Origin of the sequence: Halomonas hibernica (assembly GCF_013183775.1) — a bacterium.
GTDB classification, from domain to species: domain Bacteria; phylum Pseudomonadota; class Gammaproteobacteria; order Pseudomonadales; family Halomonadaceae; genus Vreelandella; species Vreelandella citrativorans.
In genome coordinates this window covers 113,776-219,748 of record NZ_VIFN01000006.1, presented here as the reverse complement: position 1 = coordinate 219,748, position 105,973 = coordinate 113,776, and the positions used below count along the sequence as shown (strand labels likewise).

Genomic DNA, 105,973 nt, shown 5'->3' with positions numbered 1-105,973 from the left:
ACCTTCCCAACAGCTGGCATCAGAACATCCATCTTGAGCAACAGGATGCTGAGGGAAGTGCTTAGACAACATGTGCAAAATACAATAAAAAGTTCAGGAAGGAGGCCCTGCCCAGGCCGCTCCCACCATCGATCATAGTTAAAAAATCATCAGGAAATTCTTATCAGTGCGAATGACGCGGCACGTCAGAGCCCCGACAGCCGATCAGGAAGTCAAAGTCACAGCCTTCATCGGCTTGCAGCACTCGCTCAATATAGAGCTGGCGATAGCCGCCCTGGCTTGCGATGAGGGTCGAGGCCGCCGTGGCATCAAACGCGGCGAGGCGTGCCTGAATCTCCTCTTCACTGACGTCCAGGTGCAGCCGGCCGCTGGCGCAGTCCAATTCAATCCAGTCGCCGTTACGCACCGCGGCCAAGGGGCCACCCGCGGCAGCTTCAGGTGCCACGTGCAGCACCACGGTGCCATAAGCGGTCCCACTCATGCGCGCATCAGAAATACGCACCATATCGGTAACGCCCTGAGCAAGGATCTTGGGCGGCAGCCCCATATTGCCGACTTCGGCCATGCCGTGATAACCGCGAGGCCCGCAGTGTTTCATCACCAGGATATCGTTGGCTTCAACGTCCAGGTCCGGGTCGTTGATGCGCGCTTTGTAATCGTCGAAGTCTTCAAACACGACGGCCCGACCACGGTGTTGCATCAGTTCGGCGGTCGCTGCCGAAGGCTTTAACACCGCGCCATTGGGTGCAAGATTGCCGCGCAGCACGCAGATACCGCCATCTGCGGTCAGCGGGTTATCCAGTGGACGAATCACATCGTCGTTATACAGCGGGGCGTCCTTGACGTTTTCCCACAGGGTTTTACCGTTAACGGTGAGAGCGTCTTTAAAGGGCAGGCGATCAGCGTCCCCCAAGCGTTTTAGTACGGCGGGCAGGCCTCCAGCGTAGTAGAACTCTTCCATCAAATAACGCCCGGAGGGCTGTAAGTCTACCACTGTGGGCGTACCGCGCCCCACCCGGCTCCAATCGTCCAGCTTAAGGTCTACCCCCATCCGCCCGGCAATCGCTTTCAGGTGGATCACCGCGTTGGTGGAGCCGCCAATCGCTGCGTTGGTACGAATGGCATTCTCAAACGCTTCTTTCGTAAGGATTTTGGAGAGCTTTAAGTCTTCATTAACCATCTCGACAATACGGTTACCGGAAAGGTGTGCGAGCACATAACGACGCGAATCCACCGCAGGAATTGCCGCATTGTGAGGTAGTGAGGTGCCCAGGGATTCCGCCATGCAGGCCATGGTAGACGCGGTACCCATGGTGTTACAGGTGCCCGCCGAGCGCGACATGCCCGCTTCAGCGGCCATAAAGTCGTGCAGTGAAATCTCGCCCGCTTTGACCTGCTCAGAAAGTTGCCAGACCACGGTGCCCGAACCGATGTCCTTGCCCTTGTGCTTGCCGTTAAGCATGGGGCCGCCGGTCACGACGATGGTGGGGATATCACAGCTCGCCGCGCCCATTAACAGCGCTGGGGTCGTTTTATCACAACCTACCAGCAGCACCACTGCATCAATCGGGTTGCCACGAATCGCCTCTTCAACATCCATGCTGGCAAGGTTACGGGTAAACATTGCGGTCGGGCGGAGGTTGGATTCACCGCTGGAGAAGACCGGGAATTCCACCGGGTAGCCACCCGCTTCCAGTATGCCCTGCTTTACATGCTCCGCTAGCTTGCGAAAGTGAGCGTTGCAAGGCGTTAGTTCTGACCAGGTGTTACAGATGCCGATAATCGGCTTGCCTTGGAATTCATGGTCGGGAATGCCTTGGTTTTTCATCCAGCTGCGGTACATAAAGCCGTTTTTATCGGCGGTTCCAAACCACTGGGCAGAGCGTAGGGGCGGCTTTCGTTCAGACATGGACGTCTCTCCGTACAATTCGGTAAAAGATAGAAACAAAACAGGAAAAAAGTGTCGTTAGGCGCGCTGACGTCGCGTCTGTTTCCAGCGGTCAAACATTACCGCCAGCAGCAGAATTGCCCCTCGTACCAGGTACTGATAGAACGTTGGTACGTTGAGTAGCCCCATGGCATTCTGCACGCAGCCCATAATCAGTACGCCGACGACTACACCGGTGATAGTGGCAACGCCGCCCGATAGCGCCACCCCACCCAGTACACAGGCAGAAATCACCGCAAGCTCTAGCCCCATGGAGGTATTGGGGTCGCCCAAGCCCATCCGTGAGGCCAGTAACACGCCCACTACGCCTGCAACAACGCCTTGTAAACCAAAGACAATAATCTTGAGTCGGCGGACATTGACCCCCGCGAGCGACGCGGCCTCCGAGTTACCGCCCGTGGCCAGCACATTGCGTCCGAAGGCGGTCATATTGAGCACCACACCGAAGATGACAAAGCAGGCCAACATGGTCCACACCGGCAGCGTCAGGCCTAGAAATGAAGCGCTACCCAGGTCAAAGAAACCCGGCACGGTAATCATCACCGCATCGCCGCCCGAGGTGATATAGGCCAGCCCGCGAACAAACTCCATCGCCGCCAACGTGGCAATCAGCGAGTTAATACCAAACCTGGCAATCACAAACCCGTTAAAGGCCCCCACCGCGCCCCCGGCAACAACGCCACCTATAACGCCGATAAAAACGCTACCGGTGCTAGAGGTCACAACCGCTGCCACTACCCCCGCAAACGCCACGATTGAGGCCACCGAAAGGTCCACCTCGCCCAGCGCCAACACCAGCATCATCGTGGTCGCCAGACTGCCTATCAGGGTGATCGAAAGCAGCAGCCCCACCATGTTTCGCCCGGTAAGAAAGTCGGGGATAAACACCGCTAGGGCGATAAAGAGCAGCATAAAAACGGCGATCAGCCCAGAGGTGTCCAACAGCGTGCGCAGCGGTTTAACGAGCCCTTGGCGCCCCGCAGGGCGCGTTGGCTCAACACCTTCTTGGGTTAATTTGTTCGATGTCATCACAGGTGTCCTGAACGTGTTCGATAATGGGTACCGCTTAGGCGGGTAGTGCCAGGCCTAATAGTCGTTCGGGCGTGGCGGCGTCTCTTGGCACCACGTCGACCAGCTCACCGTCGCGCATCACTGCGATGCGGTCACAGATGGAGCTAACTTCGGCAAGGTCGCTGGAAATCACGACAATGCTTTTTCCCTGCTCGGCCAAGTCGTAAAGCAGGCTATAAATGTCTCTACGCGCGCCCACATCAATCCCACGCGTGGGCTCGTCCATTACGAAAAGGTCAATCTCTTCCGCGAGCCAGCGGGCCAAAATTACCTTTTGCTGATTGCCCCCGGATAGCTTGCCTATCGGTGCCCGATAGCTGGGGGTTTTAACGCTAAGCTGCTGAATATAGGCTTCAGCATTGCGTCGTTCGCGGCCAGGGTGACGGAAAACACCCCAGCGCTTAAAAAACCGCCGACAGCTGATATTGAGGTTGTCGGCAACGCTCGCCACGGGGAAAATCCCTTGAGATTTACGGTCCTCCGGGCACATGGCGATACCAGAACGAATCGCCTCTGCGGGACTTTTAAAGCGTCGCGATTCGCCCTGGAACGTCACGCTACCTGCTTTAGGCGCTTCCACCCCGCATACCAGCCGCAATAGCTCACTGCGACCGGCGCCTACCAGGCCAAACAAGCCAAATACCTCGCCACGCTTTACGGAGAAGCTAACCGGTGCATTCAGGCCGCGCCCTTGAATCTCGTCAACAGACAGCACCACATCGCCCTGCTCGCGGGCGCGATAGCCGTACACGTCATCGATGTCCCGCCCCACCATCTCGCTAACCAATAGATCATGCGTCAGCTGCGACATATCTTCGTGGGTACGAATATGCTGGCCGTCGCGAAAGATAGTGACCGCATCGCACATCTCAAACACTTCTTCCATGCGATGGGTCACGTAGAGCACCACCCGCCCCTCGTCGCGCAGGCGTTTGACGATGCGTTTAAGCTGACGGATTTCCTGAATGGAAAGGCTACTGGTAGGTTCATCGAAAGCGATAACGCGGGCATCACGCAGCAATGCACGGCCAATCTCAATCATCTGCTGCTGACCGATAGAGAGATCGCGCACCTTGGTCGAGGGATGAATGTCACCCTCGCCAAGGTCAGCCAGAATCGCCAGCGCCCTTTCCCGCATCTTTCGCCGGTTCACAAACCCCTGACGCGTAGGCAGCTGGCCCAGCAGCAGGTTTTCAGCGACCGACATATTGGGCGAGAGCGTTAGCTCCTGGTAGATAATGGCGATCCCTTCGCGTAATGCTTCACGAGCATTGCTGAACACGTGGCGCTGTCCATCAATCCAGAGAGCCCCCTCTGCAGTGCGGTTCACCCCGCTAAGCACCTTCAGCAACGTCGACTTACCCGCGCCGTTTTCGCCCATCAGCGCATGCACTTGGCCGGTATGAGCAGCAAAGCTCACCCCATCCAGCGCGCGCACCCCAGGGAATACAACACTGATATTGTCAAAGCGAAGATATGGATCAGACATACGTGAGCACTCCACCAAATAGCCCGTCACAAAAAGTCAGTTACAGACCGAGCGCGTCGCGCACTTCTTCCCAGTTATCACGCGTCATTAACGTACCGGACGTTTCTGTAATCGCCTGAGGCTCCTGGTCTTCGCTGATCCAACGGTAAAGGTCTTCAGCCGTTTGTCGACCGTGCATGGTAGAACTCACCGCAACGGTGCCGTGGAAGCCCGTGGGGTTGTCGCGGGAAAACTCAGCAAATGCCGCGCCTGAACCATTGATGCCCACCCCAATGACATCCTCAGCGGCCAGGCCGTACTGTTCGGTCGCCCGAACGCCCCCCAGCACACTCTCTTCATTCAGCGCGTAGATTACCCAGTGCTCATAATCACCGCGCTGAGAAAGCACCGGTGATGCAGCGGAAAATGCACCACTCGTATCCGTACTTTGTTGAGGCGCATCGAAGATGTTCTCTTCGGGGAAGCCCGAAGCAAGCAGCGCTTGGGTCGCTCCATCCGTCCGTTCAACGGCAGTCGGTAGCTCGTTATTGGTAATACGCAGCGCACCTACGTTCTCAACATCCCAGCCACGGGCTTCCATTTCGGCGGCAATTGCCTCACCAACCTGCTGGCCAATTTTGGTGCCGGACATACCCAGGTGCGGTACGCCTTCCATAGGCTCACCACTGGCGTTAACAAACTGGTCATCGACGGTCACCACTTTCATGCCGTACTGTTCGGCGCGATTCATGATCGCAGGCCCAAGACGTACATCTGGCGGGCAAATGACAAACCCTTGAGCGCCTTGTGAGTAAAGGTTATCAATCGCGCTAAGCACCTCTTGACCATCTTCACCACCCAGACGAACAACCTGGAATCCAAGCTCCTCACCCGCCTCTGTAGCGGCGCGCTGTTCGTTAATAAACCAGGCTTGTTCCGGCTTTTTGACGATAAAGCCCATCTTCACGTCGTCCTGTGCCTGCACAGAACCCAGCGAGGCCAGCATGACGGCGCTACCCAGCGCCAGGCGCGTAAACGTGGTTACGATGCTCATTGTTGTGCTCCTGATGTTCCAATTATTATTGATGTTATTGCTGCAATCACTGTCTGCTGCTCGTCAGGCACTTGGCTAGGCGTCCATATCGTCCTGGGCAGAGAAGCGGAAGGTGGTACGTGAACGGTAGGTCTCTCCTGGCTGTAGCACCGTGCTGGGAAAGGCATCCTGATTAGGCGAATCGGGAAAATGCTGCGTTTCCAGTGCAAAGCCAGAGCGCTGCGGATAGGCATTGCCACTTTTGCCCGTTAAATCACCGGCCAAAAAATTCCCCGAATAAAATTGAATACCAGGCTCAGTGGTTTCAATTTCCAACAGCCGTCCACTTTGTGGCTCCCACACCCTAGCGGCCATCACCAGATCGCCTTGCTCGGCGTTATCTCGGTTAAGCACAAAGTTATGGTCGTAGCCCTGCCCAAAGCGCAGTTGATCGTTATCTTGCTCAATACGCTCGCCAATCGACGTGGCCTGGGTAAAATCGAACGGCGTGCCTTCAACAGGCTGCAGCTCGCCCGTCGGAATCAATGATTCACTCACCGGGGTAAAGGCATCGGCATTGAGCATAAGCTGATGATCAAGGATGGAGTCGTTTCCTTCACCCTTAAGGTTGAAGTAACTGTGCTGGGTAAGATTGACGGGCGTTGCCTTGTCGGTCTCGGCCTGGTAATCGACAATCAGTTCATTTTGATCGGTAAGGGTATACGTCACTTCAACCGTCAGCTCTCCAGGATAGCCCTCTTCGCCATCCTCACTGACATAGCTCAACACCAGCCCCGTCCCTTCCTCATTTTCAAAAGGCTCGGCCTGCCAGAGCACACGATCAAACCCTTGCTCGCCGCCGTGCAGGTGGTTATCACCATCGTTGGTGGCTAACGAGTAAGTTTCACCCTCCAGCGCAAACTGACCTTCGGCGATACGGTTGCCGTAGCGGCCGATGAGTGCGCCAAAGTAGGGATTAGCTTGCTGGTAAGTGTCAGACAGATAACCATCCAGCGATTCAAAACCCAGCGCGATATCGTCAATATTTCCGTCTACGTCAGGTACTTTCAGGGATACGATTGTGCCCCCGTAATTAATGACCTGAAGCTCAACGCCATTGGCGTTCGTCAGCCGGTAGCTTTGCACCTCACGGCCGTCCGGCAACTGGCCGAACGTCGATTGTTCGACGGCGTTCTCTGCTTTACTGTTCGCCATGGGTTCCTTATCACTTTGGGCCTGGGCTACGTTTGTCATCAGCGCGATGACGCCTGCGCTCAGTAACAATCTTGAGCCAACGCTACCTGTATGAGAGGGCATGGTGTTCCTCCTGTTAACATCGTTATTGTTATTCGTGCGGTATGCGGTTCACTACCAGGTTCATTACCAATTTTTCCACTACACGCCCTACACTAGACAGCTCTTAGATAACTAACCAATATAGGAACACGTTAATTCCGATACACTTATTGTTATCAAAAGCACTGAAAGGCTTATTCCATGAGCGTTCTTGACAGTAACTGGTTTCTCAACGCTCGACTAAAGTTGCGTCATTTTCAGCTATTTTTGGCGCTTGACGAGCACCGCAACCTGCATCGTGCCGCTGCCCAACTCAACATGAGCCAGCCCGCAGCCTCAAAACTGCTCAGCGACCTGGAAGCCAAGCTGGGGATTCGCCTTTTCGAGCGCCACCCACGTGGTTTAACACCCAACTGGTATGGCGAAATCATGATTCGCCACGCGCATAGCGTGCTGTCGGCATTGCGGCATACCGGTGAGGAGTTAACCGCCTTACGCGACGGAAATATGGGCACCGTGGCAGTGGGAACAGTCATGGCACCCGCCGTTACGCTACTCACCAGCGCTATCGAGCGGGTACATAGAGACCGGCCGGGGCTTAAAATCAGTGTGGATGTGGATGTCAGCAAAGCGCTGGTGCCACGTTTGCTGGAAGGTGAGCTGGATTTCGCCATTACGCGTATCCCATCAGGCGTGGATGTAGAGCGCTTCGTATTTGAAGAAATTGGCGAAGAAGAGCTGTGCTTTGTGTGTCGAGAAGGGCATCCGCTAGCGGGCAAAACTCCACTGAGCCTCACTGATATGGCCGCCTACCCGTGGTCTTTACAGCCACCCGGCGCGCTGATGCGTCAACGGGTAGATAGTCTGTTTTTACATCATCAGGTAGCACCGCCAAGTCAGGTCGTCGACACCGCGGATGTATTTGTATCTTTAGCACTGGTCGATAAATCCAACACCATTACGGTGACCACACGCGAAACGGCGGACCTGCTTTGCGCCCCTCAGCGCTTTCATCTCCTCCCATTCAGTGAAACGCTCAGCGTACAGCCTTATGGTCTGGTCAGCTTACGCCACCAGCGGCTCTCGCCGGGGGCTGCAGTACTGATGAGCACTCTGCGCGAAATAATCGCCCACAATGCTCAACTGAAAAATAGCCATCGGTAAACGGAGCCAGCTATCTGTGCCTGGTCTTAGCGCTTGACCTTAGCACTTAGACTTAGTGTGAGTGCCGCGGCACTTCCGAACCCCGACAGCCGACCAGGAAGTCAAAGTCACAGCCCTCATCCGCCTGTAGCACATGCTCGATATAAAGCTGGCGGTAGCCGCCCTGACTTGCGATTAGCGTTGAGGCTTCTGTCGGGTCACTTTCGGCCAGGCGTGCGGTAAGTTCGGCGTCGCTAATATCCAGATGCAGCCGCCCGCTGGCGCAGTCGAGTTCGATCATATCGCCGTTGCGTACCGCGGCTAACGGACCACCCGCCGCGGCTTCCGGGGCCACATGCAGCACTACGGTGCCATAGGCGGTGCCGCTCATCCGGGCGTCGGAGATACGCACCATATCGGTCACCCCCTGGGCAAGGATCTTGGGCGGCAGGCCCATATTGCCGACTTCCGCCATGCCGTGATAGCCGCGTGGCCCGCAGTGCTTCATGACCAGAATATCGTTGGCTTCAACGTCCAGGTCCGGGTCGTTGATGCGTGCCTTGTAATCGTCGAAGTCTTCAAACACAACCGCACGACCACGATGTTGCATCAACTCGGCGGTTGCCGCGGAGGGCTTTAATACCGCGCCATTCGGCGCCAGGTTGCCACGCAGTACGCAAATCCCGCCATCTGCGGTGAGCGGATTATCCAGCGGGCGGATGACCTCGTCGTTATACAGCGGGGCGTCCTTGACGTTTTCCCACAGGGTTTTGCCGTTGACGGTTAATGCATCCTTAAAGGGTAAGCGATCCGCCTCACCCAGGCGTTTGAGCACGGCGGGCAGGCCCCCCGCGTAGTAGAACTCCTCCATCAAGAAGTGCCCTGAAGGCTGCAGATCGACCACCGTAGGCGTACCACGTCCTACCCGGCTCCAGTCATCTAATTGAAGATCGACCCCAATCCGCCCGGCGATGGCCTTGAGGTGAATCACGGCGTTGGTCGAGCCGCCTATGGCGGCGTTGGTGCGGATGGCGTTATCAAAGGCTTCTTTAGTTAGTATTTTGGAGAGTCTCAAGTCTTCATTGACCATCTCGACAATCCGGTTGCCCGAGAGGTGGGCGAGCACGTAGCGGCGCGAATCCACCGCCGGAATCGCGGCGTTGTGGGGTAGCGAAGTGCCTAATGACTCAGCCATGCAAGCCATGGTGGAGGCGGTACCCATGGTGTTACAGGTTCCTGCCGAGCGTGACATGCCCGCCTCAGCGGCCATAAAGTCGTGCAGCGAAATCTCACCGGCCTTGACCTGCTCAGAAAGTTGCCAGACCACAGTGCCCGAACCGATGTCCTTGCCCTTGTGCTTACCGTTGAGCATCGGCCCGCCGGTGACCACGATAGTGGGGATATCGCAGCTCGCCGCGCCCATTAATAGTGCCGGAGTGGTTTTATCACAGCCGACCAGCAGTACCACTGCATCAATCGGGTTGCCACGAATAGCTTCTTCTACATCCATACTCGCCAGGTTGCGGGTAAACATCGCAGTGGGGCGCAGGTTCGATTCGCCGTTGGAGAACACCGGAAATTCGACTGGGTAGCCTCCCGCCTCTAATACCCCTTTCTTCACATGCTCAGCCAGCTTGCGAAAGTGGGCGTTGCAGGGCGTGAGTTCCGACCAGGTATTGCAGATACCGATGATCGGCTTACCCTGAAACTCGTGGTCGGGAATCCCTTGGTTTTTCATCCAGCTGCGGTACATAAAACCGTTCTTGTCGGCAGTGCCAAACCACTGGGCTGAACGTAGATAAGGTTTATTTTCTTTAGATGCATCGCTCATTATCTCTCCTTTACCACTCGTTGCCAGTCACTAAGTCTTTTGTCGTTACCGTAAAAACACACGACCTGAATCAGATGATTAGTTAAACCAGAGTGAATACCAGCCAGGATAAGCCGAAGGCCATTAGTGATATGCCAATCGAAATCACCGTCCAGGTTTTAAGCATGGTTTTAGTATCGACACCTAGAAAACGCCCCACTAACCAGAACCCTGAATCGTTGACATGGGAGTAGCCGATTGCGCCAGCAACGATTGCCACCGCAATACAGGCTGTCGCTAATCCTGAAAGAGAAGGGTCAGCCAACACGACGGGGGCCATGATGCCCGCAGCAGTAGTTCCTGCGACGGTCGCAGAGCCCTGCGCAATACGGATGACCGAAGCGATGACGTAGCCTGCCAGGATAATAGGCAAGCCATAGTTTTGAAGGCTCGCCGCTAACGCATCACCGATACCGCTCGCGGTTAGTACGCCACCGAACATTCCCCCAGCACCGGTAATAAGAATAATGCTGCAAACGGGCGAAAGCGCTTTTTCAACGGTTTCATTAATAGAGCCAATGGCCTTGCGCGCTGACGATCTAATGACCAGCAACCACATCGCGACACATGTGCTGATCAACATGGCAATCGGTGTTTCACCGATCAATATCAAGCCTTGCAAGATCGGGTTTTCAGCATCAACGACTCCACCTTCAGACAGCGTTGTAAGACCGGTATTGAGGAAGATGAGTACGAGTGGCAATAACAACACTAAAAGTACGGTACGAAATGCCGGGCGTTTATCGACAGGCATCTCTTCATTACTTTCGCCCATCAGGCTGGGGACGGGTTGAAACGGCATACGGTTAGCGAGTACAAGCGATAGACGGTAGCCCATCAAATACCAGGTAGGTAAACCGACCAGCAGCGCAATAAACAGTACTTTCCCAATATCAACCTGAAGGAAAACTGCCGCGGCTACCGGCCCTGGATGTGGCGGTACCAGCGCATGCATGACCAAAAAGGCACCTGCCGCCGGTAAGCCGTATAGCAATAGCGATGCTTTAAGCTCTCTTGCCACGGAATAAATAACCGGCAGCATGACGACGAAAGCCGCATCAAGAAAGATGGGGAAGCCAAATAGCAAGCACGCAATTGATAAGCCCAAGGGTGCTCGGCTATGGCCGAATAAACGAATCAAGGTATCTGATAATACCTGGGCGCCCCCTGAGACAGCAACGATTCGCCCCAGTACTGCACCAAAGCCAATCAATAGCGCAACATTGCCTAAGGTGTTACCAAAACCACCCAAGAGCGTTGGAACTAAATCTTCCCCTGTGATACCCGTCGCTAGCGCAGTACCAATACTCACGATCACCAGCGCGAAAAATGGATGAAGACGTACCCTGATGATCAATACCAACAAAATAACGATGGCAGAAGCTGCTATCAGCATCAGGGCAAGGGTAGAAGCCCCCAATGTTTGAGTGGTTTCTAACATGGCGTTTTCCTAAGGTTTGTCGTTATTCATGCTGCGATATATCGCAGCTATACAAAGCAAACGCACTATAAGCAGCTAATTGATAACCAACAAATATATGAACCCTCTAAAATCAATATCATTTTAGTTATCAAACGAGGGATAAAGCCTGATTTATGGGACATAGCCGAAGAGGCCAGACATTGTTAGGTGAGACTAAAGTTGCCCCAGACCGAGAATAAATTAATGCCTTTACATCACGGAGTTATGCTGCCTTGAGCATAGTCAAAGAGTAGTAGGCGATTAAGCAGGCTATGGAAGCACGCTTAAGTATCAGGGTTTGCCATGCACCAAGGCTTGGGAAATATTGAACGTACGCCACCACGGTTTCCGGCAAGCACGATGGCGGCGTAAACAAGCGTTTATGAGGAAGTTTTCAGCAAGCTACCCCGTGCTTTATTAATGCAGATCATGCTGATGCCCTTTCAGATTTACGCTTCTGATAGCGATAGGCTTTAATCAACAAAGGTGAGCACCACAGCAAGATGACCGCAATGCCAAGCCCGGCACTGATGGGCCTTGCAAAGAAGCTGGTCAGGTCGCCACCGGTTCGCAACATGGCGCTCATAAAGTTGTTTTCAACAACGGAGCCCAGTACCAAACCGAGTATGGCGGGCGCCATAGGGAAGTCATTGACGGCAAGCAAATAGGCCACTAAGCCAACGATGAGCATTAACCAGATATCCACAACGCTATTGTTGATAGCGAAAGCACCCACAATGCAAAAGCACAATATAATGGGCATCAATACTCGACTGGGTGTAAGGATGAAAAGTTTTGACAATCTAATGGCTATATATCCAACAGGTAGCATCATCAAATTAGCCAATATAAACACAATGAAAAGTGCATAGATTAGGCCACTCCCATCCATAAAAATGGTGGGGCCGGGGTTCATCCCCTTCATATATAAAACGCCAATCACGATAGCGGTAATGGAGTCGCCGGGAATCCCGAAGACCAGAGCGGGCACCCATGCGCCACTGATCCCGGAATTATTGGCCGAGCTGGCATCGACAATGCCCTCGATATTACCGGTACCATATTTGGAACTGTCTTTTGACCTGCCTTTTCCCACACCATAAGAGATCCAGGCGGCGATATCCGCACCCGCACCGGGTAGCGCGCCAATCATTGTGCCGATTGAGCTGCCACGCACCATATTGCGCCAATAACGTTTAATGTGTCTCGGCACATTGTGGAAAACACTATCCTTATCAACAACGCTGATGGTTTTGTTCTCGGATTTTGATCCGTAGTAACTCATCAGTTCATTGAGGGCAAACATACCGATCATAACGGGTATGAAGTTAACGCCAGCCATAAGATCGGGCACTCCAAATGTGAAGCGAGGAGCACCACTCATCATATCTAGCCCTACCGTTGATAGCAGGACGCCAAACAGCAGTGACAGAAATGCTTTTGTTCTAGAGCCTACAGAAATAAAAATTGAGCAGCTTAGCCCCAATACCGCGAGCCAAAAGTATTCAAACGCACTGAACTTGAGCGCTACTTCCGCAAGTGACTGAGCAACGACAATCAAAATGATGGTGCCAAAAATACCGCCAAAAACGGAGCAGACCAGATTAATACCCAGTGCTTCCCTTGCCCTGCCCTTTTTCGCTAACGCATGTGATTCACCTACATAGGCAGCAGAGGCAGGTGTGCCTGGTATATTGAGATACGTACCGGGAATATCTCCCGCAAATATTGCCATGGCCGATGTGGTTACAATGGCAGCAATAGCGGGAATAGTGTCCATATAGAAGGTTAAAGGGACTAATAGTGCGACAGCCATTGTTGCCGTAAGCCCAGGCACGGCACCAACAAATATGCCGAATAATGAAGCTGCCAAGATAACCAAGATGGTATCAACATTTAAAACCAGCCCCACTCCATTCATCAAGATATCCATGGCAGGCTACCCCCTAATAAAATCCCTTGCGGCAATGGGATAAGCAAATAGTGCGAGAAAATAAAGTAAATGGCGGATGACATAACCACCGAGGTTACCAGAGCCACGTAAACCCTTGTTTTTCTCAATAACATGAGCAAAAACATAATGATCATTATGGTAAGCATTGCCCCCAGGTAATCGCTTGCCAGGATATAAAAAACGATCGCTATGGGGGGCAGCACCATCGCCCAGCTTATTTTTTCAGACGGCGGGGTAGCGAATGTCGGATCATCCTGTATTTCTTGAGCAGCCGCTTTTCGTCTCTGCCATAGCGCATTTAAGGTAAGTACCGCGCCGCCGATGCAAAATCCCCCTCCAACGAGAGAGGGGAACAGAGAAGGCCCATACTGAAGGCTGGGTAGAGTAGGAAATTGCTGGGCTGTGATAATCGTCACAACCCCTGCAATCATAAATCCTAGGCCGGCGAAAACATCTCTCATTGTCATTCCTTAGTTAGCCAAGCCAACTTGTTCAACAATTTCACCGAGAATACCGTCCATCTCTTCCATCATTTGGCCAAATTCTTCCGCATTGCGCCACTCGGTTCCAAACCCTCTCTGTGTCATGAAATCCTGGTACGTATCGCTTTGATAAGCAGCCTCGAGAGCTGACTCAAGCGTTGCGACAACCTCTGGGTCCATCCCTTGGGGACCGACGATGCCTCGCCACGCACCTACTTGGTAGTCACTACCCACTAGTTCGTTGGCGGTAGGAATATCGGGGAAGGCTGAAAGACGCTCTGCAGCCATGACGGCAAAACTTTTTACACGTCCTGCATCCATCATCGAACGAGCCTCAGGCACCGACGTAGAAACAATATCGATCCCTCCAGATGCCAGCTCCATCATCGCGGGCGCCGAACCTTCGCTGGGGATCCAGATAACCTGATCGGCGGGAATGTCCTGGTCCATCAAAAAGCCTGTAAAGGCCAGATGCCAGATCCCCCCCTGCCCGGTTCCCGAAGCGGTAAAGCTACCTTTCGGCTCAGTACGAACAACCTCCAGCAACGCATCCAGACTCTCGTATGAAGAATCAGCGGCGACCTGGAGACCCGGGGAGTCGTAGTTGATTTGCGCGATGGGCGTGAAGTCTTCGTAGGTAAGCTCTGTCAAGCCTTGCCAATGCATAGTGTTAACTTCAACAGTGGCTAAGCCGAGCGTGTAGCCGTCAGGTGCTGCGTTAAGTATGGCGGTATGCCCAACCACGCCGCTGCCGCCGGTACGATTCACCACGTTGACGTTCTGACCCAACTCCTCCTCCAAGGCGCGGGCAATGGTCCGCGCTGTTGCATCAGTACCGCCACCTGCAGCCCAAGGCACAATCAGCGTGATGGGGCGTTCTGGATAATCCGCCAGAGCTGAGCCAGAGGTCACCATCACAACTGCCGCTAAACTTGAAATACAGAGCGTCTTAAGAGAACGGTTTGTAATTATCATGTTTACTTCCTCTGGTAATTGCTTACCTACGTTTTATAGTGGCTAAGATGCCTTAAAGCGCCTTATATCAGTACGTTCTGGTTGACGGCTGAGGTGGCAGCTCTTTATAGCGAGCAAGCGTTGCCAGCGCTCCCTGACGGAGCAGGCTGATATCAATACCCACCGCAATAAATTGACAGCCTAACGCCTGGTAGCGACGTGCATCCTCCTCTAACGGCGCCAAAATCCCTACCGGCTTGCCTGCCGCATGAACTGTGTTAATCACTTTCTGTATCGCGCTCTGGACATCGGGGTGGCCAGGATTGCCGGGATACCCCATTCCCACCGAAAGATCTGCCGGACCAACAAAAACCGCATCGACGCCGTCAGTGGCGGCAATGGCTTCTGCCTGCTCAACACCTTTAGGTGACTCAACCTGGACAATCAGACAAAGCGACTCATGCGCCTTGTTCAGGTAGTCATCCACGCCATCCCATCGGGTTGCACGCACCAGCCCGCCGCCCACACCGCGTATGCCACGCGGCGGGTACCGCGTTGCCCGTACCAAGGCGGCCGCTTGATCAGCACTTTCCACCATCGGCACCATCAATGTTTGCGTACCTATATCCAGTAGCTGCTTGATCAACGCAGGGTCATGATTAACGCTACGCACAACGGGGGCAGATGAGTAAGGTGCCACGGCCTGCAGTTGGGCCAGAATAGTGGGTACCGTATTCGGGGCATGCTCACCATCGATTAGCAGCCAGTCGAACCCGGTGTTAGCGATTATTTCAGCGGCATACCCCGTCGCAAAGCCAGCCCAGCAACCCCACATGGGTTCGTGCTTGACCAGCATGTTTTTAAAGGGATTAGTGGGCAATTGCATGCATTAACTCCTTTGGAAGGCAGATGAAAACCACTGACTGAAGATCACCTACATCATTGACTGACCAAGTTTTATAAGCGCTGGCTTCTTGAACGCTACGTCTTCGTCTATGCCATAGCGCGAATACGGCCTGTTTAAGACACACTCCTCCCGGTGAGAAAGGAGGAAAGCAAGGGTCGTATAAACGAGGCAAATCAGGAAATGGTTAAGTAGTGGCGGTTTCTACAACAGATCCTGTTGTGAGAAACCGCCTACCAAGTCGTGCCTCAGTTAGCTAAGCCAACCTGTTCAACAATTTCACCAAAGACGCTGTCCATCTCTTGCATCAGCTGCCCGAACTCTTCCGCGTTACGCCATTCGGTGCCAAAGCCTTGCTGATCCATAAACTCTTGATAGGTATCGCTGTTGTAAGCAGCTTCTAATGCTGCCTCAAGCGTTGCCACTATCTCTGGGTCCATGCCTTTAGGACCGGCGATACCTCGCCACTCGCCCACTTGATAGCTACTGTCGATTAACTCGTTGGTAGTGGGAGTATCAGGAAAACTGGGTATACGCTCAGGCGACATGACCGCAAAGCTTTTAACCCGACCGGCTTCCATCATTGAGCGGGCTTCAGGCACAGAGCTTGGTACGATATCAATACCCCCAGATACCAGCTCTACCATCGCTGGCGCCGCACCTTCACTAGGAATCCAGGTCACCTGGTCGGCGGGAATATCCTGATCCATCAAAAAACCCGCAAAGGCTAAGTGCCAAACACCGCCTTGACCGGTACCTGAGGCAGTAAACGTGCCTTTAGGCTCAGTACGTATAGCGTCGAGAAGTTCTTCAAGGCTTGCATAAGGGGAGTCTGCGGCGACCTGTATGCCGGGGAAGTCATAGTTGATTTGCGCAATCGGCGTAAAGTCTTCATAGGTAAGGTTGGTTAAACCCTGCCAATGCATCATGTTCACTTCACCGGTCGCCAGGCCAAGCGTATAGCCATCCGGCTTGGCATTGATCATGGCAGTATGACCAACAACGCCACTGCCCCCGGTGCGGTTAACAACGTTAACGTTCTGGTCCAGCTCCTCTTCCAGTGCACGGGCGATAGTACGCGCTGTCGCATCAGTACCGCCGCCCGCAGCCCAGGGCACAATCAGCGTAATAGGACGTTCTGGATAATCCGCAAGGGCTGCGCCAGAGGCCACCAGAACCGCTGCCGCTACGCTGGAAGCGAGGAGTGTCTTGATCTTGAGAGAATGGTTTGTAATTGTCATATCCACTTTCCTTTAGTCGTTAACTGCCTGGATTCGATTATGGTTTTTTGAAACTGCCGGGTTCCATCCTTTATTGCGATCCTGCCAAAAACTTCCTTTATTTCTATTAAGTCGATAAACCTTATCTTTTAGAAAGCCTCATTAAGCATCTTGAAAAAGTCTTCTCTGGAAGGTGCACGTGGGTTGGTAGCCGTAGAGTGGTCTTCCAATGCCCACTGTGCCACTTGGTCTAAATGTTCTTCTCTAACGCCCATTTCACTCAGGCTGGAAGGCATTCCCAACTTAGCATTGAGCTTTACAAACGCTTCGGCTAAATCGTCCCCCTGAGCAAGCCCCATCGCGTCTTTGAGGCGAGCAAATTTTTCCTCGCAATCACGCTGGTTAAACCTGAGAACAGTCGGCATTAGCACGGCATTGAGCGTGCCGTGGTGAAGTTTTAGCTCATGCAGCCCGCCTAATGCATGGGATAGAGAGTGAACCGCCCCCAACCCTTTCTGAAACGCCATGGCACCTTCCAGAGCCGCCATCATCATTTCATTTCTAGCGGTTAAGTTAGTGCCGTTTTCAACCGCCTCGACCAGATAGGCACTTGCGCGCCTCAGGCCGTCCAATGCAATCGCTTCAGCAGGAGGGTTCACTTTAGGGCTTAAAAAGGTTTCAACGCAGTGAGCGATAGCATCCATGCCCGTTGCGGCAGTTAGAAACGGCGGTAAACCGAGTGTTAAACGTGGGTCGCAGATAGCAACTGAAGGAATCAGATACGGGGAAAGAAAACCCAGTTTCCGCTCATCGTTCATAGTAATCAGGGAAGCTCGCCCCACCTCACTGCCCGTCCCCGCGGTGGTGGGTACCGCAATCAGCGGCAGCACATCGGCATTGATCTTAGCGACCCCACCCTCAATCGCCGCGTACTGGCGTAATGGAGCGGGGTGGTTAAAAAGTAAAGCGACCGCTTTAGCCAAATCAATGCTGGAGCCACCGCCCACGGCTACGATGCCATCACACTGGTTTTCTCGTAGGAAAGACAGGGCTTGCTCTACAGCAGCTTCAGTAGGATTGGAAGGCGTGCCATCGAAAACGCAGGCTTTTTCATTAAACTCTTCAGAAAGCTCTGCAGATTCAATCACCTGCGTAATAAGAGGAGTACTGCTCAGCCCCTTATCAGTCACAAATAAAGGCCTTTTCACCTTAAGCAACTGCAGCTCATTCGCTAGCTCCGCAATTGCATTCTCACCGAACTGAATTTTTGTTAAGTAGTTGATGATGTAGGGCATTTTCATTTCTCATTATTGTTTTGCTTGAAACCAAATATGCATCTTGCTTAAAGGTGTCATACAGCATACCTACATGACAATAGTTTATTGATGATTTTTTGGCCACTCATGCCTTATAGGAAAAAGTGACAGGAAAAGATATTAATTAAAATCGTTTTAAATCATCACTCTACCTATCACTACCAGTACGCTAAAACTCAACATTTGGTTAACGATACTCCTTCCCATAGGGGTTCAATATTCAACCTTTGAAAGCAATCTAGGTCAAATGAACATTGTCTTCAATGTCCATTATATAGAACGATAGTCTAATCGACGTACGCGGCCTGCTTGTTAGAGTGCATCTACAATGACCGCTTTTGAGCTTGCGCTTGGCTCCTGTATCGAAAGCTCAATAACCAGTTTGAGGTAAACAATGGATCTCATTAATTCCCCGTCAGTTATTATTCAGCTCAACCCGCGGGATAACGTGGGCGTAGCCTCGAAAGCGGTACCCAACGGGTTTCCAATTGATAAAAATGGCACACTTGCTAAAGAGAATATCGATGCTGGTCATAAAGTTGCGTTAACTAACATCAATAAGGGCGAGGCTATTTATAAATATGGCCAACTTATTGGGATAGCGGCACAGGATGTAGAACCCGGTGAGCATGTGCACACCCACAACCTCACCATGATAGAACTCGATTCCTCATTAAAAGATTTTCAGCCTCACCCGCAAACAGACACCACAAGTAGTTCACGGACCTTCCAGGGTTTTCAACGTGATGATGGTAGCGTGGGCACGCGTAACTACATTGGTATTCTGTCGACCGTTAACTGCTCCGCGACGGTAGCGAAAGCAGCGGCAGACACACTCAATCAGTCTGACGAACTCAGCCAGATGGGCTTCGATGGCGTCGTCGCAATCACCCATGGCTCGGGCTGTGCCATGAATACGGACTCAGAAGGCTTTTCCTTTCTTGAGCGCGTCATCGCCGGTTATGCCCAGCATCCCAATTTTGCCTTCGTACTCATTATCGGTTTGGGCTGTGAGACCAACCAGGTCAAAACACTCGTCGCAAAAAAAGGCTTAGAAGACGCCTCGCGGCTTGCTTACTTTAATATTCAGGATGCGGGAGGCACTCGCACCAGTATTAAAACCGCGTGCGATCACATCATGCAGATGGCTGCTCAGCATGGGCAGATGCGGCGTGAACCTGCACCCCTAAAGCACCTAGTGGTGGCACTGCAGTGCGGCGGCTCAGACGGTTATTCAGGGATTACGGCGAATCCTGCGCTTGGCCACGCGGCTGATCTTATCGTGCAACACGGGGGCAGCGTGATCCTTGCAGAAACTCCCGAGATTTACGGCGCTGAGAATCTTTTGATAGACCGCTCTATCAATGAAAACGTCGCGCAAAAACTGCTTGATCGTATTACATGGTGGAAACATTACACCGAAATAAATGGTGCTGAATTAAACAACAACCCGTCGCCGGGCAATAAAGCAGGCGGGCTTTCGACGATTCTTGAAAAGTCCCTAGGAGCCGTTGCGAAAGGTGGCAGTTCAAGCCTAAACGACGTGCTGCACTATGCCGAAAAGATAACCACTCGTGGCTTTAACTTTATGGATAGCCCGGGCTACGACCCCGTTTCTGTAACTGGGCAAATTGCTTCTGGGTCAACGGTTGTCTGTTTTACTACCGGACGTGGATCGGTTTCAGGTTTTAAACCCGCGCCCTGCCTGAAGCTCGCAACCAATACCTCCATGTATGAGAAAATGCATGAAGACATGGATATAAATTGTGGCGTTATCGTCGATGGCACTGCCAGTGTAGAAGACGTCGGGGAACAGATTTTTGAGCGTATCATCGCCATTGCCTCAGGCGATATGAGCGCTAGCGAGTCACTGGGTTATGGTAGTAATGAGTTCGTTCCCTGGCTGGTCGGTGCCATCACCTAATCGTATATTGAAAGGCAACTAACTAACCATGACACAAACGCTGCGCGATCAGCTCTATACGGCTCTTAAGCAGGGTATTGTTGGAAAGCGCCTGGAACCTGGCCTTGTGCTACTTGAAGGGAATATAGCCGAGCTGTTTGGTATCAGCCGCTCCCCTGTTCGCCAAACCTTGAGCCGGTTGCATGAAGAGCAGTATATCTGCCGCTTTGAAGGGCGCGGCTATCTGGTGGGTGCATCGCCAAGTGAGATAGTACGTCGCTCCCTCTGCGAGCGTGATTTCAAGCAACTTGGCCATGCCCCCAAAGTAGATCGTACCGCGTCCTGGCGTGCCCACATCGACAGCGTCGAACATGACATTGTCCTATGCTCAATCAAGGGCGCCTTTGAACTTAATGAACTGCAGCTTTCCAAATCACTGAATGTCAGCCGCACGGTTACCCATCAAATTCTTCTCCATTTGCAGTCCATCGGCCTGGTCGAAAAGATTAAATACAACAGTTGGAGCGTAGTCCCCTTAGACGACAAGCGACTACACAACCTTTATGAAGCACGCCGCCAATTAGAGCCTTACATGATTGCGCGTGCCACCAACAATATTTCAGAAAGTGCACTCAACGGCTATATTGCCAAACTCAAACACGCCGCAGACAGTTATCCAGATATTAAAGGTGAATTACTGGATGAGTTAGAAAATGACCTTCATCACACCGCCGTCAGTCTAGGTGATAACCAGGAGGTAATGAATATGCTACAGCGCACTCATCCTATCTTGTTAATCAGCAAACACCTACTTGGGCGGGTGCTTAAACTTCCCGATCAAGATCCTTTTTTTGATGAACACTTATGGATATTTGAGAAAATACGTCTGCAACAGCCTCACCAGGCTGCAAAATTATTAATGGTCCACTTGGAGCGCTCAGAATCTAAAGTACTTGAACGTCTTATCAATTTCAGAGAATCGGGCGATATTAAAATACCGCTTTATCTACGAGGATAAGCCAATAGCATTACCTCAATAACAATAAAAGCGGTTCAACAGCCTCCCCACCGTTAGAGGAACTAATAATGACAACGTTACGGTCTATCGGCTTTATTGGCACCGGCATTATGGGTGCTCCTATGGCACGGCGCTTGGCCAAAGCAGGTCATCAGGTGCGCGCCTGGAACCGGACAAGAAGCAAGGCCGACAGCTTGGAAACGGTAGGTATCGAGACAGTAGAAAGGCCTGAACAGGCAGCCACCGAAAGCGAGGTCGTGATCGTTATGCTCAGCTCGGGTCCGGTGTGCGATGAATTACTGTTAGGTACAGATGGCCTGCTCAACGCCATGCAGCCCGGCGCCACTCTGATCGTCATGAGTTCTATTCCGGTCGAGACGGCACGCCGCCAAGCTAAGGAGGCCTCAAAGCATCAGATTCACTACTTGGACGCGCCGGTATCCGGTGGTGAGCAGGGAGCGATTGACGGCACTCTGGCCATCATGGCGGGCGGAGATACTGAAAGCTTTAAAGCCGTTGAGCCTATCCTTTTATCGCTCGGCAGACCGGTCCATGTTGGCCCTGCGGGCAGCGGTGAGCTGGTCAAGCTTGCCAATCAGATGATCGTGGCCAACACCATTGCTACCGTGGCCGAAGCCATATTACTGGCAGAGCAAGGGGGAGCTGATCCTGCGCAGATGCTGAATGCGCTAGAAGGAGGCTTTGCCGACTCGACTGTTCTGCGTATCCACGGCCAGCGCATGATCAAGGAAGATTTCGCTCCCGGCGGGCCGTCGAAATGGCAACTGAAAGACACCCAGACTGCCATGGCTTTATCCCAGGAATGGCAGCTGAAGCTGCCGGTATCCTCGCTGGTCAACGGGCTTTATGAAGCGCTTATCGCCCAGGGAGAGGGTGATCTTGACCATAGCGCCCTGATACGCCAGCTCAGGCGCCACAATCAATAAACCTTCTTTCCACCCATAACGCCGGGAAAATAAACACAATGAGCCAACATTACGATGTTCAGGAAATAACGCGATTCAGCACTGACTTACTTTTAGCCGCAGGGCTCGATGATGGTAAAGCCAATGCCGTCGCTGAAATGCTTGTCGAAGGCGACCTGATGGGGCACACCACTCACGGGCTGCAACTCCTTGCGCCTTATCTTGAGGAAATACAGTCAGGCCGCATGCCAGTCACTGGTGACTATGAGGTGATTTCTCAACGAGCCGCCGTACAAACCTGGGATGGCTGTTACTTACCTGGGCCGTGGTTGATTCTCAAAGCCATGGAAGCTGCGGAATCCATGGCGCGTTCCTGCGGTACCGGTACGGTGGTGATTCGGCGCTCTAACCATATTGCCTGTCTGGCTGCCTACCTAAAGCGTGCTACCGATCAAGACCTCGTGGTGGTGATTGAATCATCCGACCCGGCGACCAAATCCGTTGCCCCCTATGGCGGGTTAGTGGCGACCCATACGCCCAACCCTATCGCCGTGGGCTACCCGACTGATTCAGGCCCTGTTCTTTTGGATGTCAGTACGTCCATTACCACCAATGGCATGGTCGGGCGGCTTAACAAGCAAAATAGCCGCTTGCCTTATCCGTGGCTTAAAGACAATCAGGGCCAGGCAACCGATCGCCCCGAGGTACTTTTCGACGAGCCCAAAGGCAGCATCATGCCCATCGGCGGGCTAGATCACGGCCATAAAGGCTACGCACTAGGGCTCATGGTAGAAGCCTTGACGTCTGGCCTGGCAGGGTTCGGGCGCGTCCAGTCACCTTCGCAGTGGGGGGCTTCGGTCATGGTGCAGGTACTGGACCCGGAAGCCTTTGGTGGGCTTGAAGCGTTCAAGCGTGAAACCGGCGCGTTGGCCGATGCGTGCCGTAACAATCCCGTCGCTGAAGGCGATCCTCAGGTACGCATTCCTGGAGAGCGCGGGCTCGATCTCCATAAGCGCTACTCACAACAAGGTGTTCCGCTTCCAGAGGGCGTTCCCGAAGCGCTTCACGATTGGTCAGAGCGTTTAGGTGTTGCCTTCCCTCAGGCACGCCAATAACCGCTTTCTGCTTAGGTTTATGGTCAAGTTCAGACAAGTGAGCGTTATCCAGGACGTCATCAAATAACTGATTGGAGGTCACCATGAAACAGGAACGTATCGGATTCATCGGGCTCGGCTTAATGGGTAAGGAAATGGCCCGCAATATAGTGCGTAATGGCTACCCGCTCAGCGTTATGGCGCATCGCAATCGCTCGCCTTTAGAGGTGCTCTCTGCCGAAGGGGCAGTTGAAGTTGCAAGTGCTGCCGAGATGGCCAAAAACAGCGATATTGTTTTTATCTGCGTCAAAACATCCGAACAGGTTAGCGAAATTGTGACCGGAACCGATGGTTTGATGGCCGGGGCCCATGAAGGGCTGATTATTGTCGACTGCTCTACGGCTCATCCTGAATCGACCGAGCGCCTTGCTGAAACTGTCGCAGAGCACGGAGTGACCCTGGTTGATGCGCCGTTAGCCCGCACACCGCGCGAAGCCCGTGAGGGGCGGCTCAACGTCATGCTGGGAGGCGATACCTCAACGGTTACGCGTATTACGCCGGTCATCGAAAGCTTCGCCGAGAACATCTTTCATGTGGGTGCCGTCGGGTCAGCGCATAAGCTGAAACTTATCAATAACTTCCTGTCGCTGGGTGCGGCGGCACTGGTTAGCGAAGCCGCTACCATGGCTGCCGGAATGGATGTCCCGCAGAATAAATTGCTGGAAATCTGTTCTCAGGGTGGCGCCAACAGCGCCATGCTGGCCCCGGTTATGGAGTGGGTGCTGCAGAAAGAGTGCACAAAATTGCAGTTCAGCCTTGGAAATGCAGAGAAAGACATGCGTTATCTAGCTGAAACGTTAACCGAGTACCGGCTAACATCCGACATGCTTCCCCCACTTTGTGAGTTCCTTAAACAGGCTCGAAATGACGTGGGGGAAGAGAGCTTCGTTCCCCAATCTTACGACAGCTGCATGCAGCGTAATGGTATGGGCTCAGACGGCAACAAGCACTGAGATAAACCCTAGGTTACCTCGCCATCGCGGCTTAACTTTCCATCGCGAATTGGCAGCGTTCACTCCACAAACGCGTCGGTAGCCTCGCGGTGGCCATACAAAAATGCGTCAGCCACTTGGCGTAGTGGCGCTACATCCACGTCACTACGCCCACTGGCGACAAGCTCAATAAAGCGGCTATAAAGGCCTGCATACTCGCGCTCCTCCTCATCCACTATAAGCTCGTCGTTAATCATCAGGCGCCGCCCTCCCTGGGTCAGGCTCAAACGTCCGTTATCCGTAGCGACGTGGATATCCCAGGTTTGTGGGCCGGTTTGGCGAAAATCAAAGACCGCCTCAATCTCGGCACCATCTGGATCGGCAAAAGACAGCTCAGCGGCAATTGGGGTCTGGCAATTAGTCGGTACCCATAACTGTGCCTGGCGCAGAAAAAACGCCTGAGGAAGAATGCTGGTGACGATCGAAAGCGCGTTGATACCTGGATCAAATACCCCCATACCGCCCGGCTGCCATACCCACGCCTGACCTGGGTGCCATACTCGCACGTCTTCTTTCCACTCGATCTCGACGCGCTGAACCTGGCGTGCTGACAGCCACTGCTTGGCTTTTGCTACGCCGGGGGCAAAGCGTGAGTGCCAAGCGGCAAACAAGCTAACGCCTTGCTCGGCAGCCAGCGAAATCAAGCTTTCCACCTCACTGAGTGTGGCCCCAGGTGGCTTCTCCAGCAGCACATGCTTGCCACGCAGCAACGCCAGGCGCGCCTGTGAGTAACGCAGGTGCGTCGGCGTGCAGATTGCCACGGCGGTTATTTCAGGGTGGGCATCGAGCATCGCGTCCAAGTCTTGATAGCTGGGCACATCCGGTAACGTAGCGTGAGGATCTGCTGTGGCGACAAGCAGGCAATGCGGAATGGTAGCTATCGCCGGAAGGTGCTGGTCACGAACGATTTTGCCCACTCCCACTAAGCCGAGATTGAAGTCAGACATGTGCTTGCCTTTGTTTTGATGTGAAAGGTTTTAATGTAAAAGGTTTTAATGTGAAAGCTTAACGAGAAATTGTTTCAGGGAGCAGCGTGGGGCAGCTCAACGCTGCGCCCTAATGAGCTGACGCTATGCTCAAGCCCTAGCGCTTCTGCCGTCCCTGCCAATACCGCTTGGGCCGCTAGAAACGCCTCGCGAGGGCGACGCAGCCGGATGCTTTCCATCAGCTGGCGGTGACGCTCCAGGCTCTCTTCCGGATCAGAGGCGCTTTCGTTCGACATCGAGACCAGCAGGTAGATAGAGGGCCGCAGGATATGCGACAGCTGCGCCCAGACGATATTGTGGGTCGCCTTAAAGATCGCCTCGTGGAAGGCAATATCACACTCGCTGTGTAAACGCCGCTCTTCTTGGCAGGTCGCATTGCGCAGGTTCTGGCCCAGCCCTTCAAAGGCCTCTTCAATGGCCACTAAATCACGTGCTTTGGCGCGCTTGGCGGCGGTCATTGCCACATAGGGCTCAACATCCAGGCGAAACGCGAGAATTTCGCGCTGAATATCGGGATTGGGGGCCGCATAACGGGTAAGCCAGTCGGTCACCTGAACATCGAGAATATGCCACTCTGAGTACTCACGCACCTTAGAGCCGTGGCCTGAAATACGCTCGATAATGCCCGCTTCCACCAGTTGGCGCAGATCGCTACGTACCGCCGAACGGTTAAGCGAAAAGCGTTCACATAGGTCCAGTTCACGCGGCACAAAGTCGCCGGGGCGATAGCATCCGCCGAAGATTTTCTCGGCAAGGTATTCAGCGATACTGGGGCGAGCCAGCGGCTTACTGAGAGATGATGTCACTGCGATAAGACCCTATTTCAATTCCAGCCAATCATAACGTACTTGACCTGTCTACGGTTACGGGTGTCGTCGTTTCAAGCCCGGCGCGCTGCCTCAGCTCCAGCCGCCGTTCATAAAGCCCTTTAGCACTTAACGTGCCAAGCACCAGGGCGCCGCCCACCATGGCGACCGGTGCGGGCTGTTCCGCCAGAATCCACCAAGCCAACAGTGTGCCCACCACGACTTCCAGCAACAGCAGCAAGCCGACTTCAGCGGAAGGCAGATACAACGGCCCACGCTGCAACAGTGTGACGCCGCAAGGCACAATGAACAGGCAAAGCAATACCACCACCGCTAGCTGGTTCGTAGCGGGTAAGGATGGCTCGCTGCCCGCCAGCCAGAAAATCCCTGCTACGCTTCCCACAATAAGGCCGTTGAATACCAGCATCGGGCTCATATCCACCCCTGGCCGCGTACGGCAGAGGGTAAAGTTAATCGCCAGAGTCGTCGCCGTCACCAAGGCGAAAGCGTTGCCTACCCACGAGCCTGCGCCCGAGTCATCTAACGCAATCATGGCGACACCCGCCATGCACAAACAGATCGCAAGCCAAGTGCGTCGGGGCAAGCGCTCCTTGAGAATGACCCAGGAGAGAATTGCCGCGATCAATGGTGCGCTGGCCAGGATCATCAACACGTTACCTGCCTTGGTGTACTGATTGCCAAGCACAAAACCGCAGGTTGTCAGACTGAACAGCAGCGCCACGGCGATGCCGGTCCAACCGCAGCGGCGATAGGCCGCCAATGTGCCGCGGCCATAGCGCGCCAAGGCGATTAGCAAAAAACCCAGCGCGGAGAGAAAGCCGCGCCACATGAGTATCTCAGCATCGGGCAGGTCGGCTACCTTGATCAGCAAGGCATCCGGCGCCATGATCATCGCGCCGCCACCGGTCAACAGCAGCCCCTGCTGGCGATGTGATAAAGCACTAAAGCGGCTCATGCTAGTGATTATCCCTGGGCGGATGCTGGCGGGCGACATCGCGGTACTTGGTCGCAGGTTCTAATGTCATGCCACGATCCAGCGGCTCGACCATGCTGCGCTGAATCTCTTGCCAAGGGGTCTGGTGGCCTGGGTAACGGTAGCCGCCCTGCTCGGCCAAACGCTTGCGGCGGGCTTCCAGCTCACTGGCGTCAATCAGCAGTTGCACCTCGCCACGCTTAAGATCAACCCGCAGCCGATCGCCGCTCTCAAGCAGCGCCAGCCCGCCCCCGGTGGCCGCTTCCGGAGACGCGTTGAGAATCGACGGCGAGCCGGATGTGCCCGACTGGCGCCCATCGCCCAGGCAGGGCAGCGACTCAATCCCTTGTTTTATCAACGCCTCTGGCGGCTGCATATTAACCACTTCGGCGCCGCCGGGATGCCCTACCGGGCCAGCGCCACGCATCACTAAAATGGTGCGAGCGTCGATATTCAACACTGGGTCGTCGATACGGGCGTGATAATCTTCTGAGCCATCAAACACCACCACCTTGCCTTCAAAGGCTTCAGGGTCGCCGGGATCGCTCAAGAAGCGCTCGCGGAAATCTCGAGAGATAACGCTGGTTTTCATCAGCGCGGAATCGAACAAATTGCCCTTGAGATTAAGAAACCCTGCATGGGCCACCAGCGGCTCGGCGTAGCGGCAAATCACATTGGGATCCTGGGTTTCCCGGCCCTGCAGATTATCGCCCAGAGAGCGACCATTCACCGTCAGCGCATCGCTATGCAGCTTGCCGGCCCCCTGGAGTTCATGAAGGATTGCCGGCACGCCCCCCGCGCGGTGAAACTCTTCACATAGAAAAGCCCCGGCGGGCATCACGTTGGCCAGCAGCGGAATCTCGTGGCCCAGGCGCTGCCAGTCATCGTTATTCAGCTCAATGCCTGCATGACGGGCGATAGCGTTAATATGTACCGGCGCGTTGGACGAGCCGCCCATGGCCGAGCAGGCCACAATGGCGTTCTCAAACGCTTCACGAGTCAGAATATCCAGCGGGCGCAGGTCTTCCCAGACCATATCGACGATTCGCACACCGGTGTCATAGGCCGCCATGGCGCGCTCTTTGTAGGGCGCGGGGATGACTGCCGAGCCCGGCAGGCTCATGCCCAATACCTCAGCCATGGAGTTCATGGTGGACGCGGTGCCCATGGTATTGCAGTGGCCAATGGAGGGCGCTGAGTCGCTGGCGCGGGAAAGGAATTCTGCGTAGTCGATATCCCCCGCTGCCAGGCGCTTGCGTAGCTCCCAGATAATCGTGCCCGAGCCCACCCGCTCGGCGCCCCGCCAGCCGTTAAGCATCGGCCCACCGGACAGCACAATCGCGGGGATATTCACCGTTGCCGCGGCCATCAGCGCAGCGGGGGTGGTTTTGTCACAGCCGGTGGTGAGCACCACGCCGTCTAACGGATAGCCATGGAGCACTTCCACCAACCCCAAGTATGCAAGATTGCGATCCAGCGCTGCGGTCGGCCGACGCACATTCTCATGGATAGGATGCATGGGGAACTCGAACGGCACGCCACCCGCCGCGCGAATACCGTCTTTAACCCGCTTGACCAGATCAATATGGTGACGGTTGCACGGGGTTAAATCAGATCCCGACTGGCAGATACCAATAATCGGCTTACCGCTCGTCAACTCATCCAACGTAATGCCGTAATTGAGGTAACGCTCAATACACAGCGCCGTAGTGCCGGGATGATCAGGGTTATCGAACCAGTAACGTGAACGCAACTGCTCAGGGGTTATTCGATGAGGGTTGGCCATGGCTACGCTCCACGCCTAAAGTAAAGGTAAAACGTCAGCAGGCGTGCCTAAGCCACTTAACCGTCTACTAACATTCTCAATTAAATTCAATAATCTCCTTTAAACATAAGGAGAGGGGGTCGCCATGACGGTACGCGTTCTTTACAGCGCCGTCGATACATACAAAAGTATATGTTGAACATATACTCAAAACGTTAGACATTCAGTTCAGGGCTGCGGTGCTGACCCCACGAGGGAAGTGCCGCTCAAACATAACAACAACCACGTTGCAGCTCGCTTGCAAGACGTTCTTCGCGAAGCGGTCTGCAGTACGCCAGGAGAGTGATAACGATGCATTATCTTTGGAAACGCACCCTGTTAATGACCGGTGCTACGCTACTCAGCTCAGGCATGGCTTACGCGCAAACGCCCGACCTTTCTGACCCACCCGAGATCGAAGGCGGCGTCGTAGGCGATCACGGCAGCGTGACTCTACGCATGGGGCTTGGCTTGGCCGAAAGCTCGCCTCAGTACATCTCCAGCCAATACTTTGCGGATATTCTCGACCAGCGTAGCGAAGGAAGAATCAGCGTCAACATCTTCCCCAACAGCCAGCTCGGTGATGACGTGCAGATGATGGAAATGCTCCAAACCGGCACGCTGGACATGACCTACCCCTCTTCTTCCCCCGCGACTGGCTATGTTGAAGAGTTGGCCGTTTTTGACCTACCGTTCCTGCTCCCTACTCGTGAAGCTGCCATCGAGGCCATGCGTAGCGACGCTGCCCAAGAGATGCTCGATGCGTTTGACGGCACCGGCATCAAGGCATTGGCCTTTGCTGAAAACGGCTTCCGCCAGCTTTCTAATAGCGCACGCGAAGTTTCATCGCCGGAAGATGTAGCCGGGCTGGACGTCCGCGGCCTTTCAGTACGTACCATGGAAAACCCCGTTCACCTGGCTATCTGGCAGGCACTTGGCGCCAACCCAACACCCATGGCGTTTGGAGAGCTGTTTTCAGCCATGGAGCAGGGCGTTGTGGATGGCCAGGAAAACCCCTGGAGCACCATCCTGACATCCAACTTCTATGAAGTGCAGGACTACGGCTCCGAAACACGCCACGTTTATACCCCCTTTATTAAGATGATCTCCCAGCGCTCCTGGGATCGACTGGACCCTGAGTATCAGGAGCTGGTTCAGGAGGCTGCCCTGCAGGCCGCCGATTATGAAATCCAGCTCTCAGCAGAGTACGACGACTGGGCACGCGAGCAGCTTGAAGAGCGTGGCATGCAAGTGACGCGCTTAACTGACGAACAGATCGCAGCTTTCCAGGAAGCTGTACAGCCCGTTTATGACGAGTGGGCACCACGCATTGGTGAAGATTTAGTGGCAGAGTTCCAGCGGCTCGCCGGGTCGACAGCAGCCCAATAGGTATCCGCTGATACTTCGGATTGCTCTCGTGCGCATTTTCCACGATTAGACCATGCAAGAGGCCAACGCCTCTTGCATGGTCGTTACCTGTCTTTTCGGAGAGCTTATGGACACACCTGATACTCCTATTCCGGATACCACGGCCTTTTTCGATGACCCTCAGCGCGAGCCGCTGGAGATCGATACCGAGCAGCGCCGTGGTCCTGCGCTGTTCCGATGGCTAACACTGGCAATGGAGCACACAATTGCGGCTCTGCTGGTAGCGCTCATCGTGTCGGTATCGGCTAACGTGGTGGGCCGCGCCGTATTGAATCACTCGCTGCCCTGGGCCGATGAGCTGGCACGCATGCTGTTCATCTGGCTGATTTTCCTGGGAGCTGCGGCGGCATTTGCCCGCTATGAACATATTGCGGTGGATATCTTAGTGCGCAGGTTAAAACCACGCGCCGCCCATGCGCTGTATCTGTTTCAGCACCTGGTGATCACCGCGTTGATGGGCGTCATTGTCTGGGGTGGCTTTCTGGTGATGTCACGTGCTTCCGGGCGCACCGCGATCCTTGGCGTGCCATGGAATATCGTGAATGTCTCGCTGGTACTCTGCGCTGCCTTCATTGCCGCGGTAGCCATCTGGCGCGCTTGGCAAAGCATTTTGCAGATACGCTCGCCGGACGTTATTTCCACCGCTGATGGAGACCATTAGACCATGCTATGGATTTTTTTAGGCATTCTGTTCGCGTCGCTGGCCTTGGGCTTACCCATCGCCTTTGGTTTGGGCGTTGCGGCCGTGGTGATGGCGCTACTCTCGGATATTCCTCTCTCCATCATGATTGAGCAGTCAATACGTGGGGTAAATAGCTTCCCTCTGTTGGCCATCCCGTTCTTTATTCTAGTGGGCGAAGTAATGAGCAACGGCGGCATTGCCCGCCGCTTAATGGAGCTTGCTGGGGCTTTGGTCGGTTTCGTTCGCGGTGGTCTGGGCCAGGTCGCGATTACCGGCTCAATGTTCTTTGGCGGCATTAGTGGTTCTGCCGTGGCCGATACAGCCGCGACCGGCGCAATGATGATTCCGTCCATGACCAAGCAGGGCTATACCGCCCCGCAGGCCACGGCGATCAATACTGTCTCCTCGGTCATCGGCATCATCATTCCGCCGTCTATACCTCTGATTTTATTTGGCATTGTGACCGAAACCTCGATTAGCCGCCTGTTTATCGCCGGTATCGTGCCAGGGGTATTGATTGGCCTTGGGCTAATGGCCACGACCTTTATCATGGCCACCATCGGCCACGCCGGGCAGACCCGCAAGTTCCGTCTCGATGTGTTGTGGCAAGCGTTCAAGGCAGCGTGGCTTGCTCTGGTGCTACCGGTAATTGTCATTGGGGGGATTATAGGGGGCGTATTTACCGCCACCGAGGCCGCCGTTGCAGCTCTACTTTACTCGCTGTTTATCTCGCTAGCGGTCTACCGTGAATTCCACATCCGCGAACTGTGGGGCATGCTGATTCGTACCGCCCGCTTGACCGGCATGGTCTTGCTTCTGCTGGCCTTTGCCACCGTCATCGCCTGGTTTCTAACCATCAACATGGTACCGCAAACGCTGGTTACCCAGGTCCAGTCAATCACCCAGGATCCCTTCTTACTGCTGTTGATCGTTGCGGGCTTATTGCTGCTAGTAGGGTTTGTGATGGACCTGACGCCCGCCATGGTAATCATGGCGCCAATGCTGACGCCTATCGTCACCTCGGTGGGCGTTGATCCGGTCTACTTCGGCGTGCTCATGGCGTTCATTCTGGGTATTGGTCTTTTAACTCCGCCGGTAGGCACCTGCCTATACGTTGGCTGTGGGGTCGGCAAGGTTTCCATGGAGCAGTTGGTCAAGGCCATGCTGCCCTACTACGCCGCCTTGCTGGTGGTGCTGCTTATCTTGATTGCCTTCCCCGGCATTGTGACGTGGCTGCCTGATCTCACCGCTGTGCGCGGCAACTAACCGACATTATATAAGGACATCATATATGCGCTTGATTCAATACCTCGATCAGGACCAAGTCCGGGCCGCTCTGGTGGAGGATACCCAGACCGTACGCCCTATAATGATCGACGGCGGCACCTATGCGTTAGCCAAAGCAGCTATCGCCGCCGGGGAGTCGCTTGAGCAAGCCATCAAATCGCGACTCGGCGACGCTCAGATCGATTATCAGTCGTTGATAGATGAGCAGCGCCTGCTACCGCCGCTCACTCACCCCGACCCCGCTCACTGCCTGGTGACCGGCACCGGCCTCACCCACTTGGGCAGCGCGGATACCCGGTCCGCCATGCATGCCAAAACCCAAGTGGCCGAGGAGGAACTGACCGACTCCATGCGCATGTTCAAACTCGGCGTTGAAGGCGGAAAGCCTTCCGATAACGCCGAAGGGTCGCAGCCGGAATGGTTCTATAAAGGCGATGGCGACTGCATCGTCGCGCCGGAAGCAGACATGCCTTCTCCCGCGTTTGCCCAGGATGCTGGTGAAGAACCAGAACTTGCGGGGCTCTATATTGTGGCTGACGATGGCACTCCGTGGCGGATTGGCTACGCTGTGGGTAACGAATTTTCCGACCATGTTACCGAGCGTTTTAACTACCTATGGCTGGCGCACTCTAAACTGCGCGCCTGTAGCGTTGGGCCAGAGCTGTTGATCGGAGAGTTGCCTGCCCACCTTGAAGGCACCAGCCGCATTGTGCGCGATGGTCAAACATTGTGGGAAAAGCCATTTTTAACCGGTGAGTCCAATATGGCCCACAGCCTCGCCAATCTTGAGCACCACCACTTCAAATACGCAGGCTTTCGCCGCCCGGGCGATGTCCACGTCCACTTCTTCGGCACGGCTACTCTTAGCTTTGCTGATCAGATTCAAACCCGCGATGGTGATCGTTTCGAGATCACGCTTAACGATTTTGGCCGCCCGCTACGTAACACGCTGCGCATGCCAACGAATCACGAGTACGAAACAACCATCGTCAACGCGCTTTAACAGGAGGCTACATGACACTGCAAGGTACACTGCTTATCGGTCAACAGGCCGTCACCGGTACTCAAGCCGATATTGTTGCCGTTAACCCGGCCACCGGCGAGACACTGGAGCCGCGCTATCCCGGTGGTAGCCGCGCCGAGGTTGAAAAAGCCTGCCAGCTTGCCGAAGCGGCGTTTGATCAATACCGCGAAACCTCACTTGAAGCGCGCGCTCACTTCCTGGAAACCATTGCCGAAGAAATTGAGGCCATTGGTGCTGACCTGACCCAGCGCGGCGTGGCCGAAACCGGCCTGCCTGAAGCGCGCCTTGAAGGCGAGCGGGGCCGGACCTGCGGCCAGCTACGGCTGTTCGCTTCGGTAGTGCGCGCAGGCGAATGGCTGGATTTACGCTACGACCCGGCCCAGCCTGAGCGTAAGCCCATGCCGCGTGCCGACTTACGCCAGCGCCATATTCCGCTTGGCCCCGTGGCCGTGTTCGGTGCCAGCAACTTCCCGCTGGCCTTCAGCGTAGCAGGGGGCGATACCGCCTCGGCGCTGGCGGCGGGTTGTCCTGTGGTCGTGAAAGGCCATTCAGCCCACCCCGGCACTTCTGAGCTGGTAGGCCGCGCTATTCAACGCGCCGCGGCCAGGTGCAACATGCCGGAAGGGGTATTTTCGCTACTGTTCGGCTCAGGTCGCGATATTGGCCAGGCGCTGATCTCAGACCCGCGTATTAAAGCGGTTGGTTTTACCGGCTCGCGCAGCGGCGGCATGGCCTTGATGGCGACTGCCCAGGCGCGTCCCGAGCCGATTCCCGTTTATGCCGAGATGAGCAGCATCAACCCGGTATTTCTGTTCCCCGAGGCGCTGAAAGCGCGCGGCAACAAGGTTGCCGAAGGCTTTGTCGCCTCGCTGAACATGGGTGCCGGCCAGTTCTGCACCAACCCTGGCCTGGTCATTGGCCTCAAAGGCGCTGACCTGGATGCGTTCATCACTACCGCTGGGGAAGCCGTTAAAGCCAGCGGTGCCCAAACGATGCTGACGCCCGGCATCCATGAGGCGTATCAAAGCGGTGTCTCCGCCCTTTCGGGCCAACCAAGCGTCAAGGAAGTGGCCCGTGGTCAGTCAGGTAGCGGCCCGCATAGCTGCCAAACAGGGCTATTTGTAGCCAGCGCTCAGGACTTCCTTAACGATGACGCGCTTCAGGGCGAAATCTTCGGCGCTGCCTCGCTGGTCATTGAGTGCGCTGATGCGCGGGAGATGCAGCGTGTTGCCGACCAGCTCGAAGGTCAGCTGACGATTACCCTGCAAATGGACGATGGCGACCTGGAGGCCGCAAAATCACTTCTTCCCACGCTTGAGCAGCGCGCCGGCCGACTCCTGGCCAATGGCTGGCCGACCGGGGTCGAAGTGGGTCACGCGATGGTGCATGGCGGACCGTTCCCGGCAACGTCCGACAGCCGCACCACGTCCGTCGGCAGCGCCGCGATTTATCGTTTCCTGCGCCCCGTTTGCTATCAGGACCTGCCTGCTGGCTTACTGCCAGAAGCATTGCGCGATGATAATCCTTTTAAGGTTTCGCGCTTGGTCGATGGCAAGCGCGAGGGCTAACAGCCTGCCTGTTCATACTATTGCCTCGCTGGTTAAACCAGCGAGACACAGATCATCAAAATCCTGAGAGAGGTCGAGGGAGGCCGCCCGGCCAAGGGAGTATGTCGGGAGTACGGCACCTCCGATGCGACCTACTACAATTGGAAATCTAAATACGGAGGCATGGAAGCTTCTGATGTGAAACGCCTTAAGGAGCTTGAAGAGGAAAACCACCGGCTGAAGCACTTACCGGGATGAGATCCTGAACATGTATGCCTTTCGGACCTTACCGAAGCCCGACAACTGACCGAGTCATGGATGACGGAATACAACGATGAGTGTCCCCACGATTCACTGGAAGACTTGACGCCATGAGAATACCTGGCGAAACACCAACGGGCGGAAAACTCTAATCAGCGATGCCACTAAAACCAGGATGTTTGCATTAGCACCTCTAACAGGAGGCCAAATTCACTATGCCACTACAACAGTATCGCGCTATTGCAACACGTTACAATAAACTCAAGCGAAATGACGACAGCATGATGGCATTGATTTGTGGGGGTTATGGTTGCCCATGTAAAACATTAACAACCTCTGGCCTTTTCTTTAGTCGTACGATAGACACTGTCCAAATGAGAAAGCATGGCTCGCTCTGAGGCATCTGGGTCGTTACTCTTCAGCGCATCAACGATGTACACGTGTTCTTGGTAACTACGCTCAATCGCACCAGCCTCCACCATTACTTGACGGCGAATATTTAACCCATAATCATAAAGCTCTTGCCCATAACGCAATAGAAGTGTGTTATCAGCGTACTCAGAAATCAGCTTATGAAATCCTTGGTCTGATAACTGAAAACTAACGGGAGAGTCGAACAACTTGCTTTGTGCATCAAGCATTCGTTCAAGCTTTTGGATGCCCCTTTGATCTATTCTGGTAGCAGCTCGCCTTGCAATCGCTGCTTCAACAACAATGCGGCTTTCAAAAACACACTCTATATCGAAGTGCTCTATCTCACTTGTCCTAATCGCTTCGCGTATATCAGCAAAACGCGAAAGTGCCTCCTCATTTGCACTAATCCGGGTTTTGGTACCATGGGAAACGTTTATTAATTCGTACGCAGCCATCTGTGCAAGCGCACCCCGCACAGTTTCTCGACTAACCTCAAAGAGCTGTGAAAGCTCTCTTTCACTAGGCAGCAAGTCGCCCTCTCTAAGCAAGCCTGTTAACAGCATATCAATTAATTTTTCCATCAATATTTCTTTTTTTGTTTTATTTTTCAGAGCCTTCTCAAAAGCAAATGCTGGATTATCCATAAATATAGTCCCTAACCAACTGGTCTAAATATTAGACCAAAAAATCGTAATTGTCATATACAACCCTTTATAGACGAAGGTCTATATTCAGCACTTTATCTATTGACGAGCGATACAGTCATGCCATAAATTTACGCCAACTGGTACGGTTACCAAACCAGATAATTGATTCAATCGTCCATACAACTGAAGGCTTTTCATGGTCGCCTGCTGTAAGAGTAAAACCTACGCCAGAGCGCTTTACTACAAACACTTAGCTAGTACTTTTAAAGGAACGTCATAATGAAAATTACCAATGTCCGTACCCGTGTCTTCGAATGGAAAGGGCACACGGTGCCCTCCCAACCTCACTTCTGTTCTAATGCTATGGACGAGCTCTGGGATCGTGGAGACTCAATGGGCACGTTCCGCTTTCACGGGTGGACGACTGTTGAGATAGAGACTGATAACGGGATTGTCGGCTTAGGCAATGTTGCCCTAGCGCCGCGAATCGCCAAAGCCATTATTGATCAATACCTAGCCCCATTGGTTATCGGGCAGGATCCTTTCGACTACGAATACCTTTGGCAGCGCATGTATCGCTCAACTCATGCTTGGGGACGCAAAGGTATTGGTATGGCAGCTATTTCCGGCGTAGATATTGCCATCTGGGATATTATGGGCAAAGCCGTTGGTAAACCGGTGTTTAAGCTACTTGGCGGTCGTACAAAAGAGAAAATTCCTTGTTACGCTTCAAAGCTCTATCGCACTGATCTTAAAGGTATGCAAGATGAAGCCCAGTCTTATCTAGACCAAGGCTTTACTGCAATGAAGATGCGGTTTGGATATGGCCCTAAAGACGGCCCAGCAGGCATGCGCGAGAACCTTGATAGTGTCGCTGCGATTCGCGAAGTTATTGGCGACGACATCGACTTAATGCTCGAATGCTACATGGGTTGGAACCTTGAGTACGCCAAACGCATGCTGCCCAAGCTGGAGCGCTTTGAGCCACGCTGGCTTGAAGAGCCGGTCATCGCCGATGATATAGATGGCTATGCCGAACTCAACCAACTCACCAACATTCCTATCTCCGGCGGCGAGCACGAATTCACTTCTTACGGTTTTCGCCAGTTGTTGGAAAAACGCGCAGTATCAGTCATTCAATATGACACGAATAGGGTAGGTGGTATTACCGCTGCGCATAAGATCAACGCCCTTGCTGAAGCATTCAGCGTCCCCGTCATACCTCATGCGGGACAGATGCATAACTATCACTTGACCATGTCAACGTTGGCATCACCGATGTCGGAATTCTTCCCAGTTAATGATGTGGAGATTGGTAACGAGCTGTTCTACTACCTCTTTGAAGGCGACCCCGAACCGATCAATGGGTTTATTGATCTGGACGACAATACGCCGGGACTTGGCTTGAAGCTCAATGAGCGTTATTTCGATCAGTTTCATATTATCGAGTGAGGTACTTTCAATGAGAATCGTACAACTGCAAATGCCCCATGGCGTACGCACCGCAGTGGTTGAAAGTTCGACTCGTCTCTGCCTGGTTGATTACCCAGGCGGTACCTATGCACTAGCGCAGGCTGCACTCGATGAGGGAAGCTCTCTCATCGCTCTGATCGAACGTCACCGCAGTCATGAACTAGTGGATTACAACCAAGCACTAGATATGGGCTTGCTGCTACCACCTGTAACTCATCCAGATCCAGCTCACTGCTTAGTTACCGGTACCGGTTTAACTCATCTGGGAAGCGCCGACACTCGATCAGCCATGCATACCCCCTCCCAAGTCAGCGAAGAGGAACTGACTGACTCGATGCGTATGTTCAAGCAAGGAGTCGAAGGCGGCAAGCCCGCCCACGGCACAGTGGGTGCCCAACCTGAATGGTTCTATAAAGGCGATGGCAGCATCATTGTTGCACCAGAAGATGCCTTTCTGGTGCCTTCTTTCGCCGAAGATGCCGGTGAAGAACCCGAATTAGTCGGCCTATATATCAATGCTCCTGATGGTACGCCCTATCGTCTTGGCTATGCTGTGGGAAACGAACTCTCCGACCATATCACCGAGCGCGCTAACTACCTTTTGTTAGCTCACTCAAAGCTGCGCGCCTGCAGCTTTGGGCCTGAATTACTGCTCGGTGAACTACCCGAACATTTAGAGGGCACAAGCCGCATTGTTCGCGATGGCCAAACACTATGGGAAAAGCCCTTTCTCACCGGTGAAGCCAACATGGCTCATAGCTTAACCAATCTGGAATACCATCATTTCAAATACGCGCAGTTCCGGCGGCCAGGTACTGTGCACGTGCATTACTTTGGTACAGCAACGCTCAGTTTTGCGGATGGCATTGTCACGCAAGACGGGGATCGCTTTGAGATTGAGCTACCGGCATTGGGACGAGCCCTTCGTAACCTCGTTAAGTTCGATAGAACTAAACTATCAAAAACCTCAAGCATCAAATCACTATAAATATTTTACGCTCAGACAAGCTGAGCACTAACAAAGCCAATAAAAGCTGGAGATGAAGATGAAAATGAAAAAAACACTTGTTTCACTGGGAGTTTTTTCTGCAGTGATGACAGCATCTGTTTCGGCATCAGCCGCAGATATCGAGATCCGTATCGCCCATGGTTCCAGCCCACAATTTCATATGCACAAAGCACTTGAAAAATTTGAAGATATAGTGGAACAACGCAGCGACCAGCGCATTAACATCACTATATTTCCATCTGGTCAGATTGCAGGTGATACAGGGATGGTAGAAGCTGTGCTAGCAGGCTCGGTTGAAATGGCTGTAGAACCCCCCTCCTTTTTTGCTAAATGGGATTCCGCATTCGAGGTAGCCGAACTGCCTTTTATATACCCTAACAAGGAAGTTGCTTTTAAAGTCTTGAACTCCGAAGCTGGCGACATACTTATGGATCGCCTGAATGACCTAGACTTAACTGGCCTAGGCTGGATGGAGATGGGGCAGCGTGTGCTGACCAACAATGTACGCCCTGTCAGTTCTCCAGAGGATATTCAGGGAATTAAGCTGCGTACAATGAAAGTACCAACCCATATAGCTGCTTTTGAGGCATTGGGTGCCAACCCAACCCCTATGAACTTCGGTGAGGTGTATGCAGGCCTGCAAGTCAATGTAATTGATGGGCAGGAGAACCCTATATCTCAAATTTACACCCAGAAGTTTCATGAAGTACAAGAATTCATGACCCTAACCGATCATGTGCTGGCGCTTTATTTGCCAGTAATTAACAAGTCCTTCTATGACCAGCTCAGCCAAGATGATCAATCTCTTCTTCGTGAAGCGATGGCAGAAGCCATTGAATATGACTTTACTCTTATAGAAGAAGAGAACAGCCAATACATCCAAGAAATTGAAGCTTCAGGTGTTGAAGTTATTGCACTTAGCGATGAGCAACGTCAAGCTTTCGTTGATGCCGTTCAGCCTGCAAGAGAAGAGTTTAGGGCACGCGTTGGTGGCGATATCTACGATGTATGGATGAACAAGGTTAGCGAGTTCTCGTCTCAATAGCTTTCAATCTACCACGGTATTTTGGGAGTGTGGCGTCATGCTCCCAAAACCGTACCTGAGGCCAGCATGAACTATATTAATAAAGTAGAGAAACTACTCTGTGTTGTCTCTATATCAGCAATCGTTATTCTGGTACTGCTTCAAGTTTTCATGCGCTATGTAAGTGGAAGCTCACTTGCATGGTCTGAAGAACTCACCTCATGGTTCTTTCTATGGATGGCCTGGCTAGGCATCTCAGCTAATTATGTTAATAATGAGCATATTAGCATCGGTGGCATCACCTACCTATTCAAACATCGCTACGCTCAGCATGCATTTCGGTTGCTAGTATCAGTCGGTAGTCTAATATTTTTAGGGGTTCTTGCTTACACCACCTACCAAACAATGCTGAAGCCCTTTATCTGGCGTCAGTCCTCTGTCGTATTAGGGCTACCAGTTTATATCCTGTACTTGTCTGTATTGTCAGGTTGCTTGTTATCAATGCTCAGACTGATTTACAACGAAATAATTTATTTCAAATAACGTCCAAGTATAAGGATATATACTCATGCTCAGTATCACTTTATTCGGTGCTCTATTCGCCGCACTGATGCTCAACTTTCCCGTTGCAATTTCTTTAGGCATATCGGTGCTAGTTACAACGTTGATCGTACCTAGTGCGCCGTCTCTGAATACTCTGGTCAGCTCTACGATTAGTTTATCGGATTCTTTTACACTGATTGCAGTACCGCTATTTATTTTAGCGGGAGAAATCATGCAGACAGGAGGGCTTTCTCGTCGGCTTGTCGACTTAGCCTACCGATTGGTCGGCGGTGTCCGCGCAGGTATTGCTTACGTCAATATTCTCGCATCCATGTTCTTCGCTGCGATTTCTGGTTCTTCACCAGCTACGGTTGCGGCAGTCGGTTCCAATCTGATCCCTCATATGAAGCGCTTAGGATACCGGAATGATTTTTCAGCAGCCTTAACCGCCTCTTCAGGCATGATTGGTGTATTAATCCCACCCAGCATTCCGTTAATTGTCTACGGTGTTAGCGCTAATGTCTCTATCGGTTCACTGTTCATAGCGGGCATTGTACCTGGCCTACTATTAGGGCTGTTCTTCGCAGTCACAAGTCGCTTGCTAGTTACCAACTACGATAGTCAAATATCCATCAATCAAACAGTTAACTCCCCTGAAGATATCTTGCCCTTTAAGACAGTATTAAAGCGTTCATTCTGGGCTGTTCTTACGCCCGTTATTATCCTTGGAGGAATCTATGGTGGCATCTTCACCCCCACGGAGGCGGGCGCGATCGCCGTGTTTTATGCAATTTTAGTTAGTGTTTTCATTTATAAAGAACTCACCCTCAAAAACCTATATGAGGTATTGTTTTCAAGTGCCAAGGTAAGTGCACGAATTCTGGCTCTAGTGTTGTTCTCGATCGCTTTTGGTCGCCTAGTTACAATCGCCGAAATACCACAGCAGATAGCTATCGCTCTACAAAGTTTGTCAGATAATCCTCTGGTCATCATAGCTCTGATAAATATGCTACTGCTGATGGTCGGCATGTTCTTGGAAACTATTTCGGCAATCATCATCCTGACCCCAATTCTATTACCTGTGGCAATCGCAGTCGGCATGGACCCTTTAGTGTTCGGTATCATGATGACAGTAAACCTCGCAATTGGCTTCTGCACTCCACCTTTAGGCGTTAACTTGTTTGTGGCCAGCTCTATCTCGCAAGTTAGCGTCAGTCGAATCAGTCGAGCCATTTTGCCTTTTCTCGTCAGTATGTTTCTCGTATTACTGATCACTGCCTACTTCCCGCAGAGCTTCCTGTTTTTGGTTGACCTGATTGGGTAAATCTACTCTGTTTCACCCCATTTGGAGGAAAATATGACTATACAAGGATATATGCTGATTGGTTCACATCTAGTCGCTGGTCAGAGCAAGCCTATCAATGCCATCAATCCAGCAACCAATGAGTCCCTCGAACCCACCTACGCCGGTGGCACAGCAGCTGAGGTCAGGCGCGCCTGCCAGCTTGCCGAGGCGGCGTTTGATCAATACCGCGAAACCTCACTTGAAGCGCGCGCTCACTTCCTGGAAACCATTGCCGAAGAAATTGAGGCCATTGGTGCTGACTTGACCCAGCGCGGCGTGGCCGAAACCGGCCTGCCTGAAGCGCGCCTTGAAGGCGAGCGGGGTCGGACCTGTGGCCAGCTACGGCTGTTCGCTTCGGTAGTGCGCGCAGGCGAATGGCTGGATTTACGCTACGACCCGGCCCAGCCTGAGCGTAAGCCCATGCCGCGTGCCGACTTACGCCAGCGCCATATTCCGCTTGGCCCCGTGGCCGTGTTCGGCGCCAGCAACTTCCCGTTGGCTTTCAGCGTAGCAGGGGGCGATACCGCCTCGGCGCTGGCGGCAGGCTGCCCTGTGGTCGTAAAAGGCCATTCAGCCCATCCCGGCACTTCTGAGCTGGTAGGTCGCGCTATTCAACGCGCCGCGGCCAGGTGCAACATGCCGGAAGGGGTATTTTCGCTACTGTTCGGCTCAGGTCGCGATATTGGCCAGGCGCTGGTCTCAGACCCGCGTATTAAAGCGGTTGGTTTTACCGGCTCACGCAGCGGCGGCATGGCCTTGATGGCGACTGCCCAGGCGCGTCCCGAGCCGATTCCCGTTTATGCCGAGATGAGCAGCATCAACCCGGTATTCCTGTTCCCCGAAGCGCTGAAAGCACGCGGCAACAAGCTTGCCGAAGGTTTTGTCGCTTCGCTAAACATGGGTGCTGGCCAGTTCTGCACCAACCCTGGCCTGGTCATTGGCCTCAAAGGCGCTGACCTGGATGCGTTTATCTCTACCGCTGGGGAAGCCGTTAAAGCCAGCGGCGCCCAAACGATGCTGACGCCCGGCATCCATGAGGCGTATCAAAGCGGTGTCTCCGCCCTTTCTAGCCAGCCAAGCGTCAAGGAAGTGGCCCGTGGTCAGTCAGGTAGCGGCCCGCATAGCTGCCAACCGGGGCTATTTGTGGCCAGCGCTCAGGACTTCCTTAACGATGACGCGCTTCAGGGCGAAATCTTCGGCGCTGCCTCGCTGGTCATTGAGTGCGCTGACGTGCAGGAGATGCAGCGTGTTGCCGACCAGCTCGAAGGTCAGCTGACGATTACCCTGCAAATGGACGATGGCGACCTGGAGGCCGCAAAATCACTTCTTCCCACGCTTGAGCAGCGCGCCGGCCGACTCTTGGCCAATGGCTGGCCAACCGGGGTCGAAGTGGGTCACGCGATGGTGCATGGCGGACCGTTCCCGGCAACGTCCGACAGCCGCACCACGTCCGTCGGCAGCGCCGCGATTTATCGCTTCCTGCGCCCCGTTTGCTATCAGGACCTGCCTGCTGGCTTACTGCCTGAAGCATTGCGCGACGATAATCCTTTTAAGGTTTCGCGCTTGGTGGATGGTAAGCGTGAGGGCTAGCCCCAGCAACGTTAAGAAACATCCGATAGGCGTTTTTTAAGCTGCCTATAGGTGCCGTAGTGACGGTCGAGGTGGCGCCGCATGGCCGCCTCGGCCGCATCAGGGTCCCGGGACTCGATCGCTTCGATGATTTCAGTATGAGCAGCAGTGGCCGCCTTATCCTCACCCTTTTGCTGTAATACCAATGCGCGCCGATCATCCAGCCATTCAGAAAGCGCCACGTGAATAGCATCAAAGATCGGGTTACGGCCAATACTTGCCAATACGCCATGAAAGTCGTTATCGGAGCGCTTGAAACGAGCCTCATCACCAATAGCGTCACGATTGTCTGACAGCGCATCGCGCAATCGCGTCAAATCCTCATCGCTTGCGTGGCGCGCAGCATGACGTGCCAGCGATATCTCAAACATCGCCCGGGCTTCCTGAAAATACTGCTGCCCATCAGGCTTGGAAAGCAACTGCCGGGTAACGCCAGAAAGCCTCGCCATGACGGCTTCGGCGGTAGGCCGGATCACCCTGGCACGCGTACCGCTGTTGATCGCGATTAACCCAAGCTGCTGCAAATGGAACAGTGCTTCACGCACGGCGGGCCTGCCCACACCAAACTGCTCCATCAATTCCCGTTCTGAAGGCAATTGATCATTTTCGCTTAGCCGCCCCTCAAGAATCTCTGCCTCAAGCTGTTCGGCGACCTGTTCAGACAGCGTTTTACGCTCGATCCGGTATCTGCTCATAGGCAGTCACTCCTGGTTAACCTGGAATTCACCGCCACTTTACTGTATTTCCCGTTGCGATCCTTCAACTGTACCTTCAATCGAGTCGAGATAGCGGCGCTAGCTGGTACTGCTTGGCGATCTCTGCATAAGCCGACTGATTGGCAGAATCCAGTGGAATGCCGCCGACATCGCGCTGCGCCTGACAGCGCCATTCGCGATCACCTGGCGCCATTACCCGCGCGTCTGGTGTAGCAGGCTGGGCCCGGAGATCCGCTAAATATTCAGCCAGTCCGCGTGCAAACGTACCTTCTTCCACAAACGCATCGGGTTTCATTGCTAAAAAGAAATGCCCCACGCCCCGGGGCGTCGACATATCCGGCCCGACCATGGGTAAAAGCTTGAAGCCGTGCTGCATTCCCGAGAGCATCGAACTAAGTATCTCGACCATGCCGCCAAGCCCTGCGCCTTTAAACCCAAAGCTACTGCCTCCTAACGGTAGCAATGCTATAACCTCTCTAGGCACGCGGCTCACCTTACCTTCAGCATTAGCAGCAACCTGATCCGGCAGCTCGCGACCAATCGCCCCGAACTGCCGCACGCGGTTCCAGGGAATCGAGCTGGTCGCCATATCCAACAAATACGGCGCGCCCCCAGCTACCGGCGCCGCAAAGGCGATAGGGTTAGTGCCGTGAAAAGGCTTGGCGCCGTCATGGAGCAGCACGAACGGATCCGAGTTACAGAACGCCATGCCCAAGTAGCCCTTTTCGGCCGCCGCCAACGCATAGCACCCCGCTGCGCCAAAGTGCGATGAGTTTCCAACCGCCACAGCCCCCATTCCCACGTCGCCTGCCATCGTCATGGCATGCTCGATGGCGGTATAGCCTGCCAAATGACCTAGCCCATCATCGGCATCTAAAAAGCCCGTTGCCGCCAAGCGCTGGTGAAACACCATGTCAGGCGCGCCGTTGATACGCCCGCCTTTCAGCGCCTGTAAATAATGCGGCAATAGACGTAACCCGTGGCTATCTGTACCCATGCGTGAGGCGGTTACCAACGCTCGGCTCACGGCATCGGCAGATGCTTGATTGGCGCCAGCAGCCACAAGTGCCGCTTGCATAAAGCGCGTTAAATCCTCACGGGTAACGCGAAAATCCAATGACGTATCGGTCATCAAGCAATACTCCAAAGCCTAATATTGTTGTTAACGGCTAATCAGCCGGTCGTGCTCAACGGTATATCAGCGTGGGAAGCCACATGGAAATAGCCGGAATAAAAGTCACTAACAGCAAGCAGATCACCAGCGGAATCAGGAACGGAATGGTTCCTCGCATGCAGCGCTCAAAGCTGACATTGGATACTCGGGAAAGTACGTAGAGCACCATTCCCACCGGCGGCGTCAACAGGCCGATCATCAGGTTGAGCACCATAATCACACCAAAATGAACGGGATCGACACCCACGGCCACCGCCATGGGCAACAGGACCGGCACCAGGATGGTGATCGCGGCGATCGTTTCCATAAAGCAGCCGACAATGATGAGTACAATGTTGGCCATCATCAGTACGGCGAGTTTGCTATCGGCAAACGGCCCCATTAGAGCAATCACGTTCTGGGTGACTTGGTTACTGGTGAGTATCCAGGCAAATATTGATGCGGAAGAGACAATCAACAAAATGACCGCGGTTGTCTCGATGGTTTCCATACTGACTTTTAACAGCTTACGCCAGGTCAGGGTGCGGTAAACCACGATACCCAGTATCAGCGCATAGAACACCGCAGCGACCGCCGCCTCAGTAGGGGTAAACGCGCCGGTGATAATACCGCCCACGATAATGACGGGCGTCATCAGTGATAGAAAAGCCCGCTTAAAGGTATGCCCAAGCACGCGCATCGAAAATATCGCGTCACGCTGATAGCCGCGGCGGCGCGAGATGATAAAGATCATCAGCATTAACATCCCCCCCATTAACAGCCCAGGAATTAACCCGGCGGCAAACAGTTGGCCCACAGAGGCTGATGCCATAACGCCGTAAATGACCATGGGTAAACTCGGCGGGATAATCGGCCCGATGGTGGATGAGGCCGCGGTAATACCCACCGCAAATTCCTCATCGTAGCCTGCATCTTTCATCGCCTTCACTTCAATCATGCCAAGGCCACCGGCATCCGCCACGGCCGCCCCTGACATTCCAGAAAACACGATACTGGCGCCCACGTTCACATGCCCCAGCCCACCGCGCATCCAGCCCATCAGAGCCTTGGCAAAATTGAAGATCCGCTCCGTGATGCCGCCGTTATTCATCAGGCTGCCAGCAAAGATAAAAAACGGAATGGCCAGCAGTGGAAAGCTGTCGATACCGTTGATCATGCGGTGCGCTATGACGATGCTGGGCACTTGGCCTGTGATCAGTACAAACATCAGACAGGCGCCCGCCAAGCTAACCGCAATGGGAACCCCGAGCACCAACATTGTGAATAACGCGAAAAACAAGAAGCCGAGGTGATAACCCATCAGCGGTAATATTACGCACCCCAGCACGGCCAGTACCGAGAGAAGAGGCGACACTAACGGTTTTTGCCAGCGCATCATGGAAATTCGGGGCATAGCAGGCCTCTCGATAAAAATGGCATAACGGGAAACCACTTCTCAAACGTCATCGGTACGATCCCGGTACTTCAGATAGAGCCGCTGGATGGTACGTAGCGCCATTAATACAAACGCCGCACAGACCGTGAAATAGATGATGCTCTTGGGCAGGTCGACCGATACCATCAGGCTATTGGTACGTGCTGCCAGTTGATAGGCGATCCACGCCATTGCTATATAAAAGCCAAGGCTTACCAGACCCACCAAGCGCTCCAGTAAGCGTGCCTGCCATTCCGGCATGTAATGATAGAAGAACTCCACCAGGATGTGGCTGCCGTTGCGGGCGGCCATTACGCTGCCCAAAAAGCCAACCCCAATCAGCAGATAACGGGCAATTTCCTCAGTCCAGCCGATAGAACTGCCCATCACATAGCGGCTAAAAAACTGAGCGAAGACCACCAGAATAAGTGCCCAGAACAACGTCAGGGTCACAAAGTCTTCAATTCGATAATCACTCAGTTTGAAGGGGGCATCTTCAAAGGCGGATTCAAAATCCACCATAGGATCAATGCTGGGCGGTGCATCTTCGCGTGCGTCACTCATGGCACAATACTCCAGACACTTCGCTAAAAAATTAGCGAAGTGCTCGCTGAGGTTGGGTTATTGGCCGATAGCCTGTAGGCGATCGTAGGTTTCCTGATCCCAAGTGGCGGCATTGCCGTTATGGGCAGGTACAACGGCCTCACGGAAAATGTCGCGATCCACTTCGTTGATGGTATTACCCTGTTCCTCAAACCAGGCGACCAGCTCTGCCTCAGCCTGCAGGATATCCTGGGTGTTGTTCTCAGCGGCTTCCTGGAATACCTCGCGGAATATTTCCTGATCCTCTTCGCTCAGTTGGTTCCACCGCGGTCCACCTACGATCGTGATCAGCGAATCAGTAATATGGCCGGTCAGATTGATGTAATCCTGTACCTCATGAAACGCCTTGGCGCGAATGGTTGGCAGCGGATTTTCCTGCGCGTCAACCACGCCTTGCTGCAGGGCCAGGTAGACTTCATCGAAAGCAATCGGGGTGGGGTTAGCGCCTACTGCGTTAGGCATCATCATGTACATCGGCGCGTTGGGCACACGTATTTTGAGGCCTGCCATATCCTCGGGTGTATTGATCGGCGCATTCGACGTTACATGGCGTTCGCCATAATAATTGAGCGTCAGTGGCACGTTCCCGGTGGCATCCTGGTAGCCTCGGGCAATTTCCTGGAACAGGTCACTGTCAGCAAAGGCCTGCCAGTGATCAAAGTCACGGAACATATACGCAGCCCCCGCAATACCGATTGGCCCATAACCGCGGCCAGCAAACTGCGTGCCGGTATAAATGACATCCACCGTACCTAGCCCAAGCCCTTCGTTAATATCTTCCTCTTTACCCAAAGAAGAAGCGGCGTATACCTCCATGGTGTAACGGCCATCGGTGCGCTCTTCAATTTCATCCGCCGCCCACAGTGCCCACTTATGGAAAGGTTCCGACGTTTCATAAACGTGGGCAAAACGCAGGTTCTCGGCGGCCTGTACCGCACCGGCCACGCTGATACCTGCAGCGATTAGCGTAGCGGTTAACAGGCGAGACATGGCTAGGTGGTATTGGCTTTTGTAGCGCATCTTATTTTCCTCACAACCATTAGATTTATTGTTGGTTATTTGCGAGTAGCACTTGCGAATAGCAATAGCGGATGTAACCGATCATCTTGCTGTATACGTATCATACCAGCAGTTTAAAACCTAGCTGGTGGCCTTCAATTGCGCAACTACCTTCATCTAAACAGATTTGCCTATCGACCCGAAATGTAGCGGTGCGCTAGAGTAAGTCATGTTCTGGTATACCTGTCATACAGAGCAACACCTATTACAACCATCTATAACAACATAGGCGACAAGGCATGAGCTGCCGGTCGCCTGGCAACCAGGAGACGCTCATGCAACCACTATCACTGACTGATACTCTTCCCACCGACTTGGATAATGCCCTGCTCGTGGGCCGCGTATGGCTGGATGGCACACACCCGGGTCCCGCATTGGTCACAGTGCACGAGGGTAACATCATCGATATTACAGAGTTTGGCCCTACCATGGCTGACCTACTGGAACGCGACGATGTGCTGGAGGTGGTGCAACGCGCCGAGGGTGCATCGTTGGGCAATATCGAGACGCTGCTGGCGAACTCTCAACAGGCTCAACCACAAGCGCCCTACCTGCTCGCCCCCTGTGATGTTCAGGCCGTTAAAGCTTGTGGCGTCACCTTCGCCGTCAGCTTACTGGAGCGGGTAATCGAAGAGCAGGCGGGCGGCGACCCGGCTAAAGCCGTTGCGCTACGTGATGACCTGCAGGCACTGATTGGCACCGATCTTTCCAAGATTGCCCCCGGGTCTGAAGAGGCCATGGCGCTTAAGACAGCGCTTCAGGCACGCGGTGGCTGGTCACAATATATGGAAGTGGGTATCGGCCCCGATGCAGAAGTGTTTACCAAAGCTCAGCCGCTTTCCTCGGTAGGTTTTGGTGCGTCAGTAGGGTTGCATGCATCTTCACAATGGAATAACCCCGAGCCGGAAATCGTGCTAGCCGTGGACAGCCGCGGTCAGGTACGCGGCGCCACCTTGGGTAATGATGTCAACTTGCGCGACGTTGAAGGACGCAGCGCCCTACTGCTTGGCAAGGCGAAAGATAACAACGCCTCCTGCTCAATCGGCCCGTTTATTCGTCTATTTGATGATCACTTTACTATCGACAGCGTGCGCAACTGCCAAGTCGCACTGCGTATTGAAGGCGAGGATGACGACTTCCTGCTTCAAGGCGAGAGCGATATGCGTGAAATCAGCCGCGACCCGCTGGACCTGGTACGCCAAACCATCGGTGATCACCACCAGTACCCTGATGGTTTCATGCTGTTTCTGGGTACGATGTTCTCCCCTATCAAAGACCGCGATGGCAAAGGCCAGGGCTTTACTCACCACCTAGGTGATCGCGTCACTATTTCTACCCCAGCCTTGGGCTCCCTGGTGAACCCGGTGGGCAGAAGCGATCAGTTGCCGCCCTGGACCTACGGCATTCGCGAACTGATGCGTCACTTGGCCCGCCGCTGATCCTTCCACTGCTTAAATCACACCCCGGAGAACGCAATGACAACAATTACGCACGTCGAGATCCAGGATATCCGTTTCCCCACCTCGCGCTCGCTCGATGGCTCTGATGCCATGAATGCCGCACCGGATTACTCAGCCACCTATGTCATCCTGCATACCGATGACGAAAGCCCGGAAGGCCATGGCTTAACCTTTACCATTGGCCGGGGTAACGAGATTGTGGTCACCGCCGTGCATTCCCTGGCCCCGCTGATCGAGGGCCGCGAGCTTTCCTCCATTACCGACAATATGGGTGCGTTCTGGCGCGAGCTCACCGGCGACAGTCAGCTGCGCTGGATTGGCCCTGATAAAGGTGCGATTCACTTGGCAACCGCCGCCATCGTCAACGCCGTGTGGGATATGTGGGCAAAACGCGAAGGCAAGCCGGTATGGAAATTGCTGGTGGATATGACCCCAGAGCAGCTGGTGCGCTGCCTTGATTTCCGCTTTGTTACCGATGCGCTAACGCCTGAAGAGGCGATTTGCCTGCTGCGCCGCCAGGCTCCCGGCAAAGCGGCGCGTGAGGCCGAAATGCGCCGCGATGGCTACCCCGGCTACACCACTTCCGCAGGCTGGCTAGGTTACAGCGATGAAAAAGTACGCAGCCTGGCCCGGGAAGCGTTAGCAGAAGGCTGGACCCACTTTAAGCAAAAAATTGGCGGCGATATTGAAGAGGATGCCCGCCGTGCAGCGCTACTGCGAGAAGAGATCGGTTGGGACAACGTGCTGATGATGGACGCCAACCAGGTGTGGGAGGTCGACGAGACAGTCACCAAGATGCGTCGCCTGGCTGAGTTTGATCCGCTGTGGATCGAAGAACCCACCAGCCCCGACGATATTCTGGGTCACGCAGAGATCCGCCATCGCGTCGCGCCTATTGGAGTCGCCACCGGCGAACACTGCCACAACAAAGTGATGTTCAAGCAGTTCTTCCAGGCGGACGCCATTGACTACTGCCAGCTGGACGCTGCCCGCCTGGGAGGCCTCAATGAAGTGATTTTAGTCGTGCTGATGGCCGCCAAGTTCGGCGTACCGGTTTGCCCGCATGGCGGCGGCGTTGGGTTGTGCGAATACACCCAGCACATCTCGCTGTTTGACTACATCGCGGTATCCGGCGAGCTTGAAGGGCGTGTGCTTGAGTACGTGGATCATCTCCACGAGCACTTTATCGACCCGGTAGTGATCAATCATGGCCGCTATCAGGTACCCGAGGCACCTGGCTACAGCATTGCCATGCACGCGCAGTCTCAGGCACAGCATCGCTACCCAGAGGGTGCTGCTTGGCAGGAAGCGGACCAATGACAGACACTAATACCTTTCTAAATGAACTCACCAGCCTGCTTGGCGAGCGTGGCCTGCTGCGCGAGCCGGAGGCCATGGCGCGCTACGTAAGCGACTGGGCGGGCGATACACTGGGCATGCCGCTGGCCGTAGCACGCCCGACTGATACAACAGAAGTCGCTGAGGTCGTCAGGCGCTGCTATGCACAAGGTGTCGCGATGACGCCCCAGGGCGGCCACAGCGGCCTGGTGGCAGGCGCCTTGCCCGCCGCAAGCGGTCAAGAGCTGGTAATCAGCCTGGAGCGGTTAAATAGCGTGCGCGCCATTGATCCGATCAACTTCACCATCACGGTAGATGCGGGCTGTATCCTTGAAAACGTCAAGCTGGCCGCTTTTGAGCATGACTGCGAATTTCCGCTTTCACTCGGCGCCCAGGGCAGCTGCCAGATTGGCGGCAATATCGCCACTAACGCAGGCGGGCTCAACGTGCTGCGCTACGGCATGATGCGTGAGCTGGTGCTCGGCCTTGAGGTCGTGCTGCCGGATGGACGCGTGCTGGATAGCCTGAATGCTCTGCATAAGGACAACCGCGGTTACGACCTTCAACAGCTGTTTCTGGGCAGTGAAGGCACGCTGGGAATTGTCACGGGGGCTGTGCTCAAACTCTCGCCTCGACCTACCCAGAACCGCACCGCCCTGCTCGGCCTGCCATCGGTACAAGCGGTGATCGATCTATATAGTTTAGCGCGACGCGACTGCTGTGATTTGCTAACCGCCTTTGAGCTCATCCCCCGCCGCTGCATTGAGCTTGCGATAGAGGCAACGCCCGAGCTACGCGACCCGCTGGAAAGCGCTTACCCCTGGTACGTATTGATGGAAGTCGCGGCCACGGGACCAGTGGATCTAGGCGCCATGCTGGAGCAACTGCTGGAAACCGGTATGGAGCGTGAGCTGGTGCTTGACGGGGCGCTGGCATCCAGCGCTAGCCAATCCGCGCAGCTGTGGCAGTTCCGTGAAAGCATGCTGGAAGGACAGAGGCGGCGCGGCGAGCATTTGCGTACCGATATCTCAATACCCATCTCAGCCATTCCCGACTTTGTCACCCGCGCCAGTGACGTAGTAATGAACGCCTCTTCCGAGTGTGAAATCATCGCTTACGGGCACGTGGGCGATGGCAATCTGCACTTCAATATCTTGCCGCCCACTACGCTTCCTGACGCAGATAAAAAAGCCCACCTGCATGCCCTGGAAGAGCAGCTTTTTGACGTGCTCGATGAGTTTCATGGCAGCATCAGCGCTGAACACGGCATTGGGCGCACCAAGCAGGCAGCCTACCTGGCACGGTTATCGCCTATCGAGCTGGAGTTGATCAGCGGGGTTAAAAACCTGTTCGACCCGAAAGGGCTAATGAATCCGGGGCGTATTCTGCCTACCACTTCTACCTAAAAGCATCCACCGTAAACGTACACCGCCCCGCAGGTTAACCCTGCGGGGCGGTGTACGTTCATCAATATTCACAATCTTTCAGTAGCCCATCACCCCAGGCAACCAGGTGGCCAATCCTGGCACAGCAATCAACAGCAGAATCGTCGCTATAATAGGCAGCAAAAACGGCAGTACCGCCTTGACCACCTGGCCGTAACGCAGCCGGGTAATGCCCACCATCATGAACAACACCGTACCGAACGGCGGCGTAATGACCCCAACCGACAGGGTAATCACCATTACGATACCAAAATGCACCGGGTCTAGCCCTGCACTCAACGCGGCAGGTACCACGATGGGGGTAAAGATCAGGATACTTTCAATCACCGACATAAAACAGCCGATCAGCAGGAAGAACAGCGCAAAGCAGAGCAGCAGCGCAATAGTGGGCATATCGATACTGGCCACCTGACCGGCCAGGGCCTGGGGGATCCCCATACGCACCAGAATCCAGCCATAAAAGCTTGATACCGCAATGATCAGCAGGATGACCGCGCTGAACATCAGCGTACGTCGAAACGCGTCGTACAGGCTCTTCAAACTCAGGTCGCGATAGATCACCCCGCCCAGTATCACCGCATACAGAGAGGCAATCGCGCCGGCTTCAGTCGGTGTAAAAAAGCCACCCCAAATACCGCCAACGATGATCGCCGGCATCATCAAGGGTAAAATAGCCCGCTTGCCGGTTCGTACGACTTCGCCTGCATCAAACGGCACAGGAGCGGGCATTACAACTTTCCCCGTAGCGCCGAGTAAAACGGTCATGCCCATAAGCAACAGCGCCATTAAAATGCCCGGCACAAGCCCCGCCATGAAGAGCCCACCGATGCTTACATTGGCGAGCCAGCCATACACCACCAACGCAATGCTCGGCGGCAGGATCGGGCCGACCACACTCGAAGCCGCGGTAATCCCGGTCGTATAGTCGAGCGCATAACCACGCTCTTTCATCGCCTTGATTTCGATACTGCCAAGCCCGGCGGCATCGGCCACTGCCGTGCCGGACATGGTGGCAAAGATAGAGCTTGCCACCACGTTGGCGTGACCCAGCCCGCCTTTGGTACAGCCCACCAGAGCCGTCGCAAAATCAAATATCCGGGTGGTGGTCGAACCCAGGTTCATGATGTTGGCCGCCAGGATAAACAGCGGAATCGCCATCAAGGTGAAGTTGTTAAGCGTTTGCACCATGCGCAGTGAAAGCAGCTCAACCGGCAAGCCACCGGCCCCGGTTACCGCCAGGGCAATAAACGAGGTGACCCCAATCGACACCACCACGGGCAGGCCGATCATCATTAACAGCAGCAGCCCGCCGACGAATATCGCAAGTTCCATCATGGCGTTATCTCCTCGTGCGCGGGTTTATTCAACCACGTGACGGGGCCACGTAAGGTTTGCCAGGTGGCGATCAGCGCCATGGCAACAAAACTGAATAACAAGCCGTAATAGAGATAGGAGAAGCTGATACTCAACGAGACCGTTTTATTGTTGGCGCTCATATCGGACATGATCCAGGCGCCCCAGCTCGCCAGCACGAAAAAACCGACGGAGATAATGGCCGTCAGCCGATACTGCACCTGATGACCCAGCGCACTCAGCCGGTGACTAAACAGGTCCACGACCAGATGGTCGCTGCGCACCCAAGCGGAGATCGAGCCAAAACCAATGGCGTAAATAGCCAGCAGCGAGACGACTTCCTCGCTCCAGGGCATGCCCCAGTTGAGCAAATCGCGGGCAACCACGGCGGCCACGATCAAGCCTAAAATGCCGACTAATAGCGCTACACCCACGGCATCGCATAGGCGGGTGACATAGCGCAGGGTATAAAAAGCCAAACGATCGGCTCCGTTTGCGGGTGGCAGTGCTCCATCCACAAGATAACTCCTTACCTAAGACGGTGGCGGCATCATCATGCCTCCACCTGGTGATGATCAGTCGCTTGCTTGGCTCGCGCTGATAGCGTCGTCGCGTACACCGTCGGCCATTTCTGACAGCACACGATCAATGGCGGGCATGGCCGCTTCACGGAAGGCTTCAGTATCCGGCTGGACAACCGTCATACCCTCTTCCTGAAGGGCATCCAGATAAAAATCATCCAGTTCGAGCTCCTGCTCGGTGCCGTAGGCACGAGCGACATCAACCGCCTCAGAAATCAGCGCCTGATCCTCTTCCTCCAAACCGTCCCACCAACGCGCGCTGGCAACCCAGCTCCAGGGGAACTGCACGTGGCTGGTGGTAATGAGGTAGTCCTGCACTTCCCACAGGCGCCGCGTGTAGGGCGAAGAGAGGGAGTTTTCATGGCCATCAACCTGGCGGGTCTGCATGGCGAGATAGATTTCCGGCGCGGGCACGTTCACCACCTGCGCGCCCAGTTCTTCCCAAACTTCTAGCCAGATCGGCAGTGACGGCAGGCGTAAACGGAAACCCTGCAAATCTTCTGGTGTATGAATCTCTTTATTGGCAGTCATATGGCGCGGGCCACGGTGCTGAACCCCCAGAAACTTGAGGCCGCCCTGCTGTTCTGCCTGCTCGATCAGCGTTTGGCCCGATGGGCTATCGATATAGCTGTCTACCTCATCCCAGGTCGTGAACAGGAAAGGCACGGTAATGGCGTCGTACTCCGGCGCATATTGCTGGCGCCAGTTGCCGCCGGTGAGTGAAAGCTGGGTCTGGCCCAGGTTGAGCAGCTCCAGTACGGAATCTTCACCGCCCAGGGAGCCCGCGAGGAAAGGCCGTACGTTGAAGCGCCCCGGCGCCTGCTCTTCCAGGTACTCCGCAAAGCGTTCAACCGCAGCACTTTCAGAGCCGCCTTCACTCATGGTGTTGTTAACTTGAATTTCAATCGGGTTGGCCAGCGCGAAGGGAGCAACCGCTAAAATGCCTAATGCAGTGAGCGTGGCAAGTAGTGATTTTTGCATGAGATGTACTCTCTCAATTTGTCGTTATAGGCAGAATGGTGCGATGTTGTTCTATCGATCTTGAAACAAGCCGCCGATACGCTCAAATCGACGTTCGAGAAGGCTGACTTCGCAAAATACGATGGCTGGAGACTCCATGACAGCGGGCGTTTGAGGGCTCTCGTAAAACAGCACACGACTAAAGATGGAGAGGCATCGGCAGTCGTTAGCCAGGTTTGTTCAGGGCTAGCCGATAAGGGAGGGCTCAGAATGTTAATGAGCTTTCTCCAAACGCGAACCCGAAGGGGGAGGCGTAGCCTTTAAGAAGACGTCGTTTCAGCCTTAACCAGATGATCGACTAAATGACGGGCAGTGGCCGGTAGCGTGGCATAGCGGCGCATACCGATCACCAGCTCGCGCTGCGCCCAAGGGTCGCTAAGCGGAATACTGTTCAACTCCAGATCGCCCAATTCACGATAGATGGTCTTTTCAGGCAGTATGCCCACGCCCATCCCGTGATGAATCATGCGGCAAATGGCATCGAAGCTACGCACCTGAATGCGCATCCGTAACGCCTTGTCAGCAATATTGGCTTGTTCATGCAGTAGTGCTTGCAGCGAGGCATCCTGCTGGAGGCCGATAAAATCGAAGTCGAGTGCCTCATTGAAGGCAATACTTTCACGCGCCGCCAGCGAGTGATTGCCAGGCGTTACCAATACCAGCCGGTCATTCCGGTATGAAAGCTGTTGAAGGTCAGGTGCCGCGACATGCCCCGCGAAGATGCCGATATCGGTCAATCCATCGCGCACGGCCGCCACAATTTCGCTACTCACCCGCTCCTGCAGGTCGATTTTAATATCGGGGTAGTGGCAAGAGAAAGTGCTGAGATCCTGGGGAAGAAACGCAATAATGGCCGAGGTGTTGGAGTGGATGCGCACATGGCCGCGCACCCCTTCGCCATATTCACTTAGCTCTGCTTCCAGGCGCTCGATATTATCCATAATGCGCCGGGCGTGGTGCAGAAACGCCTGGCCTGCGGGGGTTAGCTCAACGCCTCTGGGGCGGCGATACAGCAGCGTGGTCCCTACCAGCGCTTCAAGGTCGCTAATCCGCTTACTCACCGCAGCAAGCGCTAGATGCTCGCGCGCGGCGGCGGCGGTTAGACGCCCCTCATCCGCCACAGAAATAAACAGCTTGAGCGTGACAAAGTCGAAGCGGCGCATGATCACATCTCTTAACCAACAGTCTGCTTATGCTAACGCATACCTTCGCCAGCCACGAACCCTTTGTTACCCATTGCCTAATTGTCGACCCTAAACGGCTGCCCCATGCTGGCGCTCACTACGAATAACGACAAGTAGAGGAGAGCCTTAATGAATGCTCCTGAAGCGCGCAAGCTTCCCTTGCAGGACCTAAAAGTACTTGAGCTAGGCCAGTTGATTGCCGGCCCCTTCGCCACCAAACTATTGGGTGAATTTGGCGCTGACGTGATCAAGATTGAGCCGCCCGGCACCGGTGACCCACTTCGCAAATGGCGAATGATTGAAGACGACACCTCGCTCTGGTGGCACGTGCAAACCCGCAACAAGCGCTCGGTGGCGCTGGATTTACGCAGCGAAGAGGGCCAGGCCCTGGTACGCCAACTTGCTGCCGAGGCAGACGTTGTCGTGGAGAATTTTCGCCCCGGCACGCTGGAGAGCTGGGGGCTGGGTTGGGAAGCGTTATCAGCCCTCAACCCACGGCTGATCATGGTGCATATCTCAGGTTACGGGCAGACCGGCCCCTACCGCGACAAGCCCGGCTTCGGTGTGATTGGCGAAGCAATGGGCGGGCTACGCTACCTTACCGGCCAGCCGGACGAACCCTCCGTGCGGGTGGGCGTGAGCATCGGCGACTCACTTTCCGCCCTTTACGCGGTGATCGGCACCTTGCTGGCCCTTCAAGAGCGCAACCGCAGCGGCCTGGGCCAGGAAATTGATGTCGCGCTGTATGAATCAGTATTTGCCATGATGGAAAGCCTGCTGCCGGAATTTGATGCCAGCGGCCAGGTCCGCGAGCCCAGCGGCAGCGCCCTTCCCGGCATTACGCCTTCAAACGCCTACCGCTGCCTGAACGGCGACTACGTGCTTATCGCCGGCAATGGCGACAGCATCTTTAAACGCTTGATGGGCGTGATTGGCCGCGAGGATTTAGGAAGCGACCCAGCACTTGCCCATAACGATGGGCGCAGCCAGCAAGCCGCCATGATCGATGCAGCCATTGAAGCCTGGACGCTAGAACGCCCGCGCGATGCCATTCTACAGGCCCTGGACGATGCCCGGGTGCCCGCCGGCTATCCCTATACCGCTGAAGATATCGCCTTTGACCCCCACTACCTGGCGCGGGAGATGATCCAAACCTTTACCCGCCCCAACGGCCAGCCGCTCAAAGTGCCCGGCGTACTGCCCAAGCTAAGCGCCACGCCCGGGCGCTTGGGCAATGGCGGCCCGAAGCTTGGTCAACACACCGACGACGTACTGGACGAGCTGGGTATCGACCAGCAAACCCGCACCAAACTGCGCCAGGCAGGCATCATTTAAGGAGTTTGTTATGAGCCAGTTATCACCCTGCCCTTTGAGAATCGAGATCAACGAAGTCGCCCCCCGTGACGGCCTACAAATTGAAGCGCGTTTTGTGCCTACAGAAGAAAAAATCCGCTGGATTGACGCCCTCTCCACCACGGGCCTCAAGCGCATCGAGGCGACATCATTTACCTCCCCTAAAGCGATTCCCAACCTGCGCGATGCCGCCGACGTTGTTACCAGCCTTCAGCGCCGGGCAGGCGTAGATATCACCGTGCTGGTGCCCAACGTAAAAGGTGCCGAACGCGCGCTTGCCTGCAACGTCGATGAGATCAATCTGGTGATGTCGGCAAGCGACAGCCACGGCCTGGCCAACCTGCGCATGACGCCCGAGCAATCCCTTGAACAATTTGCGGCTATTTTGGACGTGACTCAAGGCAGCGGCGTGTTTATCAACGCCTCACTCTCCACCACCTTTGGTTGCCCCTTTGAAGGCGAAGTGCCCGAAGCGCGGGTGCTGGAACTGGTTGAAAAGCTAATTGCGCTGGGCATCCAAGGGGTAACGCTGTGCGACACCACCGGCATGGCCAACCCGGCCCAGGTCAAACGCCTGTGTGAAGCGGTACTTGAGCGCTGGCCCGAAACGCCGTTTACCCTGCATGTTCACAACACCCGCGGCATGGGCTTGGCCAATGCCCTGGCAGCTTGGCAGGCAGGGATTACCCGCTTCGACTCAGCACTCGGCGGCCTGGGCGGCTGCCCCTTTGCCCCCGGCGCCACCGGCAACGTATGCACCGAGGATCTAGTACATATGTTTGAAGCCATGGGCGTGGACACCGGCGTTGACCTAGACGCCCTGCTTGACGTCGCCGCTACTCTCCCCGAGCTTATCGGCCATGAGGTACCGGGGCAGGTGGTGAAAGCGGGTAAATCGACCCGGCGTTATGCGATGCCAGCATCAGCTCTTCAACAATGAACGGCACTATTCTCGGGCTACATTGAGATCTTTAGCTAAAAGAGCTATATAACTATTACCCGACACAACTTTGCCATATAAACGTCACACAACAGCAACATTTTCACCGCAAGCTGGCCAACAATAAATAACAGCTGGTGGTGAAGACATGGGCCTGTGTGTATGAGCCAATCGCGTATCCGCCTGGAGCGCGTTACTAAACGCTGGGGCGCGACGGCTGCGGTCGATGAAATTTCTTTTGAAGTAACGCCCGGCCAGTTTGTCATTCTGCTGGGCCCTTCAGGTTGTGGGAAGTCCACCACACTGCGCATGATTGCAGGCCTGGAAGAGGCAAGCGACGGTCAGATCCATATTGGTGAGCGTGATGTTACGCGCCTGCCGCCGGGCGACCGTGGCTTAAGCATGGTGTTTCAATCCTATGCGCTGTTCCCGCATCTAAGCGTTGCCGACAATATCGTGTTTGGCCTGCGCAGCCGCAAGGTGCCCAAAGCTGAGCAGCGCGAGCGGCTGGCCAAGGTGGCTGAGCTTGTCGACCTTACCGATTACCTGAACCGTAAACCTGCCCAACTCTCTGGTGGCCAGCGCCAGCGGGTGGCGCTGGCCCGCTCGATTATCTCTGAACACCCGATCTGTTTGATGGATGAGCCACTCTCCAATCTGGATGCGCGGCTGCGCAGCGATATGCGCCGGGAAATCAAGGCGCTACAAAGCCGCCTGAACATGACGGTGATTTACGTGACCCACGATCAGGTCGAGGCCATGAGCATGGGGGACCGCGTGATTCTGATGCAGCACGGCCGCATCGTTCAGGACGGGTCGCCTGACGCGCTTTATAACCAGCCTGCCAGCGCCTTTGCCGCTAGCTTTATAGGGAGTCCTGCCATGAACTTGCTGCCACTTGTTAAAGGCGACCAAGGCGCTGTTATCGACGGCGAACCGACCACCACGGTCGCGCCGCTGGAAGCCGTTGGCGGTCAGCTAGGCATTCGCCCGGAAGATATTGAGCTGCGCCCGGCGTCGAAGCCAGGCGTGCTGGCCACCGTACTTAGCGAGGAGTATTTAGGCGCCGACACGATTGTCCATGTGGCGGTGGGTGCACACAGCCTGCGCGTACGCATCAACGGCAAACCCGCACTGACTGACGGCACTTGTCGGCTCTATTGGGCGCCAGAAAACGCCCACTTGTTTGCGAATAACGGGTTACGTCTGGATAGCGTTTTGCCAAGTGCGTTACCAGGCTCGCCTCGCGTTGTTTCTCGTCCACCGGCGGTGGGCTCTTTCCAACACTGATATTCGTGGAGTCTTGTTATGCGTTTGCGTATTCCCTTCGCTACCACCGCGCTTGTGGCTGGCATGTTAAGCGCCACCCAGGTCAACGCGAATACCGTTGACCTGACCATGTACTACCCGGTTTCAGTGGGCGGCGCGTTGACCAATGTCATTGACGACTTAGTGGCCGAGTTTGAGAGTGAGCATCCCGACATTTCGGTAGAAGCCATCTACGCCGGCAACTACGACGACACCCGCGTGCGCACCATGTCGGCAATTGAGTCAGGCGATACACCGCAGCTATCGGTGATGTTCTCCATCGATCTTTACGAACTGGTTGAACAGGACGCTATTGTGGCGTTCGATGATCTGGTCGAAACCGATGAAGAGCGCGAATGGCTCGACAGCTTCTACCCAGGATTGATGGAAAACGGCCAGTTGGATGGCAACACCTACGGCATTCCTTTCCAGCGCTCCACCATTGTGCTGTTTTGGAACAAGGACGCTTTTGAAGCGGCCGGTTTAGACCCTGAAACCCCGCCAGAAAACTGGCAGGAAATGGCCGAGATGGCGGCAACGGTTCGCGAAGCCTCCAACGGGGAGCAGTGGGGCGTGATGGTGCCGTCTACCGGCTACCCGTACTGGATGTTCCAGGCGTTCGCGTTTCAGAACGGCCACCGCTTGATGAGCGAAGACGGCACCGAGGTCTATTTTAATGATCCCGCCGCCGTTGAAGCGCTTGAGTACTGGGTGTCACTAGCAACCGAACATGACGCCATGCCGGATGGCACCATCGAATGGGGCACGTTGCGCCAGAACTTCCTTGAGCAATCTACCGCCATGATGTGGCATACCACCGGCAATCTAACCGCCGTGCGCAATGAAGCCGATTTTGATTTTGGCGTTGCCATGCTGCCCATGAACACCCAGCGCGGCAGCCCCACCGGCGGCGGCAACTTCTACGTCTTTAAAGATGCCTCTGAAGAGGAGCAGCGCGCTGCGATGACGTTTATCCGCTGGATGACCGCCCCCGAACGCGCCGCCGACTGGTCAATTGAAACAGGCTACATGGGCGTTAGCCCCGCCGCTTACGAGACTGACGCGCTGCGCGAATACGTGGAGAGCTTCCCGCCCGCCGCCGTTGCCCGCGACCAGCTGGAATATGGTACTGCCGAGCTTTCCACCTATCAGGGTGGCCGCATTCGTCGCACGCTGGATAACGCCGTTCAGGCAGCATTAACCAGCCAGATGGAACCGGAAGCCGCGCTTAACCAGGCCCAGCAGGAAGCGGACGCCATACTGCGGCGTTACGCACGTTAAGCCCTTTCTTACCCATTCGCCGGGGTTCGCCCCGGCGTTTCCTATAAGTAGCCGTTCCCCATGACATTAACCGCCCACCACAAAATGCAGATGTATGGCGCGCTGCTGTTACTGCCCGCTGCCGTGCTGTTAGCCACTTTTGCGTACCTACCCACGATTACGACCGTGATTCAAAGCCTGTTTCTGCCCGGCTTTCGCGGTGCCCCGCCGGAATTCGTCGGGCTTGAGAATTATCGTTTTTTGTTCGATGACGCCAAGTTCTGGAAGGTGGCGCGCAATAACTTGATCTACGCGTTGGGCACAATCCCCGCCTCCATCGCCTTGGCGCTTGGAATGGCACTATTCGTTAACGGCAAACTGCCGGGGCGTGGCCTTGTGCGTATGGCCTACTTCACACCAACTATTTTGCCCATGATTGCCGCCGCCAATATCTGGATGTTTTTCTACGCCCCGCAAATTGGCCTGTTTAACAAGCTGCTCGGGGCGCTGGGGTTTTCCGGGGTGAATTGGCTGGGCGACCCAAGTGTCGCGCTGGGCTCGGTGATGGTGATGTCGGTCTGGAAAGAAGCCGGCTTTTTTATGATTTTTTATCTCGCGGCGCTTCAAGGCATTCCGCCCGAGCTAAAAGAAGCCTCCGATCTTGAAGGCACCAGCCGCTGGAGCTTCTTCTGGCGAGTGACGTTTCCGCTCTTGATGCCCACCACGCTGTTTGTGCTGATCAACGCGCTAATCAATGCGGTACGCGTGGTTGATCACCTGTTTATTCTGACCAAGGGCGGCCCCAATAACGCGACCAACCTGTTGCTGTATTACGTCTACGAAAATGCCTTCTCGTTTTTTGACCGCACCACGGCGGCCACCATCACGGTGGTGATTCTACTGGTACTTGCGGTGGTCGCCACGCTGAAGTTCACGATTCTGGACCGCAGGACGCATTACCAATGAGTTCAACCACCACACACTCAAGCACTAGGAACTCAATGTCCAAATCTCGCCAGCTATCCATTCCATCACTTGAAACCGTGGCGGCGTGGCTATTGGCGGTAATTTGGATTTTTCCGCTGCTGTACGCTTTTTGGGCGGCCTTCCACCCCAGCGAATTTATGGTGCGCTTTGATCTATTCGCCCCGCTGACGCTGGATAACTTCGTTAACGCCTGGTCCCAAGCGCCCTTCGCCCGCTATTACTTCAACACCTTTGCCCTGGTTACCGGCGTGGTATTGGGCCAATTTGTGGTGTGTACGCTGGCAGCCTTTGCCTTTGCACGGTTTCCCATTCCGGGTAAAAACCTGCTGTTTATGCTGGTGCTGATTCAGCTGTTTGTCTTTCCCGAAGTGCTGATCGTGGAAAACTACCGTATCGCCAGCGAGCTAGGGTTAATCAACACCATCACCGGTATTGGCCTGCCTTATGTGGCCAGTGCCTTTGGCATTTTTCTATTACGCCAGACGTTTAAGACCATTCCCCGCGAGCTTGAAGATGCCGCTCGTATTGAAGGTTGCAACTGGCTGGAAATTCTCTGGAAGGTTTACGTGCCGTTGGCCAAGCCTACCTACCTAGCCTATGGACTGGTTTCCATTAGCCACCACTGGAACAACTTTTTATGGCCGCTGGTGGTCACCAACTCGGTGGAAAGCCGCACGTTAACCGTTGGCTTGGGCGTATTTTCCGCCCCGGAAACGGGGGTTAACTGGGCAACGGTCAGCGCGGCCACGCTACTCAGTATCGCGCCGCTGTTAGTCGCGTTTCTGCTTTTTCAGCGCCAGTTTGTGCAGTCTTTCCTACGGGCTGGCATCCGTTAGGCTTAGTACGAAAACCCTAATCAACGGGCAAGAGGCTTTTCGTGCGACAATCCCCGCTCGGCAAAAAGGAGAGCGAGGATGCACGGCGAACCCAACCCGGTGGCCCTCAAAGTGTTGCAGGAAGTCTTTGGCTACGACAGCTTTCGCGGCCCGCAGCAGGCGATTATTGATCATGTGGTTGCCGGTGGCGATGCACTGGTATTGATGCCCACCGGCGGTGGAAAATCGCTGTGCTATCAGATTCCTGCGCTGTTGCGCGACGGCACCGCCATTGTGATTTCTCCACTGATCGCGTTAATGCAGGATCAGGTGGCGGCACTCGTGCAGAACGGCGTACGCGCTGCGTATCTCAACTCCAGCCTTGATTACCATGAGGCGGTCGAGGTGGAGAATCGCCTGCGTTCAGGTGAGCTGGACCTTTTATACGTCGCCCCCGAGCGGCTTGCCACGCCGCGTATGCAGGCGCTTCTGGAACAGGCCCGGATTGCCCTGTTTGCGATTGATGAGGCCCACTGCGTTTCCCAGTGGGGCCATGACTTCCGCCCTGAGTATCGCCAACTCTCTCAGTTGCATCAGCGCTTTCCCCAGGTGCCGCGCATTGCACTGACGGCCACCGCCGATGTACCCACGCGAGGCGATATCGTTGAGCATCTGCAGCTTCAAGATGCGGCGCTTTATAACAGCGGCTTTGACCGCCCCAACATCCGCTACCATATCGCTGAAAATCAGGGCAACGCCCGTGAACAGTTGCTGCGCTTTATCCGCGACAACCACGCAGGCGAAGCCGGGATTGTGTACTGCCTATCTCGGCGCAAGGTAGATGACACCGCCGCCTGGCTTGAGCGCCAGGGGCTAACCGCGCTGCCCTATCACGCTGGACTTCCCGCCGAGCAGCGCCAGCATCACCAGACGCGTTTTCTGCGCGAAGATGGTGTGGTGGTAGTGGCCACCATCGCCTTTGGTATGGGCATCGACAAGCCGGACGTGCGCTTTGTCGCCCACCTCAACCTGCCCAAGAGCATTGAAGCTTACTATCAGGAAACCGGCCGCGCCGGGCGTGATGGTCTCCACGCCGATGCGTGGATGGCTTACGGCTTGCAGGATGTGATTACGCTGCGCCAGATGCAGCAAGACTCCAGCGCTCATGATCATCAAAAGCGCATCGAGCAGCAAAAGCTCGATGCCATGCTGGGGCTTTGCGAAATCATCAGCTGCCGCCGCCAGACGCTTTTGCACTACTTCGGCGATCATTTGGATGCGCCCTGCGGTAACTGCGACAACTGCCTGACGCCGCCTGAGACCTGGGACGCCACAGTGGCCGCGCAAAAGGCGCTGTCGTGCGTTTACCGCACCGAGCAGCGCTTCGGCGTCACCTACTTGGTGGATGTGTTGCTGGGCAAAAACAACGAGCGCATCACCCGCTTTGGTCATGACAAGATCAGCACCTTTGGCATCGGCAAGGATCTCTCGGCCAACGAATGGAAGGCGCTGTTTCGCCAATTGATCGCCAGCGGCTTTCTAAGCGTGGATATGGAAGGTCATGGCGGGATTCGTTTAACGGCAGACGCCAAGCCGGTGCTGCGCGGTGAGCAGCCGCTAACCCTGCGCAAGCCCAGCAAAACCAAGACCGCCCGGCGCGGCAGCAAGAGCAATTCGGCAGCACCCGGCCACGGCCCTTTGTGGGAAGCCCTGCGCCAGCACCGCAAAGCGCTTGCCGAAGCCCAGGGTGTGCCTGCCTACGTTATCTTCCACGACGCCACGCTTGCCGAAATGACCGAACAGAAGCCGCATAGCTTGCAGGCACTCGGCGCTATCTCTGGCGTTGGCGCCCGCAAGCTTGAGGATTACGGCGAAGGCTTTCTAGCGGTGATTCAAACCCACGCGGATGCCACGCTTTAAATGCAGAGACCGTTTACCGGCAGTGTTCGCCGCGGGCGATGGCAGCCTGGTCAAACACGCCGGTATCGAGCACCCAGCCGGTGACTAGCGCGGCGGGCGTAACATCAAACGAAGGGTTCCACACCGGCGCATTTTCCGGCGCCCAAACGACATCCCCGAACGCACCGGTGGCGCCGCGTATTTCTGCGGCGTCGCGCTGCTCAATCGGAATGTCATCGCCGGTCGCGCAGGCCTTGTCTACCGTGGTGTAGGGCGCCACTACGTAGAACGGCACCTTATGGTGGTTGGCGACCACTGCCAGCATGTAAGTGCCCACTTTATTGGCAAAGTCGCCGTTGGCGCAGATGCGGTCGGCACCGACCATCACTTTATCCACTTTGCCTGCGGCCATTAGGCTTGCCGCCATGCTGTCCGCAATTAGCTGATATGGAATATCCAGGTCGGCCATTTCCCAGGCGGTTAATCGGCCGCCCTGAAGCAGCGGGCGGGTTTCGTTAACGTACACATGCAGCGCTACGCCGCGCTTTTTGGCGACCGCCAGCGCGCCAATCGCCGTGCCGACACCGGCCGTCGCCAGGGCGCCGGTATTGCAGTGAGTAAGCACTCGCTCGCCGTCTTTCAGTAAGTCCGCGCCGCGCTCGGCCATTTGCAAACACAGCTCGCGGTCCTCTTCAAACAGCATGGCGGCGCGCTCAGCAAGCGCAGCCGGTCCTTGAGCAAAGCAGGCCTCCATGACATCCAGGCAGTACATCAAATTAACCGCCGTGGGGCGCGTAGCCCGTAAGCGATCACTTACCCACTGCCATTCGTTCTCCTGCCCTGGATGTTGCGCGGCATACTGCGCCAGCACAAAGGCCGCACTCAGGCCGATTAATGGCGCGCCGCGAATTGCCAGGCTTTTCACCGCCACCTGCCAATCTTCTGGGCTTGCACAGCGTACCCACGTTTCGGCCTGAGGCAGGCGAGTCTGATCCAGGTACTCAAGCGAGTCGGCGTACACCCGTAAACTGCGTGACTGAAGATGAGGCATCAGAGGCTCCTTGAGTACTGCGATAAAGAACGTATGGAAAGATCGTTTGGAAAGAGCGAATACGGCACGTGGCTTATCAGCCGCGGAGCATATCATATAGAATGAAGGTCTTTGAAAGCGACGCGATACTGACCCTACGATGATATTACAAGACGAACTGCTAGCAGCGATCTCTTGGGCGGCCCGGCAAGGCTGGACGCCCGCCACGGGCGGTAATTTTTCTGCCCGAGTGCCGCAAGGTTATCTGGTCACCGCCTCGGGCCGTGATAAAACACGCATTCAAGCCGATGACTTATTGCTTTGCGACCTTGAAGGGCGCGTACTTGAAGGCAGCGGCAAACCCAGTGCGGAAAGTGACCTTCACGCGGCACTTTATCGGATGGATGAACAGGTTGGCTGCGTACTGCACACCCACACCGTGGCAAGCACCGTTCTTTCGCGTCGTTTTCCTGAAGGCATTGCGCTAAGCGGTTTTGAAATGCAAAAGGCGCTACAGGGTAATAGCACGCATGACGCCACCATTCACTTGCCGGTGGTACCCAACTCCCAGGATATGAGCGAGCTGGCCGACCACGTACGGGCAGGTTGGCCGATGCTCTGGGGCTTTCTAGTCGCGGGCCACGGTATTTATGCCGTGGGCGAGACCATTGCCGAGTGTCGTCGTCACCTGGAAGCCATTGAGTTTTTACTTGCCTGTGTCCTTGAAGAGAGCCGGTGGTCCAAATGATCAATAACCCAGATGTTAATAAGACAGATATTGATAACACCAGCATTCGCGCCGTGGTCACCGATATCGAAGGCACCACCACCGATATCAGCTTTGTGCATAAGGTGCTGTTCCCCTACGCTCATGATCAGTTGCCCGAGTACGTGCACACCCACTCAGCCCAACCTGATGTGGAAGAGCAGATAGACGCGGTACGCAATGAGCTAAAGGAACCGGACGCCTCGCTGGATAAAGTGGTCGAAACCCTGCTTCACTGGATCGAAACTGACCAGAAAGTCACGCCGCTGAAAGCGCTTCAGGGCATGATGTGGGCCGATGGTTATCAACGCGGTGCCTTTAAAGGGCACCTGTATAGCGATGTCGCCCCACGCCTTCGCCAATGGGCAGAGGCCGGTAAGCAGCTTTACGTCTACTCGTCAGGCTCCGTGCAGGCGCAAAAGCTGCTGTTTGGCTACAGCACAGAGGGCGATTTGACCCCGCTGTTCAGTGGCTACTTCGATACCCATATCGGCCATAAGCGTGAAGCTGAGGCGTATCAGCATATCGTCAGCAAGCTACAGCTGCCCGCCGACGAAATCCTGTTCCTATCCGATGTGGTAGAAGAGCTTGATGCTGCCAAGCAGGCAGGAATGCAGACGCTGCAACTGGTGCGTGAAGGCACCCAGGCAGGAACACAGCACGCTTGCGTCACAAGCTTCGATGAGATCAACCTGACGACTTAGCCTTTAACAGTTCAAGTATTAGCTAGCGGAGAGCGCCTCAATGTCACAACTTAAAGTATTTGCCGATCAAGATCCGAACAACGCGCTGGTCGATATTACCGACGGCGAGCAGATAAAAACTGAGCTTAATCGTGTAGGCGTACTGTTCGAGCGCTGGGCAACGCCGGGCGATATTGCCGACGACGCCACTCAGGACGATATTCTGGCGCTCTATCAAGATGATATCGAGCGGCTAAAAGCCCAGGGCGGCTACCAGACGGTGGATGTGTTGCACATGGTGCCTACGCACCCTGAAAAGGATGCCATGCGCCAGAAGTTTTTAAACGAGCATCGCCATAACGAAGACGAAGTACGCTTTTTCGTCAAAGGCCAAGGGCTTTTCTGTCTGCATATCGACGACAAGGTGTACCAGGTACTGTGCACCCGCAACGACCTGATCAGCGTACCTGCCAACACGCCCCACTGGTTCGATATGGGCCCCGCGCCTGAATTTACCGCGCTGCGTTTCTTCGACAACGTAGAAGGCTGGGTGCCCCACTGGACCGAGAGCGATATCGCCGGCAAGTTTGACCGGATTGATCAGTTGTAAACGGGCGGATGCATCAGCGGCGGATTCAAAATCCGCCGCCTTTACGGGTGTGCCAGTTCGAGTCTGGCTACCGGCACCATCTTTAAAATCAGGGGCTTAGGCCCCTTTTTTTGTGCCTGAATTTTCCCCCTATTTAGTGCTTGGTCGCAGTTTGGTCGCAGAATGCGCCACTTAGCTGCGGCAATCGTGCTCCGATATCGTCCAGTCCGGCGTCAAAAATATGACTGTAGCGACTGGTAACAAGCAGGCTGGAATGCCCTAGTAGGTCTCTTACCCTTGTCATGCTCTCGCCCGCTTGCGCTAACAGGCTGGCGTAGCTGTGGCGCAGGTCGTGAAACCGTAGATCATCCCGCTGTATCGCTGCCCGCGCTGCTTCAAACGTGACCCTTAGCGTGTGCTTTTTACTTGCAAACGGCAGATCATGGAGCCACGATTGGGCGTCAGTGGGTACCGGTACCACACGCGCCTTCCCGTTCTTCGTTTGATCTGGTCGCAGTACGATGCGACCACCGTGCACGTTCGACGGCTCTAACGATAAAAGCTCGCCCTGGCGCAGCCCTGTCACGGCAGCCAGGGCGATGACCTTCTTATCATCGCCTCGGCTATCGGGGATCGCCTGTAGTAACCGCCGCAAGTCACCCTCCGTAAGATAAACATGCCGCTCGTTTTTCGGGTTGGGCTTTTTGAGCTTGTCCCCCAGCGGCTGGTTTATCCACTCCCACTCTCTGTAAGCAAGGTTGAGAACCCGTTTAACTACCTGTACATGGTTGTTGATTGTGCTTTGACTGCGCCCTTGCTTTCTCAGATCCCTGGCCATCTGCCGGGCCTTGTCTACTGCTTCAATGCCCAGCATTACATCTGGCCCTATGTACGCTATCACTGGTCGGATCGCTTTTACCTGGCTAGCCACATCGTACTCATCTATCCAGCGTTCGACGCCTTCTAGAAAGGTGCGCCGTGGCTGACGCCCCATTATTTCTCCATTAAATTTTGCGTCGTTTACAGCGGCTTCTCGTGCCGCTGTGTATTCGCGGGCCTGTTTTTCGCCTTACCAAGGCGAGGCTCTGCAAAGCGCTGTGGAAGCGTTATTAAAACTGCGCCTGCGTGAGCACAGCCATACTCCTGCTCTATGGCAAGAGTGGCGGCACGTACGCCAGCGTGTTGAGAGTATTGCCATGCGTTTGCGCGAAGCTAGCCGCTACCTAGTGCTGGATTACTCCCCCGTGCGCGGCTTGCCCGGTGTGGTAGCCCATGCGCCCAGTGCCGCTGCCAGCTTAAAAGCCGGGGCGAAGGCGCGGGCAACGTTAATGACATCGGCCACTCTGTCAGACCTAGACCATGCACCCGGTGAAAGCCCGCACTTTCGCTATATGCGCAGCCGCCTACAGCTGCCCGTTACCCACCCGCGCAGCGGGTTGCAGCGTAGCTTCCAAGCCCAGGCGTTTGGCACGCTGCGTTTTCGCTTACCGCGTGGCCTGCCGCACCCTCTCGTGCAGAAGGAGGATGAGCGTTTTCAGCTAGCTGCTAATTATTGCCATCAAGTGCTGCCTTATATCACCGACCAGCCAGGGCGCACGCTGGTGCTATGTGCCAGCTATGCAGATGTAGCGGCCTTGGAAGCTGCTTGGCCACGTGAGCACGCCCACCGGCTTGTGGCGCATCACCCAGGTAGCGGGCTAAGTGATATGGTGGCAAGCTTAACGAATGAGGCCATTTTGCTAACGCCCGCCGGGTGGGAAGGGCTTTCACCCAGCCGTGAAGGCAACCAAGCGTATTGGCAGCACGTGGTAGTGCTACGCAACCCCCGCCCCATGGTCAGCCAAGTAGAGCAATACCTAGTAGAACAAATGCTGATCAACCGCCAAGTAGCCGAAGCTGACGCCACCCATATTGCTAAAGGTGCGCTGATGCGCAAAAGCACCGTGCGGACCCTGCACAAGCTACGCCAAGGGTTAGGCAGGGCAATTCGCCACCCCGATGACGACGTGCTGATCACCCTGCTAGAACCGCGCATTCCCAGGCCATCTGGCACCGCTGCCTGCCAGGGCGTACACACCCAACAGGTGCTGCTAGGGGCAATACCCGCACGGTTTTACGCCGCCTATCAACAGGCAGAAGAACCCGGTGGGCAGCAAACGGTTAAGCCACTGAATGCCCCAGCGCTCACCGCGCTTTTATAGCGCGCAGCTTTACTCGCTACAAACTCGTTTTTCGCAAAAACCTGCATCTGGCTCCACCTGTCGTTGCGAGCGCAGCGAAGCAATCTCAGGTTTTTTAGCCGCTACCACACCCTATAACGAAAAACCTACAATTCCTGTTACCAATTTTTACAATATTTTTTACGATTCCCCCTAAAGCTTTCCCGCATCAGGCCGTTATCTATTACAGCGGCGCACACAGTGGCCGAAAAGCGGGCCTTCAAGGCCAGTGTTAACGCAAGGAGAATCACACCATGTCAGTGATCAATACCAACATTACTTCCATGATTGGCCAGTCTAATCTGAGCAAGAGCCAAAACGCATTACAAACCAGCATGGAAAGGCTTTCCTCTGGTCTGCGTATCAACAGTGCCAAGGATGATGCAGCCGGTCTAGCTCAGGCGCAACGTAACGCCAACGATGGTATCTCCGTTGCTCAAACTGCTGAAGGCGCGCTGAATCAGATCAATGACAACCTACAGCGTATTCGTGAGCTGTCCGTGCAGGCCCAGAACGATACAAACTCAGAAGACGACCTTAGCTCCATTCAGGCTGAAATCAACCGGATTTCTGACGAGACGACCTTTAACGGAACCAAAGTTCTGAGCCAAGACCAAACCTTGCAAATTCAGGTTGGCGCTAATGATGGTGAAGTCATCGATATTGATCTTGAGCGCATTACCGCAGCTTCCCTTGGGCTAGGTACGTTCAATGTCACTGGCTCGGCTACCCAACAAAACGATGCTGCTACAGCAGAAAATCTTGTTGATGCTGGCTTCACAGCTGGTGCGACTACCGCTGGTGCGACTACCTTTGATCCTGCTACGGCCACCGATCTGTTAGGTTCTGCAGCGAATGCTGATGAAGTTGTTGTTGATGCGACTACTTATACGGCTGATGGTACAGGTAACTTCTCCACAGCGGCATCGACTCCAGATACCGCAGCCAACACTGTTTCAGCCCTGCATAATAAATCTATTACTATTACCACAGGTAGTGCCACGTATACTGCTGATGTAGATGGATCAGGTAATCTTTCAAACATTGTGGATAGCAGCACCGGAACAGGCACAGCTAACATTGACGGTGACACTGCCTTGGTGGATGTCCTAGGTAAGGATGTAACTGTCGTCGATGGTAATGACACTTACACTTCCGCTGATACCGGGACAACCTATTCAAAGGTAACTACCCTTGATGCAACCGAAATGGCTTCGGAAATTAGTGGGGGCACAACGATTACAGCGACTGTTGGTGGTGATGGTTATAAAATCGATCCGGGCACAAGTGCTGTAACTGCTGCAGATGATAGTGCAGTATATTTTGATGGCGCTGCTCTGACTGATACCGCTTCTGGTACTACACCAGCAGAAACACTTTATGTTCTGGCTGACGGAACTGTGAATGCTGCCGATGATGGCACGGGGGCCCAGAAGTTCATTGATGGTGCGACCGGTGCGCTTACTGACACAGATAGCATCACTGTCGCAACGTCTACTGCCAAGCCACTTGAAACTTTAGATAATGCTCTGAAGGAAGTTGACAATCTGCGCTCTGACCTCGGTGCCATCCAGAACCGCTTCGATTCTGCGATCACCAACGAGACCAACCTCGCTGCCGCCCGCTCGCGCATCGAAGATGCCGACTACGCGGTGGAAGTGGCCAACATGACCCGCGCGCAGATTCTGCAGCAGGCCGGTACTTCTGTACTGGCACAGGCTAACCAGATCCCGCAGAACGTTCTTTCTCTGCTGGGTTAATTGGTTAGCTTTTAAGCTGATTGATCGATATATAGCGGGGCCGAAAGGCCCCGTTTTTTATGAAGGAAAAAGATATGGGTTGGAAAAATAAAATTTCAGGTTGTTTTGGAGCCGAAGATAAAGAGTTTGCTTTACATGCAAGCGACACTCTCAGAGCAGCTGAGATGTTAAAATCCGCATGTGAAGAGAATACTGGTTGGGCTGAATATGTCGCAGAAATTGAAAGTTGGTTAGTATCTCAGGGGTGCAATGCTCATCACGTGGCCAAACAGATGGAGCGTGTTAAAGATATAAAAAATTATCTTATATATGATTAAGTTTGACGCTAGGGGAGAGATTTTACCGCCACTCATTAATGATCCGGATCCCTACAGCTAAACACAATGAACCGGCTCCCTTGGGGCCGGTTTCTTATTAGGAGCAGATGTGGGCAACAGCGCGCAGACTCTTTCAGCGTTTAGCGTTATCAATGACGTGATCCCCAAGCTTAATGCGGTAGAAAAGTTAGTGGAAAGTACGGTAGACGACACTTCTGTTCTAGCCCAGGCCAACCAGATTCCTCAGAGCGTTCTTTCTCTGTTGGGTTAATTTGCGGCCTAATCACCACCAAGCAAGCGCTATATTGTTAAGCGGTGCAAGGGGCTAAAAGTCGTTATTTGACATAGCATGCTACCATTAGGAAATTGGCTAAGATTAATTTAAATATTACGTGTTAACCAGTTTCTAATGCGGCCTTTCAAACGGCTGTTGTGTTAAAAATCAAGGTGTTATAGAAGCGGTGATAAACAGGTAATTAAGTGGGTTAATTAACCCTTAGCTCTGTGGGCGATGGTGGTAACCTTAATGTTCAAGCCCATGACCCAGCACTATTAGGAGCACCGTGAAGCCGCACAACGCCACCATCCCCGCTCTGGAAGTTGTTACCGAACTTGTCCCTAAACTTAATGCTGTTGAAAAACAGATTGAGCTGACGATCAGTAGCGTACTATGCAGCAGTTCAACCGCTGTACCCATAAAACGCTACACTAAGTTACAGGCGGAGTTTCAGCTAGAACTTGCGATGATTCGTATGAATTTGGCGCATTTGCTGAAACGCTACCATGCCGAGCTGGAAGCAGCGATGAACGACCCGCGCCAGGATGTGCTGCTCACCCTAGACCAACACGAAAGCGTGGCCGTTGATAGCGCTAGAGTGCTTTACCAGCGAGTACAGGCATTACAAACCCAAGGGGTTATATGACCACTAATGAGCACCAGCGCGTTATAGACGAACTGCAGGCACTGATTGATGACACCCAGCAAACGCTCAGGCGCTTTGAGACCAACGGCATGGATGAGCAAATGCCGGGTGATTACGAAAAGCTGCTGGATATTTTGGATGGTGCCAATAAGCAGCAGCGGGAGCATACCCAGGGGTTACTATCTCGCTAGCTGCCACTTTTTGTTAGCTTGCAAAGCTTGTGCAGTTCAGTCAATATTTTCGTGTGTCGAGCAGTTACGTAAATTGCTCATAACCATGAGATAAGGATATGGACACCTCCACTCTCCTTCTAGTCGCTGCGATATGCGCACTCTGGATGAGCATTACCTGCGGTTGTATTGCTATCTATTTATTGTTGAGCAGGCAAGGATGGACGTTTGCCCCAAGTGGTGCCACTACCCCCAAGAGAGCTGCCGCGCCAACGCCAGAAGCGCCTATCTTGCTCAATAAAGAACATGCTTCCTGGGAAGTGAAAGTGCTATTCAAGAGCCCTTCGCCTGCGTTAAATGAGCGCTTGAGCCTGGCGCTTGCTTCTTTGGATGCGGTTTATGAGCCTAGCGCGAAGGCGTATAAGGTAGCGGGCGACTCCTCTCGTACACCGATTCAAATTGAGAATATTAATGTTTCGGGGCAGCTGCCGTCTTTAACCGAAAGCAGCAACGAACTTCCCCCTATTAAAGGCGTGAGCATTAAAATTACCAAAAGCAACCAGATGCTTGCTCCCAGCAAACTCCAGCTTGCCAAGCTAGTGTCGCTTTCTAAAAAGTTGGCACGCCTGGGCGGCACGGTGGTGGATGCGGCGCAACAACCGATCACCAAGGCTGGTTTTCAAGCCGTCATTGCCGGAAATGCGAAGGTTTGATGTAGTGCAGCCATGCTTCATCCTGAAATTTATGTTTTGGCGAAGTGGGGAGTAGATTGGGTAGTAGAATAATTTAATCTTCTATTGATGTTTAATAAGGCGCTGTTTTTATTTATTTTATTTTCTTCGCTCAATATTAGATACATCTTATCGAATTCCTGAAAGGCTCGACCGCTGAATACGCTATGCTCTTCATATTTTGGCCAGTTTTTACCGATATTACAGATAATCATTCTAGTGATCACAGCGACACGAGTGATCATACAAAAGACGACGATAACGACCAAGTTGACGCTTTTTCTCCGAACCGAGCCCATGCGTGAGCCCAAATCGTTACTGCTGGAGGAAGGGCGCTGCACTTGGACGCCCAACAAGCCATCTCGGTGACGGCGTGCCCTATTCTTGCCCGTTAGCCTAGATCCGGCTCCAATGTGAGGCACCGTCTCTCATCACTAACTTTGCTGGCAGGCAAATGAGAGAAAGCACACAAGGCCACCTGCTGCCAAAGTTGCAGCGGATGCTCGCCCGCAGCGTAGGATGTCGCGATGTGGTCGCAATTTGGTCGCAGATCGTAGCGAATCCATGTATTGTGTGTAACCAATGTAAAATCTCAAGTTGTTGATTTATCGATAAAAGCCCGTAGCAAGCGCGGCCTCTAATTGTCGAAAAGCGGATTCAAAATCCGCCGCTTTTTATGGGGGAGAATCATCTTGTAACGTCGGAAAGTCACCCCCGATCAAGATGCTTAGCGGCTATCACGCGACCGAGCTTGGCATGTGCCAAAAGCAATACGAATACTACCGAGATCTGCTGTTAAGCTTTCCCAAATCGGAGACACAGCCCTCAAGTACGGAGCCGCTGCATGGATAACATCAGCCAGACCCAACAACTCGTCAGCGAAATCAATCGCCTGCATGCGGATTTTTCCAGGGATTATTTTGAAACCGGAAAAATTGCCAAACTCAATCTTTCCAGAACTATCCGACAGGTCCCCGTCACCCATATTTATCAATATCGCCTCACGCTGCATGAAAGCATTAACGACTACCTGATGGCCGCAGATATAGACATCAAATACTTTTATCGTGTGAAAACCCGCGAAAGTATTGATGACAAGATCGAACGGTTTTCAAACCGTGAAGATCAATATCCGGTAAATAACTGGCTGAATGATATTTTTGGTGCCCGCATTGTGCTCACCGCCGATGACGTTCATAAGGTGATGGAGTTGCTGGATGACTGGCAAGACGAACTGGGGTTGAAGAACTGGTATTTACGCGACAAGCAAGGTTACCGTGGCCTGCATGTTTACTTTAAAAACAGGAATAACTTTTACTTCCCGTGGGAACTGCAAATCTGGGATGAAGCCGATGTTCGCAGCAACATTGAAAACCACGAAAAATTTAAGCGTCATTTTATGTAATCAGTGATCTGACATGAGCTACAAAATGCCTCTGCAAATGCCCCTGTAAATGTGACAGGGCATTGTGGCTCATTGCTGGCTCGAATGGCGATACCCTGCCACGGCGATTGACTTTCCAACCTCCGTTACCGATGATCTTGCGCCCTTCACAGCGTATGCCTACCAAGGAGAAACGTCTTGCAAGCGAGCGTGCTTGATATCCAGGGGATTCATAAATCCTTTGGGAACAATCAGGTCTTGCGTGGCATTGATATGCGTATCAGTGCTGGCGAAGTTGTCGTATTGATGGGCGCCAATGGGGCAGGCAAGTCGACCCTGGTCAAGGTGCTCAGCGGCTACCACGCGGCCGACCACGGCCAGATGCAGCTCGCCGGTATGCCCTACCACCCCCGCGATGCGCGTGAGGCGATCCACCACGGCGTGGTGACCGTACATCAATCCATCGATGACGGCGTTATCCCCGACCTGGACGTAGCCAACAACCTGATGCTGGATAGACTAGCTTCCGGCGCGCACGGCTTATGGATCAGGGCAAAAAAACTTCGCCAGCAGGCAAGCGAAGTTGCTGATGCCATGGGCCTGGATATCGACCTGAACGCCCGCGTTGCCGACCTGTCGGTGGCCGACCGGCAGATGATCAGCATCGCCAGGGCCATGGCCCATGCGCCCAGGCTTTTGATTCTGGATGAACCGACCTCATCGCTCTCCGCTACCGAAGCCGAGCGCCTGTTTACGGTGATCGATCGCTTGCGCGCCCAGGGCGTGGCGATTGTGTATATTTCCCACCGCATGTCCGATATCAGGCGCCTGGCGGATCGCATCATCTGCTTGCGCGATGGCCAGATCTCCGGCGTATTTGATCAAGCGCCGCTGGATCTCACGGCCGCCGTGCACGCCATGCTGGGCCAAGCGATCAATAATGCTGATATCGAACCGGCCACACCGGGCGCGCCTATCCTAACGCTGCAAAATATCGAACTGGCTAAAGGGGCAGCGCCGATCAGTTTGAGCGTGGGTGACGGCGAAATCGTCGCGTTTACCGGCCTGCTGGGCAGTGGAATGTCGGCGCTTGTCGAGACCCTGTTTGGGCTGCGTCCTTTAACGAGCGGCATCATGCAGGTCGATGGGCAGCCCTATGCGCCCGCCAATGTACGTGAAGCGCTTGCCCGGGGTGTGTTCATGTCGGTAAAAGACAGAGCGACCAACGGCGTGATTGGGGATTTTAATATCGCCGACAATATGACGCTGCCGTTTTTAAAAGCCTTTACCCGTGGGGCGTTTCTGAGCGCCCGTCAGCAGCGCGCCAGTACCGAACAGATGATTGCCCAGTTGGGGATTGTCTGCCAATCCCACGCGGATTCGATTGGCACGCTTTCCGGGGGCAACCAGCAAAAGGTCATGATCGGGCGCTGGCTTCAATCGCCCAGCCGCGTGTTGCTGCTGGATGAGCCCTTTCAAGGCGTGGATATCGGGGCAAGACAGGATATAGGCCGCCATATCCGGGCAACCGCCAAAGGTCGCGCCACCCTGGTGTTTGTTTCTGAACTAGACGAGGCGATTGAAATCGCTGACCGAATTATTGTGTTACATGAAGGAGCCATTGCCGGTGAGCAATCCAACCGAGATATCGACCTCAACGCCCTCGTCGCCCAGGCCTCCGGAAAAGCCTAACGCCAGCGCCGCGAAAGCTCGCTGCCTGGAGCTAGCCATTCGCTACGGTTTCTTGCTGTTGCTGGTGGCGCTAGTCGTTTACTTCAGCCTGGCGGCCTCAGGCTTTGCGAACCCGCGTTCGGCGGTATTTGTGCTTCAGTCTGTGGCAATTACCGGCATTCTGGCGTTGGGCGTGACCACCACGCTGGTGGTAGGCGGGTTTGATCTATCCATTGGTGCCGTGGCCACCACCTCGTTGATGCTGGCGGCGTACTGCATGGTGGTGCTTGAACAGCCCGCCTATGTGGCCGTGGCAGTCTGCCTGTTGATGGGTGCGTTCATCGGGCTTATTAACGGCCTGCTGATCGTCAAGTTCCGCATTCCTGACCTGCTGGCCACCCTGGGCATGATGTTTTTGCTGATTGGCCTTCAGCGCATTCCTACCCAGGGCAACTCTATCGCCACCGGTATGTCGCTGGCCGATGGCTCCACCGCGGAAGGCACGTTCTCGGCGGCGTTTCTGTGGCTAGGCAGGCACCGCTTTGACCTGATTCTGGAGCGTTTGATTCCGGTGCCGGTAGTGGTGTTCGTATTGATCGCGGTCGCTATCTGGCTGTTTTTAGGCTTCACCCGTCACGGCAGGCTGATGTATGCGATTGGCTCCAACGAGCGTGCGACCGCCTTGGTGGGGGCGCCGGTAGAGCGCTACAAGATCGCGGCGTATATGATTTCTGGTGTTACTGCCTCGATTGGCGGTATTTTGCTGGCCGCCCGTTTAGGCCGGGGCGATATTGCCAGCGGCAATAACCTGCTGCTGGATAGCGTGGCCGCGGCGCTAATTGGCTTTGCCGTACTAGGTGCTGCACGCCCCAACGCATTTGGCACTGCCATGGGCGCACTTTTTGTGGGGATACTGCTTCAAGGCATGACGATGATGAATGCGCCCTACTACACGCAGGATTTTGTTAAAGGCGCGGTATTGGTGGTGGCGCTCATGTTCACCTTTTACCTCTCCTCACGGCGTGGCCAATCAGGCCGTTATTAATAACGCTTCAACGCTAAAAACGTTAACAATCGGGACACCGCTATGCTTAAACACCGTATGCTCAAACGCTTTGCTGTAAGTTTTACCGCCGCCATGGCGCTACTGGGAACGATCCTGGCAACGGCTGAGGAGCGCCCGGCACCCTTCGATGCGCCGGAAGATGTCACCATCGCGCTTATCCGCTATATCTCCACGGGCGATTTTTTCCAGGCCTATCTGTCGGGTGTAGAGGCGCAAGCCGCTGCGCTGGGCGTGGATCTGCGCGTGCTGGATAGCCGCCAGGATGCGGCCCTGCAGGCAGATATGGTGGACCAGGCCATCGCGCTCGGCGTCGACGGCATCATCATTCAACACGGGCTGCCGGAGTCCATGAAAGACGCTGCCCAGCGCGCTGTAGAGGCGGGTATTGATGTTGTGGCATTCGATGTGGAAGTGGACAACCCCGCCATCCCGCAAGTCGAGCAGTCCGATTATCTGCTGGGCGAGTTGGTGCTTAACCAGGCGCTACAGGATAACGGTGACCGCTTTACCGCAGGCTATGTTTACGTGCCAGGTATCGCGCCGCTTGATCGCCGCAACGCCGCTTGGGAAGATTTTAAAGAGGCTCACCCAAGTGTGACCGAAGCCGCCGTATTCGGCACCCTGGATAACCCGATCGCCAATTCGGTTGCCAATCAGGCCCGCGCGGTGATTCAGGCCAATCCGATGATTGATGTGTTCTTCGCGCCCTATAATGAGTTTGCAGCGGGCGTGAAAATAGCCGTGGATGAAATGGGTCTGGGTGAGGATATCGCTATTTATTCCGCCGACATCTCCACCTCTGATATTGCCGCCATGCGTGAACCCGGCTCGCCCTGGGCCGCAACGGTTGCCACCAACCCAACGGTGGTAGGCGAAGTCTCGGTACGTACACTGGCGCTTTTGATGGCCGGTGAAGCGCCCGGCCAGCAGGTTATCGTGCCGCCCACACTGATCACCCAGGACTTCCTGAACGATAACGCTATCACCAACATGGAAACGCTGGGCGAGAATATGCCGCAGTTCTCCCATGCTGAGGTGGCGCTTGCTGATTGGCTGCCCCTGCCTGAGCGTTAATCCTTGCGAGTCATACAACAGCCGTTCAAACGCCGCGAGCCTAGAGCCCGCGGCTTTTTTATAGCACGTCTTTTATAGAAGGCTGTTTATAGAACATCCTGACGGTTATACGCTTGGGCCAGTTCAATAAGCGCAGGTATTTCACAAACCGCCTCAGGATTCATAATAAGCGCCTGGCCCATCAACACATTGCGGGCTTCAAGCCGGGCGCGCAGGGCAGTGTCTTCGATCTCTTCGAAATCCGCATTATGGGCCAGTGACAGCACCCGGCGGTGCATTTCGATACCGCAGTAGGCCAACGCATCCAGGCGAATTTCCTCCAACAGCGCATCGCAGGCGTCGTCCGCGCTGTTGCCTTGGTCTTCAAACAGCGCCCTGGAGAACAGAATGCCGGTGCGCTCGGTTTGCCATAAGTGGCGGAACTCGGCATCAAAGCTTGTGAAGCACGCCTCGATGACGTCGAGAATCCACGTCTGGTACGCCTCCAGTTCGTCATCCTGGCGATGGGCAGGCTGACTAAAGTACGCCATCAGGAAGTTGGCTACGGCCATTCCCAAATCAAAGGCCATCGGCCCGTACTGGGAAAACTCAGGGTCGATCACGCGCACGTCGGTGTCGGTCGCCATGATCGAGCCCGAGTGCAAGTCACCGTGGAGCATGGTTTCGGTGTTGGCGGTGAACTTCATCAATAGCCGCTGAACCCTGGCTTTTAAGCGCGCGTTGCGGCGCAGCTCGTCCACCACCGGCGAAAGCTCCGGCGTGTGGTGATTCATCTCGGCGCCATAATAGGGGTCGGTGAACACCAGCGATTCCGTAATCGCGGGGATCGCCACGTTGCCGGAGAAAAGCCCCACATCCTGTTTCTTCTCAGGGCTTGGCAGGGAAAGCTCCGAGCCGCGAAACGCCGTGCGCGCGCAGAACTGGCCGATGATTTCCCCCAAGCGAGCCACGCGCTCACCTTTAATCAGCTTGCGGCGCAAAATCGTGTGCGGGTAAAGATACTCCATCACAAACAGGGCCTGGGGCTTATCGAAATAAAACACGTCAGGCGCAATGTTGGGGGCACGCTTGGCCTGGCGCACCAGGGCGTAATACTCAAAATGGGCGCGGTAAAGCGGCAGCGGCCAGCTTTCGCCCACCATACGAACATAGGGCAGCGCCTGCTTAACCACCACACTGCCCGTGGTACCCGTCACGATAAACACCAGGTTCAGGTTGCCATCGCCCACCTCACAAATTTCCCAGCTCGCGGGGTCGCCACCAACACGGCTGGCGACTTCGTGTACATCACCCAGCCGCGTTGCCAGCGTATCGACGGATAGCGCTTCATAACGCAAGGTCGCTTCTGATTGACCGTTTTCCACAGCGTGCTCCTCAAGCCAATTTTTGGGGTATTTGTCATTACCTGAGGGCCAATGTCAAATAGATACCCGCGGCTGCGGCTACCTCGCCGACCACTTATACCTGCTCATATCAAACTGTTCATATCAAACTGCTCATATCAAACTGCTCATATCAAAAACCTAACGCCCTGTGCGGCAAGAGGGCTGCGCAATCGGTCAGGGAGCGCCACGTCGGTAATCACCGCGTCATAATCGGCTAGTTGTCCCGCCGTACAGCGCAGCGGTAAATCAAACTTGGTGCTATCCAACACCAGAACGCGCAAAGCCGCATTGGCCAACAGCGCTTCACGCGCCATGACCTCATCGTCGTTATAGTCGAAAAGGTTGCCGTGAGCATCCATGCCGCCTACCGAAACAATGCCTACATCCGCCCGGTAGCGTTGAAAAAAGCGCCACGCGTCGCCGCCAATCACGTCCTGGTCGCGGCGGCGCACCCGGCCGCCCGCCACCACTAGCTCACACTCTAGGGCGGATAGCCTGATAAGCGCGTGAAGATTATTGGTCATGATATGCAGGCCCTGTTTGTCGTGCAGCGCGTCGGCCAGCTGCTCAACGGTGGTGCCGGTGCCTAGAAACAGCGACTGATGAGGCTGAATCAATGAAGCGGCCTGGCGGGCAATAAGGCGTTTTCCAGCTTCATTGACGATCTGGCGCTGGTCGTAACCGATATTTTCGCGGTCGGGAAACGGCAGTACCTCGCCGTGGCGCCGCAGCACCATGCCCTTTTCGGCAAGAAAGCGAATATCGCCGCGCAGCGTTTGCACGGATACCCCAAACTGATCAGCCAGCGCCTCTAGCGAATGGCGCCCCTCCTGGCGCACCCGCTCAAGCAGCGCTCGGCGACGCTCGTTTAAGCCTTTCATTCTGCTCTCATCTCCCCTCTTTTTTATTAACGAAAGACTTTCCGATGCTTACGAAAGCTCTCCTCCTTCAAACGAAAGGGTAGTGTCACGATGTTGTAAGGTGATGACAATAGTGTGAGGAGGGTCAACTCACTGGAGACTTTCTGATGCTTAAGCGCTCACTCTGCACCGCTATTGCTCTTACCACCACGATGGCAAGTTTGGCTCTTTCGGCAAACGCCGTTGCCGACGACAAGCTCGTGCTCTACACCAGCCAGCCCAACAGCGATGCCCAGCAAACGGTTGATGCCTTCCAGGCAGCCTACCCGGATATCGAGGTGGAGTGGGTACGCGACGGCACCACGCGATTGATGACCCGCCTGCGCTCCGAGCTTTCCGCCGGGGTCAGTAACCCGGATGTGCTGCTGATCGCCGACAGCATGACCATGGAGTCGTTAAAGCAGGAAGACCAGCTTCAGGCGTATTTGAGCCCTAATCGTGAAGCCTTTGATGCCGAGCTTTTTGACCCCGAAGGCTTCTACTACGGCACCAAACTGATCACCACCGGTATCGTGTATAACACCGGCGCTGACGAGCAGCCGCAAAGCTGGCAGGACCTGCTCAAGCCCGAATATGAAGGCTTAGTGACCATGCCAAGCCCGCTTTACTCGGGCGCTGCCCTGATTCATATGGCAGCGATTAGCGAGAACTCCGAGCTGGGGGAAAGCTATTACGATGCCCTGCATGACAACCGCACCGAGGCCCAGGGTGGCAACGGCGGGGTGTTCAACGCAGTGGCAGCGGGCACCAAGCCTTACGGCATCGTGGTGGATTTCCTGCCCATCCGCGAAGCGGCCAAAGGCTCGCCGGTCGAGTTTGTCTTCCCTGAAGAGGGTGTGAGTGCAGTCACCGAACCTGTCGCCATTATGGCCGGTGCCAAGAACGTCGACGCGGCTCAGAAGTTTGTCGATTTCGTACTCTCGGAAGAAGGTCAGCAGTTGGTCAGCGAGCAGGGTTATCTGCCTGCCCACCCGGGTGTTACGCCGCCGGAAGGCTTCCCCGCCCGCGACACCATCGAGCTGATGCCTGTTGATATCGCCCAAGCGCTTGAGCAGGAAGAAGCCCTGAAGCAGCGTTTTAGCGACCTGTTCGGCGGCTGATCATGTCACCGAGTCTTACTCAAGGCAGCCAGCACCGCTGGCTGCTTACCCTTTTGACGCTTACCGTCGTCCTGCTGAGCCTGGCGCCTAGCCTGCGCCTGTTGGTTGAGGCGTTAAGCGACCTGACCCAAGGGGGCAACGCGCCGCTATGGCGTGTGCTCCAATCAGCGAGTACCTGGCGAGCGCTGTGGCACAGCCTGTATACCTCGGGGCTGGGCATGCTGATTGCCCTTGCGCTGGGCAGCCTGTTTGCGTTCGTGATTACCCTCACCGACATTCGCGGCAAGGCGTGGCTAGTGTTCTGTTTTATGTTGCCGATGATGATTCCGCCCCAGGTCACGGCACTTAGCTGGTTACAGCTATTTGGCCCGGCAAGCCCATTACTCAAAAGCATCGGCATGGCGCCGCCGTTGGGCAGCCCGCAGCCACTCTACTCGGCGGAAGGCATCGCCCTGCTATTAGGCATTCAAAGTGCCCCGCTGGTGTTTCTGGCGCTGCGCACCTCGCTACTTTCTCTACCCCGCGAACTGGTCGAAGCCGCCCGCATTAGCGGCGCCCGGCAGAATCAGGTATGGCGGCATATTGTTCTGCCCGTGACGAGAAGCGGCCTGGTGGCCGGTGCCGCCATGGCGTTTATCTCAAGCCTGGGTAACTTCGGCATCCCGGCCATGCTGGGCATTCCAGCAAGCTACTACGTACTGCCTACGCTGATTTATCAGCGCATGGCCAGTTTTGGCACCGGCGTACTGGCTGAGATGGCCGCCCTTTCGCTGCTGATCGGCGTGCTGGCGCTGGCGGGTGTGGCGCTTCAGCAACACTGGATGGGCCGCAGCCGTTTTGGGCTGGTGGGACATAGCGGGCGCGCCCATGATTTCTCACTCGGCCGCTTTCGCGCGCTGGTCACGGTGCTGCTGGTAAGCGTGTTGCTGATCATTCTTGTTGCGCCGCTGGTGGCGCTGGTGGTTAGCTCGCTGGTGCCGGCCATGGGCGTACCGCTCAATGCCGATACCGCCACGTTGAACGCCTACCATGAAGTGATTGGCCGCCAGGGCGCTACGTGGCGCGCCATGCGCAATAGCTTTTGGCTTGCCGGTGGTGCAGCCGTGGTGCTCATGCTGTGCAGCCTGCCGCTGGCCTACCGCCTCCAGCGGCTTCCAGCGCGCCTGCAAAACCTGACGTTGAGCATTATCGAGCTGCCTTACGCCCTGCCCGGCGTGGTACTCGCAATTGCCTGCATACTGCTGTTCGTGCGGCCACTGCCCATTATCAACGTGGCGCTTTACGGCACGCTGGGGCTGATCTTCGTGGCTTATCTGGCGCGTTTTCTGGTGGTGTGCTTAAAGCCGGTCAGCGCAAGCCTCGCGCAGTTAGATCCTTCGCTTGAAGAAGCCGCCCAGCTCGCCGGTGCCGGCCCTTGGCGTCGCCTTTCCACTATCGTGATGCCGCTGATTGCACCTGCGCTGTTTGCCGGGGGCTTGCTGGTATTTCTGCTGGCCGTCAACGAGCTGACCGTCTCGGCACTGCTATGGAGCGCCGGTAACGAAACCCTGGGCGTGCTGATTTTTAACCTCGATGAAGGTGGCGAAAGCGTTCTAGCGTCAGCGGTGTCCGTGCTGGTCGTGCTGATGGTCGCTTCACTCATGCTGTCGCTTAGCCTTCTGGCCCCGCGTTTACCCAAAGGAGTCGTGCCATGGCAGGGCTAACCCTCAAGCAAGTCACCAAGCAGTTTGGCGAACACAAAGCCGTGGATGGGCTTTCATTAACGGTTGAGCCGGGCGAGTTTGTCGCCCTGCTCGGCCCCAGCGGCTGCGGCAAAACTACCATGCTGCGTATGCTGGCCGGTTTCGAGCAGGTAAGCGGCGGTGAAATCCATCTGGGCGATACGCTTCTGGCAAGCGAGCAGCACCACGTGCTCCCCGAGCAGCGCAACATGGCCATGGTGTTTCAATCCTACGCGCTGTGGCCGCATATGAGCGTCGCCGATAACGTCGGCTACCCGCTAAAACTACGCGGCGTGCGCGGGGCGGATTATCAGCACCGCGTTGAGCAAGCGCTTGCCCTGGTGGCGCTTGAGCCCTACGCCCAGCGCACGCCGCAGGATTTAAGCGGCGGCCAGCGCCAGCGCGTGGCACTCGCCCGTTGTCTGGTCACCGACCCGTCAGTAGTGCTTCTGGATGAGCCATTGGCGAACCTGGATCGCCACCTGCGCGCCTCCATGGAGCACAGCTTTGCGGATTTTCACCGCCGCACCGAAGCCACCATGGTCTACGTCACCCATGACCAGAGCGAAGCCATGGCGCTGGCCGACCGTATCGCGGTGATGCAAGCGGGCAAGCTGGTGCAGTGGGCCACGCCAGAAACGCTCTACCGCGAGCCGCGCACGTCCTGGGTGGCAAGCTTTATCGGCCAGGGCAGCCAGTTAATGATAAGCACCGGCGCACCGGGCAGGCGCCTCAGCGGCAGTGAGCTGATGCAAGGGCTGACGTCTCCCGCTTCCCAACGCCATCAGGCGGTGCTGGTGCGCCCGGAGCATATTCAGGTGCACCCCGAGGCGCCCACCCAGCAGGATTTAACCGCCCGCGTTGAACGCCAGACCTTTCGTGGCGAGCGCTATGAGTTCCATCTGCGCATGGCCGGTGGCGAAACGCTGCTCGCCTATCATCCCCACGCCCTGAAAGAGGGCCAGCAAGTGGCGCTAACGCTATTGGAAGGCTGGTGTCTGGAGCCCGACCAATGAGTGCCAGCATCAATATATTGAGCGGCCTGGGCGATAAAGGCCCCGCAGCTATTGTGGTGGAAGCCAACGGCAAGCGGCTTCTGTTGGATGCCGGCGGCGCACTGCACCCAGGCGAGCCAATTACCTGGGCGCGCGGGCTTGATGTCGATGCGGTGATTATCAGTCACGACCATATCGATCATATTGGCGGCGTCAGCGAGCTACCCGCTACGCTACCGCTTTACTGCACACCTTTAGTGGCTCAGGCACTTCCCAACGGGCGCGCCTGGCAGCCGTTGCCCGAGCGCGGCACCTGCCAAATTGCCGGTATTACGGTGACCACCGGGCAGGCGGGCCATTCGTTGGGCGGGGTTTGGATTCACCTGGATGTCGAAGGCGGCATTTTCTACAGCGGCGACGCCTGCTTTGAGTCCCGGCTGTTTCCGTTTGATACGCCGCCACCGGCGCGTATGGCGCTACTGGACGCTTCTTATGGCACCTACGATCAACCCCAGCAGGCATGCGTGGACGCCATCAGCGAACACTTGTGCCGCCCGCTGGTTTTCCCGGTGCCTGAATCAGGCCGAGCGCTTGAGATGGCACTCTGGCTAGCCGAAGAGGCGGATGCTCGCGGGCTTTCGCTTGCCATTGATCCGATTATTCGCGCCAATCTGCAAACCCTGCTGGCGCTCCCCGCAACGCTTCGCCGCTCCCATGCGGATAAAAGAATAGGAGCGCTTCTGGCGCGCCCCGACGCCTCTCAGCCAAGCCTCAAGCTGATTAGCGACCGCGATGATACGGCGGCCATGTGGCCAGGCTTTCAGCTGATGCACACCGGTTACCTGACGCCTTCGCGCTGCGCCGAACTGGCCGCTGGCGACATCCTCTGGCAGCGCTGGAATGTGCATCTGCGCGCCTCACACCTGGTTGCACTTGCCGATCAGCTAAACGCCGAACGTGTGGTGCCGCTGTTTACCCCTTTATCCGAACCGGCTCTTAGCTCTTGGCGCATGTTACTCGGTGCGCGCCTTGCCACACAAAAGGCCCTGTTCTTGAATACTTACGCCTTGAATACTCACACCTTAAATAACCGGAGCCTTGCATGACCCACGCCGTGATTGTCGATGTTGACGGTACCTTAGCTGAATTTCACCCCACGAAAGTACACGAATGGGTGTTAGGCCCCGCCAAACAGTGGGACCCCTTCTTTGCGTTTATGGCCGAAGCGCCAGTGATCGAACCGGTCGCCCGGCTGGTGAAATTATTGAAGGCCCAGGGCCAGCAGATCATCATTTGCAGCGGCCGCCCGGACACTCACCGCGAACATACCCACGAATGGCTGACGCGCAACGCGATCCCGTTTGACGCCATGTACCTGCGCCCGGATGGCCATGACCACGTGGATGACGAAGCCGTCAAAGAAGCCCTGCTCAGCACCATGCGTGAAGACGGTTTCGAGCCCTGGCTGGTGCTGGACGACCGCGATGCGGTAGTTGCTCAGTGGCGCGCTCTAGGCCTTACCTGCCTGCAATGCGCCCCGGGTGATTTTTAACCAAACGCCGCCCAAACGATATTTTCCTAACACCCGTTACTTGTTGAGCTTCTTGTACCGCTGTTCGGCCCTCTTGATGGTGGCAATTTTTTCGGGCCGCTTCATGGATTTCCAGTGGCGAATTTCTTCTATGCTTCGCCCACAGCCGGTGCACATGCCGCCCTTCAACTGACAGGCGGATATGCAGGGGCTATCGATTTTCTTGGCCATCAGTGCCTCACACTTCGCGCGCGCAGTCGGTGCTGCCAGTTGCCGCCATGGGCGCGCTGGCACGCCTGTTCACTATCGAAGTCGATGTGCGGTGTGATGCTATCCAGCGCCACACCCGCCTCGTCCAAAGCGCTAGCCGTGAAATCATGCAGGCGCTGTTTGGCTTCGCCCTTTAGCGCTGAGGCTAAATGGGCATCGGTATCAAATACCCAGATAACCACCAGGCTTTCGGGGAAGTGTTGGTAGTCCACGCAGTGAGTTAACCAGACGAACCCAACCACCTCAGTCTTGGCCTGCTCGCAGACTTCAGTCAGCGAAGCAACAAGCTGGCGCTCCAGCTTGCCGCGTTCCCGTTTAGCAATCATTCAACCACCTGACGTAACAAATAAAATAATATGACTATGTTATAACATCTTAAGAAAGCAGAGGCGCGTTTAGCCGCCGCTGCCATGCCAGCAGCACCATAGGCAGTAACGAGACAGGAATCAGCAGCGCATTGAGCGTTGCCCAGCCCAGGGTGTTAACCAACGGCCCCGCCAGTAGCGCTGTCAAGGCCGCCGTACCGAATACCAGAAACTCGTTGGCCGCCTGAGTCCGCGCCTTATCTGCCGGTTGATAGCTTTGCGTCAATAACCCGGTAGCGGGCAGGAAGGTGAAATTCCAACCAAGCCCCAGCAGGATCAACGCAACGTTAAAGCCCGCTAGCCCGACATCAAACTGTGCGGCAATTGCGCTTGCCACCAGCAGCAAGCAGCCAGCGCTAATCATGCGTGGGGCACCAAAACGAGCCGTCAAATGGCCGGTAAAAAATGAGGGCAAGAACATGGCAACCACATGCCACTGAATAGTGGTGGCGACATGGTTAAAGTTGTGCCCGGCCCCTTCCATCGCCAGCGGTGTGGCGGTCATGGCCAGATTCATCACGCCGTAGCCAATGGCTGCCGCGCTAACGGCCAATAGAAAACCGGGCTGGCGCAGGATAGCGGGCAAGGGCTTTTTCTCCCCCTCTACTGCCTGCACAAAAGCGACCGGCAACCGCGTACAAAGCAATATGCCAAGTGCCAACACGTAGAGCACGCCCAGCCCAACGAAGCTACCTAAAAACGGTGTCTCGCTCAGCTCACGGCTAAAGCGGGCAAGCCAGGGGCCTGCAAACGCAGCCAACACTCCACCGCCCATCACTAAACCAAGCGCTTTATCGCGCAGTACTGTGGGGGCTGCTTCAAGGGCCGCAAAGCGGTAGAGCTGCCCAAAGCCAATGCCGATGCCAATCAGCCAGGTCGCCAGCAGGAACAGCCCAAAGCTTTGCTGACGTAGCGCTGAAATGGCCACGGCCGTACCTATCAAGCCGATAAGATTGCCCAGCACAAACCCGCGTTTACGCCCCAGCCGCCCCATGATCAGCGAGGCGGGAATGGTGGCACACATCAGCCCCAGCCATTGGCTGGCCACCGGCACAGTGGCCCAGTTAGCTGTCGGTGCCAGCGAGGCGCCAATGAGCGGCGATACGGCAATCAGCAGGATATTGCCACTGACCAACAGCGCTTGGCACAGCGATAACAGCGTAACGGTTATTGGCATGGCGATGGCTCCAAAAGCGTAGGCCCAAGAGTAGGCGTAAGGGTAGGCGTAGCCGCCGCGCCGAAGCGCTGACGATACACAGAAGGGGAAACACCGTAGTAACGTTGAAACTGGCGTCGCAGTTGCTCAGCGCCGCCCAAACGCCAGCGCTCGGCTAACCGCTCAAGCGATACCGTTTGATGCCCATCCAGCAGCGCCAAACGCGCCTGCTCCAAGCGTAGCTGGGTCAAATAAGTAACCGGCGTCGTGGTTAAGTGGCGCTTGAATAGGCGGGTAAGATGACGTGGTGATACGGCCATTAAGGCCGCCATACTTTCCAGCGAATGTGCCCCGCCTGGGTCGGCATGCAGATGATCCAGCAAACGACGCAACGGGCCAGCATCTTGCTGGCAGCGTAGAAGTTCGCTGAACTGCGACTGCCCGCCGGGGCGATGCAGAAACATCACCAGTTCTCGTGCTACCTGCCCGGCAAGGGCAGCGCCGTGGTCGGCTTCTACCAGCGAAAGTGCCAGATCGATACCGGCCGTTATCCCGGCGCTGGTGTAGCGAGCACCGCTTTGGATATACAGCGCATCGGGCTCAACATTAAGCGCGGGGTACTCCTCGGCAAGCTGGTCGGCGTGGCGCCAATGGGTAGTGACGCGCTGGCCATCTAAAAGCCCGGCGGCAGCAAGCAAGAAAGCCCCTGAGCAGATAGAGCCTAACCGGCGCACGTGAGGCGCCAGCTCACGTAAAAGAGCCAGCACGTGCGGGTCTTGGCGTAACGCCATTACACCGCTGCCACCTGCAATAAGTAACGTATCCAAAGGCAGTAGCTGGGGAAGTTCGGCATAGGTGTGGCTGGCGTACACCGCCAGGCCGCCGTTAGTCATCACCGGCCCAGATGCATCGGCGACCAGGGTTAAGCGGTACAAGGGCTCCGGGCTTAGTGCGTTGGCGCTGGCAAACACCTGCCAAGGGCCGCTGACATCCAGCAATTGGCAATCGGGGTAAGCCAATAAGGCAATATGGCGCGTCACGTTCTCTCTCCAGATCGTTAATAGGAAGAGTTTCCGCCGCGCGCGACGTGTCGGCAAGGACCATTACCCCACCAATACGGACATTACCTAACTTGGCTGACTGATCGGCGCTTCCATACGGCGCACGCTGGCCACAAAGTCGCTGAATCGCTCGCCTTGAATCAGCACATGGTCACACAGCGCTTGCTCAGCCAGTGCGGCATCGCCTTGGGTAATGGCATCGACAATGGCCTGGTGCTCGCTCAAGGAGTTATGCACGCGCTGGCGAACCTGCAATTGCAGGCGACGATAGGGCTTTAAGCGCTGTTTTAGCTGACGAGCTTCGCTGGCTAGAAACGTATTGTGGCTCGCCGCATAGATGCAGTCATGAAACGCTTCGTTTTCGTAGTAGTACTCGTCCGTATCGCCCGCGTGTGCCGCTGCTTCACAGCGTTTATGGGCCGCCTGAAGCTCTGCCAGCTCCGGGTCACTAATGCGTCGGGCCGCCAGGCGCCCGCACATGCCCTCAAGCTCGGCCATGACTTCAAACATCTCGATTAACTGGTCGATGCCGACCTTGGCCACAAACGTGCCTTTTTTCGGTGATACGGTGACCAAACCGCTAGCCACCAGCTGCTGGAAGGCTTCACGCACGGGTGTGCGGGAAACATTAAACGTTCGCCCCAGCTCGTCCGGGTCGAGCCGTTCACCTGGCACCCGCCGCCCATTAATAATGTCATCTTCCAACGAGTCCTTAAGCCGTTGAGCGTTGGAACGTTTGCTCTCAGCCATCTGTTTCCCACCCCTTTTATTTATAAGAGCGACCGACCGCCTTACTGTCTTCAGGGCCGGAACGTGACGCTTAACTCTTCCACCACTAGCGAAATATATATCATACGTCTTGATATACATTCGATCAGCTTTCCAACACTCCTACATTAAAACAAGCTCACGGAGATAACGTAAGCAGTAGCACCTCAGCCTGCTGCTGAAGCGTAACTGGGCGGTTGGCTATCCTTATCCATGTTATCGACTCCTTTTATCGTACGCTTAACGAAGAACTCCTCTCCTGCCTGTGGGTCTTAAATAGGCTCGCTCAAGAAGCGCTGCTGATAGTAAAACATCCAGGCGCGCAGCGTGTTAGCGTAGCCTTTTACTCAAACGCGATAGTGCGTTATTAGAAGATGATGAATTGTCAGTGCTAACATAACCTTCATTTTGCATAAGGAGCTTGCTGCTTTGATTACTCACAATGAAACGGGTGCTTTCTCGGCAGCCGAACTCTACCGCGTTATTAACGATGCCTCCGCACAGGAAGAAGCCGTTGAACTGGAGTGGCCAGCGGCCAATGTTAGTTTAGATGAAGCCAACCAAACGTTGATTTGGGAGCTTCACGATTACGGCAATTTAACCTTAACGCTTTCGCGCAGCGACAATGAGTGGATTGCCATGACCGCCATTGCCCCGCTGGACAGCGTATCGAATCCGGCTGAGCTTAACGACGTGTTACTGCGCCAGGGCCTTGCGCTTCCGCTTGCCTCTATCGGTATCGTATCCATTGATAATCGAGATTTTTACGTGGCTTACGGGCAGCTGTTTGGCGATTCAAAGCTGGTGTCTATTTGTGCTGAATTACATGCCACGGCCAGCGCTGCCATGGAAGTCGCCGACTTAATTCACGATCACTTTTCTTAATACGCGTTTAGGAGCAACTTTATGTTAAGCAAAATCATGACGGCGTTACGTGGTAAAGCGAATGAGACCGGCCAGGCCGTCGTTGACTCTCAAGCGCTGCGCATTTTGGACCAGGAAATCCGTGACTCTGAAAATCACCTGAAACAGTCCAAAACCGAACTTGCGCGCTTAATGGGTCAACGCCAGCTGAACAGTAACAAGGCAGATACCCTGGAAAGCAAAATTGCCGAGCTTGAGCAGAGCGCTGAAGCCGCGCTGGATAAAGGCGAAGAAGCGTTAGCGGTCGAAGTTGCCGAGCGCATGGTCAGCATGCAGGATGAGCTGGACGCCGAGCGCAGCATCGTCAGCGAGTACGACGCCAGCATTGAAAGCCTGCGCGGAGCCATTCGCAATACGGAAAATCAGCTGCGCCAGCTAAAACAGCAGGTGAGCGTGGTAAAAGCGACAGAGTCTGCACAGAAGGCTCAGTCTGCCGTAGCGGCGCGCCACTCCGGGCAAAATAGCGCTATGGGTAGTGCGATGGAGTCTCTTGACCGGATCCGTGAGCGCCAGCAGCTTAACTCAGCCCAGATGCAGGCGGCCGACCAAATGGCTGCCGAAGAGAGCGGTTCATCACTGGATGCACGCCTGAAAGCGGCGGGTATTGGCGCCAATGAGCGCAAAGCCGAAGACGTGCTGGCACGTCTGAAAGCCAAGAAAAATACTCCACAAGCGTAAACGTGGCACAGCGCCCGCCCACCGGCGGGCCTGCACGTCACTGAGCCATATTGATTCTGCACCAACGATTCGCGCTATCGGCTTGCCCTTTGGAGGCTTCTCGAATGTTTAAGACACTTAAGGCCCTGTTCGGCACTTCCAATGAGGCGGCGAACCCTGCGGCAGAAAACGCCTCCACCTTCACTGCTGGCCTGCCGACCGGGATGTCACAAGAAGATTTTGCGGGGCTGCGTCTGGATGGGCGCGTCAACATTCAGTTGGCTGAGTTAAGCGCCTATTCCGATGCACTCTTTGGATGGGACAGCGCGCCCTATCATCATGTTGCGGCTGTCGGGCATATCGACCTTGGCCAGGGCGCCCACTTGGTACGCTTTTATCTGGATAACGATACGTGGCTGCAAGCCAACGTCGAAAACCAGCGCGTGATTGAGTACAAGCTGTTTGATTTTTATCGTGTGACGCATTTGTCGGATATCGAGTTCGATGCGCTGATCAACGCAAGCGATAAAAAGGCAGGCCAGCTGGGCGCACAAACGATTGCTGTCGAGGCGACCGATGCTTCCGGGCGCACCTGCCAGTTTCAGCGTGTGTGGGGCGATGAAACGAGCCTTTGGTCGCCGCCCGTCGTACTTGAAGAGCAGGTAATGACCACCGAAAGCGTCATGACGCGCAGCGTTACCCACCATGCCATGCTGTACGAGCGCCCTATTGAAGACTCCGAGCGCATGGAATATGTATTGCTGAATGCGGAAGATGACGGTGAGGGTGGGTTTATGCTGGTACAAAATCTCGGTGTTGATGTTACATCGGTCGATATTGATGCTATTTAAACGCGGCAAGCCCCAACACACGCCATCACCACAACGTTGACTCTCAACCAAGGAAGATTTTATACATGCAGTATTTACAAGGCTTACCCCACTTTTTGGGCTATCTGATCGGCGCACTCGTGCTTCTCGTTGCGTTTATGTACTGTTATAGCCGTATCACGCCCCACCACGAGTGGACGTTAATTCGCGAAGGTAATGCAGCGGCGGCCACGGCCTATGCGGGCTCTATCGTCGGTTTTACACTGCCGCTCTACAGCGCTATGGCCAACTCCATCAGTTTCATCGACTTCATCTTGTGGGGCATCATCGCGTTTGGTGTTCAACTGGCGGCTTTCTTTGGCCTGAAGATGGTGCTGAAGAATCAGGGAGAAAGCCTGTCACTGCATATCACTGAAGGTCATATGGCTTACGGTATTCTGGCGGGTAGTGTCTCCATTGCGGTTGGCCTGATTAATGCCGCCTCGATGACGTGGTAAGGAGTTTAACGATGGCACATAACGATCAGACCCCACACCTGCCGCGACGCAAACGCAGCGCCCGCCTCTCGCTTGCGATGATGGGCGCCAGCGCATTCGGGCTAACGGCGTGTGGCCAGCCAGAGCAAACGACCGATGTAAGCTTTGACAGCCCACGCAGCTACCAAAGTGTTGATGAGTGCGTGGCCGCCGATGTATATACCCGCAGCGCCTGTGAAGATGCCTACGAGGCGTCCATTAAAGAAGTCCCCCGCTTCAATACGCTTGAAGAGTGTGAGGCTGAACACGGTGAAGGAGCCTGCACGGCCCCCACCGAACAGCAGTCGCAGGCGGCCACCGGCAGCAGCGGCGGTGGCTGGTTTATGCCGGCCATGATGGGTTACATGGTGGGTAACATGATGTCGCGCACCAGCCACGGTGCGACCAACCGGGGAGTGTACCAAGAACCGGTTTACCGCAATCGTCAGAACCAGGGCAACTGGAATACCGCCACTAACCAGGCCAGCCAGCGTGTCAATCAGCGCCACCAGGCCCTGCGTACCACGGCGACCCAGAACCGCCAGGCCACGCAACGTCGCGGCTTCGGTTCTCGCTCATCCGCTCGCGGCGGCTGGGGCTCGTGATGTACCTCGGAAATCCCCATGCTTAGAGTTGATGTTGCAGAACGCGCCAACTGGAAAACCCTGGCCCACGAGCTGGGGTTTCATTTTCATACCATCGGCGGCGAACCCTACTGGAAAGAGAGCGCCTACTACCAGTTCTCGCTGGATCAAATAGAGCGGGATATTGAGGCGCCTACCGAAGAGCTGCATGAAATGTGCATGGAGCTTGTTGACCGTGTCTGTCACTCCAATGCGCTGATGCAACGCCTGGCGCTGCCGGAGTTCATGTGGGACACCATTCACGACTCCTGGGTGTCTGGTCAGCCACACCTTTATGGGCGAATGGATTTTGCCTATTCAGGCCAGGGCCACGCCAAGCTGCTTGAGCTTAACTACGATACGCCCACCTCACTGTATGAAGCGGGCTTTTTCCAGTGGGTATGGCTGGAGCAAGCCATCCAACAGGGCATCATCCCGCGCCACGCTGACCAATATAATTCCATTCAGGAGCGGCTGATTAATGCAATGGCGCATATTGGCGACCGGTTAGACAGCGCCGAGATGTACTTTTCATGTATCAAGGATAATGACGAAGAGCGCGCAACCGTACACTACCTGCAGGATGTAGCCGTTCAGGCCGGTTTAAAAGCGCCCTTCATTTATACCGAAGATATTGGCTACCAGCGCGACGGCGACTACTTTGTTGACCTGGATAATCAGCCCATTCAGGCACTGTTTAAGCTCTACCCTTGGGAAGAGTTGGCCGACGATGCGTTTGGCGAAAAGATTCCCCAGCTGCACACCCACTGGTTTGAACCACCGTGGAAGGCGATTCTCTCTAACAAGGGCATTCTGCCCCTGCTGTGGGAGCACTTTAAGGGCCACCCTAATTTGCTACCTGCCTATTTTGAAGAGCGCTCGCCTTCACCGCTGCCGCCCGGCTGGGTACGCAAGCCGTTCTTTTCACGCGAAGGCAGCAATATTGAACTGTTAACGCCAGAGGGGCAGCGAGAGGTAGTGGATGGCCCCTATACGGACAGCCCCTGGATTCGCCAGGCCTACCACCCCATGCCGCGCTTTGGCGAACATCACGCGTTAATCGGCAGTTGGGTGGTGGGTGATCGTGCTTGCGGGATCGGCGTGCGGGAAGACGTAGGGCGAATTACCAAGGATTCATCCTGCTTTGTGCCCCACGCCATTGTTTAACGGTCAGGAGAACACGCCTGCTTACTCCGCCAACCATAAGCAGCTAACGGTATCGCCGGGCGTTACCTGATGATGGGGAGGAATAACCGCCAAGGCATCGGCCTCAATACACGACGACAATACGCCGGAATTCTGGTCAGCAAAGGCCTGGGCCGTTATACCGGAAGGTGCAAAATTAAGCGTTACGCGCATATAGTGCTGGCGCGGTCCGGTCGAGGTCTCAAAATTCGCCGTTGCGGTTAACGTTGGCAATGCCTTCTGTGCCGGGCAAGCCAACAACGCCCCCATGAGCGGGCGCAAAAATAGCCAGGCCCCCACAAATCCCGAAACCGGGTTGCCCGGCAAACCCACAAACCTTGCCTCACTGCCGTCAGCGCGAGGCAAGCGGCCTAGCGCCAAGGGCTTGCCTGGGCGTATGGCCAAGCGCCATAAATCCAGCTCGCCCAAGGCATCAAGCGCGGCCTTAACGTGGTCTTCTTCCCCCACACTGACACCTCCAGTGCTTACCACAACATCGGCGTCAGCGGCGGCCTGGGTTAATAGCGCCACCGTTTGAGCGTAGTCATCCGGCACACTAACGACCTGCACCACGTCAGCGCCAAAGCGCTCAAGCAGGCGCTTTAACATGGGCCGGTTGGAGTTATAAATTTGCCCCGGTGCCAGCGGCGTTCCGGGGTCGACGATCTCATCGCCGGTCGAGAGCAGGGCAACCTTAGGGCGGCGGCGTACGCTTACCTGGGTAATGCCCTGCCCCGCTAAATGCCCCAACGCGGCCGCTTCCAGACGCAGCCCTTTGTTGAGCAAACAGTCGCCCACACGCACATCCCGCCCTTGGCGGCGTACATTGTCGTCAGGCGGAATATTGTCCGGTATCAAGGCCTTGCCTGCCTCAACGCTAACGCGCTCCTGCATGACGACGCAGTCCGCGCCTGCTGGCAATTCGCCACCGGTAAAGATGCGTGCACAGCTACCGGGTGCCAGCGGCGCTACCTGTGTTCCCGCCGCAATGCGCTGGCTGATGGGCAGCCACCGACCTGCATCGCTTGCGCGCAACGCATAGCCATCCATCGCACTGTTATCAAAGGGCGGGACGTTAAGCGCTGCCATCACGTCGTCAGCCAGCACCCGCCCGCCAGCGGCGTCCAAGGCGGCTTCTTCCGCACTGACGGGACTCACGCCAGCCAGCAGCGCTTCAAGCGCGGCACTTACTGGTTGCAAATCAGCTGTTTGCAAATCAGCCATGCTGGCCTCGCTCGGGGATCACCAGGTTGGCAAAATTGCACGGTTTGTGGCGGCTATCGAGCTGCTCTTTCAAAATACCTTCCCAGCCCGTACGGCAGGCGCCGGTTGAGCCGGGCAGACAGAAGATGACCGTGGCATTCGCCAGGCCACCCAGGCAGCGGCTTTGAATGGTGGAACTGCCAATTTCCTCACCGCTTAACTGGCGAAACCGCTCGCCAAATCCTTCGATATGCTTATCCAACAGCACCGAAATGGCTTCCGGTGTGGAATCACGCCCGGTAAAGCCGGTGCCGCCGGTGGTAATAACCACCTGCACCCCGGCGTCGGCAATCCACTGGGCCACGATAGCGCGAATCTGGTAGATATCGTCAGCCACAATCCGCTTATCGGCGAGCCGATGGCCGGCGGCGGTCAAACTCTCGACCAACTGCTGGCCGGAGCGGTCATTCTCTTCGGTGCGCGTATCTGAAATCGTCAGTATGGCTATGTTGAGGGCAACCATCGGCTCCATAACGCTACTCCTGACCGCTTTTCTTGGCTTGGCGAGCGTCCAACGCCGCCAACTGTTCAGGCGTTGCAGTGCCCTGATAGTGCGTTTTCCACTCGCTGTAGGGCATTTTGTAGACGTACTCGCGCGCGGCTTCGTAATCAAGCCGCTCGCCTCGCTCTTCGGCTGCGCTCACCAGCCATTTGGAAAGGCAGTTACGGCAAAAGTCCGCCAGGATCATCAGGTCGATATTCTGTACGTCCTTGTTATCGTCCAGGTGGCTCAGCAAACGCCGAAAGGCAGCGGCCTCAAGCTCAGTGCGAGTAGCCTGATCAAACTCGTTAAAATCTGACATTAGCGTTTCCCTCATAAAAAGTGACTGTCGTGCAGCATACCAAAAGACACCGCTTATCGGCGCTGTTCCACCCGATAACGTAGCCAAGCGAACCCACTGTTTGATATGGGTCATAGTGCTTACCATCAAGCATCTAACGCATAGACAAGCGCATAGACAAGCAAGGCCCTTGGCCGCCATCATAGCGACAAGGGATCTACACTTGGAAATGGCAAGGCTGATCGGCCAGAGGAGACATGCCAATGATCACGACCCACGCATTAACCGGCATGGTGCTCGCTGGTGGCGAAGGCCGCCGCATGGGCGGGCGCGATAAGGGGCTGGAGCCCTTTGCTGGGCTACCTCTGTTTGCCCACACAGCGGCCAGGCTTGAAGGGCAGGTTGCTGAACTGCTGATTAGCGCTAACCGTAACCTTGACGCCTACCGCCTGTTTGGGCGTGTGATCAGTGATGCGGAGTCAGGCTTCCAGGGTCCTTTAATGGGCATTTATAGCGGGCTGCGCGCAGCAAACACGCCGTGGCTATTGATAGCTCCTTGCGATACGCCGCTTCTCCCGGACAACCTGGTCGCACGAATGCTGGCAGGCATACAAAGCGCCGATATCGCCGTGGCGTTTGATGGTCAGCATCTGCATCCTACGGTGGCCTTGATACGCACCACACTGGCGGATGATCTTCAGGCGGCCCTGAAAAGCGGCGAGCGTAAAATTCAGCGCTGGTACGCACGTCATAATATGCGCCGTGTGGATATGTCCGACTGTCTCGACGCCTTCGCCAATCTCAATACCGCCGAAGAGAAAAGCCGCTTGGAAGCGCAATGCCTATCCGCCAGGAACGTACCATGACGCTCTCCTGCTTTGAGCTTGGCGACCAGATGCTGAGCGTGGAAGAAGCCCGCCAAGCGCTGACAACGCTTATTGAAAGACCGCTTGCCCATGAAGTCATTGACCTGCACCGTGCCCATGGCCGCCGCTTGGCGCACGATATTATGGCGCCGATCAACGTACCGCCCGGTACCAACGCCGCGATGGATGGTATTGCCCTTGCCTGGCCAGACACACAGCCATCCCAATGGCTGCTTATCGGTCACTCTTTGGCAGGGCATGGTTTTCAGGGCGCCGTGCCGCCTGGCGCTTGCGTGCGGATTACCACGGGCGCCCCGCTACCGGAGGGCACCGATACGGTTATTATGCAGGAGCAGTTAACAACGCACGGCGAGCACCTCCACATCGCAAACCCTGAGCGCGTTAAGCGTGGCCAGAACGTACGCCTGGCCGGGGAAGATATTCTCAAGGGCAACCTGGCGCTTCCAAAAGGAACGCGTTTGGATGCCGCTAGTATGGGGCTACTGGCATCGCTCGGCGTGGCACAGGTTTGCGTGGTCCGGCCACCGACGGTGGCGCTGTTTTCCACCGGCGATGAAGTGACAGCGCCTGGCGAGCCGCTGGAGAATGCCCGCATTTATGATGCCAATCGGTTTACCTTGATGGGTTTATTAACCGAACAGGGCGCTGAGGTGATTGATCTGGGTATTCTTCCCGATGATCAGCAGGCGATACGTAAGGCGTTATCCCACGCCGCCCAAGTGAGCGACCTGGTGCTCACCAGCGGCGGTGTATCAGCAGGGCAAGCTGACTTTACACGGCCTGCCCTTGAGCAACTTGGCCAACTAACGTTTTGGCGCGTTGCGTTACGCCCAGGGCGGCCACTGGCCTGCGGCTGGCTGGGAGAGTCGCGTACGCCCTTTGTGGGCTTGCCCGGCAACCCTGTCGCTGTCATGGTAACCTTTTCACAGTTTGTCGTGCCGTTGCTCCATCACTTGCAGGCATTCGCCATGACTCCGCCACCCAGGCTTTACGCTGTCGCAGATGAAGTGCTCAACAGCCGCTACCAGCGTACTGATTTTTTGCGCGGCATTTACCATAGCGATACGCAAGGTGTGCTCCACGTACGCACGACCGGTGCTCAAGGGTCCGGCATGTTAAGTTCGATGGTCGCGGCTAACTGTCTGATCGAACTACCCGAGGACCAGGACGGTGCACAAGCTGGCGAGATAGTCTGCATTCAACCACTGGTGAGATGGCCATGACTAAGCAACTAATTGATGACTTTGGTCGCCGAGTTAGCTACGTCCGCATCTCGGTGACCGACCGCTGTGACTTTCGCTGTGTGTACTGCATGAGCGAGGAAATGACGTTTCTTCCGCGTGCCCAAGTGCTCACCCTTGAAGAGATCAGCATGGTCGCCCAGGCCTTTACCGAACTGGGTGTTGAAAAAATTCGCCTGACCGGTGGTGAGCCCCTGGTGCGCCGGGACATAGAACAGCTGGTCGATGACATTGGCCAGTTGCCCGGGCTGAGCGACTTCACCATGACCACCAATGGCGCCAGCCTGCGTAAACATGCCCAAAGGCTTTACGCAGGTGGCCTGCGCCGTCTCAATATCAGCCTGGATTCACTGGACCCGGAGCGCTTTAAAAAGCTCACCCGCACCGGCGATTTAACACGCGTTATTGACGGCATCCATGCGGCAAAAGAGGCCGGATTTACCCGCATCAAGTTAAATGCGGTTATTTTAAAAGGTCGTAATGATGATGAGGTACTGGACCTTGTCGACTTTGCACGTGACGAAGGGCTGGATATCAGCTTTATTGAAGAGATGCCGCTGGGCGATGTGTCCGACCACTCACGCGCAGAAACCTTCTACTCAAGCGATGATGTACAGGCCCTGATTGAAAAGCGCTATACGCTAACCCCGACCACCGAAACCACACCAGGCCCGTCGCGCTACTTTAAGATGGCCGACAGTGACAGCCGAGTTGGCTTTATATCGCCGCACAGCCACAACTTTTGCGACACCTGTAATCGCGTGCGGGTCACGGTAGAAGGCCGTTTATTGCTCTGTTTGGGTAACGAACACTCGGTCGACTTGCGCGCCGTGCTGCGCCGCTATCCCGGTGATATGCCGCGCCTTAAAGAGGCGATTGTGAATGCGCTACCACTCAAACCCGAGCGGCACCATTTTACCACCGACGGCGATATTCAGGTTGTTCGCTTTATGAATATGACAGGGGGTTAGCTCGTGGCAGCGTTGGCAAAAGTGCCGGTTCATATCATCACCGGCTTTTTGGGAAGTGGTAAAACCACCCTCATTCACCGTCTGATTGAACAAAAGCCTGCGCATGAAACGTGGGCCATTTTAGTGAATGAGTTCGGTCAAATTGGTATCGACCAGGCGATGTTTGAGCAACGCGACGATATCGTTATTAAAGGCTTGCCTGGCGGCTGTTTGTGCTGCCAGCTCGCCTTTGTGATGCAGGCAGCGCTTGTTAACCTGCTGGCACGCAGTAAGCCAGACCGCGTGATTATTGAACCCTCTGGACTTGGCCACCCCGCCGGTTTGCTGGACCTGCTGCGCGGCGAGGCCTTTAACGCTGTCGTTGATGTGCGCGATATTATTGCCACGCTGGACCCACGCCGTCTGGATGACCCGCGTGCGCTCAATCATGAAACGTTTCAGGACCAGTTGGCGATTGCCGATGCGGTAGCCATCACTTTATGGGACCAGGCCACCGATCAACAGCAGCAGGCAGCGCAGCAGTTTGCCAATGCCTTATGGCCGCCGCGTAAATGGGTCGAGCCGGTTACCAATGGCGAACTGCCACTTGAACGATTAACACACAGTGGCCAAAGCCCTGCCCACGACCAGGCCGTTCCGGAAGCGCACCGCACGTTAACCGCGCCCCCTGGTTTGGAGGGCGGATTTTTTGACTTTCCACCAGCCAAAGGCGCACCACAGCAGGAAACCGGTGTGGCGCTGGGCTATGTAAGCCTGGGATTGCGCTGGCACCCTGACGAGCACTTTGACCTGGACAGCCTGGCGCAATGTTTAGGTGAATTACCCCGTGATGCCCGTATTAAAGGCGTGTTTCATACGACCAACGGCTGGCAGCAGCTTAACCGCGCTGATGGTGCGCTAAACGTAGAAAGTAGCGCCTGGCGGCAGGACTCGCGGCTGGAAATCATTATCCCTGAAGCGCTGGCGAGTACGGTGCCAGATATCACGGCACTTGCGTCAATGCTCTCCCCCGCGCCATTTCATCAAAACGGCTGATATCAAAAAACATCAAGCTCCGCTTCCAACGCGTCGATGGTGACCGGGCGCCCAAACAGATAACCTTGATAGGCGTGGCAGCCATGGGCGAATAACCACGCCTGCTGCGCCTGCGTTTCGACTCCTTCGGCGATCACCTCCAGGTTCAGGCTTTTTGCCAGCGCAATGGTACTCTCGACAATCGCCGCATTCGCGCTACTGGTCAGCACCTGGCGCACAAAGCTCTGGTCTATTTTCAGTTGGTCCAAGGGTAGTTGGGCCAGGTAGGCAAGGGATGAATAACCGGTACCAAAATCATCCAGTGAGAGGCGAACGCCCAGCGCTTTTAGGAACAACATTTTATCGCGGGCCCTGTCGCGGTCATCCACAAACAGCGACTCTGTCACTTCAAGCTTTAAGCGGTCAAGCGGTGCTTGGGTACGTTCAAAGATAGCCGTGATACGCGGTATAAACTCAGCATCGTGAAACTGCAGAGGGCTGATATTTACCGACATCGTCAAGTGGCAGAACCGATCATGCTGTGCCCAGCTCGCCAACTGGTAGCAGGCCCTCTCCAGCACCCATGCACCTACTTCAATAATCAGGCCGGTACTCTCTAACAGCGGTATAAAGTCCCCGGGTGATACAAGACCCCGCTCGGGATGCTGCCAGCGCAAAAGTGCCTCGACCCCGGTCGTCTTTCCATTTACTTCCACTTGGGGCTGATAATAAAGCTGCCACTGGTTAAGCGCCTGTGCCTGCCGCAAGTCACGTTCCAGACGCGTTGAGGCTAACAGCGTTGCCTGCATATCGGGGTCAAAAAAGCACAGCGTATCACGGCCTCTCGCCTTGGCTTGAAATAGCGCCATATCCGCCTGCTGAAGATACTCATTTTGCTCGTTGGTCGAATAGTCCAAGAGGGTGATACCGATGCTGGCCGTCACGCTGACCGAGTGCTCAATGAGTGAACTGGTACGGCGTATGGCAACCATCAACTTATGGGCGATGAGCTCAGCCAACTGAGCCGCTTTAGCCGCATCGGTATCCAGCGACTGAATGAGTATCGCGAACTCATCACCGCCAAAACGTGCCAAGGTATCACTTTCCCGCAGCTGTTGATGAAGCAGACGCGCAACACCCTGAAGCAAACGGTCACCGATAGAGTGCCCAAACACATCGTTAACCTGTTTGAAATGATCGATATCGATCAGCAGAAGCGCACCATAAGAGCGATGTCGGCGCGCCTCTTTAAGCGCTGCGCCCAAGCGGTCCATAAAGAGGCGGCGATTCGCCAGCCCCGTCACCGAATCATAAAACGCCAGTTGGTGGATCTCCTGTTCAGCGGCTTTGCGCTCGCTAATATCGACAACGGTGGCCACGTAATGGGTTAGCTGCTGGTCAGCATTGCGAATTGAGCTAATAACGACCCACTCGGGAAAGATATCGCCGTTCTTGCGCTGGTTCCAAACTTCGCCTTCCCAACGGCCATGCTGTTTGACGCTGCGCCATAAACGGCGATAGAAACCAGGGTCGTGACGGTTCGAATTAAACATCTTTGCGTCACGGCCAATCACTTCGGCTTCGCTATAGCCGGTAATCTGAGTAAACATGGGATTGGCTTTCAGTATTTTCCCTTCGGCATCCGCGATGATGATGCCCAGGTGTGCCTGAAAAGCGGCAGCCGCGATATTAAGCTCCGCTTCACTCTGTTTGGCTTCGGTAATATCGCGCGCGACCAGCAACGTGCCTGAAAAGCGGCCATCAGGATGCACCAAGGGGCTTACTACGGCCTGAAAAAAGTGTTCTCCCCTGGGCACCCTCAACTGATATTCAAGCGTCACTGCTTGGCGATGCTGCCTTACCTGCTCAAAGACAGTATCAAAGCGCTTGGATAAACCAGCGGGCATTACCTCGTTATAATGTTTCCCTAACAGACTATCGTTGCCTTTCAGCAACATTCCTTCATCCAAGGCATGCGTATAGGTTATTTGATTGTTTTGGTCGAAAACGATGATCAAATCCTGGATAGAGTTAATAAGCGTTCTGAGCTGAGCTTCTCCTGTCTGGGCCTGGGTACGCGCCTGATCAAGCTCTTTAAGGCGATGTTGTAATAACTGAGCTAACCTTATCCGCTTAAGGTAATGACGCACTCCCCATGCACCCAACAACGTAATAGCGATAAAGATACCAATGGTAATCCCGGCGCGCTGACGCCAACCTGCTAACACCTCGTCCAAATTCATACCGACGACCACCCATATCGGATAGTTCTCGACGCGCTGTACCCAAAAAATTCGCTCACGTTGATCCAGAGAAGACCACATCACGTCCGACCACGGGGTCTGGCCGTTGTCCAGGACGCGTTGTATGGTCGCGCCCTCCACTTGCCCCCCGGTTTGCGTGCGCTCGTCACCAGGATTGCGGGCGATTAATGTAAGCGTGGCGTCTACCAGGGCGATGCTTTCACCCTGACGAATTTGCATTTGGTTAACCATGTCGGCAAATGCTTGTGATGCCACACGTGCTGATGCCATGCCCGCAAAGGCACCTGATGAATCTGTCAGACGTAACGCGTGTATCAGAGAGTAGGTTTGTTCCTCGCTGGACCAGTAAAGCGGCGTAACGATGTCCTCCATGGGATAGTCAGGGTCGCTCAAGACTTTATAAAAATCCTGGTGACTAAAATCCGCTCCCTGATAGTGGTTATCTCCACTACTGGCGATCATGATTCCTTGGCTATCCAACAGACCCACTCGTTGGACCGGGGGGGCATAGCGATGACGATCGCTTAACATTCGGGACATTTGCGTGGCGCTGACCACATCAGGCATGTTCTGAAGGTCAGCGACACTGACCAGCACGTGGTACGTTTGAGAGAAGATGCTTTCTACCCACTCACCAATCAGGCTGGCACGCGCATCGCTCTGCGCCTCAGCAGAGGCTATCTCCTGCTCACGCTGCTCCTTTAAAAACCAGCCGAACAGGCTGAACAGCAGCAGTAAAGCAGCAACGTATAACGCGTAGACATTGCGACATTGGCGGCGAAAGGCATCATCGGCATACTTTTCGCTCTCTTTGTTCTGGTCCTTTCTCATCAACATATCTACAACAGGCATAGCGCATCGACCTTGGCCAGAGAACAAAAGAGAACGCATAAATTGATGTGATGATGTACCACGTAAACGTCGTCAGCATTACCCTTTATCCTGCCAACCGTTAGATAGAATAACGGCAAACAATTTAATCATTCCATCCATTTAGAGTGCCTTAGTAACGCGATTTACCATATTACAAACATAAAATGCTCTTCATTGGCGCATGGAGGCAGCAGACAAAAACATTACACTTAATTCTCACTGCTATTCTCACGATTATCTGGCTTTATTATCGCTGTGCGCCAAGGGAAAACGGCATTTCCAGGCTTTGTACGAAAACTGCTTCAATCAACCAGCGGCAGGTTAATGTTGGCAGCGGTGGTGTAATGAATATGCGTAGCAACAGCCAATCTGCAATAATGTGCCATCGGTTACTTAACCTTTCGCTGTTTAGATCAAGGAGAGAATGACATGCGTCTGCTACTCGCCCTGCTACTGCCGTGGCTTCAGTTCTTTACCATCGGTCGCCCTTTTGCCGGGCTTATCTGCCTGGTACTCCAGCTTACTATCATTGGCTGGGTGCCCGCGGCGATCTGGTCTGTCTATGCGTTGAGCCAATATCAAACCGATAAAAAGATTCGTAACGCTTCCGGCAGATAGTCCTCCTGCCCAGCACCTTAACTATCCCGCCCAGTAAGGCGGGATAGTGCTTTATAACGCCCATATACGTGCTCCCCTTCTGACAACGCCAATCCTCGATAGTCCCACCAAAACGAAAAAGTGAAACGTCCTGTTCCATAACACGGTAACGACAGCACCTCATTTTTTTGCCAATATGAGAAATAGTCTCATATAAAACTTTTTCTCATAAAAGGAATACCCATGAAGCCCAAGGTTCTCGTCACAACACTGCTTGTCACAGCGGTTAGCTCTGTTGCTCATGCCCAGGAACGTATTGCCACCTTTGATTTAGGCAGCCTGGATACGCTGGATGCACTGGGTGTTAGTGACCAAATCGTGGGGATTCCCAAACAGATTCTGCCCGACTACCTGTCAACCTATAACGACGACGCGTATACCGACCTTGGCGGCTTACGCTCTCCTGACCTTGAAGCCGTTGCCACAAGCGAGCCCAGCCTTATCCTTTACACTGGCCGTCAAGGCGAGTGGGAAGCGGAGTTCGAAGAGATCGCCCCGGTGCTCAATACCAGCCTACAGGGCGATGATTACCTGGTAGCCTTTGACGACAACGTGCGCCAGCTTGCCAGCCATGCTGGTGTTGAAGAGCGCGCTGAAGAAGCACTAAAAGAGTTGCATGCCGATATTGAAAATCACCGTCAAGCGCTGGATGAAGCGTTGCGCGTACTGGTGGTTACCTCCAATGACGGCAACCTGGGGCTGAACA

At 55.0% G+C, this 105,973-nt stretch carries 98 protein-coding genes and 3 pseudogenes (1 of these 101 cut by a window edge); 61 read left to right on the top strand and 40 right to left on the bottom strand.

Going from position 1 to position 105,973, the window contains the following annotated elements:
* Positions 1 to 163: 163 nt before the first annotated feature.
* From FKN99_RS11610 to FKN99_RS11590, 5 genes are all read right to left on the bottom strand, one after another.
* Complete coding sequence (locus FKN99_RS11610; RefSeq protein ID WP_172117993.1) at positions 164 to 1,909, bottom strand: IlvD/Edd family dehydratase; 1,746 nt, start codon at positions 1,907 to 1,909, stop codon at positions 164 to 166.
* 57 nt (positions 1,910 to 1,966) lie between these two features.
* A complete protein-coding gene (araH, locus tag FKN99_RS11605) occupies positions 1,967 to 2,977 on the bottom strand; it encodes an L-arabinose ABC transporter permease AraH (protein WP_172117992.1) in 1,011 nt (336 codons plus the stop codon).
* A gap of 37 nt (positions 2,978 to 3,014) precedes the next feature.
* Complete coding sequence (gene araG / locus FKN99_RS11600; RefSeq protein WP_172117991.1) at positions 3,015 to 4,508, bottom strand: L-arabinose ABC transporter ATP-binding protein AraG; 1,494 nt, start codon at positions 4,506 to 4,508, stop codon at positions 3,015 to 3,017.
* Positions 4,509 to 4,548: 40 nt separating this feature from the next.
* On the bottom strand, positions 4,549 to 5,541 hold the full coding sequence (locus tag FKN99_RS11595) for an arabinose ABC transporter substrate-binding protein (protein ID WP_172117990.1): 993 nt from the start codon (positions 5,539 to 5,541) through the stop codon (positions 4,549 to 4,551).
* Between the two features lie 75 nt (positions 5,542 to 5,616).
* On the bottom strand, positions 5,617 to 6,837 hold the full coding sequence (locus FKN99_RS11590; RefSeq protein ID WP_172117989.1) for an aldose epimerase family protein: 1,221 nt from the start codon (positions 6,835 to 6,837) through the stop codon (positions 5,617 to 5,619).
* 180 nt (positions 6,838 to 7,017) lie between these two features.
* On the opposite strand from FKN99_RS11590, the gene FKN99_RS11585 reads away from it, so the two are divergent.
* Entirely contained in the window at positions 7,018 to 7,980 is a 963-nt protein-coding gene (locus FKN99_RS11585) for a LysR substrate-binding domain-containing protein (protein WP_172117988.1), read from the top strand.
* Between the two features lie 52 nt (positions 7,981 to 8,032).
* On the opposite strand, the gene FKN99_RS11580 is transcribed toward FKN99_RS11585, so the two are convergent.
* The 8 genes from FKN99_RS11580 to FKN99_RS11545 all read right to left on the bottom strand — a co-directional run bounded on the left by FKN99_RS11580 (position 8,033) and on the right by FKN99_RS11545 (position 18,100).
* Entirely contained in the window at positions 8,033 to 9,790 is a 1,758-nt protein-coding gene (locus FKN99_RS11580) for an IlvD/Edd family dehydratase (RefSeq protein ID WP_172117987.1), read from the bottom strand.
* A gap of 82 nt (positions 9,791 to 9,872) precedes the next feature.
* The gene (locus FKN99_RS11575) at positions 9,873 to 11,270 is read right to left on the bottom strand and encodes a GntP family permease (protein ID WP_172117986.1); all 1,398 of its coding nucleotides are present in this window, start codon (positions 11,268 to 11,270) and stop codon (positions 9,873 to 9,875) included.
* A gap of 448 nt (positions 11,271 to 11,718) precedes the next feature.
* Entirely contained in the window at positions 11,719 to 13,224 is a 1,506-nt protein-coding gene (locus FKN99_RS11570) for a tripartite tricarboxylate transporter permease (RefSeq protein ID WP_172117985.1), read from the bottom strand.
* Positions 13,212 to 13,706 carry a tripartite tricarboxylate transporter TctB family protein gene (locus FKN99_RS11565; RefSeq protein ID WP_172117984.1) on the bottom strand — a complete coding sequence of 165 codons (495 nt, stop codon included), beginning with the start codon at positions 13,704 to 13,706 and terminating at the stop codon, positions 13,212 to 13,214. The genes FKN99_RS11570 and FKN99_RS11565 overlap by 13 nt, the downstream gene beginning before the upstream one ends.
* Positions 13,707 to 13,715: 9 nt before the next feature.
* Entirely contained in the window at positions 13,716 to 14,702 is a 987-nt protein-coding gene (locus tag FKN99_RS11560; RefSeq protein WP_172117983.1) for a Bug family tripartite tricarboxylate transporter substrate binding protein, read from the bottom strand.
* A 67-nt stretch (positions 14,703 to 14,769) separates the two neighbouring features.
* On the bottom strand, positions 14,770 to 15,567 hold the full coding sequence (locus FKN99_RS11555; protein ID WP_172117982.1) for an HpcH/HpaI aldolase family protein: 798 nt from the start codon (positions 15,565 to 15,567) through the stop codon (positions 14,770 to 14,772).
* A gap of 266 nt (positions 15,568 to 15,833) precedes the next feature.
* Positions 15,834 to 16,826, bottom strand: coding sequence for a tripartite tricarboxylate transporter substrate binding protein (locus tag FKN99_RS11550; protein ID WP_172117981.1), 993 nt, complete (start codon positions 16,824 to 16,826; stop codon positions 15,834 to 15,836).
* A gap of 128 nt (positions 16,827 to 16,954) precedes the next feature.
* The gene (locus tag FKN99_RS11545; RefSeq protein WP_172117980.1) at positions 16,955 to 18,100 is read right to left on the bottom strand and encodes an iron-containing alcohol dehydrogenase; all 1,146 of its coding nucleotides are present in this window, start codon (positions 18,098 to 18,100) and stop codon (positions 16,955 to 16,957) included.
* Positions 18,101 to 18,515: 415 nt separating this feature from the next.
* On the opposite strand from FKN99_RS11545, the gene FKN99_RS11540 reads away from it, so the two are divergent.
* The 5 genes from FKN99_RS11540 to FKN99_RS11520 all read left to right on the top strand — a co-directional run bounded on the left by FKN99_RS11540 (position 18,516) and on the right by FKN99_RS11520 (position 24,075).
* Positions 18,516 to 20,045: a UxaA family hydrolase gene (locus FKN99_RS11540; RefSeq protein ID WP_172117979.1), complete on the top strand. Its 1,530-nt coding sequence runs from the start codon at positions 18,516 to 18,518 to the stop codon at positions 20,043 to 20,045.
* Positions 20,046 to 20,073: 28 nt separating this feature from the next.
* On the top strand, positions 20,074 to 21,042 hold the full coding sequence (locus FKN99_RS11535; RefSeq protein ID WP_172117978.1) for a GntR family transcriptional regulator: 969 nt from the start codon (positions 20,074 to 20,076) through the stop codon (positions 21,040 to 21,042).
* Positions 21,043 to 21,110: 68 nt separating this feature from the next.
* The gene (locus FKN99_RS11530; RefSeq protein WP_172117977.1) at positions 21,111 to 21,989 is read left to right on the top strand and encodes an NAD(P)-dependent oxidoreductase; all 879 of its coding nucleotides are present in this window, start codon (positions 21,111 to 21,113) and stop codon (positions 21,987 to 21,989) included.
* Positions 21,990 to 22,027: 38 nt separating this feature from the next.
* A complete protein-coding gene (locus FKN99_RS11525; protein WP_172117976.1) occupies positions 22,028 to 23,083 on the top strand; it encodes an Ldh family oxidoreductase in 1,056 nt (351 codons plus the stop codon).
* An 83-nt stretch (positions 23,084 to 23,166) separates the two neighbouring features.
* On the top strand, positions 23,167 to 24,075 hold the full coding sequence (locus tag FKN99_RS11520) for an NAD(P)-dependent oxidoreductase (RefSeq protein ID WP_172117975.1): 909 nt from the start codon (positions 23,167 to 23,169) through the stop codon (positions 24,073 to 24,075).
* A 59-nt stretch (positions 24,076 to 24,134) separates the two neighbouring features.
* Here FKN99_RS11520 and FKN99_RS11515 read toward each other — a convergent pair whose 3' ends face one another.
* From FKN99_RS11515 to FKN99_RS11500, 4 genes are all read right to left on the bottom strand, one after another.
* Entirely contained in the window at positions 24,135 to 25,061 is a 927-nt protein-coding gene (locus tag FKN99_RS11515) for a Gfo/Idh/MocA family protein (protein ID WP_172117974.1), read from the bottom strand.
* Between the two features lie 74 nt (positions 25,062 to 25,135).
* Positions 25,136 to 25,906 carry a FadR/GntR family transcriptional regulator gene (locus FKN99_RS11510; protein ID WP_172117973.1) on the bottom strand — a complete coding sequence of 257 codons (771 nt, stop codon included), beginning with the start codon at positions 25,904 to 25,906 and terminating at the stop codon, positions 25,136 to 25,138.
* Positions 25,907 to 25,937: 31 nt separating this feature from the next.
* Entirely contained in the window at positions 25,938 to 26,882 is a 945-nt protein-coding gene (locus FKN99_RS11505; protein WP_172117972.1) for a DMT family transporter, read from the bottom strand.
* A 1-nt stretch (position 26,883) separates the two neighbouring features.
* On the bottom strand, positions 26,884 to 28,686 hold the full coding sequence (locus tag FKN99_RS11500) for an IlvD/Edd family dehydratase (protein ID WP_172117971.1): 1,803 nt from the start codon (positions 28,684 to 28,686) through the stop codon (positions 26,884 to 26,886).
* Positions 28,687 to 29,016: 330 nt separating this feature from the next.
* Between FKN99_RS11500 and FKN99_RS11495 the strand changes: the two genes are divergently transcribed.
* From FKN99_RS11495 to FKN99_RS17925, 8 genes and pseudogenes are all read left to right on the top strand, one after another.
* Positions 29,017 to 30,093, top strand: a complete 1,077-nt coding sequence (locus FKN99_RS11495; RefSeq protein WP_172117970.1) for a TRAP transporter substrate-binding protein — start codon at positions 29,017 to 29,019, stop codon at positions 30,091 to 30,093.
* A 106-nt stretch (positions 30,094 to 30,199) separates the two neighbouring features.
* Positions 30,200 to 30,793 (top strand): TRAP transporter small permease, encoded by a 594-nt coding sequence (locus FKN99_RS11490; RefSeq protein WP_172117969.1) that lies wholly within the window; start codon positions 30,200 to 30,202, stop codon positions 30,791 to 30,793.
* A 3-nt stretch (positions 30,794 to 30,796) separates the two neighbouring features.
* A complete protein-coding gene (locus FKN99_RS11485) occupies positions 30,797 to 32,080 on the top strand; it encodes a TRAP transporter large permease (RefSeq protein WP_172117968.1) in 1,284 nt (427 codons plus the stop codon).
* Positions 32,081 to 32,105: 25 nt separating this feature from the next.
* Positions 32,106 to 33,104, top strand: coding sequence for an AraD1 family protein (gene araD1 / locus FKN99_RS11480; RefSeq protein ID WP_172117967.1), 999 nt, complete (start codon positions 32,106 to 32,108; stop codon positions 33,102 to 33,104).
* Between the two features lie 11 nt (positions 33,105 to 33,115).
* Positions 33,116 to 34,693, top strand: coding sequence for an aldehyde dehydrogenase (NADP(+)) (locus FKN99_RS11475; protein WP_172117966.1), 1,578 nt, complete (start codon positions 33,116 to 33,118; stop codon positions 34,691 to 34,693).
* A 51-nt stretch (positions 34,694 to 34,744) separates the two neighbouring features.
* Positions 34,745 to 34,921: pseudogene (locus FKN99_RS11470) on the top strand (transposase); the annotation flags it as partial.
* Between the two features lie 42 nt (positions 34,922 to 34,963).
* Positions 34,964 to 35,047: pseudogene (locus tag FKN99_RS18145) on the top strand (integrase core domain-containing protein); the annotation flags it as partial.
* A 107-nt stretch (positions 35,048 to 35,154) separates the two neighbouring features.
* Positions 35,155 to 35,255 (top strand): annotated as a pseudogene (locus tag FKN99_RS17925) (IS5/IS1182 family transposase); the annotation flags it as partial.
* Between the two features lie 4 nt (positions 35,256 to 35,259).
* Here FKN99_RS17925 and FKN99_RS11460 read toward each other — a convergent pair.
* Entirely contained in the window at positions 35,260 to 35,991 is a 732-nt protein-coding gene (locus FKN99_RS11460; protein WP_172117965.1) for a FadR/GntR family transcriptional regulator, read from the bottom strand.
* 282 nt (positions 35,992 to 36,273) lie between these two features.
* On the opposite strand from FKN99_RS11460, the gene FKN99_RS11455 reads away from it, so the two are divergent.
* The 6 genes from FKN99_RS11455 (at position 36,274) to FKN99_RS11430 (ending at position 42,978) form a co-directional block, all read left to right on the top strand.
* Entirely contained in the window at positions 36,274 to 37,446 is a 1,173-nt protein-coding gene (locus FKN99_RS11455; protein ID WP_172117964.1) for an L-rhamnonate dehydratase, read from the top strand.
* A gap of 10 nt (positions 37,447 to 37,456) precedes the next feature.
* Positions 37,457 to 38,455, top strand: a complete 999-nt coding sequence (araD1, locus tag FKN99_RS11450) for an AraD1 family protein (RefSeq protein ID WP_172117963.1) — start codon at positions 37,457 to 37,459, stop codon at positions 38,453 to 38,455.
* Between the two features lie 58 nt (positions 38,456 to 38,513).
* Positions 38,514 to 39,521: a TRAP transporter substrate-binding protein gene (locus tag FKN99_RS11445; protein WP_216658054.1), complete on the top strand. Its 1,008-nt coding sequence runs from the start codon at positions 38,514 to 38,516 to the stop codon at positions 39,519 to 39,521.
* Between the two features lie 66 nt (positions 39,522 to 39,587).
* Positions 39,588 to 40,043, top strand: a complete 456-nt coding sequence (locus FKN99_RS11440; protein WP_172117962.1) for a TRAP transporter small permease — start codon at positions 39,588 to 39,590, stop codon at positions 40,041 to 40,043.
* A gap of 25 nt (positions 40,044 to 40,068) precedes the next feature.
* Positions 40,069 to 41,367, top strand: a complete 1,299-nt coding sequence (locus FKN99_RS11435) for a TRAP transporter large permease (protein WP_172117961.1) — start codon at positions 40,069 to 40,071, stop codon at positions 41,365 to 41,367.
* A 33-nt stretch (positions 41,368 to 41,400) separates the two neighbouring features.
* Entirely contained in the window at positions 41,401 to 42,978 is a 1,578-nt protein-coding gene (locus tag FKN99_RS11430; protein WP_172117960.1) for an aldehyde dehydrogenase (NADP(+)), read from the top strand.
* 11 nt (positions 42,979 to 42,989) lie between these two features.
* Here the strand turns inward: FKN99_RS11430 and nanR are convergent, their stop codons facing one another.
* The 5 genes from nanR to FKN99_RS11405 all read right to left on the bottom strand — a co-directional run bounded on the left by nanR (position 42,990) and on the right by FKN99_RS11405 (position 47,944).
* The gene (nanR, locus tag FKN99_RS11425) at positions 42,990 to 43,712 is read right to left on the bottom strand and encodes a transcriptional regulator NanR (protein WP_172117959.1); all 723 of its coding nucleotides are present in this window, start codon (positions 43,710 to 43,712) and stop codon (positions 42,990 to 42,992) included.
* A 76-nt stretch (positions 43,713 to 43,788) separates the two neighbouring features.
* Complete coding sequence (locus FKN99_RS11420) at positions 43,789 to 44,865, bottom strand: Ldh family oxidoreductase (protein ID WP_172117958.1); 1,077 nt, start codon at positions 44,863 to 44,865, stop codon at positions 43,789 to 43,791.
* Positions 44,866 to 44,920: 55 nt separating this feature from the next.
* Entirely contained in the window at positions 44,921 to 46,300 is a 1,380-nt protein-coding gene (locus FKN99_RS11415; RefSeq protein ID WP_253927031.1) for a TRAP transporter large permease, read from the bottom strand.
* A 42-nt stretch (positions 46,301 to 46,342) separates the two neighbouring features.
* Positions 46,343 to 46,885, bottom strand: coding sequence for a TRAP transporter small permease (locus FKN99_RS11410; protein WP_172117957.1), 543 nt, complete (start codon positions 46,883 to 46,885; stop codon positions 46,343 to 46,345).
* Between the two features lie 57 nt (positions 46,886 to 46,942).
* Entirely contained in the window at positions 46,943 to 47,944 is a 1,002-nt protein-coding gene (locus tag FKN99_RS11405) for a sialic acid TRAP transporter substrate-binding protein SiaP (protein WP_172117956.1), read from the bottom strand.
* Between the two features lie 314 nt (positions 47,945 to 48,258).
* Between FKN99_RS11405 and FKN99_RS11400 the strand changes: the two genes are divergently transcribed.
* The 3 genes from FKN99_RS11400 to FKN99_RS11390 are packed head-to-tail and all read left to right on the top strand — an operon-like array spanning position 48,259 to position 52,187.
* Positions 48,259 to 49,422, top strand: coding sequence for a fumarylacetoacetate hydrolase family protein (locus FKN99_RS11400; protein ID WP_172117955.1), 1,164 nt, complete (start codon positions 48,259 to 48,261; stop codon positions 49,420 to 49,422).
* A gap of 36 nt (positions 49,423 to 49,458) precedes the next feature.
* Positions 49,459 to 50,763, top strand: a complete 1,305-nt coding sequence (locus tag FKN99_RS11395; protein WP_172117954.1) for an L-fuconate dehydratase — start codon at positions 49,459 to 49,461, stop codon at positions 50,761 to 50,763.
* Entirely contained in the window at positions 50,760 to 52,187 is a 1,428-nt protein-coding gene (locus FKN99_RS11390; RefSeq protein WP_172117953.1) for an FAD-binding oxidoreductase, read from the top strand. The genes FKN99_RS11395 and FKN99_RS11390 overlap by 4 nt, the downstream gene beginning before the upstream one ends.
* Before the next feature lie 78 nt (positions 52,188 to 52,265).
* Here the strand turns inward: FKN99_RS11390 and FKN99_RS11385 are convergent, their stop codons facing one another.
* From FKN99_RS11385 to FKN99_RS11370, 4 genes are all read right to left on the bottom strand, one after another.
* Positions 52,266 to 53,561 carry a TRAP transporter large permease gene (locus FKN99_RS11385; RefSeq protein ID WP_172117952.1) on the bottom strand — a complete coding sequence of 432 codons (1,296 nt, stop codon included), beginning with the start codon at positions 53,559 to 53,561 and terminating at the stop codon, positions 52,266 to 52,268.
* Positions 53,558 to 54,097 (bottom strand): TRAP transporter small permease, encoded by a 540-nt coding sequence (locus FKN99_RS11380; protein WP_087111113.1) that lies wholly within the window; start codon positions 54,095 to 54,097, stop codon positions 53,558 to 53,560. The genes FKN99_RS11385 and FKN99_RS11380 overlap by 4 nt, the downstream gene beginning before the upstream one ends.
* 57 nt (positions 54,098 to 54,154) lie before the next feature.
* Complete coding sequence (locus tag FKN99_RS11375) at positions 54,155 to 55,141, bottom strand: TRAP transporter substrate-binding protein (protein ID WP_172117951.1); 987 nt, start codon at positions 55,139 to 55,141, stop codon at positions 54,155 to 54,157.
* A gap of 299 nt (positions 55,142 to 55,440) precedes the next feature.
* Positions 55,441 to 56,343, bottom strand: coding sequence for a LysR family transcriptional regulator (locus FKN99_RS11370; protein WP_172117950.1), 903 nt, complete (start codon positions 56,341 to 56,343; stop codon positions 55,441 to 55,443).
* A gap of 150 nt (positions 56,344 to 56,493) precedes the next feature.
* On the opposite strand from FKN99_RS11370, the gene FKN99_RS11365 reads away from it, so the two are divergent.
* The 7 genes from FKN99_RS11365 to recQ all read left to right on the top strand — a co-directional run bounded on the left by FKN99_RS11365 (position 56,494) and on the right by recQ (position 64,947).
* Positions 56,494 to 57,699, top strand: a complete 1,206-nt coding sequence (locus FKN99_RS11365; RefSeq protein WP_172117949.1) for a CaiB/BaiF CoA transferase family protein — start codon at positions 56,494 to 56,496, stop codon at positions 57,697 to 57,699.
* Positions 57,700 to 57,709: 10 nt separating this feature from the next.
* Complete coding sequence (locus tag FKN99_RS11360; protein WP_172117948.1) at positions 57,710 to 58,657, top strand: hydroxymethylglutaryl-CoA lyase; 948 nt, start codon at positions 57,710 to 57,712, stop codon at positions 58,655 to 58,657.
* A 162-nt stretch (positions 58,658 to 58,819) separates the two neighbouring features.
* Positions 58,820 to 59,947 carry an ABC transporter ATP-binding protein gene (locus FKN99_RS11355; protein WP_172117947.1) on the top strand — a complete coding sequence of 376 codons (1,128 nt, stop codon included), beginning with the start codon at positions 58,820 to 58,822 and terminating at the stop codon, positions 59,945 to 59,947.
* Positions 59,948 to 59,965: 18 nt separating this feature from the next.
* The gene (locus FKN99_RS11350; RefSeq protein ID WP_172117946.1) at positions 59,966 to 61,246 is read left to right on the top strand and encodes an ABC transporter substrate-binding protein; all 1,281 of its coding nucleotides are present in this window, start codon (positions 59,966 to 59,968) and stop codon (positions 61,244 to 61,246) included.
* 60 nt (positions 61,247 to 61,306) lie between these two features.
* Positions 61,307 to 62,191, top strand: a complete 885-nt coding sequence (locus FKN99_RS11345; RefSeq protein ID WP_172117945.1) for a carbohydrate ABC transporter permease — start codon at positions 61,307 to 61,309, stop codon at positions 62,189 to 62,191.
* A 35-nt stretch (positions 62,192 to 62,226) separates the two neighbouring features.
* The gene (locus tag FKN99_RS11340; RefSeq protein ID WP_172117944.1) at positions 62,227 to 63,048 is read left to right on the top strand and encodes a carbohydrate ABC transporter permease; all 822 of its coding nucleotides are present in this window, start codon (positions 62,227 to 62,229) and stop codon (positions 63,046 to 63,048) included.
* 78 nt (positions 63,049 to 63,126) lie between these two features.
* Positions 63,127 to 64,947: a DNA helicase RecQ gene (gene recQ / locus FKN99_RS11335; RefSeq protein WP_172117943.1), complete on the top strand. Its 1,821-nt coding sequence runs from the start codon at positions 63,127 to 63,129 to the stop codon at positions 64,945 to 64,947.
* Between the two features lie 13 nt (positions 64,948 to 64,960).
* Here the strand turns inward: recQ and mtnA are convergent, their stop codons facing one another.
* Complete coding sequence (gene mtnA / locus FKN99_RS11330; protein ID WP_172117942.1) at positions 64,961 to 65,977, bottom strand: S-methyl-5-thioribose-1-phosphate isomerase; 1,017 nt, start codon at positions 65,975 to 65,977, stop codon at positions 64,961 to 64,963.
* A gap of 139 nt (positions 65,978 to 66,116) precedes the next feature.
* Here mtnA and mtnB point away from each other — a divergent pair, with 139 nt between their 5' ends.
* The 3 genes from mtnB to FKN99_RS11315 are packed head-to-tail and all read left to right on the top strand — an operon-like array spanning position 66,117 to position 68,015.
* Positions 66,117 to 66,704, top strand: coding sequence for a methylthioribulose 1-phosphate dehydratase (mtnB, locus tag FKN99_RS11325; RefSeq protein ID WP_172117941.1), 588 nt, complete (start codon positions 66,117 to 66,119; stop codon positions 66,702 to 66,704).
* Positions 66,701 to 67,426, top strand: a complete 726-nt coding sequence (mtnC, locus tag FKN99_RS11320; protein ID WP_172117940.1) for an acireductone synthase — start codon at positions 66,701 to 66,703, stop codon at positions 67,424 to 67,426. Before mtnB ends, mtnC begins: the two co-directional genes overlap by 4 nt.
* 40 nt (positions 67,427 to 67,466) lie before the next feature.
* On the top strand, positions 67,467 to 68,015 hold the full coding sequence (locus FKN99_RS11315; RefSeq protein ID WP_172117939.1) for a 1,2-dihydroxy-3-keto-5-methylthiopentene dioxygenase: 549 nt from the start codon (positions 67,467 to 67,469) through the stop codon (positions 68,013 to 68,015).
* Between the two features lie 133 nt (positions 68,016 to 68,148).
* On the opposite strand, the gene FKN99_RS11310 is transcribed toward FKN99_RS11315, so the two are convergent.
* On the bottom strand, positions 68,149 to 68,988 hold the full coding sequence (locus FKN99_RS11310; RefSeq protein WP_172117938.1) for a tyrosine-type recombinase/integrase: 840 nt from the start codon (positions 68,986 to 68,988) through the stop codon (positions 68,149 to 68,151).
* A 103-nt stretch (positions 68,989 to 69,091) separates the two neighbouring features.
* Between FKN99_RS11310 and FKN99_RS11305 the strand changes: the two genes are divergently transcribed.
* From FKN99_RS11305 to FKN99_RS11255, 11 genes are all read left to right on the top strand, one after another.
* Complete coding sequence (locus FKN99_RS11305) at positions 69,092 to 70,195, top strand: helicase C-terminal domain-containing protein (RefSeq protein ID WP_172117937.1); 1,104 nt, start codon at positions 69,092 to 69,094, stop codon at positions 70,193 to 70,195.
* Between the two features lie 272 nt (positions 70,196 to 70,467).
* Complete coding sequence (locus FKN99_RS11300) at positions 70,468 to 71,973, top strand: flagellin N-terminal helical domain-containing protein (protein WP_172117936.1); 1,506 nt, start codon at positions 70,468 to 70,470, stop codon at positions 71,971 to 71,973.
* A 59-nt stretch (positions 71,974 to 72,032) separates the two neighbouring features.
* Positions 72,033 to 72,290 (top strand): hypothetical protein, encoded by a 258-nt coding sequence (locus FKN99_RS11295; protein ID WP_172117935.1) that lies wholly within the window; start codon positions 72,033 to 72,035, stop codon positions 72,288 to 72,290.
* A 109-nt stretch (positions 72,291 to 72,399) separates the two neighbouring features.
* Positions 72,400 to 72,561, top strand: a complete 162-nt coding sequence (locus FKN99_RS11290) for a hypothetical protein (protein WP_172117934.1) — start codon at positions 72,400 to 72,402, stop codon at positions 72,559 to 72,561.
* 292 nt (positions 72,562 to 72,853) lie between these two features.
* On the top strand, positions 72,854 to 73,213 hold the full coding sequence (locus FKN99_RS11285) for a hypothetical protein (RefSeq protein WP_172117933.1): 360 nt from the start codon (positions 72,854 to 72,856) through the stop codon (positions 73,211 to 73,213).
* On the top strand, positions 73,210 to 73,404 hold the full coding sequence (locus tag FKN99_RS11280; RefSeq protein ID WP_172117932.1) for a hypothetical protein: 195 nt from the start codon (positions 73,210 to 73,212) through the stop codon (positions 73,402 to 73,404). The genes FKN99_RS11285 and FKN99_RS11280 overlap by 4 nt, the downstream gene beginning before the upstream one ends.
* Before the next feature lie 98 nt (positions 73,405 to 73,502).
* Positions 73,503 to 74,096, top strand: coding sequence for a hypothetical protein (locus tag FKN99_RS11275; RefSeq protein ID WP_172117931.1), 594 nt, complete (start codon positions 73,503 to 73,505; stop codon positions 74,094 to 74,096).
* Positions 74,097 to 74,958: 862 nt separating this feature from the next.
* Entirely contained in the window at positions 74,959 to 75,519 is a 561-nt protein-coding gene (locus FKN99_RS11270) for a nucleotidyltransferase family protein (RefSeq protein ID WP_172117930.1), read from the top strand.
* A 177-nt stretch (positions 75,520 to 75,696) separates the two neighbouring features.
* The gene (locus FKN99_RS11265) at positions 75,697 to 77,190 is read left to right on the top strand and encodes a sugar ABC transporter ATP-binding protein (RefSeq protein WP_172117929.1); all 1,494 of its coding nucleotides are present in this window, start codon (positions 75,697 to 75,699) and stop codon (positions 77,188 to 77,190) included.
* Positions 77,126 to 78,214: an ABC transporter permease gene (locus FKN99_RS11260; protein WP_319941280.1), complete on the top strand. Its 1,089-nt coding sequence runs from the start codon at positions 77,126 to 77,128 to the stop codon at positions 78,212 to 78,214. The genes FKN99_RS11265 and FKN99_RS11260 overlap by 65 nt, the downstream gene beginning before the upstream one ends.
* A 42-nt stretch (positions 78,215 to 78,256) precedes the next feature.
* Positions 78,257 to 79,309 carry a substrate-binding domain-containing protein gene (locus FKN99_RS11255; RefSeq protein WP_216658051.1) on the top strand — a complete coding sequence of 351 codons (1,053 nt, stop codon included), beginning with the start codon at positions 78,257 to 78,259 and terminating at the stop codon, positions 79,307 to 79,309.
* An 86-nt stretch (positions 79,310 to 79,395) separates the two neighbouring features.
* Here FKN99_RS11255 and mtnK read toward each other — a convergent pair whose 3' ends face one another.
* Both mtnK and FKN99_RS11245 read right to left on the bottom strand, forming a co-directional pair.
* Positions 79,396 to 80,673, bottom strand: a complete 1,278-nt coding sequence (gene mtnK / locus FKN99_RS11250; RefSeq protein WP_172117928.1) for an S-methyl-5-thioribose kinase — start codon at positions 80,671 to 80,673, stop codon at positions 79,396 to 79,398.
* A gap of 146 nt (positions 80,674 to 80,819) precedes the next feature.
* Positions 80,820 to 81,575: a DeoR/GlpR family DNA-binding transcription regulator gene (locus tag FKN99_RS11245; RefSeq protein ID WP_172117927.1), complete on the bottom strand. Its 756-nt coding sequence runs from the start codon at positions 81,573 to 81,575 to the stop codon at positions 80,820 to 80,822.
* Between the two features lie 146 nt (positions 81,576 to 81,721).
* Between FKN99_RS11245 and FKN99_RS11240 the strand changes: the two genes are divergently transcribed.
* Genes FKN99_RS11240 through FKN99_RS11220 form a run of 5 tightly spaced genes read left to right on the top strand, consistent with a single transcriptional unit; the run spans position 81,722 to position 86,982 of the window.
* Complete coding sequence (locus FKN99_RS11240) at positions 81,722 to 82,714, top strand: ABC transporter substrate-binding protein (RefSeq protein ID WP_172117926.1); 993 nt, start codon at positions 81,722 to 81,724, stop codon at positions 82,712 to 82,714.
* 2 nt (positions 82,715 to 82,716) lie between these two features.
* A complete protein-coding gene (locus FKN99_RS11235) occupies positions 82,717 to 84,417 on the top strand; it encodes an ABC transporter permease (protein ID WP_172117925.1) in 1,701 nt (566 codons plus the stop codon).
* Entirely contained in the window at positions 84,405 to 85,451 is a 1,047-nt protein-coding gene (locus FKN99_RS11230) for an ABC transporter ATP-binding protein (protein WP_172117924.1), read from the top strand. Before FKN99_RS11235 ends, FKN99_RS11230 begins: the two co-directional genes overlap by 13 nt.
* A complete protein-coding gene (locus tag FKN99_RS11225) occupies positions 85,448 to 86,536 on the top strand; it encodes an MBL fold metallo-hydrolase (protein ID WP_172117923.1) in 1,089 nt (362 codons plus the stop codon). The genes FKN99_RS11230 and FKN99_RS11225 overlap by 4 nt, the downstream gene beginning before the upstream one ends.
* A complete protein-coding gene (locus tag FKN99_RS11220) occupies positions 86,533 to 86,982 on the top strand; it encodes a phosphatase domain-containing protein (protein ID WP_018917114.1) in 450 nt (149 codons plus the stop codon). Before FKN99_RS11225 ends, FKN99_RS11220 begins: the two co-directional genes overlap by 4 nt.
* A 36-nt stretch (positions 86,983 to 87,018) precedes the next feature.
* Here the strand turns inward: FKN99_RS11220 and FKN99_RS11215 are convergent, their stop codons facing one another.
* The 5 genes from FKN99_RS11215 to FKN99_RS11195 all read right to left on the bottom strand — a co-directional run bounded on the left by FKN99_RS11215 (position 87,019) and on the right by FKN99_RS11195 (position 90,563).
* Entirely contained in the window at positions 87,019 to 87,192 is a 174-nt protein-coding gene (locus FKN99_RS11215; RefSeq protein WP_172117922.1) for a DUF1289 domain-containing protein, read from the bottom strand.
* On the bottom strand, positions 87,192 to 87,557 hold the full coding sequence (locus tag FKN99_RS11210; protein WP_172117921.1) for a hypothetical protein: 366 nt from the start codon (positions 87,555 to 87,557) through the stop codon (positions 87,192 to 87,194). Before FKN99_RS11210 ends, FKN99_RS11215 begins: the two co-directional genes overlap by 1 nt.
* Positions 87,558 to 87,606: 49 nt before the next feature.
* The gene (locus FKN99_RS11205) at positions 87,607 to 88,773 is read right to left on the bottom strand and encodes an MFS transporter (protein WP_172117920.1); all 1,167 of its coding nucleotides are present in this window, start codon (positions 88,771 to 88,773) and stop codon (positions 87,607 to 87,609) included.
* Positions 88,764 to 89,792, bottom strand: coding sequence for a GlxA family transcriptional regulator (locus tag FKN99_RS11200; RefSeq protein WP_172117919.1), 1,029 nt, complete (start codon positions 89,790 to 89,792; stop codon positions 88,764 to 88,766). The genes FKN99_RS11205 and FKN99_RS11200 overlap by 10 nt, the downstream gene beginning before the upstream one ends.
* 87 nt (positions 89,793 to 89,879) lie before the next feature.
* A complete protein-coding gene (locus FKN99_RS11195) occupies positions 89,880 to 90,563 on the bottom strand; it encodes a GntR family transcriptional regulator (protein WP_172117918.1) in 684 nt (227 codons plus the stop codon).
* Positions 90,564 to 91,010: 447 nt separating this feature from the next.
* Between FKN99_RS11195 and FKN99_RS11190 the strand changes: the two genes are divergently transcribed.
* The 6 genes from FKN99_RS11190 to FKN99_RS11165 all read left to right on the top strand — a co-directional run bounded on the left by FKN99_RS11190 (position 91,011) and on the right by FKN99_RS11165 (position 95,297).
* Positions 91,011 to 91,466 (top strand): DUF2170 family protein, encoded by a 456-nt coding sequence (locus FKN99_RS11190; protein WP_172117917.1) that lies wholly within the window; start codon positions 91,011 to 91,013, stop codon positions 91,464 to 91,466.
* A gap of 21 nt (positions 91,467 to 91,487) precedes the next feature.
* The gene (locus tag FKN99_RS11185) at positions 91,488 to 92,183 is read left to right on the top strand and encodes a PspA/IM30 family protein (protein WP_172117916.1); all 696 of its coding nucleotides are present in this window, start codon (positions 91,488 to 91,490) and stop codon (positions 92,181 to 92,183) included.
* Between the two features lie 104 nt (positions 92,184 to 92,287).
* Positions 92,288 to 93,013, top strand: a complete 726-nt coding sequence (locus FKN99_RS11180; protein ID WP_172117915.1) for a DUF2491 family protein — start codon at positions 92,288 to 92,290, stop codon at positions 93,011 to 93,013.
* A gap of 65 nt (positions 93,014 to 93,078) precedes the next feature.
* The gene (locus FKN99_RS11175; protein ID WP_172117914.1) at positions 93,079 to 93,489 is read left to right on the top strand and encodes a DUF350 domain-containing protein; all 411 of its coding nucleotides are present in this window, start codon (positions 93,079 to 93,081) and stop codon (positions 93,487 to 93,489) included.
* 11 nt (positions 93,490 to 93,500) lie between these two features.
* Entirely contained in the window at positions 93,501 to 94,112 is a 612-nt protein-coding gene (locus FKN99_RS11170; RefSeq protein ID WP_172117913.1) for a DUF1190 domain-containing protein, read from the top strand.
* Positions 94,113 to 94,130: 18 nt separating this feature from the next.
* Positions 94,131 to 95,297, top strand: a complete 1,167-nt coding sequence (locus FKN99_RS11165; protein WP_172117912.1) for a glutathionylspermidine synthase family protein — start codon at positions 94,131 to 94,133, stop codon at positions 95,295 to 95,297.
* A gap of 21 nt (positions 95,298 to 95,318) precedes the next feature.
* Here FKN99_RS11165 and FKN99_RS11160 read toward each other — a convergent pair whose 3' ends face one another.
* The 3 genes from FKN99_RS11160 to FKN99_RS11150 are packed head-to-tail and all read right to left on the bottom strand — an operon-like array spanning position 95,319 to position 97,381.
* Positions 95,319 to 96,539 (bottom strand): molybdopterin molybdotransferase MoeA, encoded by a 1,221-nt coding sequence (locus tag FKN99_RS11160; RefSeq protein ID WP_172117911.1) that lies wholly within the window; start codon positions 96,537 to 96,539, stop codon positions 95,319 to 95,321.
* Positions 96,532 to 97,050 carry a molybdenum cofactor biosynthesis protein B gene (gene moaB / locus FKN99_RS11155; protein WP_172117910.1) on the bottom strand — a complete coding sequence of 173 codons (519 nt, stop codon included), beginning with the start codon at positions 97,048 to 97,050 and terminating at the stop codon, positions 96,532 to 96,534. Before moaB ends, FKN99_RS11160 begins: the two co-directional genes overlap by 8 nt.
* 4 nt (positions 97,051 to 97,054) lie before the next feature.
* Complete coding sequence (locus FKN99_RS11150) at positions 97,055 to 97,381, bottom strand: DUF1244 domain-containing protein (protein WP_172117909.1); 327 nt, start codon at positions 97,379 to 97,381, stop codon at positions 97,055 to 97,057.
* Between the two features lie 242 nt (positions 97,382 to 97,623).
* Here FKN99_RS11150 and mobA point away from each other — a divergent pair, with 242 nt between their 5' ends.
* From mobA to FKN99_RS11130, 4 genes are read left to right on the top strand one after another with little or no spacing between them, the layout of a single operon-like run.
* Complete coding sequence (mobA, locus tag FKN99_RS11145) at positions 97,624 to 98,226, top strand: molybdenum cofactor guanylyltransferase MobA (protein ID WP_172117908.1); 603 nt, start codon at positions 97,624 to 97,626, stop codon at positions 98,224 to 98,226.
* Positions 98,223 to 99,470: a molybdopterin molybdotransferase MoeA gene (gene moeA / locus FKN99_RS11140; RefSeq protein WP_172117998.1), complete on the top strand. Its 1,248-nt coding sequence runs from the start codon at positions 98,223 to 98,225 to the stop codon at positions 99,468 to 99,470. The genes mobA and moeA overlap by 4 nt, the downstream gene beginning before the upstream one ends.
* Positions 99,467 to 100,459, top strand: a complete 993-nt coding sequence (gene moaA, locus FKN99_RS11135; RefSeq protein ID WP_172117907.1) for a GTP 3',8-cyclase MoaA — start codon at positions 99,467 to 99,469, stop codon at positions 100,457 to 100,459. The genes moeA and moaA overlap by 4 nt, the downstream gene beginning before the upstream one ends.
* 3 nt (positions 100,460 to 100,462) lie before the next feature.
* Positions 100,463 to 101,494 carry a CobW family GTP-binding protein gene (locus tag FKN99_RS11130; protein ID WP_172117906.1) on the top strand — a complete coding sequence of 344 codons (1,032 nt, stop codon included), beginning with the start codon at positions 100,463 to 100,465 and terminating at the stop codon, positions 101,492 to 101,494.
* Positions 101,495 to 101,496: 2 nt separating this feature from the next.
* Here the strand turns inward: FKN99_RS11130 and FKN99_RS11125 are convergent, their stop codons facing one another.
* The gene (locus FKN99_RS11125) at positions 101,497 to 104,568 is read right to left on the bottom strand and encodes a bifunctional diguanylate cyclase/phosphodiesterase (protein ID WP_253927030.1); all 3,072 of its coding nucleotides are present in this window, start codon (positions 104,566 to 104,568) and stop codon (positions 101,497 to 101,499) included.
* A gap of 471 nt (positions 104,569 to 105,039) precedes the next feature.
* On the opposite strand from FKN99_RS11125, the gene FKN99_RS11120 reads away from it, so the two are divergent.
* Positions 105,040 to 105,228 (top strand): YqaE/Pmp3 family membrane protein, encoded by a 189-nt coding sequence (locus FKN99_RS11120; protein ID WP_172117904.1) that lies wholly within the window; start codon positions 105,040 to 105,042, stop codon positions 105,226 to 105,228.
* Between the two features lie 222 nt (positions 105,229 to 105,450).
* Positions 105,451 to 105,973: the 5' portion of an ABC transporter substrate-binding protein gene (locus FKN99_RS11115; protein WP_172117903.1), read on the top strand. Its footprint extends 326 nt past the window's final position; only the first 523 of its 849 coding nucleotides appear in the window; it begins with the start codon at positions 105,451 to 105,453; the stop codon falls past the right edge of the window.

Bases quoted from the DNA above. Each gene is read 5' to 3' on its own strand.
- FKN99_RS11610 (WP_172117993.1), bottom strand. From the start codon at position 1,909: ATGTCTGAACGAAAGCCGCCCCTACGCTCTGCCCAGTGGTTTGGAACC.
- araH (WP_172117992.1), bottom strand. From the start codon at position 2,977: ATGACATCGAACAAATTAACCCAAGAAGGTGTTGAGCCAACGCGCCCT.
- araG (WP_172117991.1), bottom strand. From the start codon at position 4,508: ATGTCTGATCCATATCTTCGCTTTGACAATATCAGTGTTGTATTCCCT.
- FKN99_RS11595 (WP_172117990.1), bottom strand. From the start codon at position 5,541: ATGAGCATCGTAACCACGTTTACGCGCCTGGCGCTGGGTAGCGCCGTC.
- FKN99_RS11590 (WP_172117989.1), bottom strand. From the start codon at position 6,837: ATGCCCTCTCATACAGGTAGCGTTGGCTCAAGATTGTTACTGAGCGCA.
- FKN99_RS11585 (WP_172117988.1), top strand. From the start codon at position 7,018: ATGAGCGTTCTTGACAGTAACTGGTTTCTCAACGCTCGACTAAAGTTG.
- FKN99_RS11580 (WP_172117987.1), bottom strand. From the start codon at position 9,790: ATGAGCGATGCATCTAAAGAAAATAAACCTTATCTACGTTCAGCCCAG.
- FKN99_RS11575 (WP_172117986.1), bottom strand. From the start codon at position 11,270: ATGTTAGAAACCACTCAAACATTGGGGGCTTCTACCCTTGCCCTGATG.
- FKN99_RS11570 (WP_172117985.1), bottom strand. From the start codon at position 13,224: ATGGATATCTTGATGAATGGAGTGGGGCTGGTTTTAAATGTTGATACC.
- FKN99_RS11565 (WP_172117984.1), bottom strand. From the start codon at position 13,706: ATGAGAGATGTTTTCGCCGGCCTAGGATTTATGATTGCAGGGGTTGTG.
- FKN99_RS11560 (WP_172117983.1), bottom strand. From the start codon at position 14,702: ATGATAATTACAAACCGTTCTCTTAAGACGCTCTGTATTTCAAGTTTA.
- FKN99_RS11555 (WP_172117982.1), bottom strand. From the start codon at position 15,567: ATGCAATTGCCCACTAATCCCTTTAAAAACATGCTGGTCAAGCACGAA.
- FKN99_RS11550 (WP_172117981.1), bottom strand. From the start codon at position 16,826: ATGACAATTACAAACCATTCTCTCAAGATCAAGACACTCCTCGCTTCC.
- FKN99_RS11545 (WP_172117980.1), bottom strand. From the start codon at position 18,100: ATGCCCTACATCATCAACTACTTAACAAAAATTCAGTTCGGTGAGAAT.
- FKN99_RS11540 (WP_172117979.1), top strand. From the start codon at position 18,516: ATGGATCTCATTAATTCCCCGTCAGTTATTATTCAGCTCAACCCGCGG.
- FKN99_RS11535 (WP_172117978.1), top strand. From the start codon at position 20,074: ATGACACAAACGCTGCGCGATCAGCTCTATACGGCTCTTAAGCAGGGT.
- FKN99_RS11530 (WP_172117977.1), top strand. From the start codon at position 21,111: ATGACAACGTTACGGTCTATCGGCTTTATTGGCACCGGCATTATGGGT.
- FKN99_RS11525 (WP_172117976.1), top strand. From the start codon at position 22,028: ATGAGCCAACATTACGATGTTCAGGAAATAACGCGATTCAGCACTGAC.
- FKN99_RS11520 (WP_172117975.1), top strand. From the start codon at position 23,167: ATGAAACAGGAACGTATCGGATTCATCGGGCTCGGCTTAATGGGTAAG.
- FKN99_RS11515 (WP_172117974.1), bottom strand. From the start codon at position 25,061: ATGTCTGACTTCAATCTCGGCTTAGTGGGAGTGGGCAAAATCGTTCGT.
- FKN99_RS11505 (WP_172117972.1), bottom strand. From the start codon at position 26,882: ATGAGCCGCTTTAGTGCTTTATCACATCGCCAGCAGGGGCTGCTGTTG.
- FKN99_RS11500 (WP_172117971.1), bottom strand. From the start codon at position 28,686: ATGGCCAACCCTCATCGAATAACCCCTGAGCAGTTGCGTTCACGTTAC.
- FKN99_RS11495 (WP_172117970.1), top strand. From the start codon at position 29,017: ATGCATTATCTTTGGAAACGCACCCTGTTAATGACCGGTGCTACGCTA.
- FKN99_RS11490 (WP_172117969.1), top strand. From the start codon at position 30,200: ATGGACACACCTGATACTCCTATTCCGGATACCACGGCCTTTTTCGAT.
- FKN99_RS11485 (WP_172117968.1), top strand. From the start codon at position 30,797: ATGCTATGGATTTTTTTAGGCATTCTGTTCGCGTCGCTGGCCTTGGGC.
- araD1 (WP_172117967.1), top strand. From the start codon at position 32,106: ATGCGCTTGATTCAATACCTCGATCAGGACCAAGTCCGGGCCGCTCTG.
- FKN99_RS11475 (WP_172117966.1), top strand. From the start codon at position 33,116: ATGACACTGCAAGGTACACTGCTTATCGGTCAACAGGCCGTCACCGGT.
- FKN99_RS11460 (WP_172117965.1), bottom strand. From the start codon at position 35,991: ATGGATAATCCAGCATTTGCTTTTGAGAAGGCTCTGAAAAATAAAACA.
- FKN99_RS11455 (WP_172117964.1), top strand. From the start codon at position 36,274: ATGAAAATTACCAATGTCCGTACCCGTGTCTTCGAATGGAAAGGGCAC.
- araD1 (WP_172117963.1), top strand. From the start codon at position 37,457: ATGAGAATCGTACAACTGCAAATGCCCCATGGCGTACGCACCGCAGTG.
- FKN99_RS11445 (WP_216658054.1), top strand. From the start codon at position 38,514: ATGAAAATGAAAAAAACACTTGTTTCACTGGGAGTTTTTTCTGCAGTG.
- FKN99_RS11440 (WP_172117962.1), top strand. From the start codon at position 39,588: ATGAACTATATTAATAAAGTAGAGAAACTACTCTGTGTTGTCTCTATA.
- FKN99_RS11435 (WP_172117961.1), top strand. From the start codon at position 40,069: ATGCTCAGTATCACTTTATTCGGTGCTCTATTCGCCGCACTGATGCTC.
- FKN99_RS11430 (WP_172117960.1), top strand. From the start codon at position 41,401: ATGACTATACAAGGATATATGCTGATTGGTTCACATCTAGTCGCTGGT.
- nanR (WP_172117959.1), bottom strand. From the start codon at position 43,712: ATGAGCAGATACCGGATCGAGCGTAAAACGCTGTCTGAACAGGTCGCC.
- FKN99_RS11420 (WP_172117958.1), bottom strand. From the start codon at position 44,865: ATGACCGATACGTCATTGGATTTTCGCGTTACCCGTGAGGATTTAACG.
- FKN99_RS11415 (WP_253927031.1), bottom strand. From the start codon at position 46,300: ATGCCCCGAATTTCCATGATGCGCTGGCAAAAACCGTTAGTGTCGCCT.
- FKN99_RS11410 (WP_172117957.1), bottom strand. From the start codon at position 46,885: ATGAGTGACGCACGCGAAGATGCACCGCCCAGCATTGATCCTATGGTG.
- FKN99_RS11405 (WP_172117956.1), bottom strand. From the start codon at position 47,944: ATGCGCTACAAAAGCCAATACCACCTAGCCATGTCTCGCCTGTTAACC.
- FKN99_RS11400 (WP_172117955.1), top strand. From the start codon at position 48,259: ATGCAACCACTATCACTGACTGATACTCTTCCCACCGACTTGGATAAT.
- FKN99_RS11395 (WP_172117954.1), top strand. From the start codon at position 49,459: ATGACAACAATTACGCACGTCGAGATCCAGGATATCCGTTTCCCCACC.
- FKN99_RS11390 (WP_172117953.1), top strand. From the start codon at position 50,760: ATGACAGACACTAATACCTTTCTAAATGAACTCACCAGCCTGCTTGGC.
- FKN99_RS11385 (WP_172117952.1), bottom strand. From the start codon at position 53,561: ATGATGGAACTTGCGATATTCGTCGGCGGGCTGCTGCTGTTAATGATG.
- FKN99_RS11375 (WP_172117951.1), bottom strand. From the start codon at position 55,141: ATGCAAAAATCACTACTTGCCACGCTCACTGCATTAGGCATTTTAGCG.
- FKN99_RS11370 (WP_172117950.1), bottom strand. From the start codon at position 56,343: ATGCGCCGCTTCGACTTTGTCACGCTCAAGCTGTTTATTTCTGTGGCG.
- FKN99_RS11365 (WP_172117949.1), top strand. From the start codon at position 56,494: ATGAATGCTCCTGAAGCGCGCAAGCTTCCCTTGCAGGACCTAAAAGTA.
- FKN99_RS11360 (WP_172117948.1), top strand. From the start codon at position 57,710: ATGAGCCAGTTATCACCCTGCCCTTTGAGAATCGAGATCAACGAAGTC.
- FKN99_RS11355 (WP_172117947.1), top strand. From the start codon at position 58,820: ATGAGCCAATCGCGTATCCGCCTGGAGCGCGTTACTAAACGCTGGGGC.
- FKN99_RS11350 (WP_172117946.1), top strand. From the start codon at position 59,966: ATGCGTTTGCGTATTCCCTTCGCTACCACCGCGCTTGTGGCTGGCATG.
- FKN99_RS11345 (WP_172117945.1), top strand. From the start codon at position 61,307: ATGACATTAACCGCCCACCACAAAATGCAGATGTATGGCGCGCTGCTG.
- FKN99_RS11340 (WP_172117944.1), top strand. From the start codon at position 62,227: ATGTCCAAATCTCGCCAGCTATCCATTCCATCACTTGAAACCGTGGCG.
- recQ (WP_172117943.1), top strand. From the start codon at position 63,127: ATGCACGGCGAACCCAACCCGGTGGCCCTCAAAGTGTTGCAGGAAGTC.
- mtnA (WP_172117942.1), bottom strand. From the start codon at position 65,977: ATGCCTCATCTTCAGTCACGCAGTTTACGGGTGTACGCCGACTCGCTT.
- mtnB (WP_172117941.1), top strand. From the start codon at position 66,117: ATGATATTACAAGACGAACTGCTAGCAGCGATCTCTTGGGCGGCCCGG.
- mtnC (WP_172117940.1), top strand. From the start codon at position 66,701: ATGATCAATAACCCAGATGTTAATAAGACAGATATTGATAACACCAGC.
- FKN99_RS11315 (WP_172117939.1), top strand. From the start codon at position 67,467: ATGTCACAACTTAAAGTATTTGCCGATCAAGATCCGAACAACGCGCTG.
- FKN99_RS11310 (WP_172117938.1), bottom strand. From the start codon at position 68,988: ATGGGGCGTCAGCCACGGCGCACCTTTCTAGAAGGCGTCGAACGCTGG.
- FKN99_RS11300 (WP_172117936.1), top strand. From the start codon at position 70,468: ATGTCAGTGATCAATACCAACATTACTTCCATGATTGGCCAGTCTAAT.
- FKN99_RS11295 (WP_172117935.1), top strand. From the start codon at position 72,033: ATGAAGGAAAAAGATATGGGTTGGAAAAATAAAATTTCAGGTTGTTTT.
- FKN99_RS11280 (WP_172117932.1), top strand. From the start codon at position 73,210: ATGACCACTAATGAGCACCAGCGCGTTATAGACGAACTGCAGGCACTG.
- FKN99_RS11275 (WP_172117931.1), top strand. From the start codon at position 73,503: ATGGACACCTCCACTCTCCTTCTAGTCGCTGCGATATGCGCACTCTGG.
- FKN99_RS11270 (WP_172117930.1), top strand. From the start codon at position 74,959: ATGGATAACATCAGCCAGACCCAACAACTCGTCAGCGAAATCAATCGC.
- FKN99_RS11255 (WP_216658051.1), top strand. From the start codon at position 78,257: ATGCTTAAACACCGTATGCTCAAACGCTTTGCTGTAAGTTTTACCGCC.
- FKN99_RS11245 (WP_172117927.1), bottom strand. From the start codon at position 81,575: ATGAAAGGCTTAAACGAGCGTCGCCGAGCGCTGCTTGAGCGGGTGCGC.
- FKN99_RS11240 (WP_172117926.1), top strand. From the start codon at position 81,722: ATGCTTAAGCGCTCACTCTGCACCGCTATTGCTCTTACCACCACGATG.
- FKN99_RS11235 (WP_172117925.1), top strand. From the start codon at position 82,717: ATGTCACCGAGTCTTACTCAAGGCAGCCAGCACCGCTGGCTGCTTACC.
- FKN99_RS11230 (WP_172117924.1), top strand. From the start codon at position 84,405: ATGGCAGGGCTAACCCTCAAGCAAGTCACCAAGCAGTTTGGCGAACAC.
- FKN99_RS11225 (WP_172117923.1), top strand. From the start codon at position 85,448: ATGAGTGCCAGCATCAATATATTGAGCGGCCTGGGCGATAAAGGCCCC.
- FKN99_RS11220 (WP_018917114.1), top strand. From the start codon at position 86,533: ATGACCCACGCCGTGATTGTCGATGTTGACGGTACCTTAGCTGAATTT.
- FKN99_RS11215 (WP_172117922.1), bottom strand. From the start codon at position 87,192: ATGGCCAAGAAAATCGATAGCCCCTGCATATCCGCCTGTCAGTTGAAG.
- FKN99_RS11210 (WP_172117921.1), bottom strand. From the start codon at position 87,557: ATGATTGCTAAACGGGAACGCGGCAAGCTGGAGCGCCAGCTTGTTGCT.
- FKN99_RS11205 (WP_172117920.1), bottom strand. From the start codon at position 88,773: ATGCCAATAACCGTTACGCTGTTATCGCTGTGCCAAGCGCTGTTGGTC.
- FKN99_RS11195 (WP_172117918.1), bottom strand. From the start codon at position 90,563: ATGGCTGAGAGCAAACGTTCCAACGCTCAACGGCTTAAGGACTCGTTG.
- FKN99_RS11185 (WP_172117916.1), top strand. From the start codon at position 91,488: ATGTTAAGCAAAATCATGACGGCGTTACGTGGTAAAGCGAATGAGACC.
- FKN99_RS11180 (WP_172117915.1), top strand. From the start codon at position 92,288: ATGTTTAAGACACTTAAGGCCCTGTTCGGCACTTCCAATGAGGCGGCG.
- FKN99_RS11175 (WP_172117914.1), top strand. From the start codon at position 93,079: ATGCAGTATTTACAAGGCTTACCCCACTTTTTGGGCTATCTGATCGGC.
- FKN99_RS11170 (WP_172117913.1), top strand. From the start codon at position 93,501: ATGGCACATAACGATCAGACCCCACACCTGCCGCGACGCAAACGCAGC.
- FKN99_RS11165 (WP_172117912.1), top strand. From the start codon at position 94,131: ATGCTTAGAGTTGATGTTGCAGAACGCGCCAACTGGAAAACCCTGGCC.
- FKN99_RS11160 (WP_172117911.1), bottom strand. From the start codon at position 96,539: ATGGCTGATTTGCAAACAGCTGATTTGCAACCAGTAAGTGCCGCGCTT.
- moaB (WP_172117910.1), bottom strand. From the start codon at position 97,050: ATGGAGCCGATGGTTGCCCTCAACATAGCCATACTGACGATTTCAGAT.
- FKN99_RS11150 (WP_172117909.1), bottom strand. From the start codon at position 97,381: ATGTCAGATTTTAACGAGTTTGATCAGGCTACTCGCACTGAGCTTGAG.
- mobA (WP_172117908.1), top strand. From the start codon at position 97,624: ATGATCACGACCCACGCATTAACCGGCATGGTGCTCGCTGGTGGCGAA.
- moeA (WP_172117998.1), top strand. From the start codon at position 98,223: ATGACGCTCTCCTGCTTTGAGCTTGGCGACCAGATGCTGAGCGTGGAA.
- moaA (WP_172117907.1), top strand. From the start codon at position 99,467: ATGACTAAGCAACTAATTGATGACTTTGGTCGCCGAGTTAGCTACGTC.
- FKN99_RS11125 (WP_253927030.1), bottom strand. From the start codon at position 104,568: ATGAGAAAGGACCAGAACAAAGAGAGCGAAAAGTATGCCGATGATGCC.
- FKN99_RS11120 (WP_172117904.1), top strand. From the start codon at position 105,040: ATGCGTCTGCTACTCGCCCTGCTACTGCCGTGGCTTCAGTTCTTTACC.